The sequence below is a fragment of the Pseudomaricurvus sp. HS19 genome (assembly GCF_009857815.1).
Classification (GTDB): domain Bacteria; phylum Pseudomonadota; class Gammaproteobacteria; order Pseudomonadales; family Cellvibrionaceae; genus Pseudomaricurvus.
On sequence record NZ_WVVW01000001.1, the window covers coordinates 1,608,874 to 1,724,216 of the forward strand.

A 115,343-nucleotide genomic window follows, 5' to 3' on the forward strand; every position below is an offset into this window, starting at 1 on the left:
GACTCGGAGCGGCCGGAGGCCAGGGTATAGCCCATGCAATACCAGACATTGCGCCCCTTGCCCAACTCCTTGGGGGCCAGGTTAAGCGCTTTCAGCTCGGCATCCAGTGCCTGCAGGCGCGGGCCATCATTCCACAGGATGCGGTGGTGCTGAGGCAGTTCACTGAAAAAATCCAGTGCGTATTTGTACTGGTCGAGGTCGGCGCGATCCAGGCCGATGACAATTTCGGACAGGTAATCTGCACCTTGCAGGTGTTTCACAATATTGCTCAGCGCAGGCCCTTCCAGCTCGGAAAACAGCGACGGCAAAATCAGTGACATGGGACGCTGGCGACTGAACGCGCGCAGCTCGTTCTCCATATCCTCAAGCGGGCGATTGGAAAGATTGTGGAGGGTGGTAACTATGCCGTTCTGGTAAAAATCAGCCATAGCGGTGTTCCTTTTTTATGTGTTGTTCTGGTCGCGGACAGGTAACGGAGGCGCAGGCACCTCGTTGCGCAGGGTGCTGAACCAATGGCCAACACCCTCCACCCAGCCAACCGGACCACAGTCACGGGTAAAATAAGCGCCTTCCTGACGCCGCAACTCTGGCGGCGCCTTGACCGGCGAACGAATAACGACGGCAAAGTCAGCCGCCTCCAACATAGCCACGTCGTTGCCGCTGTCGCCCAACGCCATGGTTATAAACTGTTTGTCCGGCTCCCTCTGTGCGCACTGTTGCGCCAGCCACTTGAGAGCCTGCCCCTTATCGGCATCGCCACACACGTGCACAAAACGGCCGCCAGCGAGTACCGTCGCGCCCTGCTGCCGCAACCAGTCGCTGACCTGTGCCAGTTTTTCTTCCGAATCACGCCACAGCAGCGGTTCGCCAAACTCCCGCTGACAGGCCTGCCCGGCCTCCGCCAATGACAGGCCCGTGGCCGCCGCCACTTCGGCAGTGCTCATGGCTGCAAAATGGGTGAAATCGGCGTCTGAATGCTGTTTGAGACGCTCCACCAGCGCCAGCCAATGGCTGCGGGGCTCGCAGAAACTGCGCAGCCAGTAATCACCGGCGTCGGTGGCATCGGCGGGACAGGTGGGGAAAGAGGATTTGGGCAGGTAGACAGCGGCTCCGTTCTCCACGATAAAGGGGGACGCGTTGCCGAGCTTTTCCCGCAGCACTGTCACTTCGGCACGGGTTTTACTGGTGCACAGGGCCACGTCCACCCCGGCTTGCGCCAGCACTGCCAGCAGAGGCTCTGCCGCGGCAAAACTGTAGTTGTGGTGATCCAGTAGGCTGCCATCCAGGTCGGATACAATCAGCCACTGTCGGGTTGCGGCAGTGATAGGCAACTCCTTAAATTCATTCTGTAGGCATTTACTTTACGCACTCAGGTGCGCTGCGACGCTTTGGATACAAGGTTCCTGCGCTCTTGCGGATATGAGGTAGCAATATGCGTGCCCCCAATGCACCATTGCAGTGAAACAGCCGCCAAACCCCGAATTCAGCACCGGTTTCGCACCACAACAGAGCAAATCAGCCACCGGACGCCCCTGCGAAACGCACCAAAAAAGAACAGACCATGAGCACCACTTCTACCAATATCCCGCTGCATCAGCTTCTTAATGAGGTACAACAGTGCCGGCTCTGCGCCGATCACCTGCCCCTGGGACCACGCCCCGTGGTACAGATCCGCGACGGCGCCCGCCTGTTAATCATAGGTCAGGCACCCGGTACCCGCGTGCACGCCAGTGGCATTCCCTGGAATGATCCTTCCGGCGATCGCCTGCGACGCTGGCTGGGAATTGAGCGGGAGACCTTCTATGACGATCCCCGTATCGCCATCATGCCCATGGGGTTCTGCTACCCGGGCAAGGGGCGCTCCGGCGACCTGCCGCCGCGGCCGGAGTGTGCGCCGCAGTGGCATCAGGCGCTGCTGCAGCACATGCCAGAGCTGGAGCTCACGCTCTGCATCGGCCAATACGCCCAGAACTACTATCTGCGGGATCATGAGGCCGGTCGCTTTGCATCCCTGACCGAACGGGTGCGGCAGTGGCAGCAGTTTGCGCCAGACTACTTGCCACTTCCCCACCCGTCGCCACGCAATATTCGCTGGTTTAACAACAATCCGTGGTTTGAAGACGAGCTGGTGCCCTGGTTGCAGCAGCGGGTGTCGACCTTGTTGCAGGATTGAGGCAACACGGCGTCACCAGCTCTGCGGGCGCCGTGTAATTGCCGTACAATGGCGGCTTTTCGTAGCCTGAGCCCTGTTTTAGCAATACTTGTTTTAGCAGTAGCAGCTCAGCACTAACCGTTCAGCAAGCAGGGGCGCTATGAGCTTTAACAGACAACTGATCTTCGGCGGCGCCCGCTCCGGCAAAAGCCGCCTGGCGGAGCAGCTGACTGCGGCCTGCGGATCACAGGTCACCTATATCGCCACCGCCGACAGCCGCTTCCACGACGACGAAATGCGGGCCCGCGTCGCCCATCACCGTCAGCAGCGCCCCTCCCACTGGTCAACGCAAGAGGAACCCCTGCAGCTGGCCAGCGCCCTGCGAAAGGCCAGTGAGCACAGCGATGCCATCATGATCGACTGCCTGACCCTGTGGCTGACCAACTGCCTGTTGGCGGAAGAAAACGAACCGGGGATCTGGCAGCAACAGAAGCAGGCTTTCCTGGCACAGCTGGGGGAGACCCGGGTGCCCACGTTTATTGTCAGCAACGAGGTGGGCATGGGTATTGTGCCCCTCGGTGAGCTCAACCGGCGCTTTGTAGACGAAGCCGGCTGGCTCAACCAGGCGGTCGCGGCTGCCTGTGAGCGGGTGATTTTTACCGCCGCCGGCCTGCCACTGGTGCTCAAGGGCGCGCCGCTCCAGTCATATTCAACGTAATCCAATTTCGAATGGGCTTCCACTGCAAGCCCGTCTTTAACAAGGAACATCTATGAGCTGGTATCACGACCCCGCCGCCGAACTCAGCACCGAGCACCTGCAACTGGCGCAGAGCCGCCAGCAGCAGCTCACCAAGCCCCCGGGCTCGCTGGGACAGCTGGAGCAGCTGGCCATTACCCTGGCCGCCATGCAGAAAGCAGAGCAGCCCGGCTGCGAGCGGGTAGTGGTGACCATCTTTGCCGGCGACCACGGTGTTGCCGCCGAAGGCGTTTCCGCCTTCCCCCAATCGGTAACCGAACAGATGGTGGCCAACTTTGCCGGCGGTGGCGCCGCCATTGCTGTACTGGCCAAGGCCCTTGGCGCCACCCTGGAAGTGGTTAATGCCGGCACGGTAAACCCGCTGCCGGAACTGCCCGGTGTGCTGGACTGCCGCATTGGTTCCGGTACCGCCAACTTTGCCAGCAAAGCCGCCATGACCACCGAGCAATTGCAGCAGGCGCTGCAGCTGGGCCGCGACGCCATAGAGCGGGCGCAACAGCAGCAGGCGCAACTGTGGATCGGCGGCGAGATGGGTATTGCCAATACCACCTCCGCCACCGCCCTCGCCTGCGCCCTGCTGCGACGCCACGCCGCTGAGCTGGTGGGCCCCGGCACCGGCCTCGATAACGCCGGCCAGATTCACAAGTCGGCGGTGATTCATAAGGCGCTGGACCTTTACCACGCCGAAGCCCAGTCGCCGATCAAGAACCTGCAGTACCTGGGTGGCTTTGAGATCGCCGCCCTCACCGGTGCCTACATCGCAGCGGCCCAGGCTGGCATCCCGGCGCTGGTGGATGGCTTTATCTGCAGTGTGGCCGCCCTCTACGCCCAGCGCCTCAATCCCTCCGTTCGCCCCTGGTTACTCTACGCCCACCAGTCAGCGGAACCCGGCCATCAGGCGGTACTGGCCGCCAGTGATGCCCGCCCGCTGTTGGACCTGGGTATGCGCCTGGGCGAAGGCAGCGGTGCGGCCAGTGCTGTGCCCCTGCTGCGTCTGGCCTGCAGTCTGCACAACGGCATGGCCACCTTTGCCGAAGCCCAGGTGGATGACGGCCAGTGAGTATGGATAAGTGACTGTGATTTCGTGACTGTGGATTTGTGATTATGGATATCAGCCTCACCACCCTCGACCTGATGCGCCACGGCCAGTGCGACGACGACGCCCACCTGCGCGGCATGACCGACAGCACCGTCAGCGAGAGCGGCTGGCAGCAGATGCTCACCTCGGTCAACAACTGGCCGCAACGGGATAGCTGGCAGCAAGTGCTCACCTCGCCGCTGCAGCGCTGCTCGGTGTTTGCGGAGAAGTTCGCGCACCAGCGGCAGCTGCCCTGCGCCGCCATTCCACCGCTGGCCGAGATGCACTTTGGCGACTGGGACGGGCTCAGCCTGCAGCAGCTGCTGGAGCAGCACGGCGACGCCTATGAGCAGTTCTGGCAGGCACCGGACCAGCACAACCCGCCCAACGGCGAACCGCTGCGCGATTTTCATCGCCGTACCCGGATGGCGCTGGACTATATACTCAATGCCTACCGCGGCCAGCACTGCCTGCTGCTGACCCACGCCGGCGTCATCCGCTCGCTGCTGGGCCACTGCCTGCAGACACCGCTCACCCACCTCAACCGGGTACAGATTGGCTACGGCGGCATATGCCAGATACAGGTATTCCACCACCCCGAGCAACAGGACTGGCTGCAGGTGACACAATTGCATCCGGCACCACCGGTAAGCGAGTAACCCGCCCATGATCCGCAACCCTTCCGATCTCTGGCGTGGCTGGATCTGCGCCTGCCAGTTCCTTACCCGGCTGCCGGCACCTCGTCTGCAGAACTTCCAGGCCAGTGACCAGGGGCACGCCCTGCCGCTGTTTCCCTGGGTGGGGCTGTTGATCGGGATGATATTGAGCGCGACTGGCTGGCTGCTGCAGCCCTGGTTGTCCGCACCGGCCGTTGCCGCCCTGCTGGTAGCGCTCTGGGCCCTGGTCACCGGCGGCCTGCACCTGGACGGTCTGGGGGACAGTGCCGATGGCTGGCTGGCCGGCGGCAATCGGGAGCGCACGCTGGAGATCATGAAAGACCCCCGCTGTGGCAGCGCGGCGGTGATCGCCATTGTCTGTGTGCTGCTGTTGCAGTTCGCCCTGCTGCAAACCGTGGTGGTGACAGAAAAGTGGTGGGTGCTGATGGTGGCACCGCTGTTGGGGCGCGCTGGCGCTTTGACGCTGTTGCTGACCACACCTTATGTCAGCCCCAAAGGCATCGGCGAGGATTTTTTGCTCCACAGCTCCCGCACACAGTTGCGTACCAGTGTGGCACTGGGCTGGTTACTGGTTCTGCTTCTGCTGCCGCTGACGGCGGCACTGCTGGCTGCAGTGGTGTGGCTGTTACTGTTACTGGCGTTGCGCCATGTGATGATGCAGCGCCTGCAAGGTACCAGCGGTGATACCTGCGGGGCGCTGATTGCGGTGCTGGAAACCGCGCTGCTGGTCAGCGCGGCAAGCTGATGGCTGCAACCATCCACGGCTCATGAGCCGCGCAACCTATGAGCCGCTGAGCATGGCCCGAATCAGGGGCAGTTTGTAGCGCCACTGCAGCAACAACACCGCCGCCACATGCACCACCACCGCCAGCATGACGGCATCCGCCGACCAGCTGTGCAGGTTCTGCACCCAGTCTTCACCCCAAAACATATCCAGCTCCTGCATCCAGCCGGACACAGCCGTCACCGTCATGGCCAGCAACAGAAAGCAGACCATCAGCCCCGCCAGGCCGGTGTGACGCACCTGGTGTTGATGTGACTGATGCTCTTCGGTGAAGTGAGCCAGGGAGTGGCGCAGTCGTGCTGGCGTAGGGAAAAAGTCCCGGAAACGGCCGTTCTCCGCCCCCGTGAAACCACGCACCAGGCGCAGGCAAAGGATGGCGAACAACCCGTAACCCACCCACTCGTGGGGCTCCTCACCCGCCTCCAGCCACCAGTAGTTGGCCAGGAACAGTGCCGCCATCAGCCAGTGCCCCAAACGGATAAAAACGTCCCAGTGGCTGTAACCAGCGCCTGCGGTCATCATCAGTCGACTTTCTTCTTCACGATGGCGCCGGTTTTGGTGTCGAAGTAGACCTCAACCTTTACGAATTCGGTTTTGGCGTCGTTCAGGCCCCAGCCGTAGATCTCGTAACAGTTACCGGAAGTGGTGAATTTCTTGATGGCAAAGCCGTATTCGTTAACGATCTTTTTCTGCATTTCCAGCACATGCAGCTGCTCGTTTTGCGGGTGCTTCTCGCAATCGGCACCGGCAAAGGCGTTAACGCTGACCAGTGCAGTGGCGGCGAGCAGGGAGAGGTGTTTCAGCATGGGTAACTACTCCGTGTGTCCTGTTTTTTGAAAAGGGAAAGAACGCCACAGATTGTAATCACCAATGCGAATCAGTATCAATCGCAGTTTTGTAACGAAGTGTTGTTTCTGCCGCCGTCAGTTATCCACGCCGCTGAAGTGCCCCTGTAGCCACTCCACAATGCGCAGCGGGTCGGAGGCAAAATACCAGTGCACGAAGGAAGCCAGGGTATTGTGCAATCGGTAGATGGGCTCACCCTCACGGCCATCCTGGAAGCTGGCGTTGGCCACCCCCGGAAGGTCACTAAGGGCGGCATAGTGAAAGGTGTGACCCCGCAAGGTGGTGCCATCCAGTCCCTGATAACCCAACCGCGCCAGGCGCTTGCCCACCACCGCCTCTCCCGGCAGCAGTCCCAGCATGGTGCCTGTTTGCTCCCCGGCGGCGAGGCTGGTCTGCAGGTACAGCATACCCCCGCACTCCGCCAGGCAAGGTTTGCCGGAGACGATATGGGCCCGCACCGACTCCGCCGACCTGCGATTGTCACTCAGGGCTTGCAGGTGCAGCTCCGGATAGCCGCCGGGCAGGTAGAGGCTATCGCACTCCGGGACCGGCTCATCCGCCAGCGGCGAGAAGAAACAGACCTCGGCACCGGCACGACGCAGCAGGTCGACGTTGGCGGGGTAGAGAAAGCTGAAAGCGGCATCGCGGGCGATGGCAATGCGACGCCCCTGCAACGGCCGGGTTTCACTTAACGGACACTGCAGGGCGCTGGCATCCACCTGCAACGGCTGCCACGGCAGTTTGTCCAGGCAGGGTTGCAACTTCGCCGCCATGGCGCGGGTAGTGTCGATACAGATCTGACGGGCGTCGGTATGAATGCCCAGGTGGCGCTCCGGTACCACCAGCGCCTCGTCACGTTCCACCCAGCCGAGGTAGCGCAGCGGTGGGCGCACGCTCTCCTCCAGCATGGCGCCGTGGTTGGCACTACCGACACGGTTGGCCAGCACCGCCGCCACATTTACCTGTGGGTCGTAATTCGCCAACCCCTGCATCAGGGCACCAAAGGTCTGCGCCATACCGGAGGCGTCCGCCGCCACCACCACCGGAATGCCAAACTCCCGTGCCAGTGAGGCCACGGAAAAGCGACCGTCGAACAGCCCCATGACACCTTCGATCAGCACATGGTCGGCACTGGCAGCGGCACGCCCCAGCTCGGCGGCGATCTCTTCCGGCTTCAGCATCCAGTAATCCAGCTGGCGCACATCGAGGCCGGTGGCCTGACGAATAAACATGGGATCGAGGTAATCCGGTCCCATCTTGAACACCACCACTTTTTTGCCCTGGTCCAGCAGGGCCTGTGCCAGCCCTGCAGTAATCAGGGTTTTGCCGTGGCCACTGCCGGGGGCGCTGATAATGAGTGCGCTGGCGGTCATAGTCTCTCCGGTGTTGTTCAGGTAATGAATTGTGTTGAGTTGTCGGGTTGCTCCGGTAAGGACCATCAGCTCAGGCAAATTCCGGCAGCACCTGCTGCCACTTGTGCCAATCGATGGCGTTGTCGACACTGTCTGCAAGACGCTGCACTTCCCGCTCCCGCAGGGCCTGATAATCAAAACCCTGCGGCTGCTCAAGACCGGCCCAGCGCAGCAGTGCGGCCAGTGCCGCCGGTTCATCAAACAGGCCGTGCAGATAGGTGCCCATCACTTGCCCGTCATCGCTGATCGCGCCGTCAGCCTGCCGGCTGTCGCCGCTGTGCAGGTGCTCTTCGTTGTTCAGGTGCTCTTCTTTGTCCAGGTACATGGCCGGGCTGGCCAGTGCCGGGCCGCTGCTGATACCAGCGTGAATTTCATAGCCGCTTACCGGTGTCACGCCGTCACCCAGCACACCGGTGCGGTTCACCAGCTGCTTCTCGGCAAAGAGACGCGTGGTGAAATCCAGCAGGCCCAGTGCGGCGACAGTTTCCGCTGGCCCTTCAATGGCATCCGGATCCTGCAACTCACGCCCCAGCATCTGGTAGCCACCGCAAATGCCCAGCAACTTGCCACCGTAGCGCAGGTGACGGGCGATGGCAGCGGGCCAGCCCTGCTGCTGCAGGAAGCGCCAGTCGCCAATCACACTCTTACTGCCCGGCAGGATAATCAGGTCTGCCGCAGGAATGGGCTGGTCCGGCCCCACAAAGGTGAACTCCACCTGCGGGTGCAGGCGCAGGGCATCGAAATCGGTATGGTTACTGATGCGCGGTGTTGCCGGCACCACCACCCGCAAGACCGGCAGCTGGTTGTCTTCGGCCCTGGTACTGGCGGTAATGGCGTCCTCGGCTTCGAGGTGAAATCCCTGCAGGTAAGGCAGCACCCCCAGCACCGGTTTGCCGGTACGCTCCTCCAGCCAGTCGAGGCCGGATTGCAGCAGGGCGATATCACCGCGGAAGCGGTTGATAACAAACCCCACCACCCGCTTCTGTTCCGATGGCGACAGCAACTCCAGCGTGCCTACCAGGTGGGCAAACACGCCGCCCTTGTCGATATCGGCAATCAGGATCACCGGGCAATCCACCGCCTCGGCAAAACCCATGTTGGCAATGTCCCGATCGCGCAGGTTAATCTCGGCGGGACTGCCCGCCCCTTCCACCATCACACAGTCGTACTGAGCGCACAGGCGTTGATGGGAGGTGAGCACAGCGTCCATCGCCAACCGCTTGTAGTCGTGGTAGATACCCGCTTCCATATTGCCGATGGCTTTGCCGTGCACAATCACCTGGGCGCCGGTATCGGTATTGGGCTTCAGCAAAACCGGATTCATATCCGTGTGCGGTTCCAGTCCCGCGGCAAACGCCTGCACCGCCTGGGCTCGACCGATCTCGCCACCATCCACTGTGACCGCACTGTTTAAGGCCATGTTCTGCGGTTTAAAAGGCACCACCCGCTGACCGCGTTGGGCAAAGATGCGGCACAGGGCCGTGACCAGTGTGCTCTTGCCGGCGTCGGACGTGGTGCCCTGCACCATCAGGGTATGAGCGCCTTGCACCATCAAGGTATGAGCGCCCTGCACCCTCAGGGTTTTGGCATCATTCACGACCACTCTCCTGACTACCGTTCTTGTCAGCGCCCTGCTGCTGCCGCTGCTGCGCATCCCGCCACTGCTGCTGTGCCCGCTCGGCTTTTTCCGGTTGCCAGCTGTCCACCATCACATAGTCATCCAGCTTGCCACGCTCGGCCCAGCCCTCCAGTTCCAGCATGGGCTTGTCGTAAAAGGCATCCACATGACCGATGCAGAGAATGGCAATGGCCCGGGCGCCCTCCGGCAACTGCAACAACTCACTGACGGCGGCTGGCTCGTAGATGGAGACCCAGCCCACCCCTATGCCTTCGGCACGGGCTGCCAGCCACAGGTTTTGTACGGCACAAGAGGCGGAGGCTAGGTCCATCTCCGGCATGGTGCGGCGGCCAAACACATGCCGCTCGCGCTCGTTCATCAACGTCACCACACACACCTCGGCGCAATCGAGTACGCCCTGCACCTTGAGCTGCATAAACTCATCGGAGCGCTGCCCCAGGGCTTCAGCGGTGCGCTGGCGCTCCCGTTCAATCTCGGCGTGCAGTTGCCGGCGCAGATCCGGGTTACGGATGCGGATAAAGCGCCACGGCTGCATCAGGCCCACACTGGGGGCAGCGTGCGCCGCCTGCAGCAGGCGCTGTAACACCGCTTCGTCAACAGGATCGGGACGGAAATGACGCACGTCGCGGCGCTCGCTGATGGCCCGGTAAACGGCATCAATCTGCTCGGGGGAATAGGCGTGTGGGGAGTTCATAGGTTCTTCTCGACAGTCACGTCATTTGTCGGCTGTTGCAGTGGCGTTGGCGGCGGGATAGTAGATCCCGCGGGCAGTCTGCAAATGCTCACACAACTGTGCTGCGCCTTGCAGAACCCTGGGGGTATGGCGCTGGATAATATCCGGCGGAATAAATTTCAGTTGCTCGTTGCGCACCGCCTGCAGGCTGGGCCAGCGACGCCACTCATCCAGCCACTCCGGCCGCGCCTCGCCCATACCGCTGGCCACAATCACTTGCGGATCCAGTCGCAGCACCGACTCCACACTCACCTGCGGCGCCAGCACGTTGGCATCACCAAACACGTTGTTACCGCCGCAGAGGGTAATGACATCGCTGAGCAGGTGCTCGCCATTCAGGGTTTGCAGTGGCTGGTTCCAGACCTGATAAAACACCGACAGCGGCGGCTGTGAGGCATAGTTTGCCCGCAGCTGGTTGAGGGTCTGCAGAAACTGCTGTGACGCGTTCTCCTCCACCCCGGTCAGCTCGGCAATGCGCTGCATGTTGAGCGCAATGTCTTCCAGCGTTCTCGGCTCGGTGAAATAGACCGGGATACCCAGCTGGATAATGGGCTCTACCCGTTGCAGGCCGTTACCGGATTGCCACGCCAGCACCAGGTCCGGTCGCAGGCGCAATATCGCTTCCGCACTGAAATTCTTGTAGGTGCCGACACGGGGCACCTGCTGCGCGGCTTGCGGATAATCGCTGTAGGAGACAGCGCCCACCAGCTTGTCCCCGGCGCCAATGGCAAACACCATCTCCGCCAGGTGCGGAGCCAAAACCACAACTCTCTTTGCCGGTTGCGGCAAGCGCACGGTGCGTTGCATATCGTCCTGCAATACCACTTCGGCGGCGTGCACTCGAACGCCGGGCAACCATAAACCCAGGCTCAGACACAGGCTGGCAAGCATCAGCGCTGGAAACGGCTTCAGTTTTTTCATGATCATACTGCTTCTGCTTTCGTAGCCGACATTTAACGGCAGCAATTGTTTTTGGCTGCCACTTGCAACAGCGCCACATGCTTCTCCAGAACACTCTGCAAGCGCGCCCGGTGCGCCTCGTCGCACAGTCCGATGCGCACACAACTGCGGTTCTCCTGCGGCGCAAAATAACGCAACAACACACCATCTGCCATGCACGCCTCCGCGAACTCCTGCAGGCTGCAGGGGTCGCCAAACAGGCTGACAAACAGCGGTCCCGACTGTAATCCCCCCTGCCAGGATGCTGGCAACAACTGCCGCACAATATCCTCTAACCACTGCAGTGCCGGATCTATGCGCTGGCGCTGCTGCCGCTGCCATTCACTGTCCGCCAGCATTCTTTCCCCCAGCCACAGGGCCGGGTGTGACACCCCCCAGTGAGGCAGGCGGGCCTGCAAGGCGTCACGCAGCGGTGCCGTCGCAATCACAAACCCCAGCCGCAAACCGGCCATGCCAAAAAATTTTCCCACCGATCGCAACACCACCAGGCGGGGGTCATGCTCCATCTGCAGCGCCGGTGACGGATGCTGCAAATCGGCAAAGGCTTCATCCACTACCAGCAAGCCGTCCGGCGCCAGCGCCTCAAGGCACAGTTGCAGCTGGCGGCAGGACCAATGACTGCCGGCGGGGTTGTTAGGGTTGATCGCCACCGCGTGAAGGGCTGCCCCGGTGCGCAGCAGCTGCAGCAACTCCGGAAAATTACGATAGAACACCAGACTGTGGCCCTGCTTCTGCCAGCAGTGACGATGCTCGCCGTAACCCCACAGCGGCACCGCAACGGTTGCCCCGGGAACACAGCCCGGCAGTGTTTCAATCGCCACCTGCGAACCCGCTACCGGCAATAAGCGTTCTGCATCACAGCCATAAAACCCCGCAGCCGCCGTCCGCAACGCGGCGTCGGATTCCGGCAGTCGCTGCCACACGGCAGCGGGAATCTCCGGCACAGGCCAGCTCCAGGGCGCAATACCGGTGGAGAGATCCAGCCACTCGCGCTGTTGCGGATAGCGCTGCTGCGCCTCTGCCAGTTTGCCACCGTGATTCAGCATTGCCCGCTTCTCAAAAAAACAGTTGTACAAAAACCAGGACCGCGACCCAGATCCAGACACTGCGGTCCACCAGAGCCACGGCAGATTGGACATCAGGGAGCGTGGCCGTATCACCACACCCCATGACCGGCCGCGCTTGCCACTGACCGTGATACCAGGCGCCGCCGCCCAGCGCCACCTGCAGGGCCCCGGCACCGGCGCACATCACCACCCCACCATTGGGGCTGGCGCAGGCAGCGGACTGTTGTCGCCAGCAACTTAACGCAGTGCGCCAGTTACCGGCAGCGGCGTAAGTGGCGGCGGTCAAGCGCGCCGGCACCCAGTTGAGCAGGTCATCCATGCGCGCTGCGCATTTGCCGAACCACTCATAGCGGTCGGTGCGATACCCCCACATGGCATCGAGAGTGTTGGCAAACCGGTAGCCCACAGCGCCGGCGGGGCCCAACAGCACAAACCAGAAGATGGGCGCAAAAATGGCATCGCTGCCATTCTCCAGTACCGACTCAATGGTGGCACGGGAGACAGCTGGCTCATCCATCGGTTCGGTATCGCGACTGACGATACGGCTTACCGCCTGTCGCGCAGCGTCCAACCCACCCCAGCGATGAGCATCGGCGACAGCGATAGCGTGCTCACGCAGACTGCGCCAGCCAACACTGAACCAGAGCGAGAGCACCGCCAGTGGCCAGTAGAAGCTGTGCTCCCCGGGCAATTGCCACAACAGCAGCGGTAGCGGCAAAACCAGCAGGCACCAGCCCGCAACGCCTGCCAGCAGGCGCTGTCGTTGCGGCTGTGTGTCGCGATTGAGCCGCTTTTCAACGGCCGCGGCCAGATGGCCAAAACCCACCAGTGGATGCCAGCGACGGGGTTCACCCAACAGCCGGTCCAGCAGCAATCCGAGCATCAACAACACAGCGTTCATTCAGTTAATCAGCCAGGGCTTGCCGGTGTCGGGATGAGTGATGCGATGGAAGCGCACCTGGAATACCTCCTGCAGGATATCCTCCTGCAACACCTCATCGGCGCTGCCACAGGCGCGGATTTCACCACAGCACATCAGCACCAGCTGATCAGCGCACTGGGCGGCAAGATTGAGGTCGTGCATGGCAGTGAGTACTGCACAACCGGCGTCGGCGCGCTGGCGCAGCAACTGCGCCACCATCTGCTGGTGGGCGTAGTCCAGCGCCGAGGTGGGCTCATCCAGCACGATCAGCCGATCACCGGAGTCCACCGGCTGCCACACCTGTACCAGCACTCGCGCCATCTGCACCCGCTGTTTTTCACCGCCGGAGAGATTGGGGTAGAGCTGCTCCCGTAAATACCAGCTGTCGGTGGCGCGCATGGCCTGCTCCACCAACTGCGCATCCACCCCGGTGCCGGTGGCATGAGGTGTACGCCCCAGCATCACCACCTCCAGGGCACTGAAGGGAAAGGTCAGGGACGAATGCTGTGGCAGCACCGCCATGTGCAGCGCCTTGTGCGCGGCACTGTGCTGTGCCAGCGGCTTGCCATTGAAGGTGACACTGCCGGCCGTGGCAGGCTGTTCACCACTGGCCACCTTTAACAGTGACGATTTGCCGGCGCCGTTGGGGCCCAGTACCACAGTCACCCGGGACGGCTGCAACTGCAGGCTGACGCCGCGCAGAATGGGCGTATCCCCCAGGGTCAGTCCGATGTTGTCCAGTTGCATCATGAGGAGATCTCCACCACGCGCCGCTGGCGTCGCAACAGGGAGAGGAAGAACGGCGCCCCCAGCATGGCAGTGACCACACCAATGGGCAGCTCACCCGGTGCCAGCAGGTAGCGGGAGAAAGCATCCGCAAATATCAGCAGCACCGCACCGGCAAGAGCAGAACAGGGAATCAGTCCCCGGTGATCGGGACCGATGATCATGCGCACCAGGTGCGGCGTCATCAGTCCCACAAAAGAGATGGTGCCAGTGAGAGATACCGCCACCGCCACAGTGAAAGCCACCAGGATTATCACCTGGCGCTTCATCACATCCACCTCCACCCCCAGGTGACGGGCCTGGGACTCTCCCAGCAGGAAGGCATTGAGGGCAATTGCGTAGCGCGGGAAAAATGCCAGCGCCGGTACCAGCAGCAGCGCCGCCCACCCCAGTCGCGACCAGGAGACACCACTGAGGGATCCCATCTGCCAGAGGCTGATCAGGCGCAACATGTGGTTGTCGGCAAAGAGCTGCAAGAGGTGATTGATGGCACCGGCCAGAGAGCTGATGGCAATACCCGCCAGCAACATGGTGGCCACCGAGGTGCCGGTGGCCGAAGCCGCCAGCCGGTAGACCAGCCAGGTGGCGGCGGCCGCGCCGGCAAAGGCACCGATCACCAGCAGAGACACGCCGGCCCACTCCGCCACACCAAACAGGCTGCCACCCATGACGATAATCAGACTGGCGCCGGCAGAAGCACCGGCCGAGACACCAATCAGGGAAGGATCGGCCAGCGGGTTGCGAAACAGTCCCTGCATCACCACACCGGCCAAAGCCAGGGTGGCGCCGATCAGGCCCGCCATCAATACCCGCGGCAGGCGAATCTGCTGCACGATCAACATGTCCGATATCACGGCGGCACTGTCGCTGGCCTGAAACGGCAGGATAATCTGGGGGCCCAGCACCATGCCGCCGACCACTGCCAGAGGCAGTATCAGCAACAGTATCAGCAGCAAGCGGGAGCTGGGCAGGCGTCTCATCATGTTTATCCCAGCGCGGACAGAGCGGGCATCCCTGCCGACAGCCCCGCCGCGCAACGTGTGTCAGTTACAGTCAGGCCGGTTACAGTTTATAGGTCAGGCCCACCCTGAAGCCACGCCCCTCTTCGTTGTAACCCACGCGCTGGCGATACTCCTTGTCCAGCACGTTGGAGAGGGTAGCATCCATCATCAGTGCCGGCGTGAACTGATAACGCGCGCGCAGGTCCAGCAAGCCATAACCGGGCAGCTCCGGGAGTGCCGCCGAGGTGGTTGGGCGAGCGCTCCTGGCTTTCACCGAGGCACCCAGGCTAAGGGATTCCAGCGCGTAATCCACATCCAGGTTGAACTGGCGACGGGCGCGGTTGGGCAGCGACTCACCGGTGGATTCATCTTCCGCGTCCACGTAGCTGTAGTTGGCGTCGGCGCTCCAGCGCTCCAGCTGCAGCCCGTAGCTCAGTTCGAAGCCCTCCATAAGGGCGTCATCCACATTGGTGGGCGTCCATTGACCCCAGTAGTTGTTCTGATCTACTGGTGCCCAGGAGACCAGGCCTTCCACTTCATTGCGGAACACGGCTGCGCTGAAGGAGTGGGCACCGCGATCCCATTTCAGGGCCAGCTCGGCGTTTTCGCTCTCCTCCGGCGACAGGTCAGGGTTACCGATACCATAGGGGTCCGCCGGCCAGTAGAGGTCGTTAAAGGTAGGCGCACGGAAAGCGGTGCCCCAGCTCGCGATCACCCGGGTGTAATCGGTCAGCTGATAACCCCAGCTCACCGACTCGGTGGTGTGGGAACCGAAGGCTTCGTTGTCATCGTTGCGCGCCCCCACCTGCAGCTGGTGCATGCCCGGTGACCACTGGGCGGTCACAAAGACCGCCAGGTTGTCACGTTCTTCACCCAGGTAGTCACTGCTGGTATCGATACGGTCTTCGTAATATTCAGTACCACCCACCAGGCTGAACTGCTCACTCAGGTCGGAATTGGCCTGCAGCAGATAGGTTTCCCGTACCGTTTTGAATTTGGCATCGTTGGCAGCCCGCTCCGCCGCGGTGGCGGCATCATCACTGCTGGCCGACCAGTCACGGGCACGGGAAGCCTGTGCCTGCAGGGCAAGCTTATCCATCACTCGCCAGTCAGCCCGCAGGTTGAGCACCGCTACGCGACTGCTCTGGTAGGGCAGGCAAACACCGGAACTGTTGGCGCAGAAGCGCTCATCACTTTCGGTCTCGGCGTCGTCCTGCTGGTAGTTGAGGCGGGTGGAGAAGTCCTCGCTCCAGTCGTGGGAAATGCTGCCGGCAAAATGGGTATTACGGTAGTCATCGTCGTCGTTGTTGCCATTATCGAGCAGCTCGTGACGATCAAAACCCGCCAGTGATTCATAACCAGCGGTGAGGTTCCAGCGGGTGGCACCGACGCTGCCACCACTGCTGAGCTGGGTCTGGCTCCAGTCCTGGCTGCCGATCTGGGTGCGCAATGTCAGCGGCGAGACCTGGCCCTGTTTGGTAATGATATTGATCACACCGGAGATGGCATCGGCACCGTAGAGGCTGGACGCCGGACCGCGCACCAGCTCCACCCGCTCGATATTGTTAACGTCCAGCAACTCGATGGCGGTGTTGCCATTGGTGGCAGAGCTGATACGCACGCCATCCACCAGCACCAGGGTGTGGTCGGTGTTACCACCACGGACGAAAATACCGGTAGTGGTGCCGGGACCGCCGGAAGAGACGGTTTCCACAGAGGTCATGCGGGAGAGCAGCTCACCGACGTTGGTAATCTGCAGGCGGCTGATATCGGCCGCCGTCATCACACTGACCGGCGCCAGTACCTTTGAGGCTGGCGTCTCCATACGGTTGGCGGTGACGATCATGGTTTCGTCGACCGGTTGAGCCGCCAGGGCTGAAGTAGCGGTTGTGAGCGTAGCAATGGCAGCTGCCAGGGTGCTGCGCGAGATATTCTTACGAGTTTTCATGGTGTTCCCCAATCAGTAACCGGCAGGGCCGGAAACAACAGATGTGATTGAGGGAGGACAAGAGCAGGGAGATCGAGAGCGTTTACAGCCTCTGCGGGTTCCTACCGATAAAGCCCTCCGCTTCATCGTTAAGCGTGCGTTATCTGCACGCGCCGTCAGAGGCCGGTATCGGGCTTATCGGTCGCAGGAAGCGAATCCGAATCACCGTTGCGGGGGCAGCGTTGGTTTTGTCAGGGATCGCGGCAGCCTGTGAACTGCTGACGCGTGACGCACCACTCTTCCCGTTTAACCGCAGCACCAGATCGTGGACCTGATTCTGCAGCACCTGTAACAGCGCCGCGGAGACTAAGGGTGGAGGCCACCTCAGTCAATAGTTTGTGAGCGTTTTGACCCCCAAAATCCAAGTTTTTACACCTGTTCGGACAATTCCGCTCACTGACATTTGCCGGACTGGAGAAAATTTTCGCCTGCTTCTAAACTTTTGTCTGATTATGCTGGCTCAGGCCAGTTCAGGAGCCGCCGCCACAGCAGACAGGGACGCCCAATGACCAACCCCACTACACCCGACCGCCGCCACACCCCCAGACTGCCCATGCGGGGAGACGCCAGTCTGATGACCACCCGCAACAAGTGGCCGGCGCATGTGCTGGACGTGTCACTCAATGGCGCACTGGTGGCCCTGATTGAACCCTACCAGCTGGATAACCACGAAGAGGCCATCCTCACCCTGGATCTGCCCGGCGGCGAGCGCATCAAGTTGCAGGGCCGGGTGGTACACCAGAAAGAGCACTACATAGGCTTGGAGTGCTCACCGGTCTCCATCGAATACCACGCCCGCCTGAAACAACTGCTCAGCGAGCTGGACTCCGCCCGCCAGGACGATCGCAGCCTGCAGCAGATGCTGTCGGAAATGGACGACTGAGCGGCACGTCGCAAACGCCCGCTGCTACAGGAAGCCCGTCAGAGTATCTGCAACAGCAGCGCCGCACAGAGCGCCAGCCCAAACACGTAGGTGCCCAGTGAGCCGATGAATCGCAGCGGGTTGGGTTTGCGCATGGTTTTCGGCAGCACCAGACCCAGCGCCGCCAGATAGCGACAGAAAGTCACCAGCACCATGCACCAGACCACCCAGCCCGCCACCGGCATCTGCCCCAGCACATAGATCAGTACCATCAGCACCGGGACATACTCGGTGGAGTTACCGTGAGCCCGCACCCATTGATAGAGACTGTTGTCCGGGTCCTCGCTGTAGCCATAGACCCGGCGCTCCCGGGCCCGCGCCATACTGACACCGAAGCCCAAAGCAATTGTCAAAGTTCCCAATAGCGCCACGCAAACCAGTGAGACCGGCATGTGTGTTCCTCCCTGCCTGATAGTTGAACCTGATAGTTAAACCTGCCAGTTAAACTCGTCTTGTCCGGAGAGTGCCTCCGGCTGCCGTCTCCAATTACAGCAGAGAGTCCGCGTAACTGCCCAATTCTCCAAGAATTCGTTCCTGCTCCGTTGTCAGCGACCGCTCGCCGCGAATCACCGCAATGCGCTGATGCACTTCGTCCAGCGTGATACCGGCCCCGGCCGCCGGGTTGGTCAGCCAATCGCGACGCCAGTGCTCCCACTCCTCCTGTTCTGCCGCCGACAGGGTCTGGGGAAAATAGCGGGCGCGGTAGCGCAACAGCATGGTATTGAGACGGGCATCCTCAAACACCAGGTTTTCCGCCGGCCAGCGGCCGCCACTGGCACGGCGTACCCTGGCACAGAGGCGCTTGTCGGCATCCCCCAAAAAGCCGTCGTAGAGCTGCTGTTCCGGATCCGGCGACGGCGCAAAGGCCGATCCCTGATACACCTGCTGCAGTTTGGCCTTGAGATCCACCTGACACAGACGCTGCCAGTGGCGCTCGCAAAGATCCTTGTTAATGTGCAGGCGTTGAGCCGCCGCATCGTCCAGTAACTTCACCGTAGTCAGCACCGGGCATTTATTCAGGTGCACCAACTTCAGTGGCAACCGCGCCTCGCCCTCGGCCAGGTCTTCCGTACGAGTGTAGAGTTTCTCCCGGATCTGCTCGGCAGAGAGGTCGATCAGCGGCTGCGGGTCCACCGACAGGTTACAGACGATAACCGCATTCTTGTTCACCGGATGCATGGCCAGCGGCGCCACGATAGCGGCACAGCCATTTTCCGCAGGGAACATGGAGGAGATGTGCAGCAGCGGTTTGCGGTTTACCAGATCAATCAGCGCCAGCACCTTCTGCTTGCTACGCAACTGATAGATGTGATCGTAGAGTGCCGGTTGCTTATCCTTGATCAACTTGGCCACGGCAATGGTAGCGTAGACATCGGACAGCGCATCGTGGGCCTGCTCATGGCCCAGACCATTGGCGACAGTGAGGTGCTCCAGCTTGAAACTGGGGCGGCCGTCATCGTGATTGGGCCACTCGATCCCCTCCGGGCGCAGGGCTCGGGTGAGGCGCACCATGTCGATGATGTCCCAGCGTGAGTTGCCGTTGCGCCACTCGCGCTCATAGGGATCATAGAAGTTGCGGTAGAGGGTGTAGCGGGTCACTTCGTCATCGAAGCGCAGGGTGTTGTAACCCACCCCGCAGGTTCCCGGCACGGAGAGCTCGGCATGAATGGCGGCGATAAACTCCGGCTCCGGCACGCCTTCCGCCAGTGCTTTCTGGGGAGTAATACCGGTGATCAGGCAGGCGTCGGGTTTTGGCAGGACGTCATTGGTGGGGCGGCAGTACTGCACCAGCGGCGCACCAATCACATTCAGGTTTTCGTCCGTGCGGATCCCGGCAAACTGCGACGGGCGATCACAGGCGGGGACTTCCCCCCAGGTTTCATAATCGTGCCAGTAGAGCGTATTCACCTAACCATCCCTTGTGCGTTTTAATCCCGAGTGTACCACGCCGGTCAACACCCCCTGTGGCAGGCTTCCCGGATTGGCTAGGCAGCTACCAGCAGGCGTCTGCGCAGCCACTGATAACCCACCAGCGCCGCCAGTACATTGGCGGTAGCAGTGGCGGCAAACAGGCCGTACACCCCCCATAACCACTGCCCGAGCAGGGCCAATGGCAGATACAGCACCAGTACCCGCAACAGTGACACCGCCATGGCCGGCAGCGGCATACCCAGGCCGTTAAAACTGGCGTTAACGCACATCACCAGGCCGTAACAGCCATAACTGATGGGCACCAGCAGCAGGTAGCGGCTGGCGATAGCGACCACCTCAGCCGAATCGCTGAACCAGCCCGCCAGTGTCTGTCCGAGCAGCCCCAGCAGCAGCGCCAGCAGCAAACCGGAGAGCAGGCAAAAACGGCTGACCGCCGCCAGCGCCTGACGCTGCCGGTGCCTGTGTGTTTCGGTCATATTCTGGCCCAGGAACGGACCGATGACGCTGGAGAGGGCATAGAACATGATCAGCACCACCGGTTCGATACGCACCGCCACCCCGTAACCGGCGACGGCATCGACCCCGTGGCTGGCCACCAGCGCCACAGTGATGCCACTGGCAGCGGGAATAATCATATTGGTGCCCATGGCCGGCAGGCCGATGTGCAGTACCTGCCTCCAGGAATCGGGGCAACTGGACAACCTTGGCAGGCTCAGCATGTGCAAGCGGCGGGCAACGTACCAGAGGGCCGCCAGCAGGAATACCCAGCGGGTCAGTACCGTGGCCCAGGCGGCACCGGCAATCCCCAGTGCCGGCAGTGGCCCCAAACCAAAAATCAGCAACGGGTCCAGTAAGGCATTGCAGATCGCTGACGCCAGCATCAAACCACCGGCCACCGAGGCATGACCACTGGCCCGCAATACCGCCGACAACGCCATGGGCATAACAATACCCGGCACCGAGAGATACCAGACGCCCATGTACTGGCGAATCAGTGGCAACAGGCCGCTGTCGGCACCCAGCAGGCGGAAGACCGGATCCATGGCCAGCCAGCCAATGGCCATTACCACCAGCGCCAGCAGAGCACTGAGCAGCAGGGTATCCGTTGCCACCCGGTGGGCATCATCGTCGCAGCCCCGTCCCAACAGGCGGGCAATCACCGAGGAGGTGCCGGCGCCGAGGCCGATCCCCAGGCTGGTGACCACCATCACCACCGGAAAGGTAAAGCTCATGGCCGCCAGCGGGTCACTGCCCAGCTGGGCGACGAAAAAGGTGTCTACGGCATTAAAGGACATGGTGGCCAGCAGCCCCCACACCATCGGCAACGACATGCGGTAGAGCTGCAGACCGACTTCACCTTCTGTGAACGAGACTGCCTGTCTGGCCATCGATGTTTCCCTGGTCCCTGCTGTTGGTTAACCGCGACCGGCGCGGGTGCGCCATTAAACCACAGAGGCCGGCAGCGATTCACCCGCAGGGACCCGGGCACCACTACGGCCGCCGCTCCTGTTTTACTCTTGCCGTCATCAGGACGCTGGCTGCGACAACATGTCGCAGCCACAGACCACTGCCAGCGCTGGAGTCGCCCCACACTGTCGCCTATTATTGCGCCATGAATCTGGCCACCCTCACCTCCGCCGCCCCCGAGCAAAACCTGCAACGACTACTGACCATTCGTGGCCTGCTGTTGCTGATTCTCTGCGTCTCTTTCGCGGTCTGCTACTGGTGGCTGCAACTGGCCCTGCCCTACCGCTCCCTGCTGTGGCTGTTCTCTGGCATGACCCTGATCAACCTGGTGGCCCTGCTGCAACTGCGGATTCACGGCCGCGCCTCGCAGCTGGCGTTTTTCACCCAGCTGTTGATCGATGTGGTTGCCATTACCCTGCTGCTCTACTTTACCGGCGGCGCCAGCAACCCGTTTGTCTCGTATTACCTGGTCCCGCTCTGCATTGCCGCCGCCACCCTGCCGGGCCTGCTCACCTGGCCGCTGGTAATCGCCGCCCTGTGTCTCTACAGCAGTCTCTTTTTTGTCTACATCCCGCTGCCGGAAGTGGCCCCCATGGCTGCCGATGCCCACCAGCATCACCACCAGGGCGCCGCCACGGTGAACCTGCACACCCTCGGCATGTGGATCAATTTCCTGGTCAGCGCCGGGCTGATTACCCTGTTTGTCGGGCGTATGGCCGCCTCCCTGCGGCAGCAGGATGAAGCCTTGGCCCGGCTGCGGGAAGAGCAGCTGCGGGACCAGCAACTGATGGCACTGGCAACCCTGGCCGCCGGCACAGCCCACGAGCTGGGCTCGCCACTCACCACCATGCGCACGCTGCTGGCGGAGCTGCTGCAGGATTGCCGCGAACAGCAACTTGACCCCTCCAGCCTGCAGCAGGACCTGGAGTTACTGCAGCGCCAGGCCAACCACTGCTCCCAAAGCCTGCAGCAGCTGGGGCGTGAGGCGGGCCAGCTGCGTGACGGCGTGACACCGCAGGTATCCCTGCGGCAGCTGTGCCGCAAAACGCTGGACCACTGGCTACTGCTGCGGCCGGAAGTGGAAGCCCAGATCCGCATTGGTGAGGGCTGCGACGAGGTAGAGGTGAACTGGCCAGTCACTGTGACACAGGCCATCACCAACCTGCTTAACAACGCGGCCGACGCCAATTCCAAAGGCATCGAAATTGATGTCCGCTGGGACCAGCGGCAATTTCTGCTGTCACTTCATGATCAGGGCGCCGGCGTTCCTGACGACATCGCCCGCCAGCTGGCACAGCCGTTTGTCTCCCACAAGGGCGAGGGCCGGGGCCTGGGGCTGTTCCTTACCAACGCCGTGATCACCCGTTTTGGCGGCGAGTTGAGCCTGCATCCCCACCCCGCCGGCGGCACGCTTACCGAGCTGAAACTGCCACTGAAGGCGGCAACCACGACCCGGGCAGCAACGGAGGCCAGACATGAATGAACCGGTATTGCTGCTGGTGGATGACGACGATGTACTCACCCAGGTACTGGCCCGCGCCTTCCGCCGCCGCGGCTACCTGGTGCTGGAAGCGCACAGTGCCGCCACTGCGCTGGCGCAGCTGGAGCAACCCGTCGACTACTGTTTGCTGGACCTGAAAATTGCCGATGAATCCGGCCTCAACCTGATCCCGCAGATCAAACAGAAGCAGCCGCAGCTCAATATCGTCATGCTCACCGGCTACTCCAGCATCAGTACTGCAGTGGAAGCGATCAAGCTCGGCGCCAACAACTACCTGTGTAAACCGGCAGACGCCGACGAGATCGAGCAGGCCTTTCACAATACCCACGCCAATCCCGATGCTGAGATCATCGCCCAGCCACCTTCGGTCAACCGCCTCGAATGGGAACATATCCAAAAGGTGCTGGCTGATTACGACGGCAATATCTCCGCCACCGCACGGGCCCTGGGCATGCACCGCCGCACCCTGCAGCGCAAACTGCAGAAAAAGCCCACCCGGCAATAATCGCCGCCAACGCATTCAGCCCCGCGCCAATCCGCGCTAGTATAGGGACAGCTCCCCACCGCCTCGCCTTCTGCATCAGGAGATCTCATGCCGGAGACCGCAAGTCTTGACCGCTTCCTGCAACACCACCGCCTGCCGGAGAGCTACGCCGGCATCATCCACCAGTATGTTGCACCCATCGCCGCCGCTATCAGCGCCCGCCAGCACCAACTGGGGCGCCCGCTGATCGTTGGGGTCAATGGCAGCCAGGGATCCGGCAAGACAACCCTCTCCGATGCGCTGGTGATGTTGCTGCAGGAGACTCACCAGTGCCGCAGCGTGGCGATTTCCATTGACGACTTCTACCTCACCAAGGCGGAACGCCAGACCCTCGCCCGCGACGTGCACCCCTTGCTCGCCACCCGTGGCGTACCCGGCACCCACGATACCGGGCTGGCCCGCGACACCATCCACCAGCTCACCCAAGGCTCAGCCACCGTCGCGGTGCCGCGTTTCGATAAAGCGGTGGATGATCGTGCGCCAGCCAGCGTCTGGGATAACCAGCAAGCGCCACTGGATGTGGTAATCCTGGAAGGCTGGTGCGTCGGCGCACTGCCCCAGAGCGAAGATGAGTTGGTACAGCCGGTAAACACCCTGGAAGCCGATGAAGACGCGGACGGCCACTGGCGCCAATACGTCAATGCCTGCCTGCAGAACGATTACACTGCCCTGTGGCAACTGTTTGACCTGCAGGTGATGCTGAAGGCGCCCTCCTTTGATTGCGTCTATCGCTGGCGCAAGGAGCAGGAAGACAAGCTGCGGGAAAAAGTGGGCGGCAACGCCAGTGGCATCATGTCGGACGCAGAGATCGCCCGCTTTATCCAGCACTACCAGCGCATTACCGAACACAACCTGCAGCAACTTCCAGGCAAGGTACAATTTCTGCTGGAGCTGGATGAGCAGCGACAGATCACCGGCTTTTCACGCCCCACCAGCCTGTAACCCTGTGCGCCGCAGCGCTCCTGCAATGACCCTCGCTCCCGCCAATGACGGTCATTCCCGCCAATGACCGTCATTCCCGCGCAGGCGGGAATCTGGCTCCCGCACCCTGGACTCCCGCCTGCGCGGGAGTGACGATGGGTGGAAGAATTTAAACCCGGCCGCGATACAACAAAAAAAAGCCCCCGGAAACGGGGGCTTTTCTGTTTCAACGGCGGAGCAGTCAGCTTAGAAGCTGGCGCCAACCCACAGCCAGATTTTGTCGGTATCAACCGCATAATCGTCTGCAGAGTAAGCCGCGTACTTGATGCCGGCGTTGTAGTTCTTGCCGAACTTCATGCCGTAAACCACATCCACTTCAGAGCCAAGATCGTCAACGGTGGCGGAAGCCTCATTAGCCGTAAACTCGTGGTAAATCACAGTCAGGGCACCGGGGCCGATCTTGCCGCCCACAGAGACGTACAGATCTTCCAGACCCTCTTTCGGGGTACCCAGGAAGATATCCGCCCAGCCGTTAAAGGCGTGGCCGGTAGCCAGTGGAGTGGAGAAGCCGTAGTCACCGTCGTCGGAACCCAGCACCTCATAACCCAGCTTGGCGGTGATACCACTGATCACCACTCCACCCACAACGGTGTAGTAGTCCGCATCGAAGTCAGTGGCTCCACCACCGGTTTCCTGGGTCGCGTACTCCAGCTCATAGACAAAGTTGACGCCGTCACCGCTGGTGCCACCCGCGAAACGCACGCCATAGGTATCCAGCTCGGCACCGGTGTCATAGGTTTCCAGCAGGTAGGAGTAGCCGCTCAGGGTACCCAGCGAAGTTTTGAACGACGCATTCAGCAGGTGATCCTCGGAATTGATATCGCCATCTTCCGCCAGGATACGATTGCGCTGGTCCAGGTAGGAGTAAGTGATGCTCAGGCTGTCAGTCGGCGCCACGGTGAAGGTCGCAGCATCGAAGGTCTGACGGTCCTGGCGCCAACCCACATGACCAATGAAACGCTGGTTGTCAAAAGTCAGTACCTGACGACCCAGCTTGGTGGTGAACATGCCGGCCTTGTACTGCAGGAAAGCCTGGTCAACTTCGGTAGTTTCAGGGTCAGCAATCACCGAGTACTCTTTCACTGGCGCTGTTGGATAGGCTTCATACTCATCCATGCCAGCCACAACCCGGCTGTCTTCGAATTCCAGGGTCGCAGAGAAGCCGGCGATGGTATCAGTCACATAACCCAGGCGAGAGCGCAGCGTCAGGGCCTCGGCATCTTCCAGTGCATTGTCCTGTTCTACTGATTCGTAACGCAGGCGGAAATCACCGTACGCCTTACCCCCGGTCAGCGCTTCGGTAATCGAGTCTGCCGCCATCGCCTGCATGGATCCACAAGCCAGGGCAACAGCAACGGTCAGCGCGCTGTAGTTAAAATGTTTCATGGTCTTCTCCTAAAGGATTGCTGGGATTGTTGGTTGGCGGGCTGCCTCAGGCAGCCTCAGTATTTTTTTTGTCTTTGTTCTTCGCCTTGCGACTGATGGGCTCAACCTTTCTCTGTTTCTCGTAGAGAAACTTGAGCACTTCAGAACGCAGGTGCGTGTATTCCGGATCTTCCGCCAGCGTCAGCCGATCCCGCGGACGCTCCAGATTGACCTCAAGAATCTCCCCAACAGTTGCAGCTGGACCATTGGTCATCATGACAATGCGATCAGAGAGCAGTACCGCCTCGTCCACATCGTGGGTAATCATGATGACGGTGTTGTTCAGCTCCGCCTGAATTTCCATTAAGGAATCCTGCATATGGGCTCGCGTCAGTGCATCCAGGGCACCAAACGGTTCGTCCATCAACAGTACTTCTGGCTGCATGGCCAGCGCCCGGGCAATGCCCACACGCTGTTTCATACCACCGGAAATTTCGTCCGGACGCTTGTGCATGGCGTGATCCATATGCACAAGCTCCAGGTTGTGTTCAATCCACGCCTTTTTTTCAGCTTTGGATTTGCTCTTGCCAAATACCTGGTTTACCGCCAGCTCGACATTCTCATAGGCAGTCAGCCAGGGCAGCAGCGAGTGGTTCTGAAACACCACTGCGCGCTCGGGGCCAGGTTCGTTAACCTCCTTACCGTTCAGCACCACACCGCCGGTGGATGCCTGGTAGAGGCCAGCCACTACGTTCAGCACGGTGGACTTACCGCAACCGGAGTGACCGATGAGGGAGACAAACTCGCCTTTCTGAATTTTCAGGTCGACATCCTTGAGGGCCGTAAACTCTCCCTTCGGGGTCGGGAACACCATGTCGATATGGCTGATATCAAGAAATGGATTCATGGGGTTTACCTCCTTTGATCAACGGTCAGCGCTGGATTTGTCCCAGGAGACAAATCGCTGGATTTGCAACATGCCACGGTCGAGCAGGAAACCGATAAATCCGATCACCAACACAGCCGCCATAATGCGTGCCAATGAATCCGAACTGCCGTTCTGGAACTCATCCCACACGAATTTTCCAAGGCCTGGATTCTGCGCCAGCATTTCAGCCGCAATCAGCACCATCCACGCAACACCCAGCGACAGGCGCATACCGGTGAAGATCATGGGAATGGATGCCGGCAACACAATCTTGCGCACATGAGTCAGGGCGGGCAAACGCAGCACTTTACTGACGTTCACCAGGTCACTGTCGATAGATGCCACGCCGACAGAGGTATTGATCACCATGGGCCACAAGCAGCACAGGGTTACGGTGATCATGGAATTTAAAAATGACTTGGCGACCATTGGATCGGGTGATACGTACAGAGCACTTACCACCATGGTCACCAACGGCAGCCAAGCCAAAGGGGAGACCGGTTTAAAAATCTGCACAATGGGATTCACCGCCGCATTCAGCGTTTTGCTGAGTCCCACGGCGATTCCCAAAGGTACTGCAATGGCAACGGCCAGCAGGAAGCCACTCATCACCGTAATCAAGCTGGTAACGATCTGGTCAAGAAATGTTTCCTTGCCGGTGTAAGCTCGGATTTTTGGCTCGTAGCCAGGATCCTTCGCCACCCGCTCCGCGTTGCGTTGCTCCTGACGCTCATAAAAGTCGGCTGCTTTCTGCCGCTCCGTTACATGCTCGTCATAGAGCGTTCCGAACTGCTCCCAGACCGCTGCCGGCCCGGGAAACTTGCCCAGTGAAGTATCGATATTTTGTGCGGCAGCAGACCACAGCAACATGAAAACCAGAACCCCTATCGCGGGCACAACGACCCAGCGGGTGAAGTCACTGATTATCTTTTTGACATTAGCGGAAAGCATCCCGGTGTCACTGATCTTTCCGATGAACGAAGTCGTGGTTGTCATGATCTGATACCTGTCTTTACTTCTGGATTAGAGTCGGCGGTTAAAGCTTGTCGCCGGCCTTCAGGCCAATCGAAAACTTGTTGATGTAATCGTTTGGTTTGGTGCCGTCGTAGACGATGTCGTCGATAAAGTGTGTCTGCGGCTCACGGAAACCATCTTCATCGGCAGCCGGGAAGTCAGACGCTTTTGCCAGGCCATCCGCCACAAGGGACTGAGCAGCAGCCATATAGAGATCCGGACGGTAAACCTGGGCAGCAAGATCCTTGTACCACTGGTCTGACTTGTCTTCCGGAATCTGGCCCCAGCGACGCATTTGTGTCAGGTACCAGATGGCATCGGAGTAGTAGGGATAGGTGGCGAAGTAACGGAAGAACACGTTGAAGTCCGGCACGGCGCGCTTGTCACCCTTCTCATACTCGAAGGTGCCGGTCATGGAGTTGGCGATTACATCGTAATCCGCACCCACGTAGTTGGGCTGGGAGAGAATCTTCACAGCCGCCGGACGGTTGGCGTTGTTATTTTCATCCAGCCACTTGGCGGCACGAATCAGCGCACGAGTCAGGCGAATGGTGGTGTTGGGGTATTTCTCGGCAAACTCGGCGGTAATACCGAATACTTTTTCCGGGTTGTTTTTCCAGATCTCGTAGTCAGTCACAACCGGTACACCGATACCCTTGAATACTGCCTGCTGGTTCCAGGGCTCACCCACACAGTAACCGTAGATGGTGCCGGCTTCGAGCGTGGCAGGCATTTGTGGTGGCGGAGTCACAGAGAGCAGTGCATCGGCATCAATCTGACCGGAGGTGTCACCCTTGTGCGGGGCGTAGTAGCCGGGATGAATGCCACCGGCAGCGAGCCAGTAACGCAGTTCGTAGTTATGGGTGGATACAGGGAAAACCATACCCATATTGAAAGGCTTGCCCTCTGCCTTGTACTTCTCAACAACCGGCTTCAGGGCGTCGGCCTTGATCGGGTGCACCGGGCGGCCATCATCCATTTTGGGAATGTTGGGCTTCATCTGGTCCCAGATCTCGTTGGAAACTGTAATGCCGTTACCGTTAAGGTCCATGGAGAAAGGCGTGATGATGTGAGCCTTGGTGCCGAAGCCCATGGTGGCGGCAATGGGCTGGCCTGCCAGCATGTGCGCGCCGTCCAGACGACCGTCGATAACGCCGTCCAGCAGCACTTTCCAGTTTGCCTGCGCTTCAATGGTGACGTAGAGACCTTCGTCTTCGAAATAGCCCTGCTCATAGGCCACCGCAATGGGTGCCATATCTGTGAGCTTGATAAAGCCGAATTTCAGTTCTTCTTTTTCCGGGTAGCCCAGTTCTGCGTGGGCGGCAGCGGTGCCAAGGCCAGCACCGACGACGGTTGCCATCAGGGCGTGCTTGAAAGGTCTCAGCCATTTCATAGGTGTTTCCTCGTTATGGTTTCCAGTTATTTCTCTGTCGCGTGGACAGGACTTTCTTCCCCGAGGAAAAGACCAGTAGAACCCAATCACCCCAAGTGAATGCATCCTCGCCTGTTCCTCTCCTGTTATCTCTGCCGTCTTTGGTTAGCGCTTTCAGAGTACGCGTCGCAGCAGTTGGCTCTGAACAATGCAGCGAGTGTGCCAAGACTTAACAGAAGGCAAATAATCGAGTTTTCCGTGCCGTTTCGGCCGTAAATGCTCATTACAGGTGCACACTTGCACCAACTGAATCCACTTTTCTCTGAAATTTTGGCCTGACCAAATTTAATGACGAAAAAAACCATGGCCAAGTCAGTGCATGGCGCACCAATAAAATGCCAAATTAGCCAGAACCGCTTGTTGCCGATGTTTTTTTAATCAGCCCGTGCGCCGACCGGAAGTAAGTAGAAAATGGCTCTTGTGGGCGCAAAATCCAAAGCCCCGAAATAGGGCAAAACGCAGAGACGCCGAATTTCAGGCCTTGAGACAGAAGTGCAGAGAACAGGAAAGAAGAGTGGAAACAGAGTGAATAAAGCTGCAAAGAGGCGAGCTGGCCAGGAAGCGAAACCCTGCCTGTAGATAAAAGCACCGTGAAACGGACAGCGGAAGCTCAACTGCCGACGAAGGGAGTCGCTCCGAAAAATGCAACCGCGAGAAGCGAAGAAAATACTACTGCCAAAGCTGCTCTTTAATCAGGCGATCAAACTGCTCCAGCAGGCTGTCGAGCGCATCAGTGGCCACCTCGAAAAAGTCGGTGGGAGAGATATCCGGTTCTGTCACCATCAGGTGCTCATTAACACAGGTGATCAGACGATTGATCCTGCCCAGCTGCTCCTTGTCGCAACCGATCTCGGACCAGAGCCGTCGCGTGTTGGTCTGGATTTTTTCGCAGAGAAAACCGAGGCGGATGCGCGCCACATTATCGCAGCTGCCCGCCGCAGCCACACCGGTACCGATGGCACGGGCCTGACCGATAAATTCCGCCGCCGCCAACAACTCACGCCAATAGAGATGCAAAGGCTTATTGGCGGCGTTCTTCAGGTAGAGCAGCTCGCACTCCTGCGCCAGGTCATCAATCAGGTAGAGAATGTTCTTTATAAGGTGATTGTGCTGGGTGAGGTTATTCTCCGGCTCGGCGTGACGGTAGTTGCCAGCCAATCGTGCCCAGTGCTGGGTAATTCCCTGCCAACGGGAGTTCTCCTCGATACTGAGATCCACCGCAGCTATTGCTGCCAGGTCCCGGCTGACGCTGTTTTGCAGCCCCTCAATTTCGGCAACCATCCCAGGCTCGCTGCCACTCAACAGACCGGTGGTCAAACCACGATGCTTCTGGATATGGCTGAGCAACACCCTAAGGCTCGCCAGCCACTGCAATCCCCTGGCCTGGCGCTGCAGGCGCGTCCGGCGCCGCTCAACCAGCAGTCCCGCGGTTACCGCCAACAGCACCACAACAAATGCCAACGCGAGCATCAATGCGCTATTAACATCAGGCATACGGACAGTCTCCCTGCGCCATCAACGTGCCAACAACCGACGACGGCTGCACACAGCAACCAAAGCCCCCGAACCACCACCACGCCCACTCCGGCGCAAGCAGTCCATCACCCAAAGATCATACCATGCGGCACTGTCCGCTGAAGCGCCAGCACAAGCCCGCAGAACCACCCTTAATATGCCTGCTTTTCAGAACGCCAGCACCCCGTTTGCTATCTCAAGCACCCTTCCGCACACAGTAGCACCAACTTCAGGCGCCTTTGCACCGTAAATGCACGCTGCGCGCAAGTCATTATTGGCAAGCAAATTGCTCTGAGTCCGGAAGCCCTCTGGAAGCGACCATTTTTGCACCACAGAGGATCACTCATTGGAAGTTAAACCTGACAAGGCAGACGGCCTTAACAGATGTACCTAAGGAGAAGTCATTTATGCTGCACGCGATCTATCGCTCCACCATTCAGGCAACCATGCTGTGCCTTACCATGGCAACTGTGTTCGGTTACAGCACCGGTGCCCACGCTGCCATTACCACCATGGGTGAAGCCATCAACATCGCCGGCCGACAACGGATGTTGTCGCAGCGCATCGCCCAGTCCTACTTCCTTATTGGGTTGAATCCTGAGTCCGAGCGCGGCGCTACCCAGCTGCAGCGCTCGGTCAATGAGTTTGAAAATAACCTGCAGGACCTGAAAAGCTATGCCCCGGCACAGAGCCTGTCCCGGGAGATTGCCGACGTGGAATCCGCCTGGAAAAGTTACCGCGCCCTGGCCACCGGCCCCATCACCAAAGCCAACGGTGAGCTGTTACTGGCGGAGAGCAATGACATCCTCGCCAAGGCCCACAACTATGTAATGCAACTGGAGAAGGTATCCGGCACCCAGAAAGCAGAGATCATCAATATATCCGGCCGCCAGCGCATGTTGTCACAGCGCATCGCCAAGAACTTTCTTGCCGCGCACTGGCACGTGGGCAACCGCGATGTGCAGGAGCTGCTGTTTGAAGACCTGGCCGAGTACGAAAACGTCCTCTCCTATCTGAGCGAAAGCGGCGTTAACACCACCGAGATCGACACCCAGCTGGTCAAGGTAAAAGGGCAATTCAATTACGCCATGCGCGGTTTCGAAGGGGCCATGAGCCTCTCCGGGGCCCGCCTTATCCACGTGGTAACCGGTACCACCGACGCCATGCTGCGCAGCATGAATATCGTTACCGGGCTCTACGCCGAATTGCTGATCGACTAACCTCGCGCAACCTGCGACGCCGGCAGACCCGGTGTCGCAATCCCTCTCGCGCCCCACCCTCACCAGGCTTCAGCGCCAATCCAGCTCCAGCGCCATCAGTATCGCATCTTCACGCCCCTTGGCCGCCGGGTAGTAGCCGTGTCGCACCCCTACTTCGACAAAACCCAGGGCACTGTAAAGACCTATGGCGCTGTCGTTGGATTCCCGTACCTCCAGGAACATGCGTTCGGCCTGCCCCTGCAGCTGGTCAAGCACCGCTTCCAGCAACAGACGCCCCACGCCCTGCCCCTGCGCCGCCGGATCCACCACAATATCCAGCAACTCTGCTTCACCCACCACCACCGACACCAGCGCAAAGGCGAGCCAACGCTCGCCGTCACGCAGACCGGCACAACGGTAGCGCTGCAGGTTACCCAGCAAGGTGGATTTCGGCATGGGATGGGAGTGAGCCGCCAACTCCAGGGGATAGAGGGCTTCCACCTCGGCCGGACCAACTACAGAAAGGGTTAGCGACCGACCCTGGCGATCCTCGACGGCTTGCGGGGCGCTAAACCAGCTGGACACAGCAAGTTCGCATCAACGCAGGCGGAACGGCTGCAGCGCCTGCCACGCCACCGCCTTCAGGGCGGGAGCCTGCAGCATCTGCGTCAACGACGGCAATACCACGGCACAGGGCCCCAGCCCCGCGGCGGCAACGGCCTTACCTTGCATGGTCTCCAGGGTTTGCTCAGCGCTGGAGCCCGGGGAATCGGCCAGGTAGTGACAGGCTTCGGGGCCCATCAGCAGCAGCTGGGTGACAGGCTGCTCCTCGTGCATGGCTTCCAGCATGGCACGCAGGGCTTCGCGGGCCTCCGCCTCCCCCTGACGGGTGAAGTGGTTTTCCACCATGGGCCAACGCAGGATCTCGGCACGCGGCAGGCCACGCAACTGCAATCCCAGCGCATTGAGCATGTTGAGCAACAGGGCTTCAGTGGGTAGCGCCAGTTCGGCGTGACGGCTGTCCACCACCAGCAGCTGTTCGGTTACCCGCCACAGGCTGAGGGCGAAACGCGGCACCACGACAGCTTCAGGCGCAGGCTTGAGCGCCTCCTCCACGGGTGCCGGTTTCGGGGTGACGATGGTCGCAGGCTGGCCGAGGATATCAGCCACCGATACAGCACCTGCGCCGGTTTTGCCGGCCGCTGCTGCGACTTCACCCTGGCTCCCGGGTACGGGTGCCACAGGCGTAATATCACCACCACTGACTGCTGCCGGCTGCGCTGGCAGCACCGGCTGACACTGACGCATTGCCGGCCCCAGTAACAACTGGCGCCTGGGCATATAACTGTCGATGCCCATGGCTTCCAGGTACTGCATGCGCTGCAATTCGTTCATTGGCCGCCGCTGTCAAAAGAAGACCCCGGAGACACCCGGGGTCAGGAGATTGGATTACACACCATCCCGCTGTGGATGGGCTCTGCTACCGGATTCTAACAGATTGAGGGCATCCAGATAGGCCTTGGCCGACGCCGCGATAATGTCCGTGTCCGCCCCCACGCCGTTAACGATCGAACCGTTGCGGGAGAGACGTACGGTGACATCACCCTGGGCCTCGGTACCTGCAGTAATGGCATTCACCGAATAGAGCGCCAGCTCGGTACCGCTGTCCACCACCGACTCAATCGCCTTGAACGCCGCATCCACCGGGCCACTGCCTTCTGACTCAGCCACTACTGCTTCGCCGCGACGGGTAAAGCTCAGGGTCGCCCTGGGCTTCTGGCCGGTTTTGCAGGAGACTTCGAGGCCCTTAAAGGTGTAGATCTCTTCGCGATGCTCCTGCTCCACGTCGGAGACCAGGGTCTGCAGGTCCTCATCAAAAATCTCGTGCTTCTTGTCCGCCAGATCCTTGAAGCGGGCAAAAGCTTCGTTCAACGCTTCAGGCGTCTCGAAAGTGATTCCCAACTCCTCGAAGCGGGCGCGTACAGCAGCGCGACCGGAGTGCTTGCCCAACACCAGCTTGTTGGCATTCCAGCCCACGTCTTCGGCTTTCATGATCTCGTAGGTCTCGCGGTGCTTGAGCACGCCGTCCTGGTGAATACCGGATTCGTGGGCGAAGGCGTTGGCACCGACGATGGCCTTGTTGGGCTGCACCGGGAAGCCGGTGACAGTGGAGACCAGGCGCGACGTCGGCACGATATGCACAGGATCAATGCCGGTGGTCACAGGATAGAAGTCGTGACGGGTATTGACTGCCATCACGAGCTCTTCCAGCGACGCATTACCGGCCCGCTCACCCAAACCGTTAATGGTACATTCCACCTGGCGCACACCGTTCATCACCGCCGCCAGCGAGTTGGCTACCGCCAGGCCGAGATCGTTGTGACAGTGGGTAGAGAAGATGGCCTTATCGGAGTTCGGCACACTCTCGATAACGCGACGGAACATACCGCCGTACTCTTCCGGAGTGCCATAGCCGACCGTGTCAGGAATGTTAATGGTACGGGCACCGGCATTAATGACCGCTTCAATAATACGGTACATAAACTCGGGCTCACTGCGACTGCCGTCCTCCAGGGAGAACTCCACATCGTCACAGAGATTACGAGCCATCTTGACCGCCGCCACGGCCTGCTCCAGCACTTTCTCCGGCTCCATCTGCAACTTGTACTTCATGTGGATGGGGGAGGTAGCAATAAAGGTGTGAATACGGCCGGAGTTGGCGTTGCGCAACGCTTCACCGGCACGCTCGATATCGGGACGCACAGCGCGGGCGAGACTGGCAACCGTGGAATCCTTGACGGACTCGGCTACCGCTTTCACTGCCTCGAAATCACCGGGACTGGCGATGGCGAAGCCGGCCTCGATCACGTCGACGCGCATTTTTTCCAGCATTCTGGCGATACGCACCTTCTCGTCGCGAGTCATGGACGCACCGGGGCTCTGCTCACCGTCGCGTAAGGTGGTATCAAAAATAATCAATCTGTCCTTGCTCATAATGGCCTCTCAGGCAGCAGCGCTGTCGCTGCCGGCAAATTTAAATAGGGTATTCGGTATTCGGTCGGGGTGGCCGCAGGCGGGCCGGGAGATATCTACACTGCCCGAGGCAGTCGTAGCAGCGCGCACAACAGGCTCACGGCCAGCCCGGAAGGACGGCTCAAAAGCTGGGAATGTTGGCAGAAGGCGCTCATGGTGGTTATCCGGAAATTGGTTTATCCACAGGATCAGTGGGGTTCACTATAGCCAGCCGCCCCACCGCAATCAATACTCATCCTAATTAAAAAGATATAGTAGGATAAAATAACAAATTAAAGGCAAATAAACGCCTTTAAAGAAACAACCATCCTAACCAATAGGGAAATCAGACGATTTTATCTGCGCCGGAACAGCCTGGCCCGCACACTGAAAGCGGCAAACTCGCTGATTCCCGGGGTCCGGACCTCCGGGAATCAGCCCTCTCCGGCAACAGCTGCGCCTCAGCCCAGCTCGTTGGAGACCACGCGATAGTTGGGATCTTCCACCACATTCACCTCGCAGAGATCCCCGGCGCGTTTCAGCAGCTGGCGACACTCCGGGCTCAGGTGACGCAGGTGCAGGGTCTTGCCCAGCGCCTTGTACTTCTCCGCCAGGCCATCCACCGCTTCGATGCCGGAGGCATCGCTGATGCGGGAGCGTTTGAACTCGATTACTACGTGCTCCGGATCACCGGCGGGATCAAACAGCTCCTTGAAGTTGGCGACGGAACCAAAGAACACCGGACCGCGCAGGTCGTACACCTTGTAGCCACGCTCATCAATACTGGTATCCGCCTGAATATGCTGGGCATGTTTCCAGGCAAATACCAGTGCCGAGACAATCACACCCACCAGCACGGCAATGGCCAGGTCGAAGGCCACGGTTACCGCCGAGACCAGCACAATGACAAGCGCGTCGGCAAACGGCACCTTGCGCATGATGCGGAACGAGGACCACTCAAAGGTACCCAGCACCACCATAAACATGATGCCCACCAGCACCCCCAGCGGGATCATTTCAATGTACTCGGCACCAAACAGGATAAAGCCCAGCAGCACCAGGGCGGCCGTGATGCCGGACAGACGACCGCGGCCGCCGGAGTTAATGTTGATCATCGACTGGCCAATCATGGCGCAACCGCCCATACCGCCAAAGAATCCGTTGGTGGTATTGGCGATACCCTGGCCGATACATTCGCGGTTACCGCGACCGCGGGTTTCGGTGAGCTCGTCAATTACGGTCAGGGTCAGCAGGGATTCGATCAGGCCCACTGCCGCAATGATGCTGGCGTAGGGCAGGATAATCAGCAGGGTGTCGAGGGTGAATGGCACCTGCGGCACAGCGAAGGATGGCAACTCGCCTTTCAGGGTCGCAGAGGCCGCCTGCTCCGCCGGCAGCATGTCACGCACATAATCGATCACCGTGCGCGCTTCCATATCGGAGGCCACCACCGCCAGGGTAATGGCGACAATGGCCACCAGGCCTGCGGGAACCGCGTTGGTGATTTTGGGCAGGAAGTGCATGATCAGCATGGTGGCAAAGATCAGTCCGCCCATGGTGTAGAGCATTTCACCCTGCATCCACGCCAGCTCGCCGTCCGCCACTTCGATCTTGAACTGCCCCAGCTGCGCCAGGAAGATCACAATCGCCAGGCCATTCACAAAGCCCAGCATTACCGGGTGCGGCACCATGCGGATAAACTTACCCAGCTTGAAAACCCCCGCGGTAATCTGCAGCAAACCCGCCAACACCACGGTAGCAAACAGATACTGAACACCATGCTGCGCCACCAGCGCCACCATCACCACCGCCGTGGCACCGGTAGCACCGGAGATCATGCCCGGACGACCACCGAAGACACTGGTCAGCAGTCCCATCATAAACGCGGCATAGAGACCTACCATTGGCTCCACCCCGGCCACGAACGCGAAGGCTACAGCCTCGGGAACCAGTGCCAGTGCCACTGTGATACCGGAGAGAACATCATTTTTGATGTTGTATTGATTGGAGGTGATCAGTTTGAACATCGGAATTCCAGGGAAAAACGGGCTTAACAAAGGGGGCGGATACTAGCAGATGGGGGCACACCCTCCAAATTTGCTGCTCAAAACATCAACAAATCCTGGGAATTTAGCAGCAATGCACTGCCCCGGGGCAAGCCCGCGCCCACCCTGTGGCAGGGGTTATAACGGGGAATCAGTAGGCGAGAATGCCGTCTGCCACCGACGAGGGGCAGTGACTGAGACAGGTGCGCAGCTGCTCATTGGTTTTGAACAGGCGCCGGCAACTTTCCCGCGCGATGTTCAGCACCAGCATGGAGAACAGCTCCTTGTCCTCCTGCAGCAATTCATTGAGGGCATCGCCGGACAGCACCAGCAATTCGGTAGGTTCACGGGTGATGGCGGTCACCGAGTGAGGCTGGATACCGATCAGGGAGGTCTCGCCAAAACAGTTGCCCGGCGTGAGCACCGCTTTCAGGTGTGCCTCCCCATAGACATCGAACACCAGCTTTACTGCGCCTTCCAGCACGATATAGATGTAGCTGGCGGCCTCCCCCTCTTCGAAGACCACTTGATTGGCATCGAAACTGATGGGGCGCAAGCGCTGGAACACCTGCCCCAACTGGGCCTCGGTCAAGCCGCCGAGGATCGCGATTCTGTCCAGGATTGGCAGCACACTGTCCATACTCATCAGAGGTTCCCTGGGTACCTGCTCCGCCATCTGTCATCTCCGCGCCGCTGCCTTGCGGCCTAGCGATTTACCCTGTTAGAAAATTTAGCTCAAAAAATGGGGCTTTGCTTATTTTGCGCCCAATAATTCCACTCTGTAACCATCCGGGTCTTCAACAAACGCCAGTATGGTAGAGCCGTGCATCATCGGGCCCGGCTCTCTCACCACCTTGCCACCGGCGGCGCGAATTTTGTCACAGGCGGCGTAGACATCGTCCACTTCGATGGCAATGTGGCCGTAGCCACCGCCAAGATCATAGCTCGCGGTGTCCCAGTTGTGGGTCAGCTCCAGCACAGTGTTGTCCGCCTCACCGCCGTAACCAACAAACGCCAGCGTAAAGCGACCATCCGGGAAGTCATTACGACGCAGCAACTGCATCCCCATCACTTCGGTGTAAAACGCCAGTGAGGCTTCCAGGTCACCCACTCGCAACATGGTGTGCAACAGACGCATAATCATTCTCCTCTGGTATAGCCGCCGCCACAGAGTGCAGGGCAGACTCAATGCATATGGTGGTGTTCGTGCATATCCATGCTATCGCCGGCAGACTCCTCCGCCGGCACAACATCGCCGATATCGTCGCTGTCCGGCTCAGCAACACCCTGCCCTTCGGCCGCCGCCGGCGTGTGATGCTCGTGACTGCCGGCCTGGTTGCCTTGCTGGCTGTGGCTGCTGTGATCGGTGTGCTGACCGTGATTGGCGTGCTGCAGTGTCAACCACACAGTCCAGGCACCAAAGAGGATGATCAGCCCCCCCATGAGTCCCCGCAGCCCGCGGGATTGCAGCAGCTGTTTCAGGCGCTCGGCAAACAACCCTCCCGCCAGCACCGCCGGCAGGGTGCCCAGGCCAAAGGCCAGCATCACGCCGGCTGCCGCCGCTCCCTGGGCCTGCGCCATGGCATAGGCCAGCGCCGAGTAAACCAGCCCGCAGGGCAACCAGCCCCAGATACCACCCAGCAGCAGCGCCCGCGATGGAGAGCTGACCGGCATAAGCCGCTTGCCCAGGGGCTGCAGCCAGCGCCAGGCGTAACTGCCCAGCTTCTCCAGCCGGGTCAGCCCGCGCCACCAGTCGGCCACATACAGGCCCATGGCAATCAGCAGCAGACCTGCCAGCAGACGCATTATGCTGAGCCCCTGCCCTGAAATCAGCTGTTGCCCCAGATAGCCAAACAGTCCACCGATGATCCCATAACTGGCGATGCGCCCGATATTGTAAGAAAGCAGGATAGACCAACGGCGTACACGTTTCTCCGCCGGCACCGCAAAACTGAGGGCGGCGGTAATACCACCGCACATGCCAACGCAGTGACCGCCTCCCAGCAGGCCCATGGCAAAAGCCGACAGCAGCGCGGCCCAGAGTTCGGGGGACATTACGGATTCAAACATGGGGGATCCAGGAAGAGACGGGGTACGGGGAAATCAATCAGAGGACGACTTGCCTGTGGGGTTACCGGTGGCCGGGGATGAAGTGCCATCGGTGTCGCTGCCGACAGGACTGTCCGGGCGCTTCGGCGCCACCTTCTCTTCTTCAAAGAGAATGCGCTGGCCCTCGGTATTGAGATCGTCGTATTGACCACTGTTAACCGCCCAGAACAGGGCGCGAATGGCGAGGACTACAAATACCAGTGCTATGGGGATCAGCAGATACAGACTTTCCACAACGATCTCTCGGTTTCGGTGACAGGCGTGGCCGCATTGGCTGGCTATTGTCGCTCTAACGGGGGTTAAGTTCCAGCCGGCCCGCTGCGGCATTATGCCGCAGCGGGGGCATCAGCAACGGGGGCATCAGCAACGGGAAGCCTCATGCGATTGATGCGCAGGGCATTGGTGACCACAATCAGGGAGCTGGCGGACATGCCGATGGCCGCGGCCCAGGGCGGGATCAGCCCCATGGCAGCCGCCGGCAGCGCAATCAGGTTGTACAGCAGCGCCCACCCCAGGTTTTGCCTGATCACCCGCCGGGTCATTACCGCGCAGCGCATGGCCGCCGGGATCAACGACAGGTCGCAGCCCAGCAGCACACTGTCGGCGCGGGTCTGGGCCAGGTCGGTAGCGCCGCCCATGGCCACAGAAATAAACGCACCACTGAGCACCGGCACATCATTGATGCCATCCCCCACCATCAGTACCCGCTCGCCCTGCTGCTGATACTGTTCGGTGATGGCCAGTTTCCGGTCCGGTGACTGATCCGCCTGCCACTGGATGATACCCAGCTGCCCGGCTACCCGTGCCACTTCACGGGCATCGTCACCACTGAGTAACTCAACCCGGATGCCCCGCGCCAGCAGCGCCTGTACCGCCGGAGCTGCAGAGGGACGCAGCTGGTCCTGGAGGCAGATCCAGGCACACAACTGCTCATCACAACTCAGGGCCAACCACTGCCCCTGCGCCTGTGGCGGCAAGTTATGCTGCCCGGCAAAGGCCGGCTTACCCAGCCGGTAGGCGCACTCGCCGACCCGCCCTTCCACACCCCGGGCGGTAAACTGGCGAACATCCTCTGCCTGCATGGGGCTGGCATAGGGCGCAAACGCCCTGGCAATAGGGTGACGGGAGCCGGTCTCCAGTGCCGCACACACTGCCAGCAGATGGGCGCGCCGGGCGTCGTCCATGGGCTCACCGCCAGGCTGCAGCACCTGCGCCACCTGCGGCTCACCAATGGTGAGGGTTCCGGTCTTGTCGAAAATAACGCGATCCACCTTCGGCAAGCCTTCCAGCACATGCTCGCCGGTAACCAGCAGCCCCTGCTGCCGCAACCAGGAGATGGCCGTGGTCAAGGCCGTAGGCGATGCCAGCGACAGGGCACAGGGACAGGTTACCACCAGCACCGACAACACCACCCACACGGCATGGGAGGAGTCGATCTGCCACCAGACCGCCCCTACCACCAGTGACACCAGCAGGACCGCCGCCACAAAGTAACCCGCCAGCGTATCGGCGATGGCCGCCATGCGCGGCTTGTTCTGCCGTGCCTGCTCCACGAGACGCTCAATGGCTGAAAGACGGGTACTGCGGCCGACGGCAGAGACCTCCACCTGCAGCGAACTTTCGGTATTGGTGGAGCCAGCGATAACCGTGTCACCAACACCTTTGATAACCGCATCCGGCTCACCGGTGAGCAGGGTTTCCACCACACCACTGGTGCCGGACAGCACCGTACCGTCGCAGGGAATGATGGCACCACTGGCCACCAACACCCGGTCACCCACCGCCACCTGTTTCAGCGGCACCGCCTGCCACTTCTCGTCCCGCCAGACCTCCGCGGTTACCGGCAGCAGCTGCGCCAGCCGGTCGGAGTCAATGCCGTTGCGGTGGCGGGCGCGCATCTCCAGATAGCGCCCCAGCAGCAGGAAGAAGGTGAACATGGAGACGGAATCGAAATAGACCTCCCCGCCCCCGAACACCGTGGCCCAGCAACTGGCGGTGAAGGCACCGGCAATGGCAATGGAGACCGGTACATCCATGGTGAGATGACGGGTGCGCAAGGCGCGCAGGGCGGCACTGAAAAATGGCCGCGCACTGTAGAACACCACCGGGGTGGCGATAATGAGGCTGATCCAGCGCAGGTAGCCCTGCCAATCGGCGTCAGCGCCGGCGTACAGGCCCACAGCCACCATGCCCACCTGCATCATGCCGAAACCGGCTACCGCCAGTCGCATCAGGGCACTGCGATCCTCTTTCTCGCGCAGCTGCTGGCGCTGGGATTCAGTGGCGGGCAACGGCTCGTAGCCAATATCGGAGAGCGAGCGCATCAGCTCACTCAACTGCCCCTCGGCGGGCCGCCAGCGTAACAGGCAGCGGTGGGTGGTGGCATTGACCCGCACCGCCACCACTCCCGGCAGCTGCGCGAGGTGCTTCTCAATCAGCCACACACAGGCGGCACAGGTGATGCCGGTCAACAGCAGGTTGGCCTGGCGCTCGCCATCCGCCAACTGATCGACAAACTCCTGCTGCACATCGTCCAGGTCATAAATGGAGAAATCGATATGGTGATCGCCCGGGCGACTGCTGCGGGCACTGCGAAACTGGTAGAAGCTGCCCAGGCCACCGTCGATAATGGCACTGGCCACTGCCAGGCAGCCGGGACAACAAAAGCGTTGCGGCTGACCCTCAAGACTCAGGGTGTAGTCACTGTCGGGTGGCACCGCCAACCCGCAGTGGTAGCAGGCACAGGCTGTGTTACTCACTCACCGGTTCCAAAGATCAGGCGATTACCTTCCGAGAAATTGACTTCGGTGACGATGCGCCAGGCACCATCCGCAGGCTGCTCGCCCTGCTCTGCCCCGGCAGGCATCAGCCGCAGGTACCAGTGGTTCTGCAGGCTGCTCTGCAGCTCGCCCTGATAACGCCCATCCACCACCTGGGTGAGGATGATGACGCGATCGTTATCGGCTTCCATGGGGTGATCCAGGTAGAGCTGTAACTGCTGCGGCCAGACATAACTGCTGTCGGTGGTGCTGAGGGTCAGCACCACGTCGCCCACCTGATGGTCAAAGAACAGCTCACCGCTCAGTCCCAGTGCGGCCGCCGCACGATCCTCATCCACACGCATGTTAATCATGCGCCCCTCTTTGTAGTAGTTATCCACTACCACATCATCGGCGTCCTTGACGGCGATGGTCATAAAGGGAATCCAGGCCACCATCACCACCAGCAGTGGCATCAGCACAAACCAGGCCCAGAACTGTTTGTACCAGGGGCCATCGTCGCGATCCTGATGGAGGTTTTTTTCAGAATGATTCATAGCGGCACACGTATTTACTGTTGGGGAAACTGACTTTCCGACGGAGAATGCAGGCTGATGACAGCCAGGGGGACGGCACCCGTCAGGGCGCCCATTCTAGCACCAATGCGGGCGCCGGAGCGCCCGTTAACACTTGTTTGCTCAGTGCCCAACCCTCCCCTAGCGGGAGGGACCAATAAAGGTGGTTTCCTCTTCAGCCGTGATACCGGCGTCCTCTGAAGAGACCACAGTGAAGCGAATGGTGCTCTTGGAGGAGGTCAGCTGCTCCCGCGGTACGGAGACCCGCACCGGCAGGGTGAACACCTCACCAGCCTCGATCTGCAGGGCGCGATAGCCACGCAGGGTGAAGTCACCATCACCACTGACGGAGATGTCATAGGTGTGTGGCCGCTCATCCATGTTGTTGATCTTGACCGTGTAGACGTTCTGCACGTTGCCGTTGGTGATGCGGTACATGTTGGCACCGCGATCCCGGATTACATCCACCGACAGCGGCTGGCGGGTGCCTACCACGTAGATAAACGCCAGGATCATGGCCAGCACCGCAAAGCTGTAGCCAAACAGCCGCGGACGCAGGAAGTGGGTGGCGCCATTGGCCAGCTGGTCCTCGGAGGTAAAGCGAATCAGGCCGCGCTCGTAACCCATCTTGTCCATCACCTGGTTACAGGCATCGACACAAAGGCCACAGTTGATGCATTCGTACTGCAAACCCTCGCGGATATCGATGTCCACAGGGCACACCTGTACACACCAGGAGCAGTCAATACAGTCTCCCTTACCGGCCGCCTTGTAGTCTTCGTGGGCCTTGCGCGGACCACGGGCCTCGCCGCGCTCGCGATCGTAGTGCACCGCCAGGGTATCGGTGTCGTACATCACCGACTGGAAACGGGCGTAGGGACACATGTACTTGCACACCTGCTCCCGCAACCAGCCGGCGTTCATGTAGGTCATGCCGGTGAAGAACAACGTCCAGAAAGCCGCCGCCGGGTGCACATCAAAGGTGACGAAGCCACTACTGCCCACCGACGGAATAAAGCCGAGCAATAGCTCCCGCACCGGCGTGAAGTAGCCGACGAAGGTGATACCGGTAACAAAGGCGATCAGCAACCAGAGAAAGTGCTTGCTGCCCTTGCGCAGGATTTTCTCCGTATTCCAGCCCTGCTTGTCGAGCTTGATCATCTTGTTGCGGTCACCCTCACAGAAGTGCTCCGCCCAGATAAACATCAGCGTCCACACCGTCTGCGGACAGGTGAAGCCGCACCATACCCGCCCCACCAGCACCGTCACCGTAAACAGGGTAAACGCCGCAATAATCAGCAGCCAGGCCAGCAACATGCCGTCCTGGGGCCAGAAGGTCATCCACAGGATGTGAAATTTGCGCTCCGGCAGATCGAACAACATGGCCGGGCGGCCATCGATCATAAACCAGGGCATCAGCACGAAGCCGAGCAGCAATGGCAAACCGGTGTAGCGACGGACACGCTGGAAAAAACCGGACACCTTGCGGGTGTAAACCCGGCCGGCGGAATCATAAAGCATGCGGTAGCGGACGTTGTCTCCGCCGTTATCTTCAGTGACGGGAATTTTTTCTCCCATGATACAGCTCCTGTCTGCAGGCTTTGGAATCAGGGTTGGTGCCAGCTGCATCCGCACCCACAGCGAAACAGGATATCCCGCCCCGGGCTGACGATACTGGTTCTGTCATTGTCAGTTTTGATTATAAACAAATTCTAATATACGCGACTTGACCAAGCGCAAGCGGCACACACTCTACCCCGCCCGCCCGACATCCCTAAGTCGGTTTTTTGAATTAGCCTAAGAGGCTGTCTGGGTCAAAGCGACCCATAATCACAGTATACGCACTGTAAAAACAACAAAGCCCCGAAAACGGGGCTTTGTTGTTGATCTTTAGCGAACCGCCGGGATTACTCGGCGTCCTGGGACAGGCCGTAGACGTAAGCTGCCAGCAGGTGAATCTTGTCTTCACGCAGTTTTTCCTGCTGCGCTGGCATCTGGTTGGTACGACCCTCACGCACCGAGTGACGTATTTCCGAACGCAGCTCAGCTGGATCACCCTTGGAGTAGAGCCAAGTGCTGTCGGTCAGATTGGGCGCACCCACCAGATGGCTGCCTTTACCATCTGCACCATGGCAGGCAGCACAGGTCTGGGCAAAGATCTGCTGGCCCTTCTCCGCCAGAACCTGGTCGTGATCATTGCCAGAAATCTGCAGAACGTATTCCGCGGCAGCCACAACACCTTCCTCACCAATTACCGGCCCCTGAGGAGGCATGAAGCCATTGCGACCAAAGGTGATAGATTGCTTGATCTGCTCGGCGCTGCCGCCGTAGAGCCAATCGGCATCAGTCAGGTTCGGAAAGCCATAGCTGCCGCTGGCATCCGCACCGTGACACACAGCGCAGTTGTTGGCGAACAGGCGTACACCCATCTTCAGCGCGCGGGGATCCTGCGCCACCTCTTCAATGGGCATGGCCGCAAAGCCGGCGAAGATTTCACCATACTGTTCCTGCGCCTTCTGCTGCTCACGCTCCAGCTGGTTATGGGAGGTCCAGCCCAGCAGGCCTTTCCAGGTACCCAGGCCCGGGTAGAGCGCCAGGTAGATGAAACCGAAAATAAAGGTCAGCAAAAACATCTGGAACCACCACTTGGGCAGCGGGTTATCGTATTCCTCGATGCCGTCGTAGACGTGACCAGTGGTTTTGTTTTCAGGATCGGCGTCATCGTTAACGGCGACCTTGCGGTTGGCCATCAGCACCCAGAAGAGCAACGCCAGGTTGATCAGGGTCAGGCCTGTAATCCAAAGACTCCAGAAAGTACTCATAATTTATCCGCCTTATCTTCATCAGAGTTGGGATGAAGCTTATGCTGTTGAGGATCGACATCATCGGCAAACGGCAGGTTGGCCGCGTCGTTAAAACCCTTGCGGCGGCTGGGCGAAAAGGCCCACCAGCAGATCCCCAGGAAGGTGATCATCACCAGTACCGTCGACAAACCTTTTAACGTGTTGATATCCATGATGTCGCTCGCTTTTCTCTAAACCAGGCTCAACCGATCAGCGCTTCTGCTTCAGCAGGATACCCAGCTGCTGCAGATAGGCCACCAGGGCATCCATTTCGGTTACACCCTTAACAGCGGCTTGCGCACCGGCGATATCCTCATCGGTGTAAGGCACGCCAACGGAACGCAGGGCAGCCATTTTCTTGCCGGTGTCTTTACCGTCAAGAATGTTGTCGAACAGCCACGGGAACGCTGGCATGTTGGACTCGGGTACAACGTTGCGCGGGTTGTAGAGGTGCGCCTTGTGCCAGGCATCGGAGTAACGACCGCCAACACGGGCCAGATCCGGACCGGTACGCTTGGAGCCCCACAGGAACGGGTGATCGTAAACAGACTCGCCAGCCACAGAATAGTGGCCGTAGCGCTCTACTTCAGCACGCAGCGGACGCACCATCTGGGTGTGACAGACGTGGCAGCCCTCGCGGATGTAAATGTCGCGGCCTTCCAGCTCAACGGCGTTCCAGGGCTTGAGGCCCTCAACCGGCTGGGTGGTCTCCTTGAGGAAGAACTGCGGCACGATCTCTACCAGGCCGCCGAAGCTGATGGCAACCACAGCCAGGATCATCAGCAGGCCAATATTCTTTTCTACTATGTCATGATTTTTCACAGTCGCTTCTCCTTACGCTGCCTGCGCCTGCGCGTTGGCCTCTTCCTCTTTGGAAGGCGCCGTGGTGCGGTAGGTGTTGTAGGCCATCAGCAGCATACCGGTGAGGAAGAAGACTCCACCCAGTACACGTACAAAGTAACCCGGGTAGCTGGCTTCAACCGCTTCGGCGAAGCTGTAGGTCAGGGTGCCGTCAGCGTTGAACGCGCGCCACATCAGACCCTGCATGATGCCGTTAACCCACATGGAAGCGATGTACAGCACGGTACCGATGGTCGCCAGCCAGAAGTGAGTGTTGATCAGCTTTACGCTCCACATCTCCTTGCGACCAAACAGGATTGGCAGCAGGTGATACACGGAACCGATGGAGATCATGGCAACCCAGCCGAGGGCGCCGGAGTGCACGTGACCAACGGTCCAGTCAGTGTTGTGTGACAGGGCGTTCACAGTCTTGATGGACATCATCGGGCCTTCGAAGGTGGACATACCGTAGAAGGAGAGTGATACCACCAGGAAGCGCAGGGTCGGGTCAGTGCGCAGTTTGTGCCAGGCACCGGAGAGGGTCATGATGCCGTTGATCATACCGCCCCAGGAAGGCGCCAGCAGGATCAGGGACATCACCATACCCAGGCTCTGGGCCCAGTCAGGCAGTGCGGAGTAGTGCAGGTGGTGAGCACCGGCCCAGATGTAGAGGGAGATCAGCGCCCAGAAGTGAACGATGGAGAGCTGGTAGGAGTAAACCGGGCGACCGGCCTGCTTGGGCACGAAGTAGTACATCATGCCGAGGAAGCCCGCAGTCAGGAAGAAGCCTACCGCGTTGTGGCCGTACCACCACTGGATCATCGCATCCATGGCACCGGAGTACATGGAGTAGGACTTGGTCATGGTAACCGGCACAGACATGCTGTTCACCACATGCAGCAGCGCAATCACGATGATGAAAGCACCGTAGAACCAGTTAGCCACGTAGATGTGCGAGGTCTTGCGCTTGACGATGGTGCCGAAGAACACGATCGCGTAGGAGACCCACACCAGGGTAATGAGGATATCGATGGGCCACTCAAGCTCGGCGTACTCTTTGGCAGAGGTGTAGCCCAGCGGCAGGGTAATAGCCGCCAGCACAATGACCAGCTGCCAACCCCAGAAGGTGAATGGCACCAGGAAACCGCCGAACAGCGGCGTCTGGCAGGTGCGTTGCACCACGTAGTATGAAGTAGCAAACAGTGCACAGCCGCCGAAGGCGAAGATTACTGCGTTGGTGTGCAGCGGTCGCAGGCGACCAAAGTGAGAGTAAGGCTGGAACAGGTCATTCAATTCCGGCCATACGAGCTGTGCTGCAATCAGTACACCGACTGCCATGCCGACCACACCCCAAACAACGGTCATCACGGCAAATTGGCGTACCACCTTGTAGTCGTATGCGGGCTGTTCCCCAGCCACTGCGTGGTTACTACTCATAGTGACGTTCCTAAGTGGTTTTTAATGTAATGGAAATTCAGTTCCGAAATCCGTCTTCTTGCTGTTTTGTCCATCGCCCATCAGGGCCGCCGTTGTCTCCCTGCGTCAAACCGACGCCGGCGCGCGCACCTTCCCAATGTATGGTGCGACATTTTGCCGCAGCCACGGGCCGCGGCGTTTGATACGAATCAACTGCAACCGGCTGCCCGGGGCAGCAGGTCACAATCCGGGCTCAGCCGGACTTAAAGCAGTTTGCGGCCTTTGCGGGCAGCGATGCGCATACGCAGGGCGTTGAGCTTGATAAAGCCCGCCGCATCTTTCTGGTCGTAGGCACCGGCATCGTCTTCAAAGGTAGCAACCTTCTCGTCGAACAGGCTGTCGGCGGAGCGACGACCAACAACGCTCACAGCGCCCTTGTACAGTTTCACCCGCACGTCGCCATTCACATTCTGCTGGGACTCATCGATGGCTGCCTGCAGCATCTTGCGCTCGGGGCTCCACCAGTAGCCGTTGTAGACCAGCTTGGCGTAGCGTGGCATCAGCTCATCTTTCAGGTGTGCCGCTTCACGATCCAGGGTCAGGGATTCGATACCGCGGTGAGCCTTCATCAATACCGTACCCGCCGGGGTCTCGTAACAGCCGCGGGACTTCATGCCCACGTAGCGGTTTTCGACGATATCCAGTCGACCCACACCGTTGGCACCAGCCACCTTGTTGAGATGCTCCATAACCTGGGCAGGAGACATGGGCTGACCGTCAATGGCCACCACATCGCCCTTCTCGTAAGTGAGCACAACGTAGGTAGGCTCATCCGGAGCGTCTTCCGGAGCCACGGTCCAACGCCACATTTCCGGGTCATTGGCTTCCCACCACGGATCTTCCAGGTTGCCGCCTTCGTAGGAGATGTGCAGCAGGTTGGCATCCATGGAGTAAGGGGATTTCTTCTTGGATTTGGCGAAGTCCACAGGAATATTATGGTCTTCGCAATATTTCATCAGTGTTTCGCGGGAGGTCAGGTCCCACTCACGCCAGGGCGCAATCACCTGGATACCGGGCATCAGCGCATAGGCACCCAGCTCGAAACGCACCTGATCGTTACCTTTACCGGTAGCACCGTGGGAGATGGCATCAGCACCGGTCTCCTGGGCGATCTCGATCAGTCGCTTGGCAATCAGCGGGCGGGCAATGGAGGTACCCAGCAGGTATTCACCTTCATAGATAGCGTTGGCACGGAACATGGGGAACACGAAATCGCGGGCAAACTCTTCACGCAGGTCGTCGATGTAGATTTCCTTAACGCCCATGGCCTCAGCCTTGGCGCGCGCCGGTGCTACCTCTTCACCCTGACCGATATCGGCGGTGAAGGTCACCACCTCACAGTTATAGGTCTCCTGCAGCCACCTGACGATCACAGATGTATCCAGCCCCCCTGAATACGCCAGCACTACCTTTTTGATCGATGACATACCTATCTCCGGCACAAGCACAATGACAATGGCTGCCGCAGCTATCTACTGCCAGCCACATGAAATTTTGGGCGCGAATTGTAGCTTTTCTTATACGTAAAGCCCAGCAGATTGCAGGGCCATCTGAGGAGCACAGGTGCCCGCAGCGCCCGCGGCGCTCAAGCTCCAGTCATTGTGGACAACAATTGTACATTTTCCAAGTTGCAACGCCGCCAGGCCAGCACCAGCCGCACCATTTCAGACCAGTAGCCGCAAACCCCGGCGTAATCGCGAGCCCCACACCCGCCCCGCAGGCAGTCAACGGGACTCTGCCGCACCCTGAATACCCTTACAGACCGCCCGCCACCGTGATTTAATGGGCCATTTCCTGTAGCATGCGCCTCCCGGAGCGTCGCCGCTCCCCGCCCTGTTTACCGGTTACCCTCTCAGCCAGGAGCCCTGCATGACCCAGCCGACCACCACGGCCCAGACTCTTACGATCCGGCGTCCCGACGACTGGCATATCCACCTGCGCGATGGCGCCGCCCTGCAACACACGGTTGCAGATGCGGCACGCACCTTTGGCCGCGCCATTATCATGCCCAACCTGGTGCCGCCCGTACTCAATGCCGAACAGGCACTGGGCTACCGCGACCGTATTCTCAGCCACGTCCCCGCCGGCAGCCAGTTTGAACCGCTGATGGTGATCTACCTGACGGACAACACCACCCCGGAGCAGATTGCCGCCGCCAAAGCGGCCGGCGTGGTGGCCTGCAAGCTCTACCCGGCCGGCGCCACCACCAACTCCGACTCCGGCGTGACCGACCTCAACAAGCTCTACCCCACCCTTGAGGCGATGGAGAAACACGGCATCCACTTTCTGATGCACGGCGAAGTCACCGATGCCGAGATCGATATTTTTGACCGGGAAAAAGCCTTTATTGACCGCACCCTGGTGCAGATCAGCAAGGACTTCCCCGCCCTGAAGATGGTGCTGGAGCACATCACCACCAAAGACGCGGCGGAATTTGTCAGCGCTGCCGGCGACAACATTGCCGCCACCATTACCGCGCACCACCTGCTGTTTAACCGCAACCACATGCTGGCCGGCGGTATCCGCCCGCACTACTACTGCCTGCCGATCCTGAAGCGCAACGTGCACCAGCAGGCGCTGATCGCCGCAGCCACCAGTGGCAACCCCAGGTTTTTCCTCGGAACCGACTCCGCCCCCCACGCCCGCAACAAGAAAGAAGCGGCCTGTGGCTGTGCCGGCTGCTACACCGCCTATCACGCCATCGAACTCTACGCGGAAGCCTTCGACCGTGCCGGCGCACTGGACAAGCTGGAAGATTTCGCCAGCGGTTTTGGGGCGGACTTCTATCGACTGCCACGCCACACCGACACCATCACCCTCTCCCGTGAGGAGTGGCAGCTGCCCGAGCGCATGCCACTGGGTGATGACGAGCTGACACCATTGCTGGGTGGAGAAACCCTGCATTGGCGCCGCACCGCCTGATGGGGCCTAAGGAGCAGAATGTGACCACGATGGAACCCGCCGTGACACTGGACAGCAACAGCAACAAGTCGCCACTGGCGCAGCGTTTTCGCGGCTTCCTGCCGGTGATCGTTGACGTGGAGACCGGCGGCTTCAACGCCGACGGTGACGCCCTGCTGGAAATTGCCGCCGTCACCCTGGACATGAACGACGACGGCCTGCTGGTGCGCGACCAGACCTTCGATTTCCACATCGAGCCGTTTGAAGGGGCCAATATCGAGCAGTCGGCACTGGATTTTACCGGTATTGACCTGGAAGACCCGGAACGTGACGCCGTACCGGAGGACTTTGCACTGGCAGAGCTGTTCCGCGAGATTCGCCGCACGGTCAAGCACCACGGCTGCACCCGCGCCGTGATGGTGGCCCACAACGCCCACTTCGACCTGGGCTTCGTCAATGCCGCCGCCAACCGCTGCGACATCAAGCGCAACCCCTTCCACCCGTTCAGCTGTTTCGATACCGCCACCCTCAGTGGCCTGGCGTTCGGCCAGACAGTGTTGGCCAAAACCTGCCAGGCGGCCGGTATCGACTTCTCCAACAGCCAGGCCCACACCGCCGCCTACGACGCCGAGAAGACCGCCGACCTCTTCTGCCTGATCGTCAACCGCTGGCAAGCGCTGGGGGGCTGGCCGCCACCGCTGGATTAAGTGGCAGACAATAAAAAAGGCCAGGGTGTGAACCCTGGCCTTTTTTTGTGGAGCGGAGTAACCGGCAGCTTACAGCTTGTCGGCATTCTCGCTCAGGTAAGCAGCAACGCCGTCCGGAGAAGCAGTCATACCCTTGTCACCCTTGTTCCAGCCAGCCGGGCACACTTCACCGTGCTCCTGGTGGAACGCCAGCGCGTCAACCATGCGCAGCATCTCGTCAACGTTACGACCCAATGGCAGGTCGTTAACTACCTGGTGACGTACCAGGCCGTCCTCGTCGATCAGGAAAGAACCGCGGAAAGCCACACCGCCAGCGGACTCAACGTCGTAGGCCTGGCAGATGGCGTGCTTGGTGTCAGCAACCAGGGTGTACTTCACAGCGCCGATACCACCCGCATTAACGGGGGTGTTACGCCAGGCGTTGTGAGAGAACTGGGAATCGATGGATACGCCGATCACTTCACAGCCACGCTTGGCGAACTCTTCAAAGCGGTGGTCAAACGCCAGCAGCTCGGAAGGACATACGAAGGTGAAGTCCAGCGGGTAGAAGAAAATCACTGCTTTTTTGCCTTTGATGGCTTCGGACAGGGTAAAGCCGTCAACGATCTCGCCGCTGCCCAGAACTGCCGCTGCAGTAAAGTCCGGTGCTGGCTTGCCTACTAATACGCCCATGAGAAATCTCCCTTATTGTTGATACATCACAAACAGATGTGGTGGTATGCAGCGCGAATGCACTGCATATTGAATTCAGGCTTTGCAGAGTGCACCCCTAAAATCGCCCGCTCAAGTGGCGTCAATTTATGAGAAGTGCAACCCTCAATAGCAGTTAACTATAGTACACACCGCTACCGGTGAATCCCATTGATTTTTTATATCACGCTGATTACCGGAATATGATGATGCTCACTGCATCACAGAACCCGGCCACTACACACCCAACAAATCTAAATACGAATCCATCTCAGAAGGAGTTGACAACAATTCTCATTACCACTAGCATCGAAACTGTAGATCAAATAACAGCAGCTGCCCGCGACTACACTTCAGGGCAGGCGACCAACAGGACTGAGGGGTTCACTTTTATGTACGTTTGCCTGTGCAGGGGTATTACCGACACCCAGATCAAAGACGCCATCTATGGTGGTGCCACCACCTTGCGTCAGGTGCGCCAGGAACTCGACATCATGAGCCAGTGCGGTCGCTGCGGACTTATGGCCAAGCAGATCGTCGATGAGACCCTTGCCAGTCACCAACTGGCCGGTCAGGAACCCATGTTCTACGCCGCCGGCTAACCCCCCTTCTGTACTTCCCGGCTGCCCTCCGCCTGTGGCAGCCGCATCACCTCCCCAACCGCCAGCCCACACCCACCCGACACCCGTTACCGCGGTAATTTTTTACCCCTCAAAAACCCCTTGTTACCCTGCAGAACCCTCGCGGACGCTTTATATCAGCCCTGCACCGCAGGTATAATGCTGCCCCTTTGATGAACACCATCGATACCGTCCACCCAACGCGAGTCGCAGTTCCCTGCAACTCCACCCAGAGGATAAAGACCTTGCAACTGGATAACGCCACCCCCGAACAACTGCAACAATGGGAAGCCGAGCTCAGCCAGCAGTACGCGCAACTGCAGGCCCAGTCACTCAACCTCGACCTCACCCGCGGCAAACCCTCTGCCGAGCAGCTGAGCCTGTCCGACGACCTGGACGGCATTCTGCAGGGTAACTACCTCGCTGCCGATGGCACCGACACCCGAAACTACGGCGGTCTGGAAGGCATCGCCGAGGCTCGTCAGCTGGGCGCCAATATTCTGGGCGTGGACGCCGCCAATGTACTGGCCGGCGGCAACAGCAGCCTGACCATGATGTTCCAGGCGGTGCAGTTTGCATACGAATACGGCCTCACCGGCGCTGAATCCGCGTGGGGCAAGCTGGAAAACGCCAAATTCCTCTGCCCGGTGCCCGGCTACGACCGCCACTTCTCCGTCTGTGAGCAGGTGGGCATTGAGCTGGTCACCGTGCCCATGCTGGCCACCGGTCCCGACATGGATAAGGTTGAAGCCATGCTCAAGGCCGACCAGCAGATCGTTGGTATGTGGTGTGTGCCCAAGTACTCCAACCCTACCGGTGTGGTGTACAGCGATGAGACCGTTGAGCGCATCGCCCTGCTGGCGAAAATCGCCAACCCCAACTTCCGCGTCTTCTGGGACAACGCCTACTGCGTACACGACCTGATCGACAACCCGCCGCAGCTGGCCAATATCGCCGAAGCCTGTGCCCGCGCCGGTACCGAAGACAGCGTGCTGCAGTTTGCCTCTACTTCCAAGATTACCCACGCCGGCTCCGGTGTGGCCTTTATGGCCGCTTCCGCTGCCAACCTGGCCGGCTTCAAAAAAGCCCTGGGCAACTGCACCATCGGCCCGGACAAGGTGAACCAGCTGCGCCATATGCGCCTGCTGCCTGACATGGCAGCCCTGCAGGCGCACATGCAGAAGCACGCCGACATTATCAAACCTCGCTTCAGCAGCGTTCTGGAGAACCTCTCCCGCGCGTTTGACGGCACCGATCTCGGCAGCTGGGAAAAGCCCGTGGGCGGCTACTTTATCTCCTTTGATACCCGTCCCGGTTGCGCCAGGGCCGTGGTCAAGCTGGCCGCTGAGGCCGGTGTCAAACTGACCCCCGCCGGTGCCACCTTCCCCTACGGCCAGGACCCGGCTGACCGCAATATCCGCATTGCGCCTACCGTTCCAACCGTTGGGGATGTGGACAAGGCCATGAAGGTGTTTGAAGTGTGCGTGAAGCTGGCGTCTGTACGGGCACAACTGGCGTAATGAATCGGCTCCGGGGCAAGCCCGGGGCCCTGTTGACCGGTGAGTCGCTGCTCAAGGCTCACCGGACAACCCTCTGGCAGCAACATTCCCTGCTACAAAAATCCCTTCTACAAAAACTCCCTTCTGTAAAAAGTATCCCAACCTGTAAGTTCCCGGTTAACCCGCCGGCCCATCCCCGGCCATCTGCCCTCCGGCAGACCTGACGGCCACTACTTGATGCTGGCCAGGCGCTCCAGAATTACCTGCTGAATCCCCTTCACTTCCAGGCTCGACAGCTGCAACAGGCGGTTGAGATGAATACTGTGCAGGTGCAGGCACGGTGACCTGGCTTCCAGCTCCCGCAGATCCCCCTTTTTCAGCACCGGCAGCAGCGGCGTATGGGCCGCCCGCTGTTGATTGACGATGCGCAGCCCCGCCTGCAGGGGCACCGCCCGGTAGCGGGTTTTACCACTGCGGAACGGGATCAGCAGGTGCAGCCCCTGCTTCCCCACGGCATCCCCCGGCACCACCGCCAGCCCGGTGGGGGTAATCGCCTCTTCCGGTACCGAATGGAAAATATCGTGGTGGGCATAGGGATTAGGGAGGATCACCAGGCGCCGGTTCTCCTCCTTGGGAAAGAAGATGTTGTAGTTGGTGTAGAGCTGGCGCACCGAATCGGAATAGACACAGAGCTTGTTCTCGAAGCGCATGACAAAGTCCACAGCCCGCTGGCGCTGGTTAAACAAATCCAGATCCCAGACCAGATCCTTATTATCCGTTGCGGATGTCACTTGATGCTCCTGTGCAATCCGGGATCGCTCCCCGCTATCACGCTAGTCTATTCGTTTAGGCCGCTGTTGATAATTCCCCCGGGGCAGAAATGTTACACGCAGGCACCACGGCTTGGGCCGGAAGCCCATGTGCGGGTGATTCAGCCACACCTTTTTGGTATTCTTTGCCGCCCCCGGGCGGCCCTTCGGCGGGGCCTCACACAAGAAGGAGCAGCCATGACCACACTCTACGGCATCAGCAACTGCGACACGGTAAAGAAAGCGCGCCAGTGGCTGGAGCAGAACGGTATCGACTACCGCTTCCACGACTTCCGCAAGGACGGCCTCGACCAGGCCCGGGTGCAGGGCTGGGTGGAACAGCTGGGCTGGGAGACGCTGGTCAATAAACGCAGCACCACCTGGAAAGAGCTGGACGACGCCAGCAAGGCAGGCCTCAACGCTGATACCGCCGCTGCGCTGGTCACCGCCAACCCCACACTGATCAAGCGTCCGCTGCTGGAGCACGACAACCACACCGGTGTCGGTTTCAAGGCAGCCGACTACGATGCCATTTTTGGCTGACAGCAGCCCCCTAACTTTTCGCAATCAGACGGATAACAACCATGACTCAACTTTTCGCTCTGGGCCTGGGTACAGGCACCACCAACAAGAACGGTGACTGGCTGGAAGTGTTCTACGCCGAGCCACAACTGAACCCCACCCCTGCCGTCGCCAAAGCCATTGCCGACCTGCTGGGCTACAGCGGTGGCAACCAGGCCATCGCGCTGGACGGTGCCAAAGCCGCGCAGCTGGCCGACGCCCTGGAAACCGCCGGTGACAACGCCCAGGCAGCCGTGGCCCGCGCCTTCCAGAACAGCAAGCGTCCGCTGGTAGCCACCCTGCTGGAGAGCGACATCGCTCCCACCACCGTGCCCGAGGTCTACCTGAAGCTGCACCTGCTCTCCCACCGCCTGGTGAAGCCACACGGCATCGTGCTGGACGGCATGTTCGGCACCCTGCCCAACGTCGCCTGGACCAACCAGGGCGCCGTAGACCTGGCGGAACTGCCGGAGCGCCAACTGCAGGCGCGCCTCAATGGCGAGCTGCTGGACGTGGACTGCGTCGACAAGTTCCCCAAAATGACCAACTACGTGGTACCCAAGGGTGTGCGCATTGCCCACACTGCCCGTGTGCGCCTGGGCGCCTACATCGGCGAAGGCACCACCATCATGCACGAAGGCTTCGTCAACTTTAACGCCGGCACCGAAGGCCCGGGCATGATCGAAGGCCGTATCTCCGCCGGCGTATTTGTCGGCAAGGGCTCCGACCTGGGCGGTGGCTGCTCCACCATGGGCACCCTCTCCGGTGGCGGTAACATCGTCATCTCCGTCGGCGACGAGTGCCTGCTGGGCGCCAACGCCGGTATCGGTATTCCCCTCGGTGACCGCTGCACGGTGGAAGCCGGTCTCTACATCACTGCCGGCACCCGTGTCGCCGTACTGGACGATCGCGGTGAAGTGGTGGATACCGTCAAGGCCCGCGACCTGGCCGGCAAGTCCGACCTGCTGTTCCGCCGCAACTCCGTTTCCGGCGCGGTGGAGTGCCGCACCAACAAGAGCGCCATTGCGCTGAACGAAGAGCTGCACGCGAACAACTGATCGCCGTCACGCTCCTGTCCGGGTGCAGCGTCTGCTGTGCCCGGGCCTCTCCCCCTTTACAGCTCCGTCCATTGCTCTTCCCTCCTGACCCGGCCACCTCGCTGCTCCCGGCGAATTACGGTAGAATGCCCGCCCTTTTTGCAAACACGGCCAGCCCTGTCACCATGAGCGATGTCACCCCCACCCTGCAGTTCACCTGCGATCTGATCCGCTGCCCCTCCGTCACACCGGAAGACGCCAACTGCCAGAAGATGATGGCAGCGCGCCTGCAGGCCTGCGGCTTTCATATTGAGCACCTGCGCTTTGGGGAGGTGGACAACCTCTGGGCCGTGCGCGGCAGTGACGGCCCCATCCTCTGTTTTGCCGGCCACACCGATGTCGTCCCCACCGGCCCCGAAAGCCAGTGGCAGACACCGCCCTTCGAGCCCACCATCAAGGACGGCATGCTCTATGGCCGCGGCGCCGCCGACATGAAGGGCAGCCTCGCCGCCATGGTAGTGGCCTGTGAAGAGTTTGCGGCGGAACACCCGGACCACCAGGGCCGCATCGCCTTCCTGATTACCAGTGACGAGGAAGGCCCGGCGGTAAATGGCACGGTGAAAGTGGTGGAGTGGCTGGAAGCGCAGAACGAAAAAATCACCTGGTGCGTGGTGGGGGAGCCCTCCAGTACCAACGTCACCGGCGACACCATCAAGAATGGCCGCCGCGGCTCGCTCGGCTGCTGGCTGACCGTGCACGGTGTGCAGGGCCATGTGGCCTACCCGCACCTGGCGGACAACCCCATCCACCGGTTGGCTCCGGCGCTGGCCGAGCTGGCCGCCGAAGAGTGGGACCAGGGTAATGACTTCTTCCCTGCCACCAGCTTCCAGGTCTCCAACATCAACTCCGGAACCGGCGCCACCAACGTGATTCCCGGTGAGGTGGAAGTGATTTTTAACTTCCGCTTCTCCACCGAACTCACCGAACAGCAGCTGCGGGAGCGCACCGAGGCCATCCTCGACAAGCACGGCCTCAAGTACAGCATCGACTGGCGCCTCAGCGGCCAGCCCTTCCTCACCGCCGAAGGTCCGCTGGTGGAAGCTGCCGTGGCCGCCATCCGCGATGCCGGCATTGAGACTGAGCTCTCCACCGCCGGCGGCACCTCCGACGGCCGCTTTATCGCCCCCACCGGGGCTCAGGTGGTGGAACTGGGACCGGTCAACGCCACCATCCACAAGGTGGACGAAAGCACCAACGTCGCCGAGCTGGAGCAGCTCACCGCCATGTACCGCGGCATTCTCAGCCGCCTGCTGGCCTGACACGGTGAACCTGCCTCCCGGCTGCGAGCTGCTCCTGTGCCGGTTTGCCGATCAGGCCACCGGCCTGCGGGAAGTGCGCGGTCGTGTCTTTATCGACGAGCAGCAGGTGCCACAGGAGGAGGAGTGGGACGATCGCGACCCACACTGCGTCCACGCCCTGCTGCGCTGTGACGGTGAGGCCATAGCCTGTGGCCGCCTCGACCTGCAACCCGGGGCGCCGCAACAGGGCAAGATCGGTCGTGTGGCGGTTTTGGCACCGTGGCGTAACCACGGACTGGGCGTGCAGATCATGCAGGCACTGGAAGCGGAGGCCATCCGCTCGGGCTTGCAGTCCACCTGGCTGTACGCGCAGGTAAGCGCGCTCGGCTTTTACGAAAGGCTGGGGTATAGCGGCGAGGGTGAGCGTTTTATGGAAGCGGGCATTGAGCACTTGGCCATGCGCAAGAACCTCACGCCGGCCCATTAAGACCTTGTCAGGTAACCCGATAATTCTCAGGCACTGATCAATTCCGCGCGCTGCGCCAGCTGCTGCAATTCGGCAAAACTGACCGCCTTGCTGAACAGATGCCCCTGCACCGCATCACAGCCGTGGCTGACCACAAAGTCGTGCTGCTGCTGGGTTTCGATTCCCTCAGCCACAATCTTCAGGTTGAGGTTGTGGCCCATGGTGATGATGGTTTTCACCAGGGTCTCGTCATCGCTGTCCCGACCCAGATCGCGGATAAACGCGCGGTCGATCTTGAGTGTGTGCAGTGGCAGCTGCTTGAGGCGGCTGAGTGAAGAATAAGCCGTGCCGAAGTCATCGATGGAGATCTCCACACCCAGATCATTGATGGCCCGCAATTGACCGCACACATCTTCGGCGTCGGGACCAATCAGGCCCTCGGTGATCTCCAGCTCCAGCTTGTGCCCCGGGAAACCGGTTTTCACCAGGATATTGGCTACATCCATGTAGGCGTCGTGGTGGGCAAAGTGCAGCGGTGAGAAGTTCACCGACAGCTGCAGGTCGGCAAAGCCCTGGCGATGCAGCTTGAGCATATCGCGGCAGGCGTTCTCCAGTACCCACAGGTCGATATCCACAATCAGGCCACAATCTTCCGCCAGCGGGATAAACTCCTCCGGCGAGATATTACCCTCCTCCTCGTCGACCCAGCGCACCAACACCTCCACACCCACCAGCTGGCTGTCCTTGCAGGACCACTTGGCCTGGTAGGCGAGGGAGAAACGGGACTCATGAATAGCCCTGCGCAACTTGTTCTCCAGCACCAACCGGCGCTCCACGCGCTCGTTCATATCCGGTGCGAAGAAAGTCAGGCGATTGCGACCACGATCCTTGGAGCGGTACATGGCAGTGTCGGCATTCTTGAGAATGGCGGCGGCAGTATCGCCATCCCCCGGGTACACCGAGATGCCGATACTGCTGGTAAGCTGCAGGCTGTGACCGTTGATCTCCATGGGCTGCCGCACCGTGTGCAACAGCTTGTTGGCCACATCACCGGTGTGCCCCGGATCCACATCCACCAGCAGTACCGCAAATTCGTCCCCGCCCAGACGGGCCAGGGTGTCAGTTTCCCGCAGGCAATTCTTCAGGCGACGCGCCACCTCCACCAGCAGGCGGTCACCAGTACCATGACCAAGGGTGTCATTGATCACCTTGAAGCGGTCCAGGTCAAGGAACATCACCGACAGCTGGCCACCGAAACGCCGTGCTTGGCTGATACCGTCACGCAGGCGGTTATCGAAGGTAATACGGTTGGCCAGACCGGTGAGGGAGTCGTGATAGGCCTGGTGCTCCAGGCGGCGGGCCAGGTCCTGCAACTCCAGGGTGCGCTCGGCCACCTTGTCTTCCAGTTGCTCCTGAGCCCGGCGCAGCTCCTCATCGCGCAGCTGGATCTGATCCAGCATCTCATTAAAGTCCGACGCCAGGCGGCCAATCTCATCCCCGGAAAGCACTTCAGCACGCACACTGTAGTCACGGCTCTGGGTAATACGGCGGGCGGTGTCGGTGAGCACAAACAACGGCTGGGTCACCAGTCGCTGCAGGCGCGAGGAAATCAGCATGGCCAACATCAGGGAGAGCACAAACAGCCCGAAGGCGGTCAGCAGCCGCACCACCTGGCGCTTCTGCCAGTCACTGTGGTCCGCCAGCAGCAGGATAGCCCCCAGCGTCTCTTCCCCCAGTACGATAGGCAACTGCAGGAACAGCAGCTCCCCATACTCGCCCTGCCCCTGCTCGAAGGTCGAGTCAGGCAGGAATCCGGTCTGTTTTTCGAAACTGGCAAAGCGGGTGCCGTCATCCCGGTAGAGCGCGGCGGCAATGATATTGCGCTCACTAACCAGGCTCGCCAAGGTGCGTCGTGCCGCATCCTGGTCCTCAAAGGTGAGGGCCGCGAGGCTGTTATTGGCGATAATGGAGGCTTCCGAGCGCAGCTGCTCGAACAACTGGGCACGGGAGGCGTACCAGTCGTTGACCGAGAAGCCAATGGTCGCCATCAGCAACGCCGAGCTACTGGCCACCAGAATGACCAGCTGCAGGGTTTTGCGTATCGAATAGCGCCCCAAGATCTGCATCTTTTAACCGTTATCCCGGACAATTCTTGCCAGTTTCAACAACTCTGAGCTCGCTTTCAAGCCTGAACGCTGCAATTCGTCCAAATGGACCTCAAAGGCGATGCGTGCGCCCTGCCTCACCAGCGCCACGTGAACCCCTGTGTGCGCCATGCCCCTGGACTCCTCGTCGGTCAGGTCCGCCACCACCAGGGTCGGACGCGTCGGCAGCCCCCGAGCCTCCAGCTTAAAGGCCAGCAGCTCCTCTTCCGGAACCAGCAGCAGGTCACAACCGCTGGATGTGCGCCACTTTTCCACCACCCTTGCCTGCAGTTCCCGCCCGGCAATTCCCCGGCTCTGTAACAGCTCAAACGCCTCCCCCAGGGAGTCCCTCCGGTAAAAACAGAAGGTGAACGGTGCCTGTTCGTCCGTACCTTCCGGCCAGCTCATAAATTTGGCGATATTGAAAACAAACGCCGCCTTGACCATCTGCGGCTGCACGTCCGCAGCGCGCACCGGCAATGCTGCCATAACCAGCAACAGCATCCAGAACATCTGCCGGCAGCGGCCGGCAGGAAGATTCCCAACCAGCGTCTGCATTACAAATCAGGGGTCCAAGTCAACTTCAGCCACACCTGCCGGCGGCTCTTTTCCACGTTATATTGAGTGCCGAAATCAGCGGCCACATCCATCACCCGCTCGTCCAGCAGGTTATCGGCCCCTACCTGATAATCGACATTACCCCACAGGTGCCCGCTGACGTGGGCATTCAGCAGCGCAAAGCTGTCGGCATCATCCCTGGCAATGCCGTTGAGATCGCGACGATTGCTGTTACTGATCACCGACAGGCCCACCTGGTGCTGGTCATTGATGGCGTAGTCCAGGTTCAGGCTACCGGTCCACTCGGCGACGTAGGGCATATCGTGAAACGTCGCCTGAATGTTATTCACATCGAAATCCACATAGGCCACGCCGAGACGAACCGCCAGCCGGTCACCAAACGATCTGGAAATCAGCGCCTCCACCCCTTGCACAACCACCTCGCTGGAGGAGTTGGCAAAGTACTCATCAAAACCATCCGGGGTTGGTGTCTCACGGATAAAGTCGTGCAGGGTGTTGTGATAGAGGGTAACACCCGCATCCCAATCGCCCTCTGCGTAGCGGTAACTGGCCTCCACCGAATCAATGGTCTCCGCATCCAGTTCCGGCTGCATGAAACTGGTGTTCTCCAGAACCTTCAGGTACTCACGCAGGGTCGGGGTGCGAATGGCGGTACCGTAGAGCAGCTTCCAGGTATGCTGCACCGCCGGCGAATAGACCAGTGCCGCGCGGTAGTTGAAATAGTCATCAAAGCGCTCAAAGTGATCCTGTCGCAACCCCACTGTCACTTTCAGCGTTTCGCTCAGCGCCCACACATCCTGCAGGAACAGGGCGTAATCATCGTTGCTGATATGGGGCTCAGTCAGCAATTCACCGTACTCCTCGGGGAAAAAGCCACGGTTGTAACTGAAGCTGCGGGTATAGCTCATTTTTTCCGCCCGCTCGTGCTTCCAGGTGGTGCCGAGAGCCAGTGTGTGGTCACCGAAGCGCTTGAAGCCGGTGACCGTCGCACCGGACATGACGGCGTTCTGATGCTCCTCGTAGCCCAGCGTACCGGTCAGCTGCTCACGCTCGTACTCCAGAACCTTGTCGTCCTGGTAGTAGATGTTGGCCTCCAGCCGCCCCTCTTCGAAAGTACCCACCTCGTAATTCAGCGCAACCGACCAGGCTTCCCCCTCGATATAGGCATCCTGGGTTGGGGGGATAAAGACAAACGGCGTATCGGACTCACGATAGTCGGCCATCAGGGTCAGACCCGGCAGCAGCTGCCCTTTGACGGAGATATTCTGGTAACTCTCATCCAGGGGCTGCACAACATCGTCACCGACAAAGCTCAGGCGGTTATCGCTGAAGGGCGCCTCCTGATCCAGGTAACTGCCAAACACCTGCCAGGAAGCCGAGTTGTAATGCATGGTGGTTTTGCTGCGTTCGTGGTTACCGAACTCCTGCGAGAGCGTCAGCTCCGGCTTGGACGCAAAGTCACGGGTGGTGATGGAAATCAGGCCGCTGAAAGCATTGGCGCCGTAGAGACTGGAGGCCGGACCGAGAATAATCTCCACCTTCTCCACGTACTCGAGGGGTAACTCTTCACCCGCGGAAAAATGGCCGTAGTAGAGCTGCTGACGGCGCACGCCATCGATCAACATCACAAACTTGTCGTTGTAACGCTCGATAACGCCCCGGGCCCAGATGGAGCGGTGGCGTTTGCGGTACTGGTTGACCTGCATACCCGGTACAAATTCCAGCAGCTCGTCGAGACGACGCACACCGAAACGGCGGAAGTCATCCTGGCCGAAACTGTAGACCGTACCGGGTGCCTTGGCGGGCTGCTCCGGCAGCAGGTTGGCTGCCTTGAAGACATCCATGGCCACCAGTTCCTCAAGTGACATATCGGCCAGAGCCTGGTAACCAACCTCTGTGGTTACCTCGTCCGCAGTTCCGGCAAACACCTGCCCTGCCGTACCCGCCAACACCAGCACTGCCAGTATCCATCGCCCGCCTGGTCTGCGCCCGGCCCCCGACAACGAATCAGTAATCACTGCACCTGCCCCCTTCACGCCTGCGGCTCTGCCGCTAACGTGTAGTCCCCAAGTTAAAACACTCGATTATAAGGAAGTGACCAAAAAAAGCTTTATCCAAAATCAACTCTTTTCCCTGCCACTGACGATCAGAAACAAACCAATAAGCATATTTATTAACCGGATCACACCAGCAGAGGCAGCAACAGCCAGGACAACACCGCAATCACTGTCGCTGCCATAAGATTCAGCACAAGCCCACGACTGGCCATATCCGCTACCCGCAACTGCCCCGAAGCCATAACCAGGGCATTGGGAGCGGTGGCCACCGGCAACATAAACGCACAGGTCGCACTGAGCGCCGCCGGTATCATCAGCAGCGCCGGATCCCAATCCGTGGATCCTGCGGCAGCGCCCAGCAACGGCATCAGCAGGGTTGCCGTAGCAGTATTGCTGGTGACCTCGGTAAGAAAAGTAACCCCGAGGCATATAACCAGGATAACCCCCAGCAACGGCCAGCCAGCTAACCCGGACAGCTGCTCACCAACGGCGTGACTGATGCCGGTTACGGTAAATGCCTTGGCAATCGCGATTCCCCCGGCGAACAGAATCATCACTCCCCAGTGAATGGAGCTGGCACTGGGCCAATCCAGCAAGCGTCCCCCTTCGCCATCGGGGCAGAGAAACATTACTACCACTGCCATAAAGGCCACGGCGGCGTAATTGGCATAGGGCAGCTGCAGCCAATCGCTCCAGCCGCCAGCCGGGTTTTTCAGGGTCAGCCATGCCAGGATCACCAACGAGAAAATCACCAGTACCCGCTGCTCGGCGCTGCGCATAATTCCGGGAGGGTGAAGTGTCCGCTCCAACTCGCCGTCAAGGCCGCGGCTCAACCACCAGGCCGCCAACGGCAGCAGTAACGCCACCACCGGTATACCGATAGCCATCCACTCAATGAATGTGATCTCCCGTCCGCCCAACTGCTGATAAATGGATATGAAAATCAGGTTGGGCGGTGTGCCGATGGGCGTTGCCAGTCCGCCAATACTGGCGGCATAGGCGATACCCAACAACAGGGCAACGGTAAAACGGCGATTTTCGCTCCCTTCCAGCACCGCCATGGCCACCGGCAACAGCATCAGTACCGTGGCGGTATTGGATATCCACATGGACAGCAGCGCCGACGCCAGCATAAAGCCAAACACCACGCGGGCGAGGCTCCGGGTACCGCACACCCGGATCAGCCACAGGGCAATGCGGCGGTGCAGGCCACTGCGCTCCATCCCCTTCGACATCATGGCGCCACCGACCAACAGCAGAATAACCGGACTGCCATAGGCACTGGCCACCTGCTCACCATTGAGCACACCCAGCAGGGGAAAACCGCCCAGCGGCAACAGAGACGTGGCGGGCACCGGAATGGGTTCAAAGACCCACCAGATCGCGCACAGGATGGTAATGCCACCGGCAAAGCAGGCCTCTCGCTGCCAGCCGGCCTGCCACATCAATACCATGGTCAACAGCGCCGCCAAAGGCCCAAGCCACAGGGCGCCACGCTTTGCCGCCTCAGTCATGCAATCGCTCCCAATGCCATCTCCACTAAATCAGACACCAAAGTCGAGCTCATGGAATTCACCCTGCGCCCCAACCTGTTCCTGCTCCCGGGCCACAAAAGCGGCCAGCGATGCGGCGGCCAGCAGCCGTGTATGCGCTGCCCGGTAGCGCGCCGTGCGCACCATGGCGAAGGGACGATACAGCCCCAGCGACAGCAGGGTCAGCAGCACGTTAACCAGCACCAGCTTGCCATAGGAACCCAGCTCATAATTGGCCTGCAAGCGAAAATCCCCGAGACGGGTATTGTTGTAAACCAGGTTGTTAGCCCCGACCGAAAAGCAGATAAGCGGCAACAGGTAACAGAGGCCCATCACCGCATACACAAGCAACACCAAAGGCAGCACCAACACCGTGCCGGCACTGCTATCTTCACCACCCGGCCCGACCATGGACGTTGCGGTCAGCGCCCCCTTCAAGGCCAGTGCCAATCCTGCCAACAGTGCCGCGGCAGCGGCACACAGCAACAGTTTGAGCCATAGCCGCAGAAATTGGCTGCTGTCTGCCCCGAATTGAAAATGACGGCTGCCATACATTGAATGACTGACCCAATACCGGTTCTGCCGGTAGAGAAAATAGGGAACCCCCATGACCAGCACCAGCAGCATCGGCGCAACCAGCCACCCGACTGAAGTGGTCCACAGGTTTATCGTTTCCGCCGTCACACCAATTAAAATCAACGCCGATAACGGCAAACCGGTAAAGATCAACATCGCGATCCGGAAGCTGCCATCAAAATCAAAGCGCAGGTTACGCCACTCACTGTAGCGGGCGTTAAACGTCAGCGCACGCTGTACAAAGAAGGGAATCATCAGAATCGCCATCAGTACCGCTAGCGCCGACACCCACCACAGTGGGGTACTCGTCCCCACGACGTAGGCGACGACCAGCGCGAGGGCAAGCACACGTCCCTTGAGGATAGCGACCGGATTGGCGAGATAGGTGAAACGGCTGCCGTCGAGTTCGGTATTGCCGTAGAAGTACTGTCTGGTGCGCACCTTGGCCCAGGCAGAATAGATCCCCAGGGTGGCGATGGTGAGCAGGATGTTGACGATCCAGATACGAAAATATTCGCCGCCGCTGCCGTGAAAGCAGAAGCCGTGGGCCTGTTCTGTGGAGGGTTCCCCCGTGGCAATCACACCGGAATCCAGGGCCGGCGCAACCACGCCAGCGGGGCTGGGCTCCAGATCCGCCCTGGCACCAAGACGTTCCAGCCGTCGCAGGTAATCCCTGGCCGGCATCTCTTCCTGTGCCGCTCTGAGACAATAGCAATTGCCACTGAAAATCTGCTCAACTTTGCTGTCACTGAGCTTAAAGCTGCGGGCGAAAGCCTGCTTCACCTCATCCCGCGAAAAACCTGCCAGCACTTCCCCATGGAATACCACATCGAATAGTGCCTGCGTCATGCCTCTCCCTTACTGCCTGAATGAATTCCGTTCTGCGTACATGCAGAGGGCAGCATACATCAGGAGGCATGAGCGACCAAACCGGGCCATCCTTAGCCTCGGCCAGTGCGCACAAAGGCGGTGGTTATTTACTTGCCAGGTAACTGCGCCAACCACCGAGATGGGTGATCTCCTGCGCACCCTCAATACCGTAAGGCTCGCAGATAAAGCCGGTCACCAGGGAATCGTCAGCCAGACGCACCTTGCCAATCCCCAGCGGCGCGGGAATGCCGGCAACAAAACTGCCGAACTCCGCCGCAGGTACAGACCACACTTCCACTTCAATCGACGAACCTTTCTCGTCACAGACCAGCCCCGGACGATAGGGCGGGCCACCCGCCAATGCGTACATCCGGTAGCAAGGCGCCGTGTGGGTTTTGCTCTTCAGCACAGCGCCGCGCTCGCGCAGCTGCCAGTTGAGCGGCAGGCCATCCAGGTGCGCACCACACACCACCACATCAATGCTGGCAGTCGCGGCGGTTACTGCACTGTCCGCGTACTCTACCGGCATCTCCGATGCACCCAGCGTGAGTCCGGCCTGGCGGTGAACCCGGCGGGCAATGGAGAGCAGTTCGCGATCTTTAAACACCTGTCCCGCCAGCGTGATACCAAACGGCAGACCGTTAGTGGCCATCTGCGTCGGTACCGCCACCGCCGAGTAATCCAGCAGGTTCATAAAGTTGGTGTAGAGACCAAACTGGCTGTTACGCAGGATCGGCTCTGCCAGCATCTCTTCAATGGTGAAGCAGCGGCCGACCGTGGGCGTGAGCAAACAGTCTACCGAGGCCATGGTCTCGTCGCAGACAGCCTTCAGCGCGCGCAGGCGATACTGGGCCTTGAACAGGTCCGTGGCTTTGGGCTTGCTGCCGGGCTCGATAATCTGCCGCACCACCGGGAAGATCGCGTCCGGGTTGTCATCCACCAGTGGCTGCGCTGCCAGGTAGCGCTCCGCCACCCAGGGGCCTTCGTAGAGCAGGCGCGCCGCCTCTTCAAACGGTGCGTAGTCGATCTCCACAAATTCGAAGCCCTGTGCCGCCAGCTCCTGCAGGGTTTTGTTATAGGCGTTCTCATAGGCTTCATCGCCAAAGAACTGCAACTGCGCTGGCGGGATCACACCTACCCGCAGATTGCCGCCGCGCTCTCCGTAGTGACGAGCAGCATTATTGAACGGGTTTTTGCGGCTGTAGGCATCTGTGCTGTCATAGCCTTCGGCGACCGCCAGCACGTCATTGGCATCATCGGTATCCAGCGCAAAGATGGTAATGCAATCAAGACTGCGACAGGCGGGCAACATACCGCTGGCGGACAACAGGCCAATGGAAGGCTTCACTCCCACCAGGTTGTTAAAGCAGGCCGGCACGCGACCGGAACCGGCGGTATCCGTGCCGAGACTGAAGCTCACCAGACCCAGCGCCACAGACACGGAAGAGCCAGCGCTGGAACCACCGCTGACATATTCCGGGTTGAAAGAGTTCTTGCAGGGCCCCCAGGGCGAGCGGGTACCGTTCAGGCCGGTGGCAAACTGGTCGAGGTTGGTCTTGCCCACGGGAATGGCACCGGCATCAATCAGCTGTTGCACGACGGTGGCCGAGGACTCGGGCGTGTAGGCAAACTCCTTACAGGCGGCGGTGGTGGGAATACCGGCCAGATCGATATTGTCCTTGATGGCGAAGGGAATGCCCCACAGTGGCGAGGTGGCCGGATCCTTGTCCGCCAGCGTTGCCAGCAGCGGCGCCTGTTCTTCTTCGGTAAGCAAGTGAATCCAGATATTGCGATCCTCGTACTCCGCGGCACGGGTACGAATTTCAGCAAACAGCTCTGCCGGTGTCAGTGAGCCATCCAGATAAGCGCCGCGCAGCGCGCTGACAGTCATGTTACGGGAAATCTGTGTCATGGTTGTAAGCCTCTTCAATCTTTTCTGCGTTCGTCAGCGACGCACTTCACGCGTCCTGCGACTCTTCGATAACAATTAATGCCTGACCGGCGTCCACCCGTTGTCCGCTGTTTAGCAACACATGGGTCACCTTGCCCGCCACCGGCGTCTGCACCGGAATCTCCATCTTCATGGACTCCAGAATCATCAGCGTGCTGCCGGCGGTCACTTCATCGCCTACCTGCACCTGGGACTGCCAGACACTGCCGGAGACTGGGCTGTCGAGCACAAAGCTCTCTTCCGGCCAGTCCACCTCGGTGGCTGTACTGGCCTGCTCTTCGGCTTCGTAATTGAATTGTCCGGTGGCGTGCCAGTGGGCCAGCTCCTCCTCAAACGCCTGCTGGCGCAGATCGCGGAACTGGTCGATATCATCGGCGTTGGTCTGCAAAAACTGCTGATACTCCGCCAGGCTGAAACTGCTCTCTTCAATCTTCAGCGGGTAACGCCCTTGCGGAAACTGCTTGCGGATTTCTGTCAGCTCGGCATTGGAGACCTCGTAAAAGCGGATCTGGTCGAAGAAGCGCAACAGCCACGGCTGGGTAAACTCTGTGGTTTCGCGATAGCGGTTCCACATCTGCAGGGTGCGCCCCACAAACTGGTAACCGCCGGGACCTTCCATGCCGTAAACACAGAGGTAGGAGCCACCGATACCGACAGAGTTTTCCGCCGTCCAGGTACGGGCCGGGTTGTATTTGGTGGTCACCAGGCGATGGCGCGGATCTACCGGCGTGGCCACCGGCGCCCCCAAATACACATCACCGAGGCCCATCACCAGGTAGGAGGCGTCGAAGACAATCTTCTTCACATCATCGATGCTGTCGAGACCGTTGATGCGACGGATAAATTCCAGGTTGCTGGGGCACCAGGGCGCATTCTTGCGCACCGATTGGTCGTACTTCTGAATCGCCAGCTGACAGGCTTCGTCATCCCACGAGAGCGGGATATGCACGATACGGGACGGCACCCGCAGCTCGTCCAACTGGGTTACCAGAAAGCGTTCACCGGCCTGCAGATGGTCCACCAGCTGCCGCCAGCTCAGTTGCTGGCTGTCATAGTGCACCTGCAGGGAGCGAATACCCGGCGTCAGCTCGCGCATGCCCGGCAGCGGATTTTTCTTCAGCCACTGCATCAGGGCGTGGGCGCGGAAACGCAGCTCGATATCCAGTACCTGCTCGCCGTACTCCGCCAGCAGGAAGTGATCGCCGGCGGCGCGGTAGACCACCGGCACACCGGCTTCCGAAGCATCCAGAGTATCGAGAATGGGAGAGGTCAGTGGCTGCGGTTGCCACGCAATGGTTTCTGCAGACAGCGCATCCACTTCGCGCAGGTCCGATGCCTCCAGCTCGACGGCTGCGTCGATGGAGACCGGCACAAACCGGATCTTGTCGCCGGCGCGCAGCTGGCCCAGTTTCCACAGATCCGCCTTGATCACCGTCGCCGGACAGACAAAGCCACCCAGTGACGGACCGTCCGGGCCAAGGATCACCGGCATATCACCGGTGAAATCCACGGTACCAAACGCATAGGCATTGTCGTGGATGTTGGAGGGGTGCAGGCCCGCCTCGCCCCCATCCTTGCGCGCCCACTTCGGCTTGGGACCGATCAGGCGCACACCGGTACGGCTGGAGTTGTAGTGCACCTCCCACTCATGGGCGAAGAAGGTATCGATGTCCTCATCGGTGAAAAAGTCCGGCGCGCCGTGGGGACCGTAGATCACCCGCAATTGCCACTGGTTACTGATGGGTGACTGCAACTCGACCGGCAGCGCTTGTGACTCAACCGCATCGCTCTCTGCGCTCAGGTGCAGCACATCACCGGTGCGCAGCGCACGGCCGTTGTGACCACCGAACTGGCCGAGGGTAAAGGTGGAGCGGGAACCCAGGTACTCGGGACACTGGATACCGCCACGCACACACAGATAGCTGCGGGCACCTTCGGACTTGATGCGACCCAGCGTCAGGGTCTGGCCTGCGGCCACGTTGATGACCTGCCACATGGCTACCGCATCGCCATCCAGCTTTGCATCAATGTCGGCGCCGGCAATCACCACCTGAGTAGCACTGCTGAACTGCAGGGTCGGCCCCTGCATGGTGATTTCCAGGCCGGCCACCATGGGGTCGTTCTGCAGCAGGCGGTTGGCGAGACGGAAGGAGCGGTTATCAAACGGGCCGGAAGGCGGCACGCCCACATCCCAGTAGCCACTGCGGGCGGGGTAATCCTGAATGGTGGTCTGGGTGCCGCCGTGCAACACATCCATACGCGCCGGGGAAAACACAAAATCGTTCAGGTAGCGGGTGGTCACTTCACCGGCCAGCAGTTTGGCATCGCGGGTGAGTGCACGCAGGTAGCTGAGGTTGGTTTCGCTGCCGTACAGGCTGGTCTCATCCAGCACGCTTTGCAGTTTGGCCAGCGCCGCTTCCCGATCCCCATCGTGCACAATCACCTTGGCCAGCATAGGGTCGAAGTACGGCGGCACTTCAATACCGGTCTCCACCCAGCGATCGATGCGCACACCCTCCCCTTCCGGGAACGTCACTTCGGTCAGCAAACCCGGGCATGGCTGAAAATCGCGATAGGGATCCTCGGCGTAGATACGCACCTGAATAGCGTGCCCCTGTGGCTGCAGCTGCTGGCGTTTTTCCGCCAGTTGCAGTTCATCACCCGCCGCCAGCCGTACCATCCACTCCACCAGGTCCACACCGTAGACCTCTTCGGTCACGCCGTGCTCCACCTGCAGGCGGGTGTTCACTTCCAGGAAGTAAAATTCACTGGTGTCGGCGTCGAAGATAAATTCCACAGTACCGGCATTGCGGTAGTTGACGCTGGAGAGCAAGGCTTCCGCGGTGCTGTGCAGGTTACGGCGCACCTCGTCAGTCAGGTGGGGTGCAGGGCACTCCTCCACCACCTTCTGGTTGCGACGCTGGCTCGAGCAGTCGCGCTCGCCGATGGCCAGTGCTTCGCCCCTGCCATCACCAAAAACCTGCACCTCGATATGACGGGCGCGGGCAATAAATTTTTCAATAAAAACGCCGTCGTCGGCGAAATTGTTGGCACCGAGACGCTTCACGGAATCGAAAGCACCGGAGAGTTGCTCCGCCGAGTGGCAGAGCTGCATGCCGATACCACCGCCACCGGCAGTGCTCTTCAGCATCACCGGATAGCCGATCTGGTCTGCCGCAACCAGAGCTGCGTCGAGATCGGTGAGCAGGTCGGTACCGGGGGAGAGGGGCACGCCGGCGTTCTGTGCCAGCTCCCGCGCCTTGTGCTTGAGGCCAAACACCTGCATCTGCTCCGGCGTCGGACCGATAAAGGCAACGCCCGCTTCCTCGCAGCGCTTCACAAACGCCGAGTTTTCGCTGAGGAAGCCATAGCCGGGATGTATCGCCTGGGCACCACTCTCTTTGGCGATGGCGAGGATCTTGTCCACATCCAGGTAGGTGACTGCGGCCGCACCCTCCCCCAGATTGTAAGCTTCATCGGCGAGGCGCACGTGCAGGCTGTCGGCGTCGCTGTCGGCATAAACCGCAACGGAGGCGATATTGAGTTTTTTCAGGGTGCGAATAATACGAACGGCGATGGCCCCGCGGTTCGCGATCAGAACTTTGGTAAACATAAGCTACCTGTATCGGGTCGTCCCGGAAGTTCTTACAACGACGGTCGTCCGTCGAGGTTGGTCAAAAGAGGTTGTGCTGAAAAATGACAACGTCAAACAGAAATCGTAATTAAGCCGCCCAGACGATGTATTCGATCGGGGTCGGATTGTAGCCGTTACAGGGGTTGTTCAGCTGCGGGCAGTTGGAGATCAACACCACCACATCCATCACCGCCTTCAGCTCTACATACTTGCCCGGCGCCGAGATGCCGTCTTCAAACGTGAGGCCACCTTCGGAGGTCACCGGCACATTCATAAAGAAATTGATGTTGTGGCTGATATCGCGCTTGCTGATGCCATACTCCGGGTGCTCGGCGATGGCCAGCATCCAGCTGTCGCGGCAGGCGTGCATGCAGCGCTTTTCCAGATCGTAGCGCACCGTGTTGCTCTCGGTGGCACAGGCACCACCCAGTGTGTCGTGGCGACCACAGGTATCGGCCACGATCTCCAGCATCACGTTGTTGTGGTTGGAGCGCAGCTTCGAGCCAGCAGTGAGGTAGACATTGCCCTGCTCGCGAATGGTGTCGGTGGCGCTGTAGCGTTCAGCCGGATCGTGCGCATTAAAGAACAGGGTGTCCGCCGCCTGGTTGCCTTCCAGATCGAGAATGCGGAAGGTCTCACCGGCTTTAACCACACCGATAAAGTAATCACCGGCGTCCACCACCTGACGAAACACCGCGTTTTCTGCAGTTAATGAAGATTCATACAACATGATTTACCTCTCCTGTCAGCTCAGACCCAGCTGATACAGCGAATTGTTCCGGAAGCCGCGACCGTTTTCCGGGCGGAAGTTTTTGCAGTAGTCGTCGTCGGTCACCGGTGCGGCAACACCCAGCTCAATCTGTACCGACTTGCGTGGATACTCCGCCGCCTGCTCCAGCGGGTGTGGGCAGGTGTGCAACAGCACCAGGGTATCCATCTCGAAACGCAGGGTGACCTGACTGCCGGGCTGGCTGTGGCCCGGATCCAGAATCATGCCGCCTTCGTCGTTAACCGCCACCTTGCTGAACCAGTTGACGTTGGCGGCGAGATCCGCGGCACCGAGACCATACTTGGCCAGCTCTGTGAGGAAGGCATCGTGGCCGTTCTGTTTCCAGTCGTTGTGATCGCTCTGGTAATCGCGCTTGCCCCAGCGCGCCTGCACATGACTGGCGTGGGAGTTACCACACACGGTTTCGTGCCAGCCAAGGGAGTCTTCAACCACCGAGGCAAAGATGCGCCCCATGTCGGAGTAGAGACAGTTACCGCGGCTCAGGCGGAAGGTGTGCTGGCACTTGAGGGTATCCGGTGCGTTGTAGCGCTCCAGCAGGTTTTCCGGGTTGTAAAACAGCATGCCGACGTTGGCACCACCCTGCAGGTCGGTGAGACGCATAACGGTGCCGCGACGCACCCGCAGCGACCAGTGGGACCCACTGGCCATCTGCGTGGTGTATTCGATGGAACGAATGTATTCGCTCATGATGAACTCCCTGAGTGATTACACAACGAGCTCGGGCACAGGCCTGAGGCTCTCGTTGATTTCTTTGTAGATCTGCTTGTCGGCCTGGCCCACAGGCAGATCGTAGGTAATGTTGGCGCCGAAGCGGTTGGGCGCATGGGGATCGTGGCGCAGCTTGTCAAACACCCACAGGCGGGTGCCCAGGTAGAAGCCCTCTTTGAGATCGTGGGTCACCATAAACACAGTAAGCTTGTACTCCCGCCACAACTTCAGTACCAGCTCGTGCATATCGGCACGAATGCCGGGATCAAGCGCCCCGAATGGCTCGTCCAGCAGCAAAATACGCGGCCTGCCCAACAGCGCCTGGGCAATGGCCAGGCGCTGCTTCATGCCACCGGACAATTCATGGGGATAGCGTTTCAGGGCGTGACCGAGACCCACCTGCTCCAGCATCTCGGTGGCTTCAGCTTTGGCCGCGCGACGGGCACCGCCAAACAGGTAACCGGTAGCGCCGGGTTTCTGGAACGCCTTGGTGGCAATCACGTTTTCCAGCACGGTCATGTGCGGGAAGACCGAATACTGCTGGAACACAATGCCCCGATCCGGACCGGGCTCATCGGCAATGGGCTCGCCATCCAGCAGGATTTCACCGCGACTGGGCGACACGGTCCCCAGCAACATATTGAGGAACGTACTCTTGCCACAGCCGGAGGTGCCCACCAGGGTGACAAACTCGCCCTCCTTCACCGACACGTTCATGCCTTCGAGGATGACGGCGTCGCCGTACTGCTTCCAGACGTTCTTTACTTCAATCATGGGTTTGGTATCAGTCATTACTTGCCCCCCTGCGCGTGCCATGGGAACAGGCGACGATTGAGTTCCTTCAAGCCGAGATCGATCAGGAATGCCAGCAGCGTAATCCAGGCCACGTAAGGCAGGATCACATCCATGGCCATATAGCGGCGTACCAGGAAGATGCGGTAACCAAGACCGTCGGTAGCGGCAATGGCTTCGGAAGAGATCAGGAACAACCAGCCGGCACCCAGTGACAGGCGCACTGCATCGATCAGTTTCGGCAACACCTGCGGCAGAATCACACGGATCATGATCTGCGAGGTGTTGGCTCCCAGGGTTTGCGCCTTGACCAGCTGTTCGGCGGGAATTTCCCGCGTACGACCGACAATATCCCGGGCAATAAAGGGGGTGATGCCAATGGCGATCAATGCCACTTTCGACAGCTCACCCAGGCCAAACACGATAAACAGGATTGGTAACACCGCCAGCGGCGGGATCAGTGAGATCACCGTCAGCAGTGGCGACATCCAAGCGGAGAACAGCGGCAGCGCACCGGCCACCATACCGATCAGTAACCCCAGCACAGCGGCAATGGCAATGCCCTTGCCCAGACGACTTAAACTGCTGGCGGTGTCCTGCCAAAACATATAGTCGCCGGTGCGCTTACTGGGCTCCAGCGCGTAACGGGACAGTGCATCACCGATCTGCCCAAAGCCGGGCAACAACTTATCGTTGGGATTCAGCTCCAGACGCGCATCTGAACTGACCACATAGAGCACCAGCAGCAGCACGAAAGGCAGCAGGCCGAGGAACAGCGTCAGTGTGCGACTCGGGGTTTGATTAATGAGTTTTTTCATTGCTCTCGCTCCGTCACGGTCAGGCTCCAGGCTGAAGCCTGTTACTCAGTGCCTCACAACACTGACATTAATTCGCATGGATTGAATCAGGGTGAGCAGTCACGGCACCCGCGGGTGCCGTGCTGCCCTCGTGCAATTACAGCTTGCCGTCGGCAGCCATCTGCATGTAGGTAGGATCGAAACGGAACATGATGTTACCGCTGTCGCCGAAGGTGCCGGCTGGCATCTCGATACCGATAAAGCCGGCATCAGGAGCGCCTTCGCCCAGCAGGCCATGGTCGAAGGAGAAGCTGGCAACATTCTTCATGGTCTCCACCAACTCCTTGCTGTTGGTCAGAGCCAGGGCATCGGCCGCGGTGTAGAACATTTTGGTACTGGCCAGCTGGGCTTCGTAACCGGCCAGGTCGGTGCCGGAAGCTACGGCCATAGCGGTTTTGGCTTTGGTGGCGGCAGCATCAGTGCCGCTCATCAGGCCCATGATTTCATACCAGGCGCCTACCAGTGCCTTGCCCAGTTTGGGATTGGCCTTGAGGGTTTCGGTATTGATCACCAGCAGGTCGATGATTTCGCCGGGGATTTGTGAGGAGTCGAAAACCTTGTTGCTGTTGGGCATGGATTCGATTTCGCTCAGCAACGGGTTCCAGGTCACCACGGAGGTCACATCTTTGGTGCCGTAGACCGCAACCATATCGGCATCAGAGGTGTTCACCACAGTAACGTCTTTCTCGCTCAGGCCGACAGTCTCCAGGCCACGAGCCAGCAGGTAGTGGGAAACACTCAGCTCCACCAGGTTAACGTTCTGGCCCTTGATGTCAGCGAGGGATTTCTTGCCTTTCAGCACGACGCCGTCGTTGCCGTTGGAGAAGTCACCCACCACCAGCGCGGTGCTGTCCACACCACCTGCAGCGGGAATGGTCAGCGCATCCATGTTGGTCATGGTGCAGGCGTCGAACTCGCCGGCGCTGTACTGGTTGATGGACTCGACGTAGTCGTTAATCTGTACCACATCGATATCGATGCCGTACTTCTCACCCCATTTTTTGACAATGCCCTGCTCGGCGCCATAGGCCCAGGGCATCCAGCCAACGTAGATTGACCAGCAAACTTTAAAGGAGTCAGCAGCGTGGGAAATTTGCGACAGTGAGGAAAGCGACAGTGCGAGCGCGAGTGAAGCGATTCTTTTCATTGGAGCCTCTCAGTTGTTTCTGCATTACACGGAGTACCCTTGGCATACACGCCAAGCAAGTCTCCCGGGCTTTTATCCCGCCGTGTAACCCATACCTTTCACTGAAAGGGGAGGTCGAATGCTCTCGGACCAGTCGTCAGGCTGATAATCTTTCTGATACCTGACCGGAACCCTAGCACTCTATTTACCAAATTGTGCTGTCCTGTATGACAAGGGTACGGACACTTTTTCATACAGCAATTGGCGTGCCAGCCGCCAAAATTGGCTGCAATCAGCGTTTGTGCGTGATTACAGCGGAGGATAATGCCGAAATCCTGCGACGGGCACAAGGACGGCGCACCATCGCCAACCACCCTGACGCCGGTCGCACCAAATCAATGCACAAACTAATTCGTACCACACACCGGACAGCCGGGATCTTTCGGCAGTGACAACCGCCTCCATTCGCTGCGCAGGCCATCAAACACCAGCAGCTTGCCCAGCAGGGGCTCACCAACACCGCTCAACACCTTGAGGGCCTCGAGTGCCTGCATGGCACCAACCACACCCACCACCGGCGAGAGCACACCATTCTCGGAGCAGCTCAGGGCCTCATCGTTGTCGTTGCTGTAGAGGCAGCGATAACAGGGGGCATCGGGCACGCGCGGGTCAAACACCGCCACCTGCCCTTCAAAACGGATGGCGGCACCGGAGACCAGCGGTTTGCCCGCCGCCACACAGGCGCGGTTGAGCTGGTGGCGGGTGGTGAAGTTATCGCTGCAATCCACCACCAAATCCACCTCCCCGACCCGCGCGGCCAGCGTTTCCCCTTGCAGGCGCTCCGGCAAGGCGATTACTTCGGTGTGGGAATTCAGGGACAGCAGGGTCTGCCGCAACGATTCCACCTTGGCCACACCAATATCCGCCTCTGTATGGGCGATCTGGCGCTGCAGGTTGGAGAGATCCACCTGATCGTCGTCGGCAATAATCAGGCGACCAACACCGGCGGCGGCCAGGTACATGGCCGCGGGGCAACCCAGGCCACCAGCCCCCACCAGCAGAACCGAGGCCTTGATCAGCGCTTCCTGACCGGCGATATCCCATTGCGGCAACAGGATCTGACGACTGTAGCGCAGCAGCTGTTCATCGTTCATCGCTTTTCTCCCCGCTACCGGGCCAGCATCCGAGGCTGACCCGCTCCTGATCACCCAGGTCGCGATGGGTTGCCACCTGTTCAAAACCGCGCGCCCGCAACAACTCCCTCACGGCACCACCCTGCTGGTAGCCATGCTCCAGCAACAGCCACCCCCCAGCGCCGAGGAAATCCGGTGCACAACCGACAATCAGCTCCAGGTCGGCGAGCCCGTGATTGGCGGCCACAAGTGCTGTCTGCGGCTCAAACCGCACATCGCCCTCAGCCAGGTGCGGGTCGTCCTCATCTATATAAGGTGGATTGCTGACGATTAAATCGAAATTCTGCCCGGTGACCGCGCTGAACCAGTCGCTCTGGCGGAGAGTGGCATTGCCCAACCCCAGCGCCGCGGCATTGTGTTGCGCCAGCGCCACAGCCTCGGGTGAGCGATCCACCCCCAGCAGGGTCCAGGACGGTTTTTCACTGGCCAGGGCCAGGGCGATGGCACCGGTGCCCGTGCCCAGGTCCAGCGCCCGGGTGTTGTCCGGCAGCGGCAGCTGCAGGGCCACCTCCACCAGCGTTTCAGTATCGGGACGGGGGATCAGGGTGCTGTTGTCCACCGCCAGCGGCAAGCCCCAGAACTCCCTCTGTCCGATCAGGTGCGCCACCGGCAATCCCTGCTGGCGCTGCTGCAATAACGCCTGGAACTGTTCAGCCTGTTCTTCCGTGAGTGTTTTCTCGGGCCAGGTAAACAGATACGTGCGGTCTTTCTGCAGCACATGCGCCAGCAGCACTTCGGCATCCAGTCGCGGCGAGTCGCTGTCGATGGTCGCCTGCGCATGGCGCAGTAACTGTTTAATGGTGGGCGCGGAATCCGGAGTAGCCATCACTTACTCTGCCAGTGCCGCCAGCTGATCCGCCTGATACTCATTCACCAGCGGCTGGATCACCTCCTGCAGCGCGCCTTCCATCACCTCGTCGAGCTTATAAAGGGTGAGGTTGATACGATGATCTGTCACCCGCCCCTGGGGATAATTGTAGGTGCGGATACGCTCGGAGCGGTCGCCACTGCCCACCAGGTTGCGGCGTTCATCGGCGATGTTTTTGGCGGCGGCCTCTTCCTGCGAACTTTTCAGTTTCGACACCAGCAGCGACATGGCGCGGGCGCGGTTCTTGTGCTGCGAACGCTCATCCTGGCACTCCACCACAATACCGGTAGGAATGTGGGTGATGCGGATCGCGGAGTCGGTTTTGTTGACGTGCTGGCCGCCGGCGCCGCTGGCGCGAAAGGTATCAACGCGGATATCGGCCTTGTTGATGTTGACCTCTTCCAACTCGTCCGCCTCCGGCATTACCGCCACGGTACAGGCGGAGGTGTGGATGCGACCCTGGGATTCTGTCTCCGGGACCCGCTGCACGCGATGGGCACCGGATTCAAATTTCAGCTGTGAGTAGACCCCCTGCCCCACCACCCGGGTGATAATCTCTTTATAGCCACCGTGTTCGCCTTCGCTCTCGCTCAGCACCTCGATCTTCCAGCGCTGTTTCTCGGCGTAGCGGCTGTACATACGGAACAGGTCGCCGGCAAAGATAGCCGCTTCATCGCCACCGGTACCGGCGCGAATTTCGAGGAAGACGTTTTTCTCATCGTTGGGGTCTTTCGGCAGCAGCAGTCGCTGCAACTCCAGCTCCAGCGTCTCCTGCAGGGCCTCGCTCTCCTTCAGCTCCTCCTGCGCCATCTCGCGCATGTCTTCGTCACCATCCTTGAGCAGGCCGCGGGCCTCTTCGATATCCCCCAGCACCTTGCGATAGGCAACAAAGCCTTTCACCACCGGCTCCAGCTCGGCGTACTCTTTGGAGAGGTCGCGGAAGCGGTTCTGGTTGGCGATGGTGTCGGCGTCACTGAGCAGCGCCGCCACTTCGCCGTAGCGGTCGTGCAGGTGTTCCAGCTTTTCCAGGATAGAGGCTTTCATAGGTGTTCTCGTTTAATTCTTATGATGCTGATGACGGTTGCCATGCGAGCAGGCACAGCGGACGGGTAATGGCCGGGGTAGCTACAAGTCGCCGGGCTTGATGTCGCTGTCCGCTGCAGGTGTTTCCGCACCCGGTACAGCCGGCTCTCTGGTGTCGGACTGGGGCAGGTCAAACAGCTCGTGGGAAATATCGATGATGTGGCTGTCGCCACGGGCACCCGCCTGCTTGATGCGGGAGGTCGGTGCGTGCAGCAGTTTGTTGGTGAGCCCCCGGGCCAGCTGGCCCAGTACTTTCTCCGGCTCAACACCGGATTCCAGCGCCCGCAGGGCTTTTTTCAGTTCCTGGTCCCGCAACGCTTCGGCCTTCTGGCGGTAAGCACGAATGGTGGCCACGGAATCCAGCGCCCGCAGGTCCGCCTGAAACTGCTCAATACCTTCCGCAATAATCGTGCGGGCCTTGCCGGCGGCCTCTTCGCGGGTGCGACGGTTTTCGTCGATCACCTCGCGCAGGTCATCGACACTGTAGAGATAGACATCGGAGAGATCACCGACCTCGGGCTCAATATCCCGAGGCACGGCAATGTCCACCATAAACATGGGCTTGTGGCGGCGTTTTTTCAGCGCCGACTCAACCGCCCCCTTACCCAGCAACGGCAGCTGCGATGCGGTAGAGGTAATCACCACATCCGCCCGGTGCAGGTGCTCCGGAATATCCGCCAGCAGGATCGCCTCGGCGGCAAAGCGCTCCGCCAGCTGACTCGCCCGCTCCAGGGTACGGTTGGCGACGATCAGCTTGCCGACCCCCTGCTGCGACAGGTGCTGGGCCACCAGCTCGATGGTCTCGCCGGCACCCACCAGGAGGGCGGTCTCGCGGCGCAGGTCGGCAAAAATCTGTTGCGCCAGGCTCACCGCGGCATAGGCCACCGACACCGGGTTTTCACCAATGGCGGTTTCGGTACGCACACGCTTGGCGATGGCAAAGATCTGGTGAAAGGCATTGTGCAGGAATCGGCCCACACTGCCGGCATCACAGGCAACTGAGTAGGCCGACTTCATCTGCCCCAGGATCTGCGGTTCACCCAGCACCAGCGAATCCAGCCCTGCAGCCACGGACATCATGTGCCCAATGGCGGTAGCGCCGTCGTGACAGTAGTGGCAGCTGGCCAGATCCTCTGGCTGCAACTTGTGGTAGGTAGCCAGCCAGTGCAACAGCTGCTGCGTGCCCTCGTCCGCACTGCCATCCAGCTGCACATAGAGCTCGGTGCGGTTGCAGGTTGAGAGGATGGCTGACTCCTCTACCCCCGGCTGCTCACACAGCTGCGCCAACGCGTCCTGCATCTGTTCAGGAGCGAAAGCGACCCGCTCTCGCACATCCAGTGCAGCGGTATTGTGGTTGATGCCAAGGGCCAGCAGGGTCATATAAGGTGTTGCGTATGAAAAGGCGGATTGTGGGTTCACGCTCCCCCGCTGGCAAGAGCGGCTCGGGAGCGGCGGCCATTATGCCAAAATTGCGGCACAAATGCCCGACCGCAGGAATCGGTTGCAACCGCCGCCCGGCACCCGCCTGCCGCCGGAATCACTTGAGTCAGGCAACCAATCGCAGGTAAGGTTGTCCCAAGGGTTGGCTGCCATTCACTGCGGCAACTGAACAGCCCTTGCCAACACCAAAGCTGACCATAAGAGCACCCCTTGAGCGCCCTGCATCCAAGACTGCCCCTTCGCCCGACACTTCTCTGCCTGGCTATCAGTCTGCTGGCTGGCAGTCTGCTGGCCGGTTGCGCCGGCACCAGCCAACAACAGGCCAACCAGCCCGCACCGGAACAGGCCACTGTCGCCCCGCCGGAGCCGGTCGACGAACTGCCCTACAAGGCCTTTGAGGCCGAGACCTTCTACGCCCTGCTGGTGGCCGAGTTCGCCGGCAGTGCCGAGCGCTACGATATCGCCCTGGGCAATTACGTGCAGGAGGCCCACAAGACCCGCGACCCGGGCATTGCCGCCCGCGCCACCCGCATCGCCCGCTACCTCAATGCCCGCCAGGCCGCCCTCAATACCGGGCTGCTGTGGACCGAACTGGAGCCGGACAACCAGGAAGCCATTTTCATCGTCGCCACCGAGCTGATCCAGAGTGGCCAGCTGGTGGATGCCCTGGACTACAGCCTCAAACTCGATAACCACAGCAGCGACAGCCTGTTCCACTCCATTGCTGCAGCCGCCGCCGACGGATCTGAAGAGCAGCGCCAGCAGCTGACCACCCGCTACCGCATGCTGGTACGCGACCAGCCGGATAACGCCGAAATGAAAGTGGGGCTGGCGCTCCTGCTGCAGCAACAGGAGCAGCTGGACGAAGCGTTGGACCTGTCACGCCAGGCCCTTAAGCAGGAGCCGGAACTGATCGCCGCGGCCATACTGGAAGCCCGCCTGCTGGGACAGATGGGACGCCCGGCCGAAGCCCTGAAGGAGCTGGCCGAGATGGTGAACCGCCATCCGGACAATCCCCGCCTGCGCCTGCATTACGCGCGCCTGCTGGCCAGCACCGACCTGGAAGCCGCCCAATCCCAGTTTGAATTGCTGCTGGCGCAGTCGCCGGATGACCCGGAACTGCTCTTCTCCCTGGCACTGGTGTGCAACGAGCGCGGCGACCTGGAGCAGGCCGAAACCCACTTCCAGCGGCTGCTGGAGTTTCCCTCCCGCGCCTCCTCCGCCCAGTATTACCTGGGCCGCATCGCCGAGAAACGCAGCCAGTGGGAACTGGCCCTGAGCCACTACCTGCAGGTGAGCCCCGGCCCGGATTTTATGCCCGCCATGTTGCGCACCACCGAGATACTGGTGCGTGCCGACCAGCGCGACCTGGCCCATCAACGGCTGCAATCCGCACGTGAGAAGTTCCCCGCAGACGCCGAGCGTTTCTATCTGCTGGAAGCCGAAGTACTGCGCCAGTTCGAGTTCTATGACGACGCCGAAAAGATACTCTCCAGCGGCCTGCAAGCCATCCCCGACAGCGTACAGATGCGCTACAGCCGCGCCATGATCTACGAACGCACGGGCCGTATCGACAAGCTGGAGGCGGACCTGCGGGCCATACTGGCTGAGGACCCTGACAATGCCACCGCCCTCAACGCCCTCGGCTATACCCTGGCCGACCGCACCGACCGCTATGAAGAGGCATTAATACTGATTGAACGGGCTCTGCAGCTGCAGCCCGATGAACCAGCCATTCTCGACAGCCTGGGCTGGGTCCACTACCGATTGGGCAACTACGACGAGGCCCTGCTGAGGCTGCGGGAAGCCCTGCGCGCCATGCCCGACCCGGAAGTAGCCGCCCACCTGGGTGAAGTACTCTGGGCCACCGGCCAGCAGGAAGAGGCAACGCTGATCTGGCAGCAGGGGCTTGAACTGCAACCGGGCAGTCCGGTTATCTTGCGGACCATAGAGCGCCTGCAGGGCAGTGCACCTTAATCCCCGGCGCCAGAGCCTTTCCGGAATCAAGAGCCTCTCCGAAATCAAGAGCCCCGCCATGACCACCCGTGCCTATCGCCACCACATACTTCGCGCCAGCGGCTGCCTCTGCCTGCTGGCCCTGACCCTGCTGGCCGGCTGCGCCCGCCAGCCCCTGCAGCCGGATAGCAGCCGTGACATTCCCACGCCGCCGGCCATTGTCGAACAGTGGCAGCAGTACCAGCAGCTACTGATCTCTATCGACCACTGGCAACTGCAGGGCAAACTGGGCCTGCGGGTGCCCGACCACTCCGGCAGTGTCTACGTCAACTGGCAACAACAGCAGCGCGATTACGCCATCCACCTCAGCGGACCACTGGGACAGGGCACCACCTGGATACGGGGTAACGACAATGGCGTCGAGCTGGAAAACAGCGACGGCAAGATCACTGCCCGGACCCCGGAGCAGCTGATGCTGGACAACCTGGGATGGTGGCTGCCGGTCAGTGAGCTCCACTACTGGATCCGCGCACTGCCGGCACCGCTGGCCAATGAGGCAGCCCTGCAGCGCAACGACGACGGCACCATCGCCCAGCTGCAACAGTCCGGCTGGACGCTGCAGTACAGCCGCTACCAGCCGGTAGAGGGCTGGCCCCTGCCTGGCCGGGTGGTTGCCCAACGCGACGACATACGCCTCACCTTTATTATCAAGAACTGGGACTTTTACTGAGCCTGCCCATGGTTACCTCCCTCTCCCTGCCGGCGCCGGCAAAACTCAACCTGTTCCTGCACATCACCGGTCGTCGTGATGACGGCTACCACACCCTGCAGACCCTGTTTCAGCTGCTGGACTTTGGCGACCAGCTGCACTTTGACCTGCGCCAGGATGATGTTGTCACCCTGCAATCTGAACTCAGCGGCGTGCCGGCGGAGGAGAACCTGATCGTGCGGGCCGCCCGCCTGCTGCAACGCCATTGCAACTGCACGCTGGGCGCGGACATTCGCCTCGACAAACACCTGCCTATGGGCGGCGGCATCGGCGGTGGCAGCAGCGATGCCGCCACCACCCTGCTGGCCCTGCGACAACTCTGGCAACTGCCTCTGGGGATGGATGAGCTGGCGGAGCTGGGCCGGCAGTTGGGAGCCGATGTACCGGTCTTTGTCAGAGGCCGAACCGCCTGGGCGGAAGGTGTCGGTGAAGTGCTGCAACCTATTGATATGGCTGAAAAATGGTTCGTTGTATTGACGCCTGATTGCCACGTGTCGACGGCCCAAATTTTTTCCCACAAAGATTTGACAAGAGACCATTCCGACATTACAGTAGCGGCCTTTCTTGAGCAGGGTGGCGTCAACGACTGCCAACCACTGGTGCGAAAACTCTACCGCGAGGTAGATAAAGCACTGCTCTGGCTGGAGCAATACGCTCCTGCCACGATGACCGGAACGGGCGCCAGCGTTTTCGCAGCGTTCGGGCAACAACAGGAAGCAGAAGCCGTTTTGGCCAAAGCGCCGGCAGATTTGCAGGGGTTTGTTGCCAGGGGAGTAAACCACTCACCCGCACACCGGTTACTCGGTTTGTGATTTGCTACTGGGGTGTAGCCAAGCGGTAAGGCAGCGGGTTTTGATCCCGTCATGCGAAGGTTCGAATCCTTCCACCCCAGCCATATTTAAAGCTGCAGTTCCCTGAACTTGGCTTACAGCCGAAACACAAGTTTCAACGGCTATATACTAATAAAGCAGCTGACCTGAAAAGGTCGGCTGTTTTTGTATTCAGCACCCGCCGGCCCAAGTCATTGGGCGAATGTGACAGCGGCTGCTAATCTCTTACGCGAACACAGTAATCAAGCAGAAAGGGTACCGCACGTGGCAGACTTAATGGTCTTTACCGGCAACGCCAACCCCGAACTGGCCCACCAGATTGTTGAACGCCTGGGTATTCCCATGGGCGACGCAACCGTTGGCAAGTTTTCGGATGGCGAAATCACCATCGAGCTGAACGAGAACGTGCGCGGTCGCGATGTCTTCGTGGTGCAATCCACCTGCGCGCCGACCAACGACAACCTCATGGAGCTGGTGATCATGGTGGACGCCCTGCGTCGCGCCTCCGCCGGCCGCATTACCGCCGTGGTGCCCTACTTCGGCTACGCCCGCCAGGATCGCCGCGTGCGTTCCGCCCGCGTACCGATTACCGCCAAGCTGGTTGCCGACATGATGGTTGGCGCCGGTGTGGACCGCGTACTGACCGTTGACCTGCACGCCGAGCAGATCCAGGGCTTCTTTGATGTGCCCGTGGACAACGTCTACGGCTCACCGGTCCTGCTGGACGACATCAACCAGCAGAAGTACGAAGACCTGATCGTGGTATCCCCCGACATCGGCGGTGTGGTTCGCGCCCGGGCACTGGCCAAGCTGCTGAACGTGGAACTGGCGATCATCGACAAACGCCGCCCCAAAGCCAACGTGGCAGAAGTGATGAACCTCATCGGTGACGTGGAAGGTCGCACCTGCGTGCTGGTCGACGACATGGTGGACACCGCCGGCACCCTCTGTGGCGCTGCCAAGGCACTGAAAGGCTTCGGCGCCAAGAAAGTGGTGGCCTACTGTACCCACCCGGTACTGTCCGGCAAGGCGATGCAGAATCTCAACGGCTCCGAGCTGGACGAGCTGGTGGTGACAGACTCCATCCCGCTGAGTGACGAAGCCAGGAATTGTGGTAGAATCCGCACCCTTACGCTGTCGATGATGCTGGCTGAAGCCGTACGTCGCATCAGCAATGAAGAATCCCTGAGCGCCATGTTCCGCTGACAAGCGGCAACAGGGTCTCGGGTAAACCGCTGAAGCCTGCCTGATTCACGAGCCTCCGGGTTCGCTGGATAGAGTGCAGGCTTCGGTGTTTTTACTACCTGTCGGAGTTTCTGGTCGCGGAACCCTGGCAGTTTATTTTTGAGGAAAGACTCATGTCTGAAGATTTTGTATTGAATGCCACCATCCGTGAGGATGCGGGGAAAGGTGCGAGCCGCCGCCTGCGTCGTCTGGAAGGTCAGACTCCTGGCATTATCTACGGTGGCACCGCAGCCCCGCTGAACATCCAGGTAGCCCACAAGGACCTGTCCAAGCAGCTGGAAAACGAAGCGTTCTACTCTCACGTCATCACCATCAACGTTGATGGCAAGACCGAGAGCGTCCTGCTGAAAGACCTGCAGCGTCACCCGGCCAAGCCGCTGATCCTGCACGCTGACTTCCTGCGCGTCTCCAAGACCAAAGAAGTTAAGGTCAAGGTACCTCTCCACTTCATCAACGAAGAGACCAGCAAAGGCGTTAAGCTGGGCGGCGGTATCGTTGTTCACACCATGACCGAACTGGAAATCAGCTGTCTGGCTGCCAACCTGCCCGAGTTCATCGAAGTGGACCTGGCCGACGTTGAAGTTGGTCAGACCGTACACATCTCTGACCTGAAGCTGCCTAAGGGCGTGACTTCAGTAGAGCTGTCCCACGGTGCTGACCACGATGGTGCGGTATGCAGCATCAACAAGCCCAAGGGCGTGGCTACTGAAGAAGCAGCCGAAGGCGAGGAAGGCGGCGAAGAGTAATCTTCCCCCTCTCTCAGCCCCCGAGGCGAAAAACGGCCGGCGAGCATTGCTCCCCGGCCGTTTTTTTTGGCCCCAACACCACCCCGGCACTGTGATAAGATGCCCGCTCTCCAACCACCAGCCACAGAACCACCAGCGCATGGATACCCCGATTCAGATGATTGTCGGCCTCGGCAATCCCGGCAGTGAATACCAGCACACCCGCCACAACGCCGGCGAGGATTTTGTCCGCGAAGTCGCCCGCCAGTACGGCGTCAGCCTGAGCAGCGACAAAAAGTTTTTTGGCGAGGCCGGCGTCGCCAGCATCAATGGCAAACCGGTCCGCCTGCTGATCCCCACCACCTTTATGAACCGCAGCGGCCAGTCCGTCGGCGCACTGGCCAACTTCTACAAGATTCCCCCCGCAGCCATCCTGGTGGCCCACGACGAGCTGGATATGCTGCCCGGCGTTGCCAAACTGAAGATCGGCGGTGGCCACGGCGGCCACAACGGCCTGCGGGACATCATTCGCGCCCTGGGTAACGACAACGGCTTTGCCCGCCTGCGCATCGGCATCGGCCACCCCGGCAACGCCAAGCTGGTATCCGGCTATGTGCTGAAAAAGGCCCCGGCGGACGAATTCTGCCTCACCGAAGACGCCATCTACGCCGCCACTAAAGTGCTGCCGCAATTGGTGGACGGTGCCTGGAACAACGCCATGAAAGAGCTCCACAGCGCCTGAGCCCCCATCGCCGGTCACCGCCGGCGCGCTCGTATCTGCCCCACCTCTCATGTAAAATGGCGCCCTTTCCCGGGCCGCCACGCCTGCGCCTGAACCGTACCGGCGCGGCCCTCCAGTATCTGTGGTACGTATCAAGAGAATCCAGCATGGGCTTTAATTGCGGCATCGTCGGCCTGCCAAACGTCGGCAAATCCACACTCTTCAACGCCTTGACCCAAAACGGCATCGCGGCAGAAAACTTCCCCTTCTGCACCATCGAGCCCAACGAAGGCACCGTTGCCGTACCCGACCCGCGCCAGAACAACCTGGCCGACATCGTCAAACCCGAGCGCGTCATCCCCACCACCATGGAATTCGTCGACATCGCCGGCCTGGTAGCCGGTGCCTCCAAAGGTGAAGGCCTGGGCAACAAATTCCTCGCCAACATCCGCGAGACCGACGCCATCGCCCACGTGGTGCGCTGCTTCGACGACGAGAACGTGATTCACGTTGAAGGCGCCATCGACCCGGCTGCCGACATCGAGGTGATCAACACCGAGCTGGCGCTGGCAGACCTGGAGAGCTGTGAAAAGTCCCTGCAGCGCTACACCAAGCTGGCCAAGGGCCAGGACAAGGACGCCATCAAGATGAAGGCGCTGCTGGAGAAGATCCTGCCGCACCTGAACGAAGCCCAGCCCCTGCGCAGCTTCGGCCTCGACGCCGACGAACTGAAACTGCTGCGCGACCTCAACCTGCTGACCCTCAAGCCCACCATGTACATCGCCAACGTGGCGGAGGACGGCTTCGAGGACAACCCGCACCTGGAAGTGGTGCGTGGTATCGCCGCCAACGAAAACGCCGTGGTCATCCCCATCTGCAACAAGCTGGAAGCCGAGATCGCCGAGCTGGACGACGACGAAAAAGCCGAGTTCCTGGAAGACCTCGGCATGGACGAGCCGGGCCTCAACCGTGTTATCCGCGGCGGCTACGAGCTGCTGGGCCTGCACACCTACTTCACCGCCGGTGTCAAAGAGGTACGCGCCTGGACCATCCCTGTAGGCGCCACCGCCCCCCAGGCCGCGGGCAAGATCCACACCGACTTCGAAAAGGGCTTTATCCGCGCCGAAGTGATCGGCTACGACGACTTTATCGCCTGCAACGGCGAGCAGGGCGCCAAGGACGCCGGTAAATGGCGCCTGGAAGGTAAGGAGTACGTGGTTAAGGACGGCGACGTCATCCACTTCCGCTTCAACGTATAAGCCGCCACACGCCCTTCCCCGCCAGCCGGCGGGAAGGGCGAAGATTTTCCCAAAAGCGCCCCAAAACAACGACTTAAGCGCTTGACAAGGAGACGCCAGTCTCAGAGAATAGCGCCCCTCGAAACGATGGCTAGGTAGCTCAGCTGGTTAGAGCACAGCACTCATAATGCTGGGGTCGGCGGTTCAAGTCCGCCCCTAGCTACCATCTTCAAGCGAAAAAGGCTCACCCCGCAGGGGTGGGCCTTTTTTGTTTGGGGATGGTAGCTAGCGGTGCCACGCAGAACCGCCCCCGGTTCACAAATCGCGACCAGCGATTTGAACAAGCCGCGCCTTCCAGCGGCGCAGCCCCGCAGGGGTGTTAAAAGCCAACAAGGCTTTTAACATTCACTCCGCCCCGGAGCATCACTCCATCCCCCCCAAACGTCATCGCGAGCGCAGCGCGGCGATCCAAGTCCACCGCAAAGCACTCTATAACGTGCAAAACATGGATTGCTTCGGCACTGAAAAACGCGCCTCGCAATGACGGGGGCTGGTTGGGCGCCACCGGCGTTCTACTCCGCCCCTCAGCATTTAACATTCACTCCGATCCGGAGCATCGCTCTATAGCCCCAACGTCATCGCGAGCGCAGCGCGGCGATCCAAGTCCACCGCAAAGCACTCTACAACGTGCAAAACATGGATTGCTTCGGCACTGAAAAACGCGCCTCGCAATGAAGGGGGCCGGTTGGCCACCACCGACGTTCTACTCCGTCCCCCGGCATTTAGCATTCACTCCGATCAGGAGCATCGCTCTATAGTCCAAGTAAAAAGTCCGTCATCGCGAGCGCAGCGTGGCGATCCAAGTCCACCGCAAAGCACTCTACAACGTGCAAAACATGGATTGCTTCGGCACTGAAAGCACGCCTCGCAATGACGGGACAGGGTTGGCCACCACCGGTGCCCTGCACCACCCGCCCCCAGCTTTCGTATTTACTCTGTCCAGACCCCGCGCCCCACAAAAAAAGGCCCACCCCGAGAGGTGAACCTTTTTGTTTGAGACATGGGCTATGAGGCTAAGCGCCGAACCGCCCGCGGTTTACAAATCACCGCCAGCAGCGTGATCAGGCCGCGCCCGGTTACAGCACGGCCGCCCAAATAGTCCAATCACTTATCGCCAGCAAAATACTTCTTCGTCAAACCAAACACCACCGGACTCAACAACACCAGCGCAATCAGGTTGGGCAGTGCCATCATGGCATTGAGGGTATCTGCCACCAGCCAGATAAAATCCAGCTGGCTGGCCGCACCAATCGGTATGGCGATAATCCACAGCGCGCGATAAGGCAGGATGGCTTTGATACCAAACAGGAACTCCACACAGCGTTCACCGTAGAACGACCAGCCAATGATGGTAGTAAACGCAAAGATGGCCAGAGCAAAGCTCACCACATAATGACCAATCCCGGGGAGCGAGTGCACAAAGGCGGCCGAGGTAAGTGCAGCGCCGGACTCACCGGATGACCACAGCCCGGTGCTGATAATGACCAGACCGGTGATACTGCAGACAATGATGGTATCGATAAAGGTGCCCAGCATGGCCACCAGCCCTTGGCGCACCGGATCTTTGGTTTGCGCAGCGGCGTGCGCGATAGGCGCAGAACCGAGACCGGCTTCGTTGGAGAAGACACCGCGAGCCACACCAAAACGAATGGCCGCCCACACCGCCGCCCCGGCAAAGCCCCCTTGAGCAGCGACAGGTGAAAAGGCGTGAGTAAAGACCAGCCCCAATGCATGGGGGATGGCATCCACGTTGAGCGCCAGGGAGACCAGACCGGCCAGCAAGTAAGCCACCACCATAAACGGCACCAGGGCACCGGCGACATGACCAATACGCTTGATGCCACCAATCAGTACAGCGCCCACTAATATCGCTATGGCGGCGCCGGTGACCCATTTGTTCACGCCGAAGTTGGCCTGCAGCACATCCGCGACCGAGTTGGCCTGCACCGTGTTACCGATACCAAAGGCGGCAAATGCCCCAAAGATGGCAAACAGGGTTCCCAGCCACGCCCATTTGGAGCCCAGACCGTTCTTGATGTAGTACATGGGACCGCCGACGTGGTTGCCGTTTTCATCCACCTCGCGGTAGTTCACTGCCAGCACAGCTTCGGCGTATTTGGTGGCCATCCCTACCAGGGCCGTGCACCACATCCAGAAGAGTGCGCCGGGACCTCCCAGAAATACCGCGGTAGCCACGCCGGCGATATTCCCGGTACCCACCGTTGCCGACATAGCCGTCATCAACGCCTGGAACGGGGAAATTTCACCATCGCTGTCCTTGCCGGTTCCGGTTCTGCCCGCGTAGAGCAATTTGAAACCGGTTCCCAGTTTCAGGATCGGCATCAACTTCAGACCGATCATGAGAAACAGGCCGACACCCAGAATAAGCACCAACATCGCCGGCCCCCAGACGATGCCGTTCACGGTTCCCACAAAACTGTTCAACATTTCCATAGCCAAGCCCCCAATGCCTGCAGACAACCCAAAATTTGACCAGAGTGTCCCAACCATAGCAGTTACAGGCAGATTACGGAAAACGTTAAGGGAATTTTATTGACAGGATTCACCTGCTAACAGGATCGCCGTACAAATGTGGGGGACGCCGATGGGCATCGCGTGGGGAGTGTGGCCAGCTGGAGAGCGACTGCCATTCTGTATAGGCAGCCTCCCTCAGCGGCAGGTTATCAGTGAGGGTGCTGTATAGAGGATGCTTACTGCACCTTATAGAGATAGTTATCCGGCAACCCCAAACGCCGACAGGCCTGCACCGCAGGACTTGCCTTGATCACCAGCCGATCGGAAATACGGCCGGTCCAGCGGATCAGGCCCCGCTGCCAGCCCTTTAGCTGCCAGCGAGCCCCGAGCTGTAGAGATTGCTGCAATTCCTGCGGCAAAACGCCAACGGCGGCTTTCACCAGCAGGTGCTGGTAAGGCCGCAAAAACCACGGAAAGACCGGGGTGCTTAACATCAGTTCCAGAAACTCTTCGATTACCTCGGTAGGCTGTAACAGCGGGCGCATGGAAGCAAAGAAGGCTTCCTGGGACGCGACCGAGTCCGGCGCAGTAACAGCGCCATAAAGTTTTGCGGCAATCGATCCCTCGCGATAGAGCGCGTCTTTCTGCTCCAGTGGCAGCGGCGCTACCAACTGGCAGTAGGCCTCCAGGAACCCATAACTGGCCGTGACCTGCACCCAGTTCAGCAGTTCCACATCGTTGGCCCGGTAGGCCTGACCTCCAGACGTTACTCCGGCGATCCGGTCGTGCATGCGGTAGATACCGGCAATCATGGCTTCGGCTTTGGTATGGGGCCCATACACCGTGACCATGGCCGCGAGCCCTGTACGGCGCAACCGACCCAGAGGGTCGGTGCGAAAGGCTGTGTTGTTCCAGACGCCGTCACACACCCTCGGCTCGGCCAGTTCCAGAATGACGGCGGTGATACCGCCGACAAACATGGCTACCGGGTTCTTGAACACTCGCCAGGTGACCGAGTCAGCGGGAAGCAGGGCTTCCTCACCCCGGGGGTTGAGGAAGTCGAATCGCTCTCCCCCCTTCCCCGGGTGACTGCCTGACCCGGCAGCCTGATCCTGATGGGTTGCCTCTTCCATTATCAGAAATGGCCTCGCAGGGTTACACCGTAAGTCCGTGGTTCGGATACATAGGCATTGTAGTCCCCGGATTGCAGCGGCGAGTCGAAGTGCACCTTGGCGTAGCGATTGTCGGTGCAGTTCTGGCACCAGGCCATGACAGACCAGGTACCGGCGTCGGAACGCACGCCGATGTTAGCCGCGTATTCGCTTTCCGCGTCCACCTTCTGGTTGTTGGAGGTATTGGAGTAGATCTCCGAGTTGTAGACCACACCCACACGACCAAACAGGCTCAGGCCACTGCCACCCAGGGGCTGGTCAAAGCCCAGCGCCAGGTTGGCGGCAATTTCCGGCGCTACCGCGAATTCGCGATCCGCCAGGATGCCCATCTCCGGATCATCACCAAAGCGTGCTTCCGCCAGGTGAGTCACGTCAAACATGAGGGTAAAGACTTCACTCAGCAGGAACTGGCTCTCCAGTTCCAGACCGTAGACAGTCGCCTCCGGAGCGTTATCCACACTGAAGCGGGTACCCTGGAACTGGGCCAGCTGCAGGTCGGTAATGTCATTGTAGAACACCGCCAGGTTGGTACGGGCGCGACTGTCCCAGTACTCGGTCTTCAGACCCAGCTCGTAACCATCCACATACTCCGAGTCGTAGACGGGGGATTCAGGGACCGCACCGGGGAATTCATCCGGGTTGTTGAGGTTGGTACCGGCGCCACTGTTGTCGATGTTTACACCACCGGATTTGTAGCCACGACTGTAGGTGGCGTAACCCATGATCTGGTCGGTGAAATGGTAGCGGGCCGAGAGGGTTCCGGTGATTGCCTCGTCTTTGAAGTCGTCGTCAAACTCGGGGCCGGGTTGCGCAAGGAGTGCACGGAACACAGCGTTGGGTGCCGGGGTAAAGTAGTTGCGTTGCATGGCGCCGTTCTTTTCGTCGCTGGAGTAACGCAGACCCGCGGTCAAACCAAAGCGATCGGTGAAGTCCAGGTTCCAGTGGGTAAAGATGGCCTGGGAGACGCTGTCCGCCGGCATATCCACATCACTCCACTGACCGGTGGTGGCGTCCACTGTGCCTGGCGGATACCCGGACAGCTGGAAGAACAGGGTATCAAAGTAGAACTGGGCCTGATCACCCCACCAGAGTTCGTGGTGCGCGTCGATATCCTCATCGGCGTAGTAGAGGCCTACCACATAGTCACCGCCTTCGAAGGGACCAAAGGCAGGCAGGTCACCATTGAGGGTAAACTCCTGGGAGAACATCTTGGTCTGCAGCGACTCGGTAATAGAGAGAATATTGGCACCGGAGAAATCCGCATCCATATCTTTCTGGGAAATTTTCCAGTCACGTACACCGGTAATGGACTTCAGCACCAGGCCATCGTCCAGCTCCCAGGTCAGGTGCAGCACCGCGCCCTTGTCTTCAATGGCCTGATCGGTGGGGCCGCTCAACACCTGCTCATAATCTTCCAGTTTGTCAGACGGCAGCTGCAGCCCTCGCGCCTGAATCAACGCATTAACCAGCGGTTGGGTGGGGCCGTCAATGGCATCCATCTGACCGTAACAGCAGTTATTTTCCTCTTCAGACCAATCGAGGATCAGGCGACCGGAAAAGGTGTCCGTGGGTTCAAACAGAAACTGCACCTTGGCGGCACGGGGTGCACGGTCGTTGTAATCACCGCCGTTGGGGTCTTCGATATAACCGTCTTTCTCGCCCCACAGGCCGGCCACGCGCACCGCAGCACGGTCACCCAGGGGCATATTAACCGCGCCCCGTACCAGCCGGCTGTCGTAGTTGCCAACTTCCACTTCATAATCCACACCGAACTCATCGGTGACAGGCGTGGTACTGTTGATGATCAGCGCACCGGCCGAGGTGTTCTTACCAAACAGGGTCCCCTGGGGGCCACGCAGGATCTGCAGCCCCTCCATGTCGAGCCAGTTCTGCATCGCCTGGCCGGCACGGGTGCGGTAGACACCGTCCACGAAGACACCCACGGCCCCCTCAAACGCGCGGCTGTTACCCACGGTACCGATACCGCGGATAACAATGTTGGCGCTGTTGGCGGCACTGTTGACCACGTCGAAGCGGACACTGGACGAGAGCTGCTGGATGTTGGTGATGCTGTCCACCTGGGTCGCCGCCAGCTCGTCAGCGTTGACAGCCGTCACCGCCACCGGCACCTCCTGCATACTCTCTTCCCGACGCTGGGCGGTTACCACCACCTCTTCCAGTTGCAGGGTTTTCTGGGCAGAGGCAACGGACGGGATGGTCGCCATGATCGCTGCCGCGAGGGCAGTCGCCGCCAGGGTTGGGTTACGAAACTCTCGATTGCCGGGTGTACTGTTATTCATCGCCATGGAGTATGTCTCTCGTCGATTCATTATCGTTATCAGAAGGTCTGGCAAGCCCGGCACCACCTTTACCCGATCAGGATCACCACCTCCTGATCCAGGGCCCCGCAAGCTGCCTGCACACCACCACCCAGGCAGGCTCACCGGACCATGGTACTGCACGAACAGGCAGGCACTGGTGCCTCTGTAAGTGCCGTGACCGGAATACGACTACTTTTAAGCCAGATTAGGTGCAGTATGGAGAACGGGACGAAAATAACTTCGTCCGATTGGATGAATTTAGCGGCCGACCCGACGATATTGGGAGCGCCCATGCACAGAGAGCGTCCGGATGACCGCTACCCAGCGACCATCACGGGCGTCGCAACCGGGGGCGAGGGCGCGGGTGCAGGAAAGGCCCCGCCGCTACGGGCCTTCAAGCAGGATGCTGACCGGGAACAGGCATAAAAAAACGGCGCTACAGCGCCGTTTTTTTACCACCTGCGAATCTTTTACTTGCCCATGGCCTGGCGGATTTTCTTGTCAGTGTTGTATTGGCTCAGTGCGTACACCGACCAGATGGCCGCGGGCACCCAGCCGATCAGGGTCAGCTGCAGTAGCAGGCAAATGATGCCGGCAAAGGGGCGGCCAATGGTGAAAAACTGCAGCCATGGCAGCAGCAGGGCCAGAAGCAATCTCATAGCGGTTTCCTGTGTTCTAATGCGGGTTATTTCAGTGAAGAGGCGTCTTTGGTGACTTTCAGGTCGCGTACCAGGCCGTCCTCAAGACTGTAGATCCAGCCGTGCAAGGTGAGGTCCTGTCCACGGCGCCAGGCGTTGCGTACCACCGTGGTCTCGGCCACGTTACCCACCTGTGCAATCACGTTCAGCTCGCACAGGCGATTGGCCCGCTCCTTGTCCGTGGTAGCGCTGTCCACCGCTGTCTGATGGGTGCGGTACACATCACGGATGTGTTCCAGCCAGTTATCGATCAGGCCGTTACTGGCATCGCCGAGGGCGGCGAGTACACCGCCACAACCGTAATGCCCCACCACCACGATGTGTTTCACCTTCAACACTTCCACGGCGTACTGGATGACTGACAGACAGTTGAGATCGGTGTGTACCACCACATTGGCAATATTGCGATGCACAAAGATACTGCCCGGCTCCATACCCACAATCTGGTTGGCGGCAATGCGGCTGTCGGAACAACCGATCCACAGATACTCGGGTGTTTGTTGCTGGGAGAGGCGGTTGAAGTAGTCAGGGTCTGAGGCTTTAACGTTTTCAGCCCATTGCTGGTTGAATTGCAGCAGGTCTTCCGGAGTGTTCATGGATGAGCAATTTACCCCTGGTGCGCGGCACCACGGCGATCCCGGGGCACTGGCAATCTGATAGAAAAGTTGCCATCGTTATACCGCAAAAGCCCGGGGGCCTCCACCGTTTCCAGCGACCACACCAGCCCTGTGCGCCAAGATGGTAACAGGCCCTCAACTACCCATCACCAGACCATCATGCAATCAGCGGCGATCCCCGAGCGCCACAGCAATCTGCTCGAACAGTCGCAGGCGGGTGGTTTGTGGTGGCTGGCAGCGTCCGGCAAAACAGACCCGCGCTTCACCGGGTTGCAGGTTGGCGGCCTGTGCGGGCATCCGGGTGCAATCCACACCAATGCGGTAGCTGTGTATCCGGCCGCCAAAGTTGCGTCGCAGCCCCTCCACCCAGGCCGCCAGTTCGCCATTGTCACGCATCAGTACGCAAGGCCGCGGGCTCAGCAACTCCTGCTGTGCCGCGATCAGGCTGAGGTGCAGCTCCGGGGAGCTCTGCATGGCACCCAGGGCATAGCGCAGTATCCTCTCGCCGCTGTGCAGGTAGCGGGTTTCGGAGACCAGCCGGCCGAGACGGATCAGTACCCGCGCGGCCACACCATTGACCGATGGCAGTGAACTGTCGATACAGGGTTTGGTGCGCAGGATAAGAGCTTCGGCGTCGTTGGCGGTAAAGTACAAGCCGCCCTGCTCCGGATCCTCATGCAATTGCAGCACTGCGTCTGCCAGGGCCAGCAACCGCTGGTAGTCCCGCTCCCGCCAGCGGGTCTGCAAGCTCTCCAGCAGGGCATCCATCAGGTAGACGTAGTCATCGAGGAAAGCGGGGCGTGTGCTGCCCTCTTCCTGCAGCAGTGGATAGAGTCGGCCGTCACGCCAAAGATTGTCACAGATGGCATCCAGCGCCTGTTGACCGGCGAGCAGGTCACGGGCATCCCCCAGCTTGCGGGCCATCACCAGCAACCCCTTGGCGGCCAGGGCGTTCCAGCTGGTGAGAATTTTGACATCCACCATAGGCCACTCACGCTCACCGCGCAGGGCTTCCAGCTTGTCGCGACCACTGCGGTAGAGTTGCAGCGCCCGTTCACGGCTTAGACCCACCTGCCGGGCCGCGGCCGAGAGATCCTCGCGCTGGGACAGGTGCACCTCGACGCCGCTGTCGGCCAGCGCCTGCAGGCCAAACATGCTGTCGAACAGTTCGAACTCATCGCCACTGAGACAAGCGCGGATAGCCGCCACCGGATGACGGTAGTAAGCGCCCTCGCTGCCATTGGTAAACGCGCTCATGGAAGAGAAGTAAGCGCCCTGGGGAGAGTGCATATAGCGTTTCATCCAGCGCACAATACCCTTGGCCGCGCTGTGAAAGAGGCCGTCACCGGTGAGGCTGGCGGCGCGGGCGTAGACCTCCAGCAACAGGCCATTGTCACAGAGCATCTTTTCGAAATGGGGCTCGTGCCAGCTGCGGTCCTTGCTGTAGCGGAAGAAACCGCCACTCATGCGATCGTTGATGCCGCGCTCGGCCATACGCTTGAGGGTAAACAGCAGGTGCCGTACATCGTCGTCCGGTAACTCCCCGCGCTGGAAGGCCTGCAACAGAAACAGCAGGTTCACCGGCAGCGGGAATTTGGGTTCCGTGTCGAAGCCCCCCTCCTGTAAATCCGCGCTGGCCCTCAGGGTGGCCAGCGCCTCACCCTGCAGATCCTGCTGCAGGGGCCCCCGGGGCGCCGGCATCTGCTGCAGTTGGGCAAAACCGCTGGCCAGCTGCTGGCACAGCTGGTCCACTTCCTGGCGCTGGGTCTGGTAGTAGGCGGCACCCCGCGCCAGCAGATCTTCAAAGCCCATCTGCCCCGGTTGACCGTCACGGGCGATATAGGTGGCCGCCATAAAGGGCAGTCGGGTCTCCGGACAGAGAAACATGGTCAGGGGCCAGCCACCGCTGCGGCCGGTCAGCATCTGGTGCCCCAGCTGGTAGATCTCATCCAGATCGGGGCGCTCTTCGCGATCCACCTTGATGGGCACAAATTCGGCGTTGATCAGCGAGGCGATAATCTCGTCAGAGTAGGAGTCCTGGGCCATGACCTGGCACCAGTAGCAGGCGGAGTAGCCAATGGAGAGAAGCACCGGACGCTGCAGCCGCCGGGCACGCTGGAAGGCTTCATCGGACCAGGGCTGCCAAGCCACTGGCTGCTGCTGCGACATCTGCAGGTAGAGGCTGGACTCGCCGGTAAGGGCATTGCTGAGCTGGGTCATCGACGACACGTGGGTTTCCCGTCGGGTTGCCGCCCTCCTCCTGAGGCGCGGCCAGATGGCCTAATGTAACCCCTTACGGGTCAATTTGTCAGCCAAATGCACATTTTGGCGGATCATATTACCCGGCCAATACCGTGTATTTGTTAGCCCCCAGCGCCAGCCGGCGTCCCCGGCTGCAGGCCGCAGTGGTGCAGAAGCTCCTGCCACATCCGCGTATGGCTGGCCACAGCGGCGCGGAAGGCTTGCCACTCGCTGCCGGCATCCTCGCTCCAAACCTGCTGCCAGTAGTCAGCCATGGGTTGCGGCAGCCCAGACTGCTGCTGCAGAGATGCCTGCAACAGCGGGCGCAACTGCAACAGGCGGCGATCCAGCGCACTCAGCAGGGGCTGCACCTCGCCGATGTAGCTGCGCAGCATCACCCGCTGCATCACCCGGCCGTCGTCGCTCAGCCGCTGCATCAGGCAGACGGGGCGCCGCGCCTGACGCTCCCGTACCTGCCGTTCCACCGCCTGCAGGTAGAGCCGCGCCTGAAACATTTCCCGCCTTAGCTGCCCCAGGTAGTTGCCACGCGCCACGACTCCCAGCTGCTGTTCACGGCGGCTGCGGAGGCTCTGCCAGGACTCCTCAGCGCCGGGCTGCCAGTTGCCGGGGCCACCCAACAACGATTCCAGCGACTCCAGCAGTTCCGTCAGCGGTTGCTGCCAGTAGCTGGCCACCACAGGATGGTCCGCTTCAGAAAAGAGAGTCTGGAACTCGGGGCTGGCCCAGGTAGCATTCCAGTGTACATCGGCAAGGCTGGCGCGTTTGCTGCGCACTGCAGCACTGAGTATCTGCACCAGCCCGGAGGTATCCCCGTCCGCCTGCAACTGCCGGATACAACGATTGGCCGACTCGATAAACGCCAGCTCATAGGCGAGCCGCTGGCTTTCCGCCATCACCTTGCCAAGGCTACTGTTACGTTCGCCCAGCAAGCGCTGCAGGTCACAGGGGGAGAGTTTGAGGAAGTCGAGCAGGTTGATGGAGGTGGTGGTGACGCTGCGCTGCAACTGCCGGCGCCCCGGATAAGGCGGCTGCAACACTGGCAGTGCGGGAGCCTGCCAGTCAAACCCGAACACATTGCTCATGCGCCAGGCGTAATCGTCCAGCAGCGCGGCACCATCGTGGCGGGGCTGGCAACCAGTCAGTAGCAGGAGGGAGATCAGCAGCAGGCTGCAGCAAGAGAGCGCGGCGGCCGGGAGCCTCGTGGTGGTCGGGATCAGGGAGCCCCTGCCGACCACCACAGCGGTCTTATTTGACCAGCTCGCCGTGAGCCTGTTTATCGGCATGATAGGAGGAGCGCACCATGGGGCCGCAGGCAGCGTGCTTGAAGCCCAGCTCCTTGGCCAGCTGGGTGTACTCTTCGAACTCATCCGGGTGTACGTAGCGCTCTACCGGCAGGTGTTCGCGGGAGGGCTGCAGGTACTGGCCAATGGTGAGCATGTCGATATCGTGCTCACGCATATCGCGCATTACCTCGAAGATCTCCTCCTTGGTCTCACCCAGGCCCACCATCAGGCCGGACTTGGTGAGCACATCGGGGCGACGTTTCTTGTAGGCTTGCAGCAACTGCAGGGACCACTTGTAGTTGGCACCGGGGCGCGCCTGGCGATAGAGACGTGGCACCGTCTCGAGGTTGTGGTTGAACACATCCGGCGCCTCTTTCTCGAGGATATCCAGCGCGATATCCATACGGCCGCGGAAGTCCGGGGTGAGAATCTCCACTTCCAGGTTGGGGGAGAGGATACGGGCCTCGCGGATACAGTCGGCAAAGTGCTGGGCACCGCCATCGCGCAGGTCGTCACGATCCACCGAGGTGATCACCACGTAGCGCAGCTGCATCTCGGCGATGGCCTGGGCCAGGTGTGCCGGCTCGCCTTCGTCCAGCGGATTGGGCTTGCCGTGGCCCACATCGCAGAAGGGGCAGCGGCGGGTGCAGATCTCGCCCATGATCATGAAGGTGGCGGTACCACCGCTGAAACACTCGCTCAGGTTGGGGCAGCTGGCCTCTTCACACACGGTGGCCAGCTTGTTCTGGCGCAGGATCTTCTTGATACGCTCCACATCCGGCGAGTTGCCGATGCGCACGCGAATCCAGTCCGGTTTGCGCAGCAGGTTGTCGCTGGCGATCACCTTGACCGGAATGCGCTCGACTTTATCGGCATCACGCAGTTTTTCGCCCTGTTGCAGGCGACGGGTGCGCTTGACGGGTTCCATATTGGAATCTGAGGTAGTCATAAGAGATCCGGTTACTGTTCGTCTTTATCGGCAAAATCGACCAACACCCGGGTAGGGTCGTCGGCCACAGAGAGGTGCTGGTAGCCCAGCAGCCCGGCGAAATGGCGCGCTATAACCGGCTCCATTTCTGTCACAGATGCTGCCCGCGGGTCGCTGGAGAGGTCTGCGGTGCGAACCATCTGCAAGCCCTGATAACCACAGGGATTGATGCGCAGGAAAGCCTGCAGGTCCATGGTCACATTGAGGCTGAGTCCGTGATAGCTGCAGCCCTTGCGAATGCGGAAGCCCAGGGAGGCAATTTTGGCTTCGTTGACATAGACACCGGGGGCGTCGGGCTTGGGGTAACCCTGGATATCCAGCTCCGCCAGCGCGTTGACGATGGTATTTTCGGTCTGCGTCACCAGCTCCCGCACCCCCACACCGCGACGGCGCAGGTCAATCAGCGGATAGCCCACCAGCTGGCCGGGACCGTGGTAGGTCACCTGACCACCGCGATCCACCTGCACCACCGGGATATCACCGGGCATCAACAGGTGCTCCGGCTTGCCGGCCTGCCCCTGGGTGAACACCGGCGGGTGCTCCACCAGCCACAGCTCGTCCGGGGTGTCGGCGTCACGCTGGTCGGTAAAGTTGGACATGGCGCGCCACACGGGGCGGTAGTCCTGCATGCCCAGGTGGCGCACCACCAGGGTATCGGTCGCGGTACCGGTCATTTACAGCACCATCTTGGTCATGGGACTGGCAATCAGCTCCTGATGCAACGCCTGCAGCTGGTCAATGCCAGTGGCGGTGATCATGAAGGTGATGGACTGGAAACGTCCGTTGCGGCTGTCCTTGATGGTAATCCGGGCCTGATCCAGCCCCGGGGCATGGCGTTCCATCACCTCAATGGCGAACTGATGGAATTCGGGGCCCGAGTCACCCATCACCTTGATGGGGTAGTCTTCGCAGGGGAACTCGATTTTCGGTGGCTCCTGGCCGGAGCCAGTCTGGGATGCAACCATAACAACACGCAGTCTCAGGGGGTAAACAGGAGCGGCATTATACCCCGAATTGGCGTGTTTAGGGGAGCACAGCCGGCCCTGCCACTGGCAAGGGCCGGGAGATCACAGAGGAGTCGCCTTAGCCGAAGAGGCCGAGGAAGAAGAGCTTGATGCTGTCCCACAGGCGGGCAAAGAAACCGGCTTCCGCCACTGCCTCTTTGGCCACCAGGGGCACACTCTCCAGCTCCTCACCATCGAGGGAGATCACCAGGCGTCCCAGCTCGGTACCGGCATCAAACGGCGCCTTGATGATCTCGTCGATCTCCATGGTCGCCTGCAGGTCATCTTCGGAGCCCCGCGGGATGGTCAGGTAAAGGTCTTTTGCCACACCCAGCGCCACACTGTCCTGCTTACCGGACCAGACACGGGGGCTAGCCAGTTCATCAGCAACACCGTAGGGCTTGTAGGTCTGGAAGTAACGGAAACCATAGGTGAGCAGCTTCTGTGACTCGGCCGCACGGGCCTCGTCGGAGCGGGTCCCCATTACCACCGAGATCAGGCGCATGTCGTTCTTTTTGGCAGACGCGACCAGGCAGAAACCGGCTGCCTCGGTGTGACCGGTCTTGAGGCCATCAACCGACGGATCGCGGAACAGCAGGCGGTTACGGTTGGGCTGGTTGATGCCGTTATAGGTGAAGTACTTTTCCGAGTAGAGCTTGTAGTGCTCGGGGTAGTCGTTGATCAGGGCGCGGGCCAGCAACGACAGATCGTGGGCAGTGGTCAGGTGACCTTCCGCCGGCCAGCCGGTGGCGTTGACGTAATGGGTGCTGTGCATACCCAGCAGGGCAGCCTGCTGGTTCATCACATCGGCGAATGCACCTTCGCTGCCGGAGACGTATTCCGCCAGTGCCACGCTGGCATCATTGCCGGACTGGACGATGACCCCTTTCAGCAGATCCTTCACCGGCACCTGGGTACCTTCGCGGATAAACATCTTGGAGCCGCCCATTTTCCAGGCTTTCACGCTGATGTTCACCATGTCGTCCAGACCGATGTCACCGTTGTGAATCTCGGAGGAGACGATGTAGCTGGTCATCATCTTGGTCAGACTGGCGGGTGGCAGCTGTTCATCAGCGTTGTGCTCCACCAGGATCTTGCCGGTATCGGCATCCATCAGCAGGTAGGCAGAGGCGGCCAGTTGCGGCGGCGCCGGAATAATCTGACGAGCCTGAGCCAGAGGCGCGGCCACGGTCATCAGTGTCACAGCGGAAGCGATAAAACGTCGGAATGTCTTGTTAATCATCATCTCTACAAAGTTTGTTGGATGTGGGTGACGGTGCCTGCAGTTCTGTGACTGCTTGGGCACGCTATGGCGAAGGTTGGAACGCCTCTGTGACTGCAATTGCCCCGGGAAATTCCCGCTACTGTTACGGAAACTGCCACACCGGGAGAATGGTCGCTAGTGTAACAGCCCTGCCCTTGCAGTCCAGCAACGGCGGTATCGCAGCGAATCGGGGCTAGTCGTACACCACGTGGGGCGATGGCAACCGGTTCTGTTGCAGGCGCTCACGCAGGTCCAGCAACACCAGGTTGTCGGCAATGGGGCCAACCCGTACCCGGTAGAGCTGGTCGCTCTGGGGGACAATCACCTGCACCGGCAGGTCGGTGAGGTGCGTCAGCCGCTGACGCAGCTGCTCGGCGGCCTTGATGGAAGAAAAGGCGCCGGCCTGCAGGAAGGTGTTGGGAGGCAACTCAAAACCAGCGGAGTTCGCAGGCGCGGGCGCCGGTGGCAGACCACTGCCAGCTGCCGCAGCATAGGTTCTCGCGCCGCCCGGCTGCGGGCTCTGCGGCTCCAGCACTTCGATACGCACGCGGGCAGTGCCCTTGTTGACATAACCCAGCTTGCTGGCGCCAGCGTAGGAGAGATCAATAATACGGCCGGTATGGAAGGGACCGCGATCATTCACCCGCACCACGATCTGGCGACCGTTTTCCAGGTTGGTGACCCGCACATAGGACGGTATCGGCAGGGTTTTATGGGCGGCGGTCATACCGTACATGCTGTAGACCTCGCCATTGGAGGTGCGGCGACCGTGAAACTTGTTGCCGTACCAGGAGCCGATACCCTCCTCGGTAAAACCGCGCTCATCCTGCATTACGTAGTAGGTTTTACCCAGCACCACGTAGGGGCTCTTGTTGCCCGCCCGGGTACGCGGCTCAACCCGGGGCACCGCATCCGGGATGTGGGATACATCCATGGGCTGTTCCGGGTAGCTGTCCTTGATGTGGAAATCGTGGGGCGTACCCTCTGGAACATCGGGCTGCGACACACAACCGGCCAGGGTCAACACCAGCATCAGCGCCAGCCAGGCACCACCGTTGGTGGTGCAGGTGCTGCGGGCGGCCGCCGGTGTCATGTCAGTGCGGCAGGTCATTGGGTATCGGCTCTCCCGCCTATGGCGTTATCGGTTATTGGCGGGCTACCGCCTGCTGGTCCATCGCTTCACGCAGCTGCTCACTCAGCTGATAAACAGCCATGGCGTAAAGACGGCTGTGATTATAGCGGGTAATGGCGTAAAAATTCTGCAGGCCAATCCAGAACTCGGCTCCCTGCTTGCCTTCCAGCTTGATGGCACTGGCGCTGGCATCCGCCGGCAGCTTATCCAGCGGGGTAAACCCCTTGGCCTTGAGCTTGCCCACCGTATGCAGCGGTTTGAGGGAATCGTTCAGCACTTCGGTATCGTAGTCGCCGTTTACCCGCGCACGGTGCACCACACTCTCCCCCTGCTGCCAGCCGTGGCGCACGAAGTAATTGGCCACACTGCCGATGGCGTCCTCGGTGTTCTCCCAAATATCGACAAAACCGTCGCCATCAAAATCGGTGGCGTAGGCGCGGTAGCTGGATGGCATGAATTGGCCATAGCCCATGGCTCCGGCGTAGGAACCCTTGAGGGTCAGCGGATCGCGCTGCTGCTCGCGGGCCAGCAGCAGGAACTGGCGCAGCTCCTTGGTAAAGAACGGGCTGCGCGGCGGGTAATCAAACGCCAATGTCGACAGCGCGTCCATCACCCGGTAACCGCCCTTATGGGCTCCATAGCGGGTTTCAACACCAATAATGGCCACAATAATCTGCGGCGGCACACCATACTGCTCTTCCGCACGCTGCAGGGTTTCACGATTGGCCTTCCAGAACTCGACCCCCTTTTCCAGCCGTGAGCTGGTCAGGAAAATGTCCTGGTACTCGGCCCAGGTTTTGGTTTTTTCCGCCGGGCGGGCAATAGCATCGAGGATGGACTGCTGTTTCTGCGCCTGTGCGAACCACGCCTCCAGCTCCTTGCGCTCGAAGTTCTCTTCCTTCACCAGGGTATCGATAAAACTCTGTGCCTGCGGATTAAGCTTGTAGCCCGCTGCCTGCTCGCCGGCCCCGGCAAACGGTGCCGAGAAGACCAGGGAGGCGACCGCTGTCGCCAGCAGTGTACGCATTGAGGGACGGGTTATTTTATTGCCTGTTTTTTTCATCAAGGTTCACCTACCACATTAACCAATACTGACTTTGCGCTGCTCCGTGCCAATGGCCATGAGAATGCCAAACCCCATCATCAGCGTAACAATGGACGTCCCACCGTGACTGACCATGGGCAGTGGCACACCCACCACCGGTAATAGACCCGAAACCATGCCGATGTTCACAAAGATATAGATAAAAAATGTAAACGTAATACTGCCAGCCAACAGCCGCCCGAAGGTGGACTGGGCGTTGGATGCGATCACCAGACCACGACCAATAATCCACGCGTACAGGGCCAGCAGGCAGAGTACGCCAATCAACCCCAGCTCTTCCGCCAGCACCGCAATAATAAAGTCGGTGTGACTTTCCGGCAGAAAATCCAGGTGCGACTGGGTACCGTTGAGCCAGCCCTTGCCCTGGATACCGCCGGAGCCAATGGCGGTCTTTGACTGGATAATGTTCCAGCCGGCCCCCAGCTTGTCATCCTCCGGGTTGAGCATGGTGAGGATGCGCTGCTTCTGGTAGTCGCGCAGCACAAACATCCACGCCGGCCAGGCGCCGGCGGCCAACACACCGGCAGCCCCGAACATGTAGCGCCAGGGCAAACCGGAAAAGAACAGCACCAGAAACCCGGAGGCCGCAATCAGGATGGAGGTACCAAGGTCGGGCTGTTTCATGATCAGCACCGTCGGTACCCCGATCAATCCCAGAGCCAGGATCACATGGCCAAACTTCGGCGGCAAGATTTTGCGCGACAGGAACATCGCCACCATCGCCGGTACCGCCAGCTTGAGGATCTCCGAAGGCTGGAAACGAAAACCGCCCAGACTCAGCCACCGCTGTGCGCCCTTGGCGCCCACCCCCATCACCAGTACCAGTACCAGCAGAATCACGCCCAACAGGTAGAACCAGGGTGCCCAGTATTCCATCACATGCACGCGAACCTGCGCTACGGTGAACATCACACAATAGGCCAGTACCAGAAACACACTTTGCCGTTTGACGTAGTGCCAGTCTTCACCGCTGCCGCTGTACAGGACCACCAGACCGAAACCGGTCAGCACCAACAGCCCCAACAGCAGGGGCAAGTCGATGTGCCAGCGCAGCCAGACGCTCTGGCGGCGGCGCAGATCGTGACTGGCCTCCGGCATACGACGCTGAAAATCGTTGATGCGACTCATGGCTGCTTACCCTCTTCTTCACTGGCACCCGCCTCTGCGACCGCCTCCAGCTCCAGGTACTTGCCAATGACCTCCGCCGCGACCGCTGCCGCCTTGGAGCTCTTCTCACCATTTTCGACGATCACCGCCACAGCGATTTTCGGCTTCTCCACCGGTGCAAAAGCAACGAACAGGGCGTGATCCCGCTGCCGCTCCTTGAGCGCCTCGGAGTCGTACTTCTCCCCCTGCGCGATACCCACTACCTGGGCGGTACCGGTCTTGCCCGCCATATGGAAATTGAGATGGCGGCCAACACTGATCGCGGTGCCATGAATGTTGTGCACTACCTGCTCCATACCCTCGAACACGTAATCCCAGTGATCCGGGCGGATGGGGTCCACATCCTGAATCTGCGGCACTGTCTCTTCGCTGCCAACCCATTGCACCAGTCGCGGCCGGATGAAGTGACCACGATTGGCCAGAGTCGCTGTCATCACCGCCAGCTGCAGCGGGGTGGTGAGCACATCCCCCTGACCGATACCGACGTTCACCGTGTCACCCGGAAACCAGGGCAGGCCCCGGGCGCCGCGCTTCCAGGCACGCGATGGCCACAGGCCACGGCGTTCACTGGGCACATCGATGCCGGTGCGACTGCCGAGGGAGAACTGGGCCCCAAAATCGTGGATCTTGTCGATCCCCATGCGGAAAGCCATGTCGTAGAAATAGATATCGCAGGATTCGCGGATGGCCTGCATCAGGTCCACCCGGGGACCGTGCCCGGTGCGTTTCCAGTCGCGATAGAGTCGCTCCTCGCCCTCCAGCTGGTAGTAACCCGGGTCGTAGATCACCCGGTTGGCATCCACCGCACGGGTATGCAATCCACCCAGACCCAGCATGGGCTTGATGGTAGAGCCCGGCGGGTACTGCCCTTGGATGGTGCGGTTAAAGAGGGGCAGGTCCAGCGATTCGTTGAGCGCCTTGTACTCGGCAAAACTGATGCCGGTGACAAACAGGTTGGGGTTGTAGCTGGGTGTACTGGCCATGGCCAGTACACCGCCGGTATTCACATCCAGCGCCACCACCGCGCCGCGGCGGCCCGCCATGGCCTCGATGGCGGTGTCCTGCAGATCGGTATCGATAAACAGGCGCAGGTTCTCCCCCGGCTGGGGATCGATACGCTCCAGCACCCGCAACACACGACCGCGGGCATTGGTCTCTACATACTGGTAGCCCACTTCGCCCAGCAGCTGCTCTTCGTACTGATGCTCAAGACCGATTTTACCGATGGTGTGGGTGCCACTGTAGCGACGGTACTGCTCCTCATCGAAAGCCGACAGCTCGCGGTCATTGATGCGTCCCACATACCCCACCGAGTGGGCAAAGCTCTCCAGCATGGGGTAATCACGCACCAGCTCCGCCTCTACCTTGACGCCAGGCAGGCGGTACTCGTTGACGGCAATGATGGCGATCTCTTCTTCGGTCAGGCGATAGCTGAGGGGCACCGCCTCGAACGGCCGGCGGCGCTGCTGCATGCGCTTGTGAAAATCCTGCAGGTCGTCGTCGTCGAGATGCAGCAGGCCCTGCAGCACCTGCAGCGTCTGTTCCAGGTCACGGACCTGCTCCCGGATTACCGTGAGGGTGTAACTGGGGCGATTGTCCGCCAGCAGGCGGCCACGATGATCGTAGATCAGGCCCCGGGTGGGCGGCAGCGGCTGCACCTGGATGCGGTTGCGATCGGACTGGGTGACATAGTCCTTGTAATTGACCACCTGCAGGTTGTACATGCGCGCCAGCAGGACGCCAGTCAGAATAAGGATGCCAATAACACCCACCAGCAGGCGCGCGTTGAACAGGCGGGCCTCCTGAAAGTGGTCTTTAAGGTGTTGCTGTTTGGGCATGCAGACTCAGCTGGCGCGGAAATCAGAATAAGTGGCAGATTGTATGGACTTTGACCGGCATAAGAAAGTTCACACGCCGGCCACCACGCAGCCGCTGTCCTATTTGTGATTCAGGTGGTTGTTGGAGGTCACTTTGGCTCGGTGACGGTTTATGCCGTTCTTATTATTCCGTTCTTAATCAGTGCCCCGTTACTTATGGTAGGGGTGGTTGTTGAGCAGGGTCCAGGCCCGGTAGAGCTGCTCGATCAGTACGATGCGCACCAGCGGGTGCGGCAGGGTCAGCGCCGACAGTGACCATTTGGCATCCGCCCGGGCCAGGCACTCCGGTGCCAACCCGTCCGGCCCGCCAATCAGCAGGCTGTAATTGCTGCACTCCATCGACCACTTGCCCAAATTGTCCGCCAGCATCTCGGTGCTCCAGGGTTTACCCAGCACATCCAGGGCGATGACCCGGTCCCCCTTGGGGATAGCGGCCAGCATCTGCTCACCCTCTTTCGCCATGGCCTTGGCGACAGAGGCGTTTTTGCCCCGCTGCCCCAGTGGCAACTCCACCATTTCCACACTGAAGTCCCGGGGCAGTCGCTTGGCGTACTCCTGGTACCCCTCCTCTACCCACGACGGCATGCGGGTACCAACGGCGATGATTCGGAAACGCATGACAGCCAGCCCGGGTGATTACTTCTCTTTGTCCTGCTGGCGACTGCGGGGCTCCATGCTCCAGAGCTTTTCCAGGTCGTAGAAGTCACGGGTCGCCGGCATCATCACGTGCAACACGGTGTCACCGAAATCCGCCAGCACCCATTCGCCGGTTTCCAGACCTTCCACACCGATGGCCGGCATACCGCGATCCTTGGCCTCCTGTACTGCGTTGGTGGCCAGGGACTTCACATGACGATTGGAGGTACCCGAGGCGATAATCAGGGTATCCATCACGTCGGACAACTTACTCACATCCAGCACGGTTATGTCCTTACCCTTCAGATCTTCCAGGGCTTCGATCAACACGCTGTTCAACTCTTCAGACATCAGTAAAAGGCTTCCTCATTGGTGGTCCCGGTAGAGACCCTTGTCATTAATATAGCGCCAAACTGCCTCGGGCAGCAGGAATTGTGGGGACAGGCCGGCGGCAACCTGCGCCCGGATGTCGGTAGCCGAGATCTCCAGCAGCGTCTGCTGCACCAGCACCACCCGGCCTGCGGGCAACTGGCGCAGGTCCGCCTCGTCACCCTGATGTTGTTGCAGCCACTGCGCCACCTCACCCTCCTCCGGCAGCGCCCAGCCCGGGCGGGCCGCCACCACCAGGTGGGCATGGTCCAGCAGCTGCTGCCAGCGGGACCAGGTGTGCAGGTTGACCAGTGAATCCATACCCACGCACCAGCACAGCGAGACCTCGCTACCCAGCTCCTGACGCAACTGTGCCAGGGTATCCACGGTCCAGGAGGGGCGGTCTGCCAGCAGCTCACGCTCATCCGCGGTCAGCGCAGGACAATCAGCCAGCGCCAGCCTCACCATGGCCGCCCGATCCGCGCTGCTGCAGCGGGGAGTATCGCGATGGGGAGGCCGATGGGCCGGCAATAACCGCATCTGGTCCATCTGCAGGTGCTGGTACAACTCCAGCGCCATGCGCAGATGACCGTTGTGGACAGGATCAAAGGTGCCGCCGAAGAGTCCGATCAGGGCCGGAGGCGCTGATATGGAGGTCACCCGACCACCTTACTGGCGGATGTGGCCATCACCCAGCACCACGTATTTCTGGGAGGTCAGGCCTTCCAGTCCCACCGGGCCACGGGCGTGGATCTTGTCGGTGGAGATACCGATCTCTGCCCCCAGACCATACTCAAAGCCGTCGGCAAAGCGGGTGGAGGCATTGACCATCACCGAACTGGAGTCCACCTGCGCCAGGAACTGGCGGGCACGGGTGTAATCCTCAGTAATGATGGACTCGGTGTGGCGTGAGCTGTAGCGGTCAATGTGATCCATGGCAGCCGCCATATCTGCAACCACACGGATAGAGAGGATCGGCGCCAGGTACTCGGTGTGCCAATCCTCTTCAGTGGCGGCCACAGCCTCGATAATGGCGCGGGTCTGCTCGCAGCCGCGCAGCTCCACACCCTTCTCACCGTAGATTTGGGCCAGTTCTGGCAACACCTTTGCAGCCACATCGGCGTGGACCAACAGGGTCTCCATGGCATTGCAGACACCATAGCGATGGGTCTTGGCGTTGACCGCAATGGCAACAGCCTTCCTGAGGTCGGCACGGTCATCGATATAGACGTGGCAAATGCCGTCCAGGTGCTTGATGACAGGCACCCGCGCGTCGTTACTGATGCGCTCGATCAACCCTTTACCCCCGCGAGGCACAATCACGTCCACATATTCGGGCATGGTGATCATCTCACCCACCGCAGCGCGGTCAGTGGTTTCAACAATCTGCACCGCGGTGGCCGGCAGGCCTGCGGCCAGCATACCCTTGCGCAGGCAGGCGGCGATGGCCTGGTTGGAATGGTAGGCCTCGCTGCCGCCACGCAGGATGGTGGCATTACCGGATTTCAGGCACAGGCTGGCCGCGTCGATGGTGACGTTGGGACGGGATTCGTAAATGATCCCGATCACTCCCAAAGGCACGCGCATCTTACCCACCTGGATGCCGCTGGGACGGAAACTGAGATCAGTGATTTCGCCGCAGGGATCGGGCAGTGCCGCCACCTGGCGCAGGCCTTCGATCATGGCGTCGATACGCGCCGGCGACAGTTCCAGGCGATCCAGCAACGCGCTGTCCAGGCCGCGCTCTGCGCCCGCCTGCATATCTTTGGCATTGGCCGCCAACAGCTCCGCCCGTGCACTGTCCAGCGCCTCGGCTGTGGCCAGCAAGGCGCGGTTCTTGTCGCCGGTGGACGCCGCAGCAATCACCCGTGACGCCGCCCGGGCCTGCTGCCCCACCGACGCCATATACTCTTTTACGTTCATGATCTATCCAAACGACACGCTAAACGGCGGATTATACAGGAAGAGTGGTGCGGGCTGCAGCCGCAGAAATCACTGTGAGGCAGCGGAATCGCTGGTTTCAGGCGCGGGCTCGGTAAGGCGGAAGACCAGCTGCGCCAGCACCTGCTGCTCCATGCGCAACTCCAGCCGGTAGGCGTCTGCGGCAAACTCCCGCAACGGGCTGGCCAGGCGGAAATATTGCTCCCCTTCGCTGCGGCTCAGGGTCACCTCCGTCTGCGCCACTTCAATGGCATCCGCGCCCTCATAGAGGTGCGCGGTCACCGCACTGCCGGCAGCATCAAAACGGCGATAGAGGAAGCCAACATGCAGCTGCCTTACAGTAGGGAACTGGGCGACCTGCAGGCCACTCAAGTCGTCAATTGGCTGGTTACTGACCCGCAGCTGTTCCACCAACGGGCGGTTGGCCTCCTTAATGGCGGCCTCATTGGCCGATTTCAGGGATTGCAGACGCTCACTGGCAGGAAAGTAGGACAACGCCCGCGCCAGCTCCGCCCGCACGTCGTCGTAACGCTGGCTCTGCAGAAGCCCTTCCACCGACCCGACCAGGCCATCTTCCAGATCCCGGCGCATGGCCCGGGCCCCGGCGTGGCCGGGCTGCAGTTTCAGTACCTTGCCCGTGATGCTGTAGACGCTGTCGTCACCGTGGCCCAATAATTTCCCCTGGTCGCCCAGCTGGCGGGCGCGACGCATCAGGCTCAACACCTGCTGCCGGGTTTCCACTTGCGCCAGCAGCTTCTGCAACTGACGATTGTCGCCATCAATGCTCAGCGCCTCCTGCAGGCTCTGCTGTGCCTGTGGCCACTGCGAGACCCCCATCTGCTGGCGCGCCTGACGCTCCAGCAATTCAACCAGCTGCTCTATGCCCTCCAGCGCATCGGCATTGCCCGGTTCCAGTGCCAGCACAGCGCGGTAGCGTTGCAAGGCGCTGTTGTCGGCCGGCAACGTCCAGGCCTTGTCCTGCGCCAGGGCCGCCGCCTCGGTCAGCAGCTCACCAATTTGTCGCTGGCGTGCGATCCGTGTCTGCACCACCTGCAGCCGCTCCTGCAGCTCGGGGCTGCTGCCAAAATCCCGCTCCAGCCGGGTCAACCACTCACCCGCTGCCTCCGTGTCGGCCGCCGCCAGGGTGGTATCGAACAACCACTGATAGCGCTGTCGAAATTGATCCAGCAACGCCAGCGCGTCACCGTCTTCGCTATCCTGCTGCAACAGCTGGCGCGAGAGACCGACAATATCTGCCGCCTGCTGCGGCTGCTGTTCCAGCGTCCGCAACCACTCCTGCGCCTGCTTCAACTGCTGCTCACGCGCCGCCTGCGCTTCGGCGGCCGCTTTTGCGGCCTGCTCCGCCGCGGCACTGTCCGACCCGGCCCCCGCAGCCTCATCGGTGCCGGCTGCGACCTCCGGAACCTCTTCACCCAGCAGGCCTGCCAGCTTCTCCCCCCCGACCTCACGCGCCACGGCACGCCAGTGGGCCAGCAGGTGCTGCGGCAAGTGTATTCGCTCCTCCACCGGCAATTGCTGCTGGAAATAGACCACATAGGCAATCAGGGAGGCGATGAAGATCCCTGCCAACCAGGGCCAGAGACTGTGGGATGTGCGTTCCGCCACCACCGTAACCGGCGCCGCTGGCGCGGCCTTCGGTGGCACCCCGCGCGCCGCAGTCTGGCGCCTGGGCGCCGCGGCTGGTGGTGTGCGTTTAACCCGCACCGTGGGCGCCGCCACCGGTCTGGAGCCACCGGTCGCCACCGGGGTAAGGCTCATCAGGGTCGGCGCATCGGCATCCGCCTCTACCATACGCCCCTTGCCCATCAGCATGGCGGACTTGATGCGTTCCAGTTCGGCGGCAGGAATCTGGTCGAGGGCGGCAATAAATTCATCGCCACTCTGGAAACGGTGGGCGGGATCCTTGGCCATGGCGCGATCGATAATGGACTGGAAGCGCTGCATGGGCTCCGGCAACTGCGGAATGGGGTCGGCCACGTGCTTCACCCCCACCGCCACCACCGAGTCGGCATCGAAGGGCACACGGCCGGAGAGCAGGAAAAACAGCACCACGCCGAGGCTGTAGAGGTCGGAACGGGGATCCACCTCCTGCCCCTTGGCCTGCTCCGGGCTCATATAGTGAGGGGTACCGATGGCAGTACCGGTCTGGGTCATGCCCGATTTCAGGTTCGCGGTACGGGCGATACCGAAATCCATCAATACCGCGCGGCCATCGTCTTCGTGCAGCAGAATGTTTTCCGGTTTGACGTCGCGGTGCACATAACCCTTGCGCCCGGCGAAGGCCAGTGCCCGGGCGATATCCCGAACCACATTGAGTCGTTGCTCCAGATTCAGGCGCGAACGCGCCTGCTTGAGATCCTCGCCGGGAATGTACTCCATGGAGAGGTAATGACGGCCGTCGGCGACACCGACATCGTACACGGTGACAATATTGGGGTGGACCAGGCGACTGACAATGCGCGCCTCACGTAGGAAGCGCTCGCTGAAACTGCGGTCTTTTGCCAGAGTGGGCGACAGCACCTTGAGCGCCACCTCGCGCCCGAAACTCTGCTGAATCGCCAGATAGACCTCGGCCATACCTCCCTTACCGAGAAGTCGGATAACGCGGTAGCCGGGAATTTGAATCATGCAGTGCGTCAGTGATCGATGGCGTCAGAAGGCTAATTGTACTGGTTTGCGCGGCCAGTGCATCAATGCACAACCCACCGGGCTCCTGGCTCAGGGGCTCATGGCTCAGAAGCTACGGGCACCGGACGGGGCAGCGATCAGGAATCCAGCTCGCGCCGGCCACGCCCCGGACGATACCACAACCAGAGACCACTCAGGGCAAGAAAGATAAACAGCACACCGAGCAGATCAAACAGCAGCACCCCCAGCGACCCAAACAGGCGACCACTGTGCAGGTCCTGTACGACCTTTTCCCAGGAGAGCGGGCTTGCCAGATGTGCCCGCAAGCGCTTCCGCAGCTCCGCAGGCGCCAGCCCGGGCTCGCCCCATTGGACCGCTGCATCCACAGCCGGCAACCACTGCAACTGTTCCAGATCCACCAGATAGGCCTGCCCCTGGCTCCGCAGGCAGACGCGGTCGCCGCACTGCCCTGCAGCGCTCAATGGCAGCGGCAGGCCGAAATCTCCATCCAGCCGCTCGACCACCTCTCCCGTCGCTGTTAACAGCAGCAACTCGCGGGTACAGGCCAGCAGCACCAAATCCCCCAGCGCCACGGCCCCCTGCAGGGAGCCATTGCACTGCGACAGCGGTTCACCCTGCAGATAGAGCTGTCCCAGTGCATCGCCGGCCAGCCACTGCTCACCCACTTGGTAGCTGCGGATATCGGGCAGGTCGAGGCCGTACAGGGCGAGCAACCACGGCTGCCTCACCGGCTGGCTGCCCAGATGCAGGGAGGAGGTGTGGTTCAACAGAATACCGGTGACGCTGATCAACAGCAGAAACGCCATCGCAAACAGACCGATACGACGGTGCCAGCGCCACAGCGCAGGGCGCAGGCGACGAAGCAAGTGATGTTTAGCGTGCAGCTGTCTGCGATGAGGATTCACGGTGAGTAAAGGGCGTTAGCTGGTGACAGAAGAGCGCCAGTGTAGCGATTTTCGTCATGGCCCGCACCGACAGAGTGGCACCGGTGATGCCATCGATATGACCATCCAGGGCAGGAGCCTGCTCCGGCAACAACCCCAACCCCTGGAATTGCCCAGTAAAGAAGGGGTAACGGACTTCTCCGCCGCGACTCTCGCGGTACTCCATCACCTCAATGTTGGCGATGCGATCAGAGTCCACCACAACACCCACGGTAATCAGCTGCTCCTTGCCGATCTCCTCAAACTTCCACAGGGTTCTCTGGCCATCGCCCAGGTAGCGGATGCGCAAACCGTGGAAGCGATGCCCCAGAATCGCCTCAATAGCGTCCCGCTGCTCCTGATTCACCCACAGGGTTTGCCACTCCAGCGCCGCAGCCTGCTCGCCAAAGGTGTTTTGCCGCATCTCTTCCATGGAGAGGAAACTGCCGCGCTGGGCCTGTGCAGGCATGCTCACGACCAACGCCGCAAGCACCATTGTGATGAGCAGTCTGTGCATAGAAACTCCGCTAGCCGAACACACCAAAGGCGCCCTCAGGCGCCCCGGTGTTTTGCTTCAGGTGCGATACCTCGATCAGAAAGACCAGCCCACACCCAGGTTCAGGGCATCGCCTTCATCGTTCTTACCAACGGTATCGGTGTAGTCCGCTTTCAGCACCACCTGCGGGTGAATCCAGTAGTTGATACCGTAGTCGTAGGCTTTGTAATCGATGTCGGACAGCATCTTGTCGCCGCGATCCCACTCGCTGTAGCGCACAAATACACCCAGCTTGTCGGTAAACTTGTAGGAGGGCTCCAGGTACCAACCGCTCTGGGTGTCAGCTTCGGCGGCTTCAAAATCAGCGCCGTCAATATCCCACTCAGCCCACAGTGCACGTACGCCGAAGCCACCGATGTTGTAGATCGCATGGGCTTCCATCAGGGACGCCTCGGCAGACTCGGTCAGCAAGCCCTGGGCGATATCCTGCTGGTACTGGTAGGTTGCTGCCAGCTCCAGGCCCTGGATACCGGTGTACTTCAGGCGACCGGTGAATGCCAGATCCTCCGCTGTTGCTTCAGCGTTTTTCTGGCGGCCGCTGCGAATACGGAAGTTGTCAGTCTTCAGTCCACTGTGAACAGCAGCGTTGTAGCTCAGGCCCGGGGCGATCTCACCCAGCGCCATCACACCGGCTTCCCACCAGGTAGCAGGAATGACTTCGGCTTCCACTTTATTGCGCTCGGTACCGTAGAACGTGTCCGGCTCGTGGGTTTCGTTGAGGATACCCACCGGCATCAGGAACTGACCGATCTGTACGCTGTGTTTTTCAGCGAAATCGTACTCGATATAGGCCTGCTCCAGCTCCACTTCACCGGGCTTGCCGTCGCCGGCCAGCGAGTGCTCCAGCTCAAACTCGGAGAAAAAGCGCACCTTATCTGTGAACTGATGTCCGATATACAGCACATAACGGTGGGCATCAATCTGATCATCACCGTCTTCTTTGTGGTTAAAGTGGTGCTCGCCATAGCCTCCAATAGAGGTCTTTTCAGCCCAGGAAGCCAGCTTTGCCAGCTTCTCATTGCTGCCAACAGCTACGCCCTGCTCAACCGCATCGGCGGTGGCATCCAGCTTTTGCTCGGTAACCTGCAGCTTGTTGTCAGTCTTGTTGAGCTGGGATTTCAGCTCCTTGATTTCGGCCTGTTGCTGCTGGATCAGCTGCCACATCTCTTCCATAGACGGCGTCTGCTGCGCCTGCGCAGCCAATGATGCGGCGCCCACGGCGACAGCCAGCACACTCTTCTTCCACATGATGTTATTCCCCAATTTCTTACGGTTTGTCACGAAGCCAGAC

At 60.3% G+C, this 115,343-nt stretch carries 103 protein-coding genes, 2 tRNA genes and 2 riboswitches (1 of these 107 running past the window's edge); of the genes, 27 read left to right on the plus strand and 78 right to left on the minus strand.

What is annotated here, in order from left to right; all coding sequences use genetic code 11:
- Nucleotides 1-428: the start of a glycosyl transferase gene (locus GSF27_RS07220; RefSeq protein ID WP_160967133.1), read on the minus strand. The gene continues 799 nt to the left of window position 1, outside the view; only the first 428 of its 1,227 coding nucleotides appear in the window; its start codon is at nucleotides 426-428; the stop codon falls past the left edge of the window.
- A 15-nt stretch (nucleotides 429-443) separates the two neighbouring features.
- Entirely contained in the window at nucleotides 444-1,331 is an 888-nt protein-coding gene (locus tag GSF27_RS07225; protein ID WP_202410285.1) for a mannosyl-3-phosphoglycerate phosphatase, read from the minus strand.
- 230 nt (nucleotides 1,332-1,561) lie between these two features.
- Between GSF27_RS07225 and GSF27_RS07230 the strand changes: the two genes are divergently transcribed.
- The 5 genes from GSF27_RS07230 to cobS all read left to right on the plus strand — a co-directional run bounded on the left by GSF27_RS07230 (nucleotide 1,562) and on the right by cobS (nucleotide 5,409).
- On the plus strand, nucleotides 1,562-2,173 hold the full coding sequence (locus GSF27_RS07230; RefSeq protein WP_160967135.1) for a uracil-DNA glycosylase family protein: 612 nt from the start codon (nucleotides 1,562-1,564) through the stop codon (nucleotides 2,171-2,173).
- Between the two features lie 139 nt (nucleotides 2,174-2,312).
- Nucleotides 2,313-2,870 (plus strand): bifunctional adenosylcobinamide kinase/adenosylcobinamide-phosphate guanylyltransferase, encoded by a 558-nt coding sequence (cobU, locus tag GSF27_RS07235; RefSeq protein ID WP_160967137.1) that lies wholly within the window; start codon nucleotides 2,313-2,315, stop codon nucleotides 2,868-2,870.
- Between the two features lie 52 nt (nucleotides 2,871-2,922).
- A complete protein-coding gene (cobT, locus tag GSF27_RS07240) occupies nucleotides 2,923-3,969 on the plus strand; it encodes a nicotinate-nucleotide--dimethylbenzimidazole phosphoribosyltransferase (RefSeq protein ID WP_160967139.1) in 1,047 nt (348 codons plus the stop codon).
- Nucleotides 3,970-4,013: 44 nt separating this feature from the next.
- Nucleotides 4,014-4,646, plus strand: coding sequence for a histidine phosphatase family protein (locus GSF27_RS07245; protein WP_160967141.1), 633 nt, complete (start codon nucleotides 4,014-4,016; stop codon nucleotides 4,644-4,646).
- Nucleotides 4,647-4,653: 7 nt separating this feature from the next.
- Nucleotides 4,654-5,409 carry an adenosylcobinamide-GDP ribazoletransferase gene (gene cobS, locus GSF27_RS07250; RefSeq protein ID WP_160967143.1) on the plus strand — a complete coding sequence of 252 codons (756 nt, stop codon included), beginning with the start codon at nucleotides 4,654-4,656 and terminating at the stop codon, nucleotides 5,407-5,409.
- A 36-nt stretch (nucleotides 5,410-5,445) separates the two neighbouring features.
- On the opposite strand, the gene GSF27_RS07255 is transcribed toward cobS, so the two are convergent.
- From GSF27_RS07255 to GSF27_RS07305, 11 genes are all read right to left on the minus strand, one after another.
- Nucleotides 5,446-5,970: a cytochrome b/b6 domain-containing protein gene (locus tag GSF27_RS07255; RefSeq protein ID WP_160967146.1), complete on the minus strand. Its 525-nt coding sequence runs from the start codon at nucleotides 5,968-5,970 to the stop codon at nucleotides 5,446-5,448.
- A complete protein-coding gene (locus tag GSF27_RS07260) occupies nucleotides 5,970-6,254 on the minus strand; it encodes a PepSY domain-containing protein (protein WP_160967148.1) in 285 nt (94 codons plus the stop codon). The genes GSF27_RS07255 and GSF27_RS07260 overlap by 1 nt, the downstream gene beginning before the upstream one ends.
- Nucleotides 6,255-6,371: 117 nt before the next feature.
- Nucleotides 6,372-7,667 (minus strand): cobyrinate a,c-diamide synthase, encoded by a 1,296-nt coding sequence (locus tag GSF27_RS07265; RefSeq protein WP_160967150.1) that lies wholly within the window; start codon nucleotides 7,665-7,667, stop codon nucleotides 6,372-6,374.
- A gap of 70 nt (nucleotides 7,668-7,737) precedes the next feature.
- Nucleotides 7,738-9,234: a cobyric acid synthase gene (locus GSF27_RS07270; RefSeq protein WP_202410347.1), complete on the minus strand. Its 1,497-nt coding sequence runs from the start codon at nucleotides 9,232-9,234 to the stop codon at nucleotides 7,738-7,740.
- A 61-nt stretch (nucleotides 9,235-9,295) separates the two neighbouring features.
- A complete protein-coding gene (bluB, locus tag GSF27_RS07275) occupies nucleotides 9,296-10,039 on the minus strand; it encodes a 5,6-dimethylbenzimidazole synthase (protein ID WP_160967152.1) in 744 nt (247 codons plus the stop codon).
- A gap of 21 nt (nucleotides 10,040-10,060) precedes the next feature.
- The gene (locus tag GSF27_RS07280; RefSeq protein WP_202410286.1) at nucleotides 10,061-10,999 is read right to left on the minus strand and encodes a cobalamin-binding protein; all 939 of its coding nucleotides are present in this window, start codon (nucleotides 10,997-10,999) and stop codon (nucleotides 10,061-10,063) included.
- A 32-nt stretch (nucleotides 11,000-11,031) separates the two neighbouring features.
- Nucleotides 11,032-12,084, minus strand: coding sequence for an aminotransferase class I/II-fold pyridoxal phosphate-dependent enzyme (locus tag GSF27_RS07285; RefSeq protein WP_160967154.1), 1,053 nt, complete (start codon nucleotides 12,082-12,084; stop codon nucleotides 11,032-11,034).
- Nucleotides 12,085-12,094: 10 nt separating this feature from the next.
- The gene (gene cbiB, locus GSF27_RS07290; protein WP_160967156.1) at nucleotides 12,095-13,006 is read right to left on the minus strand and encodes an adenosylcobinamide-phosphate synthase CbiB; all 912 of its coding nucleotides are present in this window, start codon (nucleotides 13,004-13,006) and stop codon (nucleotides 12,095-12,097) included.
- Entirely contained in the window at nucleotides 13,007-13,777 is a 771-nt protein-coding gene (locus GSF27_RS07295; protein ID WP_160967158.1) for a heme ABC transporter ATP-binding protein, read from the minus strand.
- Entirely contained in the window at nucleotides 13,774-14,796 is a 1,023-nt protein-coding gene (locus GSF27_RS07300; protein WP_370462576.1) for a FecCD family ABC transporter permease, read from the minus strand. Before GSF27_RS07300 ends, GSF27_RS07295 begins: the two co-directional genes overlap by 4 nt.
- Nucleotides 14,797-14,875: 79 nt before the next feature.
- Nucleotides 14,876-16,762, minus strand: coding sequence for a TonB-dependent receptor domain-containing protein (locus GSF27_RS07305; protein WP_160967160.1), 1,887 nt, complete (start codon nucleotides 16,760-16,762; stop codon nucleotides 14,876-14,878).
- A 142-nt stretch (nucleotides 16,763-16,904) separates the two neighbouring features.
- A riboswitch (cobalamin riboswitch) is annotated at nucleotides 16,905-17,091 on the minus strand.
- A 215-nt stretch (nucleotides 17,092-17,306) separates the two neighbouring features.
- On the opposite strand from GSF27_RS07305, the gene GSF27_RS07310 reads away from it, so the two are divergent.
- On the plus strand, nucleotides 17,307-17,684 hold the full coding sequence (locus tag GSF27_RS07310) for a PilZ domain-containing protein (RefSeq protein WP_160967162.1): 378 nt from the start codon (nucleotides 17,307-17,309) through the stop codon (nucleotides 17,682-17,684).
- Between the two features lie 38 nt (nucleotides 17,685-17,722).
- On the opposite strand, the gene GSF27_RS07315 is transcribed toward GSF27_RS07310, so the two are convergent.
- The 3 genes from GSF27_RS07315 to GSF27_RS07325 form a co-directional block, all read right to left on the minus strand.
- Nucleotides 17,723-18,115: an MAPEG family protein gene (locus GSF27_RS07315; RefSeq protein ID WP_160967164.1), complete on the minus strand. Its 393-nt coding sequence runs from the start codon at nucleotides 18,113-18,115 to the stop codon at nucleotides 17,723-17,725.
- Between the two features lie 94 nt (nucleotides 18,116-18,209).
- Nucleotides 18,210-19,631 (minus strand): exodeoxyribonuclease I, encoded by a 1,422-nt coding sequence (sbcB, locus tag GSF27_RS07320; RefSeq protein ID WP_160967166.1) that lies wholly within the window; start codon nucleotides 19,629-19,631, stop codon nucleotides 18,210-18,212.
- Nucleotides 19,632-19,708: 77 nt separating this feature from the next.
- On the minus strand, nucleotides 19,709-21,043 hold the full coding sequence (locus GSF27_RS07325) for an MATE family efflux transporter (protein WP_160967168.1): 1,335 nt from the start codon (nucleotides 21,041-21,043) through the stop codon (nucleotides 19,709-19,711).
- A 224-nt stretch (nucleotides 21,044-21,267) separates the two neighbouring features.
- Between GSF27_RS07325 and GSF27_RS07330 the strand changes: the two genes are divergently transcribed.
- The 3 genes from GSF27_RS07330 (at nucleotide 21,268) to GSF27_RS07340 (ending at nucleotide 24,109) form a co-directional block, all read left to right on the plus strand.
- Nucleotides 21,268-22,605 (plus strand): ATP-binding protein, encoded by a 1,338-nt coding sequence (locus tag GSF27_RS07330; protein ID WP_160967170.1) that lies wholly within the window; start codon nucleotides 21,268-21,270, stop codon nucleotides 22,603-22,605.
- Nucleotides 22,598-23,128, plus strand: coding sequence for a response regulator transcription factor (locus GSF27_RS07335; protein ID WP_160967173.1), 531 nt, complete (start codon nucleotides 22,598-22,600; stop codon nucleotides 23,126-23,128). The genes GSF27_RS07330 and GSF27_RS07335 overlap by 8 nt, the downstream gene beginning before the upstream one ends.
- 87 nt (nucleotides 23,129-23,215) lie before the next feature.
- Nucleotides 23,216-24,109 (plus strand): hypothetical protein, encoded by an 894-nt coding sequence (locus GSF27_RS07340; protein WP_160967175.1) that lies wholly within the window; start codon nucleotides 23,216-23,218, stop codon nucleotides 24,107-24,109.
- A gap of 225 nt (nucleotides 24,110-24,334) precedes the next feature.
- On the opposite strand, the gene GSF27_RS07345 is transcribed toward GSF27_RS07340, so the two are convergent.
- From GSF27_RS07345 to GSF27_RS07365, 5 genes are all read right to left on the minus strand, one after another.
- Nucleotides 24,335-25,534 (minus strand): alginate export family protein, encoded by a 1,200-nt coding sequence (locus tag GSF27_RS07345; RefSeq protein WP_160967178.1) that lies wholly within the window; start codon nucleotides 25,532-25,534, stop codon nucleotides 24,335-24,337.
- 46 nt (nucleotides 25,535-25,580) lie between these two features.
- Nucleotides 25,581-26,420 (minus strand): ABC transporter ATP-binding protein, encoded by an 840-nt coding sequence (locus GSF27_RS07350; protein ID WP_160967180.1) that lies wholly within the window; start codon nucleotides 26,418-26,420, stop codon nucleotides 25,581-25,583.
- An 18-nt stretch (nucleotides 26,421-26,438) separates the two neighbouring features.
- Nucleotides 26,439-27,392 carry an ABC transporter permease gene (locus tag GSF27_RS07355; protein WP_160967589.1) on the minus strand — a complete coding sequence of 318 codons (954 nt, stop codon included), beginning with the start codon at nucleotides 27,390-27,392 and terminating at the stop codon, nucleotides 26,439-26,441.
- 85 nt (nucleotides 27,393-27,477) lie between these two features.
- Entirely contained in the window at nucleotides 27,478-28,815 is a 1,338-nt protein-coding gene (locus tag GSF27_RS07360) for a CmpA/NrtA family ABC transporter substrate-binding protein (protein ID WP_237457450.1), read from the minus strand.
- 741 nt (nucleotides 28,816-29,556) lie between these two features.
- Nucleotides 29,557-30,381, minus strand: a complete 825-nt coding sequence (locus GSF27_RS07365) for a hypothetical protein (RefSeq protein ID WP_160967184.1) — start codon at nucleotides 30,379-30,381, stop codon at nucleotides 29,557-29,559.
- Between the two features lie 428 nt (nucleotides 30,382-30,809).
- Here GSF27_RS07365 and GSF27_RS07370 point away from each other — a divergent pair, with 428 nt between their 5' ends.
- A complete protein-coding gene (locus tag GSF27_RS07370; protein ID WP_237457361.1) occupies nucleotides 30,810-31,622 on the plus strand; it encodes a type IV pili methyl-accepting chemotaxis transducer N-terminal domain-containing protein in 813 nt (270 codons plus the stop codon).
- A 69-nt stretch (nucleotides 31,623-31,691) separates the two neighbouring features.
- Here the strand turns inward: GSF27_RS07370 and rimI are convergent, their stop codons facing one another.
- The 16 genes from rimI to GSF27_RS07450 all read right to left on the minus strand — a co-directional run bounded on the left by rimI (nucleotide 31,692) and on the right by GSF27_RS07450 (nucleotide 48,687).
- Nucleotides 31,692-32,186, minus strand: a complete 495-nt coding sequence (gene rimI / locus GSF27_RS07375) for a ribosomal protein S18-alanine N-acetyltransferase (RefSeq protein WP_202410289.1) — start codon at nucleotides 32,184-32,186, stop codon at nucleotides 31,692-31,694.
- 12 nt (nucleotides 32,187-32,198) lie between these two features.
- Complete coding sequence (locus GSF27_RS07380) at nucleotides 32,199-32,996, minus strand: hypothetical protein (RefSeq protein ID WP_160967186.1); 798 nt, start codon at nucleotides 32,994-32,996, stop codon at nucleotides 32,199-32,201.
- A gap of 54 nt (nucleotides 32,997-33,050) precedes the next feature.
- The gene (locus GSF27_RS07385; RefSeq protein WP_160967188.1) at nucleotides 33,051-34,595 is read right to left on the minus strand and encodes a 2-isopropylmalate synthase; all 1,545 of its coding nucleotides are present in this window, start codon (nucleotides 34,593-34,595) and stop codon (nucleotides 33,051-33,053) included.
- Between the two features lie 479 nt (nucleotides 34,596-35,074).
- Nucleotides 35,075-36,640: a SulP family inorganic anion transporter gene (locus tag GSF27_RS07390; RefSeq protein ID WP_160967191.1), complete on the minus strand. Its 1,566-nt coding sequence runs from the start codon at nucleotides 36,638-36,640 to the stop codon at nucleotides 35,075-35,077.
- Between the two features lie 169 nt (nucleotides 36,641-36,809).
- Nucleotides 36,810-37,304: a cyclic nucleotide-binding domain-containing protein gene (locus GSF27_RS07395; protein ID WP_160967193.1), complete on the minus strand. Its 495-nt coding sequence runs from the start codon at nucleotides 37,302-37,304 to the stop codon at nucleotides 36,810-36,812.
- A 108-nt stretch (nucleotides 37,305-37,412) separates the two neighbouring features.
- A complete protein-coding gene (gene gloA, locus GSF27_RS07400) occupies nucleotides 37,413-37,796 on the minus strand; it encodes a lactoylglutathione lyase (RefSeq protein ID WP_160967195.1) in 384 nt (127 codons plus the stop codon).
- 47 nt (nucleotides 37,797-37,843) lie between these two features.
- Nucleotides 37,844-38,728, minus strand: coding sequence for a sulfite exporter TauE/SafE family protein (locus tag GSF27_RS07405; RefSeq protein WP_237457362.1), 885 nt, complete (start codon nucleotides 38,726-38,728; stop codon nucleotides 37,844-37,846).
- Between the two features lie 33 nt (nucleotides 38,729-38,761).
- Nucleotides 38,762-39,001 (minus strand): cbb3-type cytochrome oxidase assembly protein CcoS, encoded by a 240-nt coding sequence (gene ccoS, locus GSF27_RS07410; RefSeq protein ID WP_160967197.1) that lies wholly within the window; start codon nucleotides 38,999-39,001, stop codon nucleotides 38,762-38,764.
- A gap of 92 nt (nucleotides 39,002-39,093) precedes the next feature.
- Nucleotides 39,094-41,526 carry a heavy metal translocating P-type ATPase gene (locus GSF27_RS07415; protein WP_160967199.1) on the minus strand — a complete coding sequence of 811 codons (2,433 nt, stop codon included), beginning with the start codon at nucleotides 41,524-41,526 and terminating at the stop codon, nucleotides 39,094-39,096.
- A complete protein-coding gene (locus tag GSF27_RS07420) occupies nucleotides 41,523-42,083 on the minus strand; it encodes a FixH family protein (RefSeq protein WP_160967201.1) in 561 nt (186 codons plus the stop codon). The genes GSF27_RS07415 and GSF27_RS07420 overlap by 4 nt, the downstream gene beginning before the upstream one ends.
- Nucleotides 42,084-42,242: 159 nt before the next feature.
- On the minus strand, nucleotides 42,243-43,679 hold the full coding sequence (gene ccoG / locus GSF27_RS07425) for a cytochrome c oxidase accessory protein CcoG (RefSeq protein ID WP_160967203.1): 1,437 nt from the start codon (nucleotides 43,677-43,679) through the stop codon (nucleotides 42,243-42,245).
- Between the two features lie 329 nt (nucleotides 43,680-44,008).
- Nucleotides 44,009-44,923 carry a cytochrome-c oxidase, cbb3-type subunit III gene (gene ccoP / locus GSF27_RS07430; protein ID WP_160967205.1) on the minus strand — a complete coding sequence of 305 codons (915 nt, stop codon included), beginning with the start codon at nucleotides 44,921-44,923 and terminating at the stop codon, nucleotides 44,009-44,011.
- Nucleotides 44,920-45,117 carry a cbb3-type cytochrome c oxidase subunit 3 gene (locus GSF27_RS07435; protein ID WP_160967207.1) on the minus strand — a complete coding sequence of 66 codons (198 nt, stop codon included), beginning with the start codon at nucleotides 45,115-45,117 and terminating at the stop codon, nucleotides 44,920-44,922. Before GSF27_RS07435 ends, ccoP begins: the two co-directional genes overlap by 4 nt.
- Before the next feature lie 37 nt (nucleotides 45,118-45,154).
- The gene (gene ccoO / locus GSF27_RS07440) at nucleotides 45,155-45,766 is read right to left on the minus strand and encodes a cytochrome-c oxidase, cbb3-type subunit II (protein ID WP_160967209.1); all 612 of its coding nucleotides are present in this window, start codon (nucleotides 45,764-45,766) and stop codon (nucleotides 45,155-45,157) included.
- Between the two features lie 12 nt (nucleotides 45,767-45,778).
- Nucleotides 45,779-47,221 (minus strand): cytochrome-c oxidase, cbb3-type subunit I, encoded by a 1,443-nt coding sequence (gene ccoN, locus GSF27_RS07445; RefSeq protein ID WP_160967211.1) that lies wholly within the window; start codon nucleotides 47,219-47,221, stop codon nucleotides 45,779-45,781.
- Between the two features lie 242 nt (nucleotides 47,222-47,463).
- The gene (locus GSF27_RS07450) at nucleotides 47,464-48,687 is read right to left on the minus strand and encodes an argininosuccinate synthase (RefSeq protein ID WP_160967213.1); all 1,224 of its coding nucleotides are present in this window, start codon (nucleotides 48,685-48,687) and stop codon (nucleotides 47,464-47,466) included.
- A 442-nt stretch (nucleotides 48,688-49,129) separates the two neighbouring features.
- Here GSF27_RS07450 and pyrC point away from each other — a divergent pair, with 442 nt between their 5' ends.
- Both pyrC and rnt read left to right on the plus strand, forming a co-directional pair.
- Complete coding sequence (pyrC, locus tag GSF27_RS07455; RefSeq protein ID WP_160967215.1) at nucleotides 49,130-50,182, plus strand: dihydroorotase; 1,053 nt, start codon at nucleotides 49,130-49,132, stop codon at nucleotides 50,180-50,182.
- A 29-nt stretch (nucleotides 50,183-50,211) separates the two neighbouring features.
- On the plus strand, nucleotides 50,212-50,868 hold the full coding sequence (gene rnt / locus GSF27_RS07460; protein WP_160967597.1) for a ribonuclease T: 657 nt from the start codon (nucleotides 50,212-50,214) through the stop codon (nucleotides 50,866-50,868).
- Nucleotides 50,869-50,937: 69 nt separating this feature from the next.
- Here the strand turns inward: rnt and GSF27_RS07465 are convergent, their stop codons facing one another.
- On the minus strand, nucleotides 50,938-51,540 hold the full coding sequence (locus tag GSF27_RS07465; RefSeq protein WP_160967217.1) for a peroxiredoxin: 603 nt from the start codon (nucleotides 51,538-51,540) through the stop codon (nucleotides 50,938-50,940).
- A 410-nt stretch (nucleotides 51,541-51,950) separates the two neighbouring features.
- Between GSF27_RS07465 and GSF27_RS07470 the strand changes: the two genes are divergently transcribed.
- Together GSF27_RS07470 and GSF27_RS07475 are read left to right on the plus strand one after the other, a co-directional pair.
- Nucleotides 51,951-52,160, plus strand: coding sequence for a bacterioferritin-associated ferredoxin (locus GSF27_RS07470; protein ID WP_160967219.1), 210 nt, complete (start codon nucleotides 51,951-51,953; stop codon nucleotides 52,158-52,160).
- Between the two features lie 263 nt (nucleotides 52,161-52,423).
- Nucleotides 52,424-53,698: an aminotransferase class I/II-fold pyridoxal phosphate-dependent enzyme gene (locus GSF27_RS07475; protein WP_160967221.1), complete on the plus strand. Its 1,275-nt coding sequence runs from the start codon at nucleotides 52,424-52,426 to the stop codon at nucleotides 53,696-53,698.
- A 209-nt stretch (nucleotides 53,699-53,907) separates the two neighbouring features.
- On the opposite strand, the gene GSF27_RS07480 is transcribed toward GSF27_RS07475, so the two are convergent.
- The gene (locus tag GSF27_RS07480) at nucleotides 53,908-54,468 is read right to left on the minus strand and encodes a hypothetical protein (RefSeq protein WP_160967223.1); all 561 of its coding nucleotides are present in this window, start codon (nucleotides 54,466-54,468) and stop codon (nucleotides 53,908-53,910) included.
- A gap of 216 nt (nucleotides 54,469-54,684) precedes the next feature.
- Here GSF27_RS07480 and GSF27_RS07485 point away from each other — a divergent pair, with 216 nt between their 5' ends.
- The 4 genes from GSF27_RS07485 (at nucleotide 54,685) to GSF27_RS07500 (ending at nucleotide 57,869) form a co-directional block, all read left to right on the plus strand.
- Entirely contained in the window at nucleotides 54,685-55,029 is a 345-nt protein-coding gene (locus tag GSF27_RS07485; RefSeq protein WP_160967225.1) for an ArsC family reductase, read from the plus strand.
- Nucleotides 55,030-55,070: 41 nt separating this feature from the next.
- On the plus strand, nucleotides 55,071-56,105 hold the full coding sequence (gene dapD / locus GSF27_RS07490; protein WP_160967227.1) for a 2,3,4,5-tetrahydropyridine-2,6-dicarboxylate N-succinyltransferase: 1,035 nt from the start codon (nucleotides 55,071-55,073) through the stop codon (nucleotides 56,103-56,105).
- Nucleotides 56,106-56,269: 164 nt separating this feature from the next.
- Nucleotides 56,270-57,403 (plus strand): succinyl-diaminopimelate desuccinylase, encoded by a 1,134-nt coding sequence (gene dapE, locus GSF27_RS07495; protein WP_160967229.1) that lies wholly within the window; start codon nucleotides 56,270-56,272, stop codon nucleotides 57,401-57,403.
- A gap of 4 nt (nucleotides 57,404-57,407) precedes the next feature.
- The gene (locus GSF27_RS07500; RefSeq protein ID WP_202410291.1) at nucleotides 57,408-57,869 is read left to right on the plus strand and encodes a GNAT family N-acetyltransferase; all 462 of its coding nucleotides are present in this window, start codon (nucleotides 57,408-57,410) and stop codon (nucleotides 57,867-57,869) included.
- A 26-nt stretch (nucleotides 57,870-57,895) separates the two neighbouring features.
- Here the strand turns inward: GSF27_RS07500 and GSF27_RS18020 are convergent, their stop codons facing one another.
- From GSF27_RS18020 to hemA, 16 genes are all read right to left on the minus strand, one after another.
- On the minus strand, nucleotides 57,896-59,974 hold the full coding sequence (locus tag GSF27_RS18020) for a bifunctional diguanylate cyclase/phosphodiesterase (RefSeq protein ID WP_160967231.1): 2,079 nt from the start codon (nucleotides 59,972-59,974) through the stop codon (nucleotides 57,896-57,898).
- A gap of 3 nt (nucleotides 59,975-59,977) precedes the next feature.
- The gene (locus tag GSF27_RS07510) at nucleotides 59,978-60,550 is read right to left on the minus strand and encodes a YfiR family protein (protein WP_160967234.1); all 573 of its coding nucleotides are present in this window, start codon (nucleotides 60,548-60,550) and stop codon (nucleotides 59,978-59,980) included.
- Nucleotides 60,550-62,529, minus strand: a complete 1,980-nt coding sequence (locus GSF27_RS07515; RefSeq protein ID WP_160967236.1) for a TonB-dependent receptor domain-containing protein — start codon at nucleotides 62,527-62,529, stop codon at nucleotides 60,550-60,552. Before GSF27_RS07515 ends, GSF27_RS07510 begins: the two co-directional genes overlap by 1 nt.
- Nucleotides 62,530-62,753: 224 nt before the next feature.
- Nucleotides 62,754-64,142, minus strand: a complete 1,389-nt coding sequence (locus tag GSF27_RS07520; RefSeq protein ID WP_160967238.1) for an SLC13 family permease — start codon at nucleotides 64,140-64,142, stop codon at nucleotides 62,754-62,756.
- Between the two features lie 30 nt (nucleotides 64,143-64,172).
- On the minus strand, nucleotides 64,173-65,585 hold the full coding sequence (locus GSF27_RS07525) for a DUF898 family protein (RefSeq protein ID WP_160967240.1): 1,413 nt from the start codon (nucleotides 65,583-65,585) through the stop codon (nucleotides 64,173-64,175).
- A gap of 124 nt (nucleotides 65,586-65,709) precedes the next feature.
- Nucleotides 65,710-67,518: an allophanate hydrolase gene (atzF, locus tag GSF27_RS07530; protein WP_160967242.1), complete on the minus strand. Its 1,809-nt coding sequence runs from the start codon at nucleotides 67,516-67,518 to the stop codon at nucleotides 65,710-65,712.
- A 46-nt stretch (nucleotides 67,519-67,564) separates the two neighbouring features.
- Nucleotides 67,565-71,170, minus strand: a complete 3,606-nt coding sequence (gene uca / locus GSF27_RS07535; protein WP_160967244.1) for an urea carboxylase — start codon at nucleotides 71,168-71,170, stop codon at nucleotides 67,565-67,567.
- A gap of 109 nt (nucleotides 71,171-71,279) precedes the next feature.
- On the minus strand, nucleotides 71,280-71,921 hold the full coding sequence (locus tag GSF27_RS07540) for an urea amidolyase associated protein UAAP2 (RefSeq protein WP_160967247.1): 642 nt from the start codon (nucleotides 71,919-71,921) through the stop codon (nucleotides 71,280-71,282).
- A 15-nt stretch (nucleotides 71,922-71,936) separates the two neighbouring features.
- The gene (locus GSF27_RS07545) at nucleotides 71,937-72,668 is read right to left on the minus strand and encodes an urea amidolyase associated protein UAAP1 (protein WP_160967249.1); all 732 of its coding nucleotides are present in this window, start codon (nucleotides 72,666-72,668) and stop codon (nucleotides 71,937-71,939) included.
- An 18-nt stretch (nucleotides 72,669-72,686) separates the two neighbouring features.
- Nucleotides 72,687-73,481, minus strand: coding sequence for an ABC transporter ATP-binding protein (locus tag GSF27_RS07550; RefSeq protein ID WP_237457363.1), 795 nt, complete (start codon nucleotides 73,479-73,481; stop codon nucleotides 72,687-72,689).
- The gene (locus tag GSF27_RS07555; RefSeq protein ID WP_160967251.1) at nucleotides 73,481-74,299 is read right to left on the minus strand and encodes an ABC transporter permease; all 819 of its coding nucleotides are present in this window, start codon (nucleotides 74,297-74,299) and stop codon (nucleotides 73,481-73,483) included. Before GSF27_RS07555 ends, GSF27_RS07550 begins: the two co-directional genes overlap by 1 nt.
- A gap of 136 nt (nucleotides 74,300-74,435) precedes the next feature.
- Entirely contained in the window at nucleotides 74,436-75,485 is a 1,050-nt protein-coding gene (locus GSF27_RS07560; protein WP_160967253.1) for a putative urea ABC transporter substrate-binding protein, read from the minus strand.
- A 59-nt stretch (nucleotides 75,486-75,544) separates the two neighbouring features.
- Nucleotides 75,545-75,672, minus strand: a riboswitch (guanidine-I (ykkC/yxkD leader).
- Between the two features lie 199 nt (nucleotides 75,673-75,871).
- Nucleotides 75,872-76,618 carry a molybdopterin-synthase adenylyltransferase MoeB gene (locus GSF27_RS07565; RefSeq protein ID WP_160967255.1) on the minus strand — a complete coding sequence of 249 codons (747 nt, stop codon included), beginning with the start codon at nucleotides 76,616-76,618 and terminating at the stop codon, nucleotides 75,872-75,874.
- Complete coding sequence (gene prmC / locus GSF27_RS07570; protein ID WP_160967257.1) at nucleotides 76,608-77,483, minus strand: peptide chain release factor N(5)-glutamine methyltransferase; 876 nt, start codon at nucleotides 77,481-77,483, stop codon at nucleotides 76,608-76,610. Before prmC ends, GSF27_RS07565 begins: the two co-directional genes overlap by 11 nt.
- A 3-nt stretch (nucleotides 77,484-77,486) precedes the next feature.
- Nucleotides 77,487-78,569 carry a peptide chain release factor 1 gene (gene prfA / locus GSF27_RS07575; RefSeq protein WP_160967260.1) on the minus strand — a complete coding sequence of 361 codons (1,083 nt, stop codon included), beginning with the start codon at nucleotides 78,567-78,569 and terminating at the stop codon, nucleotides 77,487-77,489.
- Between the two features lie 81 nt (nucleotides 78,570-78,650).
- The gene (gene hemA / locus GSF27_RS07580) at nucleotides 78,651-79,988 is read right to left on the minus strand and encodes a glutamyl-tRNA reductase (protein WP_160967262.1); all 1,338 of its coding nucleotides are present in this window, start codon (nucleotides 79,986-79,988) and stop codon (nucleotides 78,651-78,653) included.
- A gap of 270 nt (nucleotides 79,989-80,258) precedes the next feature.
- On the opposite strand from hemA, the gene GSF27_RS07585 reads away from it, so the two are divergent.
- The 9 genes from GSF27_RS07585 (at nucleotide 80,259) to GSF27_RS07625 (ending at nucleotide 87,758) form a co-directional block, all read left to right on the plus strand.
- Complete coding sequence (locus tag GSF27_RS07585) at nucleotides 80,259-82,025, plus strand: tetratricopeptide repeat protein (RefSeq protein WP_160967264.1); 1,767 nt, start codon at nucleotides 80,259-80,261, stop codon at nucleotides 82,023-82,025.
- A gap of 58 nt (nucleotides 82,026-82,083) precedes the next feature.
- A complete protein-coding gene (lolB, locus tag GSF27_RS07590) occupies nucleotides 82,084-82,734 on the plus strand; it encodes a lipoprotein insertase outer membrane protein LolB (protein ID WP_160967266.1) in 651 nt (216 codons plus the stop codon).
- An 8-nt stretch (nucleotides 82,735-82,742) separates the two neighbouring features.
- A complete protein-coding gene (gene ispE, locus GSF27_RS07595) occupies nucleotides 82,743-83,585 on the plus strand; it encodes a 4-(cytidine 5'-diphospho)-2-C-methyl-D-erythritol kinase (protein ID WP_160967268.1) in 843 nt (280 codons plus the stop codon).
- Between the two features lie 8 nt (nucleotides 83,586-83,593).
- Nucleotides 83,594-83,668, plus strand: a tRNA-Gln gene (locus tag GSF27_RS07600).
- A 211-nt stretch (nucleotides 83,669-83,879) separates the two neighbouring features.
- On the plus strand, nucleotides 83,880-84,809 hold the full coding sequence (locus tag GSF27_RS07605) for a ribose-phosphate pyrophosphokinase (RefSeq protein WP_160967603.1): 930 nt from the start codon (nucleotides 83,880-83,882) through the stop codon (nucleotides 84,807-84,809).
- Between the two features lie 152 nt (nucleotides 84,810-84,961).
- Nucleotides 84,962-85,594, plus strand: a complete 633-nt coding sequence (locus GSF27_RS07610) for a 50S ribosomal protein L25/general stress protein Ctc (RefSeq protein ID WP_160967270.1) — start codon at nucleotides 84,962-84,964, stop codon at nucleotides 85,592-85,594.
- 139 nt (nucleotides 85,595-85,733) lie between these two features.
- The gene (pth, locus tag GSF27_RS07615; RefSeq protein WP_160967272.1) at nucleotides 85,734-86,315 is read left to right on the plus strand and encodes an aminoacyl-tRNA hydrolase; all 582 of its coding nucleotides are present in this window, start codon (nucleotides 85,734-85,736) and stop codon (nucleotides 86,313-86,315) included.
- A 146-nt stretch (nucleotides 86,316-86,461) separates the two neighbouring features.
- Entirely contained in the window at nucleotides 86,462-87,553 is a 1,092-nt protein-coding gene (gene ychF / locus GSF27_RS07620) for a redox-regulated ATPase YchF (protein WP_160967274.1), read from the plus strand.
- 128 nt (nucleotides 87,554-87,681) lie between these two features.
- A tRNA-Met gene (locus GSF27_RS07625) sits at nucleotides 87,682-87,758 on the plus strand.
- Between the two features lie 938 nt (nucleotides 87,759-88,696).
- Here GSF27_RS07625 and GSF27_RS07630 read toward each other — a convergent pair.
- The 23 genes from GSF27_RS07630 to GSF27_RS07740 all read right to left on the minus strand — a co-directional run bounded on the left by GSF27_RS07630 (nucleotide 88,697) and on the right by GSF27_RS07740 (nucleotide 115,300).
- Nucleotides 88,697-90,046, minus strand: a complete 1,350-nt coding sequence (locus GSF27_RS07630) for a sodium:alanine symporter family protein (RefSeq protein WP_160967276.1) — start codon at nucleotides 90,044-90,046, stop codon at nucleotides 88,697-88,699.
- 257 nt (nucleotides 90,047-90,303) lie between these two features.
- Nucleotides 90,304-91,200: an oxygenase MpaB family protein gene (locus GSF27_RS07635; RefSeq protein WP_160967278.1), complete on the minus strand. Its 897-nt coding sequence runs from the start codon at nucleotides 91,198-91,200 to the stop codon at nucleotides 90,304-90,306.
- Between the two features lie 2 nt (nucleotides 91,201-91,202).
- Nucleotides 91,203-93,545, minus strand: a complete 2,343-nt coding sequence (locus GSF27_RS07640) for a TonB-dependent receptor (protein ID WP_160967281.1) — start codon at nucleotides 93,543-93,545, stop codon at nucleotides 91,203-91,205.
- A 485-nt stretch (nucleotides 93,546-94,030) separates the two neighbouring features.
- Nucleotides 94,031-94,219 (minus strand): YqaE/Pmp3 family membrane protein, encoded by a 189-nt coding sequence (locus GSF27_RS07645; RefSeq protein ID WP_160967283.1) that lies wholly within the window; start codon nucleotides 94,217-94,219, stop codon nucleotides 94,031-94,033.
- 26 nt (nucleotides 94,220-94,245) lie between these two features.
- Complete coding sequence (gene can, locus GSF27_RS07650) at nucleotides 94,246-94,854, minus strand: carbonate dehydratase (RefSeq protein ID WP_160967285.1); 609 nt, start codon at nucleotides 94,852-94,854, stop codon at nucleotides 94,246-94,248.
- A gap of 186 nt (nucleotides 94,855-95,040) precedes the next feature.
- The gene (locus GSF27_RS07655; RefSeq protein ID WP_237457455.1) at nucleotides 95,041-97,095 is read right to left on the minus strand and encodes a thioredoxin domain-containing protein; all 2,055 of its coding nucleotides are present in this window, start codon (nucleotides 97,093-97,095) and stop codon (nucleotides 95,041-95,043) included.
- Between the two features lie 143 nt (nucleotides 97,096-97,238).
- Nucleotides 97,239-98,375 carry a DUF3080 family protein gene (locus GSF27_RS07660; RefSeq protein ID WP_160967289.1) on the minus strand — a complete coding sequence of 379 codons (1,137 nt, stop codon included), beginning with the start codon at nucleotides 98,373-98,375 and terminating at the stop codon, nucleotides 97,239-97,241.
- A 7-nt stretch (nucleotides 98,376-98,382) separates the two neighbouring features.
- Entirely contained in the window at nucleotides 98,383-99,369 is a 987-nt protein-coding gene (gene lipA, locus GSF27_RS07665) for a lipoyl synthase (protein WP_160967291.1), read from the minus strand.
- 11 nt (nucleotides 99,370-99,380) lie between these two features.
- Complete coding sequence (lipB, locus tag GSF27_RS07670) at nucleotides 99,381-100,082, minus strand: lipoyl(octanoyl) transferase LipB (protein WP_160967293.1); 702 nt, start codon at nucleotides 100,080-100,082, stop codon at nucleotides 99,381-99,383.
- Nucleotides 100,083-100,373: a YbeD family protein gene (locus GSF27_RS07675; protein ID WP_160967295.1), complete on the minus strand. Its 291-nt coding sequence runs from the start codon at nucleotides 100,371-100,373 to the stop codon at nucleotides 100,083-100,085.
- Between the two features lie 118 nt (nucleotides 100,374-100,491).
- Nucleotides 100,492-101,655: a D-alanyl-D-alanine carboxypeptidase family protein gene (locus GSF27_RS07680; RefSeq protein ID WP_160967605.1), complete on the minus strand. Its 1,164-nt coding sequence runs from the start codon at nucleotides 101,653-101,655 to the stop codon at nucleotides 100,492-100,494.
- Nucleotides 101,656-101,869: 214 nt separating this feature from the next.
- A complete protein-coding gene (locus tag GSF27_RS18025) occupies nucleotides 101,870-102,787 on the minus strand; it encodes a septal ring lytic transglycosylase RlpA family protein (protein WP_304627206.1) in 918 nt (305 codons plus the stop codon).
- A 34-nt stretch (nucleotides 102,788-102,821) separates the two neighbouring features.
- Entirely contained in the window at nucleotides 102,822-103,835 is a 1,014-nt protein-coding gene (gene mltB, locus GSF27_RS07690) for a lytic murein transglycosylase B (RefSeq protein WP_160967297.1), read from the minus strand.
- A 54-nt stretch (nucleotides 103,836-103,889) separates the two neighbouring features.
- Nucleotides 103,890-105,041, minus strand: a complete 1,152-nt coding sequence (gene rodA, locus GSF27_RS07695; RefSeq protein WP_160967299.1) for a rod shape-determining protein RodA — start codon at nucleotides 105,039-105,041, stop codon at nucleotides 103,890-103,892.
- Nucleotides 105,038-106,918: a penicillin-binding protein 2 gene (gene mrdA, locus GSF27_RS07700; RefSeq protein WP_160967320.1), complete on the minus strand. Its 1,881-nt coding sequence runs from the start codon at nucleotides 106,916-106,918 to the stop codon at nucleotides 105,038-105,040. Before mrdA ends, rodA begins: the two co-directional genes overlap by 4 nt.
- A 189-nt stretch (nucleotides 106,919-107,107) precedes the next feature.
- Nucleotides 107,108-107,575, minus strand: a complete 468-nt coding sequence (gene rlmH / locus GSF27_RS07705) for a 23S rRNA (pseudouridine(1915)-N(3))-methyltransferase RlmH (RefSeq protein ID WP_160967322.1) — start codon at nucleotides 107,573-107,575, stop codon at nucleotides 107,108-107,110.
- A gap of 18 nt (nucleotides 107,576-107,593) precedes the next feature.
- Nucleotides 107,594-107,944: a ribosome silencing factor gene (gene rsfS, locus GSF27_RS07710; RefSeq protein WP_160967334.1), complete on the minus strand. Its 351-nt coding sequence runs from the start codon at nucleotides 107,942-107,944 to the stop codon at nucleotides 107,594-107,596.
- Between the two features lie 15 nt (nucleotides 107,945-107,959).
- A complete protein-coding gene (nadD, locus tag GSF27_RS07715) occupies nucleotides 107,960-108,622 on the minus strand; it encodes a nicotinate-nucleotide adenylyltransferase (RefSeq protein ID WP_370462577.1) in 663 nt (220 codons plus the stop codon).
- A 9-nt stretch (nucleotides 108,623-108,631) separates the two neighbouring features.
- Complete coding sequence (locus GSF27_RS07720) at nucleotides 108,632-109,885, minus strand: glutamate-5-semialdehyde dehydrogenase (RefSeq protein ID WP_160967336.1); 1,254 nt, start codon at nucleotides 109,883-109,885, stop codon at nucleotides 108,632-108,634.
- Between the two features lie 69 nt (nucleotides 109,886-109,954).
- Nucleotides 109,955-112,552 carry a serine/threonine-protein kinase gene (locus GSF27_RS07725; protein ID WP_160967338.1) on the minus strand — a complete coding sequence of 866 codons (2,598 nt, stop codon included), beginning with the start codon at nucleotides 112,550-112,552 and terminating at the stop codon, nucleotides 109,955-109,957.
- 137 nt (nucleotides 112,553-112,689) lie between these two features.
- Complete coding sequence (locus GSF27_RS07730; protein WP_160967340.1) at nucleotides 112,690-113,439, minus strand: PepSY domain-containing protein; 750 nt, start codon at nucleotides 113,437-113,439, stop codon at nucleotides 112,690-112,692.
- Between the two features lie 7 nt (nucleotides 113,440-113,446).
- The gene (locus GSF27_RS07735) at nucleotides 113,447-114,013 is read right to left on the minus strand and encodes an FMN-binding protein (protein WP_160967342.1); all 567 of its coding nucleotides are present in this window, start codon (nucleotides 114,011-114,013) and stop codon (nucleotides 113,447-113,449) included.
- Between the two features lie 75 nt (nucleotides 114,014-114,088).
- Nucleotides 114,089-115,300, minus strand: a complete 1,212-nt coding sequence (locus GSF27_RS07740; protein WP_160967344.1) for a porin — start codon at nucleotides 115,298-115,300, stop codon at nucleotides 114,089-114,091.
- Nucleotides 115,301-115,343: the final 43 nt, after the last annotated feature.

Bases quoted from the DNA above. Each gene is read 5' to 3' on its own strand.
- ispE (WP_160967268.1), top strand. From the start codon at position 82,743: ATGGTTACCTCCCTCTCCCTGCCGGCGCCGGCAAAACTCAACCTGTTC.
- GSF27_RS07390 (WP_160967191.1), bottom strand. From the start codon at position 36,640: ATGTTCAAACTGATCACCTCCAATCAATACAACATCAAAAATGATGTT.
- GSF27_RS07510 (WP_160967234.1), bottom strand. From the start codon at position 60,550: ATGCAGACGCTGGTTGGGAATCTTCCTGCCGGCCGCTGCCGGCAGATG.
- cobT (WP_160967139.1), top strand. From the start codon at position 2,923: ATGAGCTGGTATCACGACCCCGCCGCCGAACTCAGCACCGAGCACCTG.
- ccoG (WP_160967203.1), bottom strand. From the start codon at position 43,679: ATGGGAGAAAAAATTCCCGTCACTGAAGATAACGGCGGAGACAACGTC.
- GSF27_RS07350 (WP_160967180.1), bottom strand. From the start codon at position 26,420: ATGAATCCATTTCTTGATATCAGCCATATCGACATGGTGTTCCCGACC.
- GSF27_RS07280 (WP_202410286.1), bottom strand. From the start codon at position 10,999: ATGAAAAAACTGAAGCCGTTTCCAGCGCTGATGCTTGCCAGCCTGTGT.
- GSF27_RS07635 (WP_160967278.1), bottom strand. From the start codon at position 91,200: ATGGAAGAGGCAACCCATCAGGATCAGGCTGCCGGGTCAGGCAGTCAC.
- GSF27_RS07295 (WP_160967158.1), bottom strand. From the start codon at position 13,777: ATGATGCAACTGGACAACATCGGACTGACCCTGGGGGATACGCCCATT.
- rnt (WP_160967597.1), top strand. From the start codon at position 50,212: ATGGAACCCGCCGTGACACTGGACAGCAACAGCAACAAGTCGCCACTG.
- GSF27_RS07260 (WP_160967148.1), bottom strand. From the start codon at position 6,254: ATGCTGAAACACCTCTCCCTGCTCGCCGCCACTGCACTGGTCAGCGTT.
- GSF27_RS07355 (WP_160967589.1), bottom strand. From the start codon at position 27,392: ATGCTTTCCGCTAATGTCAAAAAGATAATCAGTGACTTCACCCGCTGG.
- GSF27_RS07485 (WP_160967225.1), top strand. From the start codon at position 54,685: ATGACCACACTCTACGGCATCAGCAACTGCGACACGGTAAAGAAAGCG.
- rlmH (WP_160967322.1), bottom strand. From the start codon at position 107,575: ATGCGTTTCCGAATCATCGCCGTTGGTACCCGCATGCCGTCGTGGGTA.
- hemA (WP_160967262.1), bottom strand. From the start codon at position 79,988: ATGACCCTGCTGGCCCTTGGCATCAACCACAATACCGCTGCACTGGAT.
- GSF27_RS07265 (WP_160967150.1), bottom strand. From the start codon at position 7,667: ATGACCGCCAGCGCACTCATTATCAGCGCCCCCGGCAGTGGCCACGGC.
- GSF27_RS07310 (WP_160967162.1), top strand. From the start codon at position 17,307: ATGACCAACCCCACTACACCCGACCGCCGCCACACCCCCAGACTGCCC.
- dapD (WP_160967227.1), top strand. From the start codon at position 55,071: ATGACTCAACTTTTCGCTCTGGGCCTGGGTACAGGCACCACCAACAAG.
- GSF27_RS07380 (WP_160967186.1), bottom strand. From the start codon at position 32,996: ATGAACGAATTGCAGCGCATGCAGTACCTGGAAGCCATGGGCATCGAC.
- GSF27_RS07365 (WP_160967184.1), bottom strand. From the start codon at position 30,381: ATGCCTGATGTTAATAGCGCATTGATGCTCGCGTTGGCATTTGTTGTG.
- atzF (WP_160967242.1), bottom strand. From the start codon at position 67,518: ATGACACAGATTTCCCGTAACATGACTGTCAGCGCGCTGCGCGGCGCT.
- rodA (WP_160967299.1), bottom strand. From the start codon at position 105,041: ATGAGTCGCATCAACGATTTTCAGCGTCGTATGCCGGAGGCCAGTCAC.
- GSF27_RS07385 (WP_160967188.1), bottom strand. From the start codon at position 34,595: ATGAGCAAGGACAGATTGATTATTTTTGATACCACCTTACGCGACGGT.
- GSF27_RS07605 (WP_160967603.1), top strand. From the start codon at position 83,880: ATGGTCTTTACCGGCAACGCCAACCCCGAACTGGCCCACCAGATTGTT.
- GSF27_RS07740 (WP_160967344.1), bottom strand. From the start codon at position 115,300: ATGTGGAAGAAGAGTGTGCTGGCTGTCGCCGTGGGCGCCGCATCATTG.
- bluB (WP_160967152.1), bottom strand. From the start codon at position 10,039: ATGAACTCCCCACACGCCTATTCCCCCGAGCAGATTGATGCCGTTTAC.
- GSF27_RS07550 (WP_237457363.1), bottom strand. From the start codon at position 73,481: ATGACTGATACCAAACCCATGATTGAAGTAAAGAACGTCTGGAAGCAG.
- GSF27_RS07315 (WP_160967164.1), bottom strand. From the start codon at position 18,115: ATGCCGGTCTCACTGGTTTGCGTGGCGCTATTGGGAACTTTGACAATT.
- GSF27_RS07465 (WP_160967217.1), bottom strand. From the start codon at position 51,540: ATGGGCGTATTAGTAGGCAAGCCAGCACCGGACTTTACTGCAGCGGCA.
- cobU (WP_160967137.1), top strand. From the start codon at position 2,313: ATGAGCTTTAACAGACAACTGATCTTCGGCGGCGCCCGCTCCGGCAAA.
- pth (WP_160967272.1), top strand. From the start codon at position 85,734: ATGGATACCCCGATTCAGATGATTGTCGGCCTCGGCAATCCCGGCAGT.
- GSF27_RS07405 (WP_237457362.1), bottom strand. From the start codon at position 38,728: ATGTTTGAATCCGTAATGTCCCCCGAACTCTGGGCCGCGCTGCTGTCG.
- GSF27_RS07610 (WP_160967270.1), top strand. From the start codon at position 84,962: ATGTCTGAAGATTTTGTATTGAATGCCACCATCCGTGAGGATGCGGGG.
- GSF27_RS07640 (WP_160967281.1), bottom strand. From the start codon at position 93,545: ATGGCGATGAATAACAGTACACCCGGCAATCGAGAGTTTCGTAACCCA.
- GSF27_RS07230 (WP_160967135.1), top strand. From the start codon at position 1,562: ATGAGCACCACTTCTACCAATATCCCGCTGCATCAGCTTCTTAATGAG.
- dapE (WP_160967229.1), top strand. From the start codon at position 56,270: ATGAGCGATGTCACCCCCACCCTGCAGTTCACCTGCGATCTGATCCGC.
- mrdA (WP_160967320.1), bottom strand. From the start codon at position 106,918: ATGCCCAAACAGCAACACCTTAAAGACCACTTTCAGGAGGCCCGCCTG.
- GSF27_RS07435 (WP_160967207.1), bottom strand. From the start codon at position 45,117: ATGGATATCAACACGTTAAAAGGTTTGTCGACGGTACTGGTGATGATC.
- cobS (WP_160967143.1), top strand. From the start codon at position 4,654: ATGATCCGCAACCCTTCCGATCTCTGGCGTGGCTGGATCTGCGCCTGC.
- GSF27_RS07555 (WP_160967251.1), bottom strand. From the start codon at position 74,299: ATGAAAAAACTCATTAATCAAACCCCGAGTCGCACACTGACGCTGTTC.
- GSF27_RS07645 (WP_160967283.1), bottom strand. From the start codon at position 94,219: ATGAGATTGCTTCTGGCCCTGCTGCTGCCATGGCTGCAGTTTTTCACC.
- GSF27_RS07560 (WP_160967253.1), bottom strand. From the start codon at position 75,485: ATGAAAAGAATCGCTTCACTCGCGCTCGCACTGTCGCTTTCCTCACTG.
- GSF27_RS07345 (WP_160967178.1), bottom strand. From the start codon at position 25,534: ATGAAACATTTTAACTACAGCGCGCTGACCGTTGCTGTTGCCCTGGCT.
- GSF27_RS07245 (WP_160967141.1), top strand. From the start codon at position 4,014: ATGGATATCAGCCTCACCACCCTCGACCTGATGCGCCACGGCCAGTGC.
- rsfS (WP_160967334.1), bottom strand. From the start codon at position 107,944: ATGTCTGAAGAGTTGAACAGCGTGTTGATCGAAGCCCTGGAAGATCTG.
- GSF27_RS07520 (WP_160967238.1), bottom strand. From the start codon at position 64,142: ATGACTGAGGCGGCAAAGCGTGGCGCCCTGTGGCTTGGGCCTTTGGCG.
- GSF27_RS07720 (WP_160967336.1), bottom strand. From the start codon at position 109,885: ATGAACGTAAAAGAGTATATGGCGTCGGTGGGGCAGCAGGCCCGGGCG.
- uca (WP_160967244.1), bottom strand. From the start codon at position 71,170: ATGTTTACCAAAGTTCTGATCGCGAACCGCGGGGCCATCGCCGTTCGT.
- GSF27_RS07680 (WP_160967605.1), bottom strand. From the start codon at position 101,655: ATGATTAACAAGACATTCCGACGTTTTATCGCTTCCGCTGTGACACTG.
- GSF27_RS07300 (WP_370462576.1), bottom strand. From the start codon at position 14,796: ATGATGAGACGCCTGCCCAGCTCCCGCTTGCTGCTGATACTGTTGCTG.
- GSF27_RS07285 (WP_160967154.1), bottom strand. From the start codon at position 12,084: ATGCTGAATCACGGTGGCAAACTGGCAGAGGCGCAGCAGCGCTATCCG.
- prmC (WP_160967257.1), bottom strand. From the start codon at position 77,483: ATGGCTACTCCGGATTCCGCGCCCACCATTAAACAGTTACTGCGCCAT.
- GSF27_RS18020 (WP_160967231.1), bottom strand. From the start codon at position 59,974: ATGCAGATCTTGGGGCGCTATTCGATACGCAAAACCCTGCAGCTGGTC.
- GSF27_RS07360 (WP_237457450.1), bottom strand. From the start codon at position 28,815: ATGGCAACCGTCGTCGGTGCTGGCCTTGGCACCGCTGCCGCCCACGCA.
- GSF27_RS07630 (WP_160967276.1), bottom strand. From the start codon at position 90,046: ATGGAAATGTTGAACAGTTTTGTGGGAACCGTGAACGGCATCGTCTGG.
- ccoN (WP_160967211.1), bottom strand. From the start codon at position 47,221: ATGAGTAGTAACCACGCAGTGGCTGGGGAACAGCCCGCATACGACTAC.
- can (WP_160967285.1), bottom strand. From the start codon at position 94,854: ATGAACACTCCGGAAGACCTGCTGCAATTCAACCAGCAATGGGCTGAA.
- cbiB (WP_160967156.1), bottom strand. From the start codon at position 13,006: ATGAACGCTGTGTTGTTGATGCTCGGATTGCTGCTGGACCGGCTGTTG.
- GSF27_RS07335 (WP_160967173.1), top strand. From the start codon at position 22,598: ATGAATGAACCGGTATTGCTGCTGGTGGATGACGACGATGTACTCACC.
- pyrC (WP_160967215.1), top strand. From the start codon at position 49,130: ATGACCCAGCCGACCACCACGGCCCAGACTCTTACGATCCGGCGTCCC.
- GSF27_RS07525 (WP_160967240.1), bottom strand. From the start codon at position 65,585: ATGACGCAGGCACTATTCGATGTGGTATTCCATGGGGAAGTGCTGGCA.
- GSF27_RS07420 (WP_160967201.1), bottom strand. From the start codon at position 42,083: ATGAATCATTCTGAAAAAAACCTCCATCAGGATCGCGACGATGGCCCC.
- GSF27_RS07305 (WP_160967160.1), bottom strand. From the start codon at position 16,762: ATGAAAACTCGTAAGAATATCTCGCGCAGCACCCTGGCAGCTGCCATT.
- mltB (WP_160967297.1), bottom strand. From the start codon at position 103,835: ATGCGTACACTGCTGGCGACAGCGGTCGCCTCCCTGGTCTTCTCGGCA.
- GSF27_RS07450 (WP_160967213.1), bottom strand. From the start codon at position 48,687: ATGTCATCGATCAAAAAGGTAGTGCTGGCGTATTCAGGGGGGCTGGAT.
- GSF27_RS07735 (WP_160967342.1), bottom strand. From the start codon at position 114,013: ATGCACAGACTGCTCATCACAATGGTGCTTGCGGCGTTGGTCGTGAGC.
- GSF27_RS07725 (WP_160967338.1), bottom strand. From the start codon at position 112,552: ATGATTCAAATTCCCGGCTACCGCGTTATCCGACTTCTCGGTAAGGGA.
- GSF27_RS18025 (WP_304627206.1), bottom strand. From the start codon at position 102,787: ATGACCTGCCGCACTGACATGACACCGGCGGCCGCCCGCAGCACCTGC.
- GSF27_RS07470 (WP_160967219.1), top strand. From the start codon at position 51,951: ATGTACGTTTGCCTGTGCAGGGGTATTACCGACACCCAGATCAAAGAC.
- GSF27_RS07675 (WP_160967295.1), bottom strand. From the start codon at position 100,373: ATGGTTGCATCCCAGACTGGCTCCGGCCAGGAGCCACCGAAAATCGAG.
- gloA (WP_160967195.1), bottom strand. From the start codon at position 37,796: ATGCGTCTGTTGCACACCATGTTGCGAGTGGGTGACCTGGAAGCCTCA.
- GSF27_RS07565 (WP_160967255.1), bottom strand. From the start codon at position 76,618: ATGAACGATGAACAGCTGCTGCGCTACAGTCGTCAGATCCTGTTGCCG.
- lipA (WP_160967291.1), bottom strand. From the start codon at position 99,369: ATGACTACCTCAGATTCCAATATGGAACCCGTCAAGCGCACCCGTCGC.
- GSF27_RS07370 (WP_237457361.1), top strand. From the start codon at position 30,810: ATGCTGCACGCGATCTATCGCTCCACCATTCAGGCAACCATGCTGTGC.
- GSF27_RS07340 (WP_160967175.1), top strand. From the start codon at position 23,216: ATGCCGGAGACCGCAAGTCTTGACCGCTTCCTGCAACACCACCGCCTG.
- GSF27_RS07545 (WP_160967249.1), bottom strand. From the start codon at position 72,668: ATGAGCGAATACATTCGTTCCATCGAATACACCACGCAGATGGCCAGT.
- GSF27_RS07655 (WP_237457455.1), bottom strand. From the start codon at position 97,095: ATGACCCAGCTCAGCAATGCCCTTACCGGCGAGTCCAGCCTCTACCTG.
- GSF27_RS07270 (WP_202410347.1), bottom strand. From the start codon at position 9,234: ATGGTGCAGGGCACCACGTCCGACGCCGGCAAGAGCACACTGGTCACG.
- GSF27_RS07540 (WP_160967247.1), bottom strand. From the start codon at position 71,921: ATGTTGTATGAATCTTCATTAACTGCAGAAAACGCGGTGTTTCGTCAG.
- lolB (WP_160967266.1), top strand. From the start codon at position 82,084: ATGACCACCCGTGCCTATCGCCACCACATACTTCGCGCCAGCGGCTGC.
- GSF27_RS07325 (WP_160967168.1), bottom strand. From the start codon at position 21,043: ATGGCCAGACAGGCAGTCTCGTTCACAGAAGGTGAAGTCGGTCTGCAG.
- ychF (WP_160967274.1), top strand. From the start codon at position 86,462: ATGGGCTTTAATTGCGGCATCGTCGGCCTGCCAAACGTCGGCAAATCC.
- prfA (WP_160967260.1), bottom strand. From the start codon at position 78,569: ATGAAAGCCTCTATCCTGGAAAAGCTGGAACACCTGCACGACCGCTAC.
- ccoP (WP_160967205.1), bottom strand. From the start codon at position 44,923: ATGAGTACTTTCTGGAGTCTTTGGATTACAGGCCTGACCCTGATCAAC.
- lipB (WP_160967293.1), bottom strand. From the start codon at position 100,082: ATGACCGGTACCGCGACCGATACCCTGGTGGTGCGCCACCTGGGCATG.
- GSF27_RS07330 (WP_160967170.1), top strand. From the start codon at position 21,268: ATGAATCTGGCCACCCTCACCTCCGCCGCCCCCGAGCAAAACCTGCAA.
- GSF27_RS07255 (WP_160967146.1), bottom strand. From the start codon at position 5,970: ATGATGACCGCAGGCGCTGGTTACAGCCACTGGGACGTTTTTATCCGT.
- GSF27_RS07395 (WP_160967193.1), bottom strand. From the start codon at position 37,304: ATGAGTATGGACAGTGTGCTGCCAATCCTGGACAGAATCGCGATCCTC.